We start from the raw sequence: 115,343 nt of genomic DNA on the forward strand, positions 1-115,343 counted from the left end.
AAAGGGGAGGAACTTTTACTTCTGACCTTTGACTCTTTTTAACCGCAAAGGGACGAAGGTTTTCGCAAAGAACGCAGAGTTGCTTGTCAGTTTGATCGGAGTTGAGGGCCACCACAGAGGGTGCTGAGTTTTGCACGGAGGAGCACAGAGGGGAGGAACTCTTTTACTTCTGACCTCTGTCCCCGGACCTCTGACTTTTGCCCCAGACTTCACACTTTCACATATTTCTACTAATTTAGCGGCACACAGGTAAAACCGGATTATCTATTATGAAAAAAATATTGTTATCTGCCGTGATGGTATTCATCATGGCATCAGGAAGGTTATATGCGCAAACCCAATACCAGAATTCGGGTTGGTTTATGTTTTTAAATAATACCAAATTTAATGATAAATGGGGATTGCAATTTGATCTTCAGGTACGTTCAGCTGATGATTGGGGTTATGTGAGGAATACTTTGGTGAGACCTGCGGTGCAATATTTCATCAATAACAAAAGTAATGTTGCGCTGGGTTATCTGTGGCAGACCACAACAACCGAAGTAATGGGAAGTGCCGATCTTACCCTTCACGAACACCGTATTTTTGAGCAGTACATTTACAACCATAAAATCAGCTCAGTATTTGCCAGTCATAGGTTTAGGGTAGAGCAACGTTTTATCGGTAGAACCGGAGAAGATGTATTTTCGCAAAGGTTTCGTTATTTTGTGAGGTTAATACAGCCCTTACAGAAAACTCAGCCTGCTTTTACAAAGGGTGCTTTTTTGGCTTTACAGAACGAAATCTTCTTAAATCTTCAGAATAAGAGTAAAATCAATAACAGTGTGTTTGATCAGAACAGGGCTTACCTTGCTGCAGGTTATCGTTTTTCTAAGCAATTCGATCTGGAAGCGGGTTACATGAACCAGGCCATGCACGGACTTTCTAACAATACGGTTAACAACATCGTTCAGTTGGCCTTATACACCAGGTTTTAATGTTTTAAAGTCATTTTTTACCTAACAAGCCCAGGCGAAATGTTAAACCTGTTGTAAATGATTGGTCTTTTTGCTCAATTTGCCGCGTGAAAAAAATTACCATTCTATTTTTAGCACTCTTGTTTGGCAAGCGGATGCAGGCACAAGAGGTTCAAAGCTCAGCAACAGATCATACACCAACTTCGAAAAGCCTGTTTAACCCAGAGCATAAAAGAAATTTTTCGCGTAAAGGCGATTTCTTTTTCCACTGGGGTTATAACAGTTCCTGGTATGGTAAGAGCGATATCAGGTTTCAGGGACCGAACTACGATTTTACAATGAAAGATGTAGTTGCACATGATCGGCAATCGAAGTTAAGCTGGGATTATTTAAACCCGGGATTGATTACGGTACCACAGTATAATATCCGCGTAGGATACTTTATCAAAGATAATTATAGTATTTCTATTGGCTGGGACCACATGAAATATGTAATGGATATTCCACAGACTGTTGCCATTACCGGACATATCGGAGCTAATATTACTCCTGAAAATGTATCCACCGGTGCATTGGCAGGCGATTATAATGGACAACTTGTAAATGTTAAAGAAAGCATGCTCACTTATGAGCATACCGATGGTTTTAACTATGCCAATATTGAGGTAGAACGTTATGATGATATCTGGGTAGCACCCGGTGGAAATACTTCGTTAACTTTAGAAACGGGTTTAGGTGGTGGAATTATGGTGCCACGTTCTGACGTACGTTTATTTGGTTTGGGCAGAAACAACCACTGGAATATTTCCGGCTATGGTGTTTCAGCTAAAATCGGGCTTAAATTTTATGTTTGGAAAAATGTTTACCTGCAGAATACCACTAAATTTGGGGCAACTAATTTAACCAATGTGCACACCACTGGCTGGGATGAGTATGATCATGCCAGTCAGAAGATTAATTACATAGAAAATATGTGGTTAATCGGAGTTCAGTTTTAAAAGATATTGGAGGAGGCTTAAGCCTCCTTTTTTGTTTTGAGTGTTATTTGAAATTGCCATGTAAACACAGAAGACACGGAAGTTTCACTTGGCTAATGTTGATATTGCAGTAGAATCCCGAGCAAAAGGGAGGAGTATTTTGGCATATTCCAAAAATTTCTTCCCGGATCTTGGCCATCGCAATGGTGATAATTGATAGATTGCATCGCGCTAAACACCCCAAGCCTGCCCCTCTATCTCCTATCCAACAACCTCCGGTGGTAATTAATCTGCCCCAGGTGATAGGTTAAATGTGTGGTGAGGTGAACGAGGAAAAATTCCGTAGAGGTTTTTTCTTCAAATACCAGTATCGGATACTCGTTATCCATCTGCTCATTGCTTACCTGATCTAAAGTTTTGCTAACAACACCTATGGTAGCTTCAATCATGTTGATCAGCTCCTGTTTCGGGATATCTTTTAAGGAAAATTCCAGTTCGCGGTTTCGAACATAATCGGTGCCACCTAAAATAGCACCAATGTAAGTATTCAGGTTGCCCAGGAGGTGGAGGCAAAGGTTCCCGGCAGAATTTGTAATGCCGTGGCTTATCTGCCAAATATTCTCCTCGCTTTGGTAAGCATCGATTTCGGATTTCAGCCTGTTGAGATCCCGGTTAAAAAGTGTTTTTAGTGTTTCGTTAAGCATCTATTGCAATTTATGAGCTATTTTTTTTGCAGGTTGCGATAATATTTCCTTTCCAGCTTTACTGATCACCAATTGTGCAGGAGGAGCACTTTTTTCGCCCATGACAGTGATAAAACAAGTATACAGATAGTCGCCGTTTTTAAATTGGTAATTGTGGTTTCCGCCACTGCCATCAGGTGTAAATTTACCATTGGTTAAAATCAACTTGGGCTTATCGCTTCTTTTACTTTTTACCGGCCATGAGGCATAGCGGTAATTGTTATTACCCAGGTCATCAATCCTGATCCGGTATTGAACGGTTTCGAAAACGAGAACCGGTTGTGCAAAATTGCTGATTGAGGGGTGAAGGCTACTTTTGTCAACATTTATCAATCTGGCCTGTTCTTTGGCTTCTAACCTCGATTGATGATTAACGGCAATTAATTTCCCATCGGTATCAAGCCATAATTCGCCGTTTAACAACATAATGCCACGCCAGCCAACATCTTTCCAATCGCTATCGGGTTTAGAGCTGATGATCTTTTTGGTTAAGTTATCATCAAAAACTTCTTTGTAGCGTTTTATAAATTCCTGTTTATTTTTAATGGCGGGGATAGGGTAAGCCCTTTTTAAGGGGTAGGCAATTTTATTACTCAGTTTTTCGATATTGCCACTTTTAACTGCATTGATGAATGCAATAACCACAGGGCGGTATTTTTTATCGAGTGTTTTATCCTGTGCGTAAGCAAAGCTGATGATGCTGATGAATAAGGCGGCTAATACTATTTTTTTCATGAGGTAAGGTGTAGGTAAACGAAGATAATTGTTTATAACTAAAAACCGGTTAATATGTTTTTTGTGTGTTAGTAAACCATCTTTTTTTTGGAGCGCAAGGCTTGTGCAAAACACAAAGTTTGCTCCCGTTTTACGCTTGTACGCTTCGCTGCCTCATGCTTCGTTGCTGTAGGGTACCGCTCCAACCGGGGCTAGGTGGCTGGGTCTGTATTTCATATTGGGGGTTTGCAGGGTGCAGAAACTGTTGTCCCTAAACCCGATATGAATGGAAAGCCTGGAAACCCGATCCTTCATCGGGATGAGGACTTGAAATGATAGCGGGACAGACATTAATAGTTGCACTGAACCTGCTTTTCAAATCACGCTTATAAGCTAAAAGGGATATAAAAAAAACGCCCCGAATTTCTCCGGGGCGTTCCTTGTATGATGATGAATCTGATTTTACATTTTTCTTACACCACCTGAACCGATAACAGTTTTATCGATAGTTGGATTGCCAGAATAATTAACGCTTCCTGATCCGCTGATTACGGCCCTGATGCTTTCGCTAACCGCAATATTTACGGTTCCTGATCCGCTGATGGTACTGGTTAATTTTTTTGTTGAAAAAGATTTACCGGAAAATGTACCTGAACTGCTGATGACTACTTTTGCCCGATCGGCACCACCAGTAATATTTATGGCTCCTGAACCGCTGATTACACCACTATAATCATCTACATCGGCTGCTGCTTTAATGTTGCCAGAACCGCTTACAGTGGTGGTTAGGCTACCTGTACTGATTTTTCCGTTAACGGTTAAGTTACCATCGCCACTTACGGTTAAGCTGGCCAGTTCTTTTGCCGATACATAAGCCGTGATTTTTTTGCCTTCGTATTTTCTGGACCAACTGGTAATACTGGTTTGTGGACGGATTACCAAAATGTTGCCTTTAACTTCGGTAACAATCGAGGCCAACGCTTCTGCATCACCTTCTAAATGACAGCTTTCGCTATTCCCGAGCGTTACCATTACATTTATAGGACCTGCCACAGCAACGCCGTTAAAATTTTTTACGTCTCTTTCGTCACTGTTATTTTTGGAAGTGTTGATGCTGATCTGATCTTTTGCAACTACATTAAGGCTAAAGCTTAACGTTAGGGAGGCTAATAATATGGCAAATACCTTTTTCATGGTTATCGATTTTGTTTTTTAGATAAATACTGAACTTTTTCTATAAGACGTTGATTTTTCCAAAAAGTTGCACAAGTTGGAAATTATCGTTTTTGGCCGACTTACGAAGTTAGCCGAATTATAGGCCCAGGGAAACTTCGTAAGTCTGCACAAGATCAACCTTTTTTTAGGTCAATGTAAAAAAGTGGATCCTGTTTAAAATTATCGGCGTTTATACTGGCATCAACCTTTACCGTTTTCCAATCGTTTGTTGGTTTAATTAAAGTGTAAGCTCCGGTTTTTAAGGTTACGCGTACAGGCATGTCGAAACCTTTAACATCGGTTATCCAGCGGTAAGACAGGTTGCCATTATCAATTTTATATTCCAGAACCGGTATTTTGGTATAACGTAAATACTGGTCGAAAATCTTACCCAATTTTAAACCGCTCTGGTTAGAAATGTAATTTTCAATCTGGGCAGAAGTTACGGTCTGATGATAAAAAGTTTTGTTTAATCCGCGGAGAATCTGTCTGAATTTCTCGTCGTTGTTAATGAGCTGACGAATAATGCTGATCATGTTCGCTCCTTTTGGGTACATATCGCCCGAACCTTCCTTATTTACACCATAAGGACCAATGATAGGAATATCATTGCGGATAATTTTTTGTAGTCCGATTACATATTCATCAGCAGCTGCCTTATTTTCGGTACATTCGGTAAACAATACTTCCGAATAATTGGTAAAAGCTTCGTGTATCCACATATCGGCAATGTCTTTTGAGGTGATATTGTTTCCGAACCATTCATGTCCGCTTTCATGGATGGTAATGAAATCCCATTTTAAACCATGGCCGGTGCCGCTTAAATCTTTCCCTAAATAACCCTGTTTAAACTGATTGCCATAAGCTACTGCACTTTGATGTTCCATGCCTAAATGCGGTGCCTGAACAAGTTTGTAGCCATCCTTATACCAGGGGTAAGGACCGAACCAATATTCGAAACATTTTAACATGGGTTTAACATCGGCATCCCAATGCGGGCGGGCTCTGGCGCTGTCTGTTTGTAGCGCCCAATAATCGATGCTGAGTTTGCCGTTTTCGCCATCATAACTATCTTGCCAATGGGCGTATTGACCAATATAAAAGGTAACATCGTAATTGTTGATAGGATTGCTTACAAACCAGTTGTATTGTTTATAACCATCAGGTTTATCGACGGTGTTTCTCAATCTTCCGTTAGATATTTCCTGTAAAGTTTTAGGAACAGTAATGCTGATTAACATACTGTCTACCTCATCGCTCTGGTGGTCTTTATTGGGCCACCACACACTGGCGCCAAGCCCTTGACAGGCTACAGAAACAAATGGATTACCTGCAGCATCTTTTTTGAAGATAAAACCACCATCCCACGGTGGGGTTTTAGCCACTGTAGGATTACCCGAATAAAAAACCGTGAATTTATCTTTACTACCATTCTTAATTGCTTTGGGGAAGGTTACAAAAACAGCATTATATTCTCTTTTGAAAGGTAAATCAGTGCCCTTGTAGACCACTTTTTCTACTTTGAGGTTATCGAAAAGATCGAATTGAAGTTTGGTGAAATCCTGTGTAGCGGTAAAAGCAAATTCGTTGCTTCCGGCAATGGATTTCTGATCGATATCGATTTTTACGTCTAAATGGTAATAGTTAATATTGTAACAAGTACGTAAAGGAGTAAGTGTTCCACGGAGGCTATCGGCCCGGGAGTTTACCTGGTTTTTGCCCAGCATTTGCGCCTGTGCAGCAAGAATGCAGAAAGCAAGTGCAAGGAGGATAAATAATTTTTTCATTTATTTACGGGTTGACCAACGCTTTCTGTTCGTGGAGACACGAACCGAGGCTTTGGGATTATTTAAAAACGACTAATTATTACACGCTCGTTGGAAACGAGCGTGAAGCTTATTTTATCACGTCAACTTCAATAAAACTATCGTTAAAAACCGTTTGTGTGGCTTTAATGTAATCTGCTTCAGTTGCTTTATAAGGGTTTTCTACAAATTTTTGCGGATTACGGGCAAATAACGGGAAAGCTGTGCTTTGCACCTGAATCATAATCCTGTGCCCTTTTTTAAAAGTGTGTAATACATCCTGCAATTGAAAATTTACATCGGTTTTTTGATTGGCCACCAAAGCTTCTGGTTTTTCAAAGCTGTTGCGGAAACGGGCAGGCATTACTTCCGAACGCACCATTTGCCAGTAATTGCTGAGGGTAATGTTCTTGTTTGGCATGTAAGGATTGTTTGGCTCATCGGCTGGATATACATCAATCAGTTTTACTATGAAATCGGCATCGGTACCGGTAGTGGCAATTTTAAGGTGCGACATAATTTCGCCGCCCAAAGTAATGTCGTTATCTAATATATCGGTTTGGTAAACCAGTACATCTGGCCTCCTGCCTGCAAAGCGCTGATCTTCGCTCATGTAGTTATGCGGGGTAAAACCTAATGTAGTGGTTAAATCTTCTGTGTAGGGAACTGGTTTTAACGGATCGCTGATGTAATTTGCTGAGCCAGCGGCTGAAGGAGCGGTTATGCTTAATTTACCATCTGCTCCCAAATATAATTTTTGTTTGCTTGCTTTTACTGACGGCCATTTGTCAAAGGTTTCCCATTGTTTTTTGCCGGTATCGAACATATAGGCTTCTGGAAGTCCGGTGTTTTTATCACCATTGCCTTTTAAGAAGTGGTTAAAAAATTTGGCTTCGATTTCTTTCTGGTAAAAAGTAGCAATGCTATCGCCAAAATACACGTTGCTGTGCATCGTGTGGCCGGTTTCACGGCTCCATCTGCCATGTCCGAATGGGCCCATCACGATAGTATTATAAGCATTAGGATTTTTCCTTTCGATGGTTTTGTAAATGTTTAACGGTCCTGATAAATCTTCCGCATCGTACCAGCCACCTACTACCATTACTGCGGGTTTAATAGTACCATAATGCTTTAGTAAACCACGTTTTTGCCAAAATTCATCGTAATTGGGGTGGTTGATGGTTTCTTGCCAAAAGAAGTTGTTTTTATAATACTTATCGGCATTGGTTAACGGGCCAAGATCTAAAGCAAACTGATAGCCATCTTTGGTTTTCGGCAAAATCAGCTGGTTATTGTACCAGGGTTTTGAAGTTGTATCTGTTTTCTGCACACCAAATACCGGAAAAGTCATGAAATAACTTTGCAAAAATGATCCGTTATGATGGAAATCATCGAAAAAGAAATCGGAAATTGGTGCCTGCGGCGAGGATGCTTTTAACGCAGGGTGATTGCTTAAAATTCCGGCTGCGGTATAAAAACCTGGATAAGAAATGCCCCATTGCCCCACTTTACCATTATTGTTGGCCACATTTTTAACCAGCCAATCAATGGTGTCATAAGTATCAGAGCCTTCATCCACATCCTTCTTCGATTTTTTATTGTCGATTACAGGTGTCATGTTGGTCCAGGTACCTTCGCTTTTCCAGCGTCCGCGTACATCCTGCATCACTACAATGTAACCTTCTTTCATCATCAGATCTGAAGGGCCTAAACGTGCAGGAAATTTGTCTTCACCATAAGGGGCAACACCATAACAGGTACGCTGCATCATCATCGGATACTTTTTATCCTTCGAAGCATCTTTTGGCGTATAAATGGCTGTAAAAAGTTTAGTGCCATCGCGCATGGGGATGTAAACTTCTTTTTTGGTATAATTTGTTTTTGGATATCCTGCATCGCTTTGCGCAAAGGCCGAAGCGGTTGAAAGCAGGATAATGATGAATTTGAAGTATTTCATTTTTTAAGGATAAGTAAGCTTTTTTTGTGTTTGGTTCGTGTCTCCACGAACCAAGGCGATGGAATCGTAATGCATGGAGATTCCCAATCAAGTTGGGTGACAAAACTCATAACGGCGCGCTGAACATTTTATTTCAACACCGAAACGGTAAGGAAAGAACTGTTATGCACGTCATGATAAATTCTATGTGTTGCTTTTTGGAAATCCTGTGGTTCTGCCTGATAGATATCCATAAATTTCTGCGGATTGCGATCGGCCAGAGGAAACCATGAATTTTGAATCTGGATCATTATTTTGTGTCCTTTTTTAAAGGTATGTGCTACATCTGGCAGGGGATAATTTACTTTGGTAATGGCGCCAGGAACAAAAGCTTCGGGTTTTTCGAAACTGTTGCGGTATTTACCACGCATAATTTCGCCACGCACCAACATTTCGTAACCGCCCATAATTAAGTTTTTGGGATTCGGTACCGGGTTTGGTGCATCTTCGGGATAAACATCGATCAGTTTAACTACATAATCGGCATCTGTTCCGGTGGTAGAAACCACAAGATTAGCCAGCACAGGTCCGGTTAAGGTAATATCTTCTGTTAAAGCATCAGTTTGATAAGTTTTAACATCAGGGCGGCGGGCTGCAAAACGCTGATCGTCTATCATGTACTCGCGGGTGCGCCTGGCCTGAACGCCGTCCTGGTAAGGTACCGGATTATCCGGGTCGCTCACATACTCATCCCAGCTATCGGTTCTGCCTACTTTATCGAAACTGAGCTTTCCGTTGGGTTGTAAATACAGGTTTTTGGTTTCTACTTCTTGCGGCGGCCAGGTGCTGAATTTCTTCCACTCGTTACTTCCGGTTATAAAAATATTAGCTTCTGCTGCATTAAAATCTCCTTCACCTTTTAAATAATGTTTAAAAAAAGGCAGTTCGTATTGCTGCTGATAATCAATACTGGTGGTTTTGCCAAAGTTGATGTCGCCAAGGTAAGCGCCATCACTGCGTACCCAGCCGCCATGAAACCATGGGCCAGCTACCAGGATATTATTAGCGCCAGGATTTTGTTTCTCGATGGCTTTGTAAGTGGCAAAGGTACCATAGGCATCTTCAGCATCGAAAAAACCGCCTACTACCATTACTGCAGGTTTTACCTGGGTTAAATGAGGGGTAATTAAACGTGCTTTCCAGAAAGTATCTAAATTTGGGTGTTTAAATAAATCGTTCCAGAATTTAATGCTGTCTGCAAAATAACGGTCTTTTAAATTTTTAACCGATCCGGCTTCTAAATAAAAGCGATAATTATCCTGAATGGGGAACTGAAAACCTTTGGGCCCTTTATCTGGTGTAATGGGTTTAGGCCTCGGCACACCAAAACTACTCATAAAACTGAAGGCATCCATCAGAAATAACGTACCGCGGTGGTGGAAATCATCACCCATAAACCAATCGGTAACCGGCGCCTGTGGAGAAACGGCCTTTAATGCCGGGTGTGCGTTTGGCAATGATGTGGTAGAATAAAAGCCAGGATAAGAGATGCCGTAAATACCAGCATTTCCATTGTTTCCTTTTACGTTTTTAACCAACCAATCAATGGTATCGTAAGTATCTGTACTTTCATCAATGGCTGTTTTACCTTTTTTACCCACCACTTGTGGGCGGATATCGGCAAAAGTTCCCTCACTCATCCAGCGGCCGCGCACATCCTGGTAAACAAAAATAAAACCCTCACGCATCATGGCCGGAAAACTGCCCAGGCTTAGCTTATATTTATCTTCTCCGTAAGGGGCAACCGTATAAGGCGTACGGTTGATTAAAAACGGATATTTTTTGGATTGATTTTTGGGCATGTATATGGAGGTGAATAACTTAACTCCATCCCGCATGGGGATCTGACGTTCTATTTTGGTGTAGTTTTCTTTTACATAAGCCGAATCGGTTTGCTGAGCCATTAATTTATTAGAAACAAACAGGCAAATTAGAAGGAAGAAAATTCTGATGAGGTTCATTTAAGCTAGTTCTTAAGAATAAAATTTAAATATAGGTGATTAACGATTGATTAGAAAAAATTAGCGCGTAAAAGCTTTGTTAGTATGGAGTGATGTAGAATGGATGACGGAAAATGGAAGAACCTGAAAGTTGGAAGACAGACAACAGGAACTTTGTGCAAGAGAAATTTAAATGCTGATGGTAAATCGTTGCAAATGAAAAACGAATCAGAAAATCTGCAGTTTTATTATCTGTATTTAGAGGCTTAACCCTTTATTCGTCATCACTTTATCAAAATTTAGTTAAATATGGTTAAGGTATAATCTTTTAAGGTTTTTAACCGTCATATTGATGATAGAATTAAACACAAAAAAAATGAATAGGTTATTCAATAAAGTATGGGTTGTTTTTGCTGCAGCAGCAATGATAGCAACCTTGAGTATAGAAAGTGTTTCTGCACAGCGGCCAGGTAGGGGCGGAGGTGGTGCTTCTTTCGGCGGTGGCAGATCAGGCTCTATTGGTTCGTCAAGAGGTGGTGGATTTTCCCATCAGTCCACTATGCGCGGAGCAGGCAGAGGTAGTTTTTCTACCAGTATCCGTTCCGGCAGATCAAGTTATAGCTATTACAGGCCCGGTTATCGGACGGGATATGGCAGACCTTACTATGGTTACAGATTTGGTTTCGGAAGACCTTATTACAGGCCGTACTATAGCTATTATAATTTTTACAGGCCATTTTTAGGTTTCAGGATTAATGTACTGCCATATGGCTACTATCCGTTCTGGTACGGTCCAACCCAGTTTTATTATTCTGGTGGATTGTTCTATCAACAAAATAACGATCAATACGAAGTGGTTACACCACCAGTTGGTGCTGAAGTTCCAAATTTACCATCGGATGCAAATCGGGTAACCATTAACGGCGTTGATTATTACGAATACAAAGGTGTTTATTATACCCAAAAAGAAAATGCTGATGGTAAAACGGTATATGTGGTAGCCGGAAAAGATGGCGTTTTAAATACAACAGATGGTTCGGCCGATGCACATAACATTGGCGATATCATTAATCAGTTGCCTGAAGGATGCAGAGAAGTGACGATTAAAAACGAAAAATATTTTGTTTCGTCCGATGATGTATATTATGAAGAGGTAGTTGATGGAACTAATATTACTTACCGTGTTATTGGTAAGTTGTTTTAAGTATAGTTATTAGGGTTTAGCGTGCAGTCGGATGGTAACATCCGACTGTTTTTGTTTTGAAAAGATTGCTTAATTGTAAGGTTTCTATAGTTATATTGATGTGGTGTCAGATGGTAACTGTGACACCACAAAATAGCCTCCGTGGCAAAAACTATAAATTGTTGCATCAAAAAAACATATTTTTACAGTCTAAATATTTCAATTTGAAATCTATACGGCCATATATCATCGTTTATGCTCTTTTCGCTATTATTTTCTCCTCCTGTTCAGTAACTAAGTATGTTAAAATTAACCAGGTTGAGACCCATATTTCAGCTGTAAAATTTCTGGATGAATACATTATGCCCTTAAACCCTGTTTTCCAAAATACGGTTGTTGGTGGTTTATCGGGGATTGATTATGATGCGGCGCAAAACCAGTATTATCTGGTCAGTGATGATCCGTCGCAATTTAGTCCGGCAAGGATTTACACCGCAAAGATTGAGCTCAAAGAAAATAAAATCGATACCGTGCGGATCACGGGAGTTACCTATCTCTTACAGGAAAACGGAAAACAATATCCCAGATACGGCACGGATAAAAGCGTAAAGCCAGATGGAGAGGCTGTTCGTTATAATCCGGTCACTAAACAATTAATCTGGAGCAGTGAGGGGGAGAGGTTATTTAAAAACGGCGATACGACCATTGTTCAACCCGGTTTAACTTTTATTGCTGGCACCGGAAGATTTTTAGATACCATTGCGCTGCCAAAAGGTTTTTATTTTACCAAAACAGAGAGCGGTCCACGGAAAAATGCATTGTTCGAAGGTTTAACCTATGCCGATCACTATAAAACATTATATGCCAGCCTAGAGGAACCTTTATATCAGGATAGTCCACAATCATCTTTTGGTTATGACAAAGCTTTAACGCGGATTTTGAAGTTCGATGTGGCGACTAAAAAGAATGTTGCACAATATGCCTACAACCTAGGTGCTTTACCTGTTAAACCCAGTGTAGATAACGACTGGAATGTAAATGGTATTTCAGAAATATTGGCGGTTAATAATCATACACTTTTGGTTATGGAAAGGGCCTGGGCAAAAGGGCATGATGACCATACTTTTTTAAAACTTTACCTGGTTGATCTGAGTGGCGCAGAAAATGAGATTGATAATGCCTCTTTCCTTAAAAATCAGCCAAAGCCGCTTACCAAAAAACTTCTTTTCGATTTCGATACCTTAAACAGGCACATCGATAATTTTGAAGGAGTAACTTTTGGGCCAAAACTTGCCAACGGACATCATTCTTTGATATTTTGTGTAGATAATAATTTCAGTAAATCGCAGGTTCAGCAGTTTTTCCTTTTCGAAATAATCCCATAAGCTAATTTCAGTTAAAAATATAATGAGTAAAATAAAAGCCCTGCTTTTCGATTTGGATGGTACATTGATTGATTCTGAAAAGTTTCATTTCGATTGTTGGAATACCTTTTTAGAACCCTATAATGTGCATATCGAACTTAAGGATTGGCTAGGTAATTATGCAGGGATTCCGCTGCCGAAAAATGCTAAAACCATTGTAGACCGCTATAAAATTGATGAAGATTTAGCAAGCTTTATTGATAGGAGAGAAAGGATCACTTTTGATGGTTTTAGAACAACCGACATAGCACTCATGCCTTATGCCTTAGAATTTGTGCAATTTGCTTACGAAAAAGGACTTACGCTTGCAGTAGTTACCGCCAGTCCGAAAGTAGATGTAGAAGCAGTTTTCAAGCGCAATGGTTTGGCCAGATATTTCAGCCTGTTTATCACCCGTACAGATGTAAGCAAATCTAAACCCGATCCTGAGAGTTATAATCTTTGTGTAGAACGCTTGGGCTTAGCAAAAGAAGAGTGCATCGTTTTTGAAGATACCCTCAATGGGGTTAAATCTGCCCTGGCTGCTGGCATTACCTGTTACGCTATCCAAAGTAATGTGCGGGCGCACCAAAAATTAAAAATAGCAGATGAGCTTTTTCTCAGTTTTGCCAATGCCAAAACATTTATGTTACAAAAGGAATTAATTTAGTTCCTGAAAATTAACGAGCTTAGTAATGAAACTACAGGATTTAATATGTTGAAAAAAGGATTATGGGTTTTGTTTGCAAGTTTCGCATTGCTGATCGGGCTCTATCCAACGATTTACTTTTTGATCGATAGAAAATTTGGATTGTTAAATTCAAAATCGGTAGCATTGTTAAGCAATACTTGCTGGAACATTGGTTTTTATACGCATATTATCTTCGGAGGAATTGCTTTATTAATCGGTTGGACACAGTTTAGTTCAAAAATGAGAAACAGGCGGATGGCATTGCACCGGAAACTGGGTAAGGTTTATGTGATTTCGGTGCTGCTTAGCGCATTAGCGGGTATCTGTATCGGATTTTTTGCAACAGGTGGATGGGTTTCTTCCGCAGGATTTATTTGTTTAGGTATTGTTTGGTTTTACACCACATTAAAAGCTTATTTATACATTAAACACGGAGAAATCGTAAAACATCAAAAAATGATGGTTTACAGTTATGCGGCATGTTTTGCGGCGGTAACCTTAAGGATCTGGTTGCCAATTTTGACCATAATGTATGGCGATTTTTTTAAAGCCTATCTGGTTGTTGCCTGGTTATGCTGGATTCCAAATTTGATTGTTGCTTATTTAATCACCAGAAAAGCCACAGATCAATAGGGTGTTTGATTGCTCCATCCGCTGAAATAATTGAATTTTATATGATATCAGCTCCGGAAATTTTAGCCAGTGTCGGATCATTTTCGTCCCATGATCTGCTTCTTTTTGAAGAAAAATGCCGCCTGAAAAAATTCAGAAAAAACGAACTGTTGTTGCGCCAAGGGGAGGTCTGTCAATCGGTCTATTTCATCTTATCAGGATCTTTCTTTCAGTTTCAATTTGATGGCCTGGTGGAAACAATCGTTGATCTGCACCTACCCAAAGAATGGATGTACAATCAACCTAGTTTAATAAACCAAAAGCCATCAGACACCACAATTAAAGCATTTGAGGATGCTGAAGTTATGGAATTGAGTTTATACCACCTGCATGAGCTGATTGCCAGGTCACCATCCTTTTTAAGCTTCGGTAGGATTTTCGACCAGGTGAACCACAGGACTTATCTGTTCGATAATACATTAAATCCGGCACAAAAGTATGGTTACATTAAAAATGCCAAGCCGCTTGTTGTACAGGTCTTTCCTGTTAAAATGATTGCTTCATATCTTAAAATAGCGCCCGAAACACTCAGCAGGGTAAGGGCAAATAAATAAATTTCCTGATTTCGATCAAGTACTGCTTTTGAGAAAATTTCTCATTTTTGAAATAAAAAACTATGCTGACAGAAATCAACCCAAAACTTCCAATGCGTGATAAAGACATCACCAGAGATTTTTATGTGAATAAATTGGGCTTTAAAGATATTGGGGTCGACAATTTTAAAGATTACCTCATGGTGCAAAAAGATCATGTTCAGGTTCACTTTTTTTTATTCGAAGCACTCGATCCGAAAGAAAATTACGGACAGATTTACCTTCGCACAGATGATATAGAGGGTTTATACAAATGGATGTTGGATACTAAACAAAGCATTCACCCCAATGGTCATTTGCAGACAAAACCATGGGGGCAGAAAGAGTTTTCCATGCTTGATCCCGACAACAATCTACTTACCTTCGGACAAGAGGCTTAGCATTTATTGGTTCAATTAGTCAATGGTTTATTCGTAAAATGGTTCATGGCTGCTGTTGATAGTTTGTGGTTGATTGTATAATGGGCTATTTAACCTAATATCAAGGCCAAGCCCAGGCTTATATAGTTGTTTGCCGGATCGATCAAATATTTTATCGTCTTAAAGTAAAATATTTTTATGTTCTGCACTTTTAGACATCTAAACTTTGTGGGGTTATTCTCTTTGGTCTCAATAATGAAGCCTTGATTATGCGTATGGGCGAATACCTATAGGCAGATGTCTGGAATTGGAAGACAATTGCCTAATCTACTTTCAGCTTTCCGCCTTTTTTCCATACATTTGGCTAATCAAAATTCTCAAGAAATTATGCAATACGATGTCGTTGTTATCGGTTCAGGACCGGGCGGTTATGTAGGCGCAATCCGTTGTGCTCAGTTAGGTTTAAAAACTGCAGTAGTAGAAAAATATAAAACTTTTGGAGGTACTTGCTTAAACGTAGGTTGTATCCCATCTAAAGCTTTGTTAGATTCATCGGAGCATTTTCATAATGCTGCTCATACATTTACTACTCACGGTATCGATTTAAAAAGCCTTAAAGTAAATATGCCGCAGATGATTGCCCGTAAAGACGATGTTGTTGCTCAAAATACTGCCGGTATCACTTATCTGTTCAAAAAAAATAAAATCGATTCTTTTGAAGGTGTAGGTTCTTTTGTAGATAAAAATACCATCCTGGTAACCAAATCCGATGGCTCTACCGAAACCCTGTCCGCTAAAAATGTAATCATTGCTACGGGCTCTAAGCCAACAGCTTTACCATTTTTACCGACGGATAAAAAACGCATTATTACTTCAACAGAGGCTTTAAATATTAAAGAAGTTCCAAAGTCGATGGTTGTAATTGGTGGAGGAGTTATCGGTTTGGAGTTAGGTTCTGTTTATGCCCGTTTAGGTACAAAAGTTTCAGTAATTGAGTTTTTGCCTTCCATTATTGCAACAATGGATGCCAGTTTAGGTAAAGAACTTCAACGCGTATTGAAGAAAAACCTGGGCATGGAATTCTTTATGAATCATAAAGTTACCGGTGCTACAAATAATGGTAAAACAGTAACAGTTACTGCCGAAAATGCCAAAGGTGAAGCCGTAAATTTCGACGCTGATTATTGTATCGTGGCTGTTGGCCGTACCGCTTACAGTGAAGGTTTAGGTTTAGATAAAATCGGTATCACTATCGAAGAAAGAGGGAAAAAAATTCCGGTTAACGAGCATTTGGAAACTTCGGTTAAAGGTGTTTATGCCATTGGCGATGTAATTACGGGTGCCATGTTGGCGCATAAAGCTGAAGATGAAGGTACTTATGTTGCTGAAACCATTGCCGGACAAAAACCACACATTAACTATAACCTAATTCCGGGTGTGGTTTACACCTGGCCGGAAGTGGCTTCTGTTGGTTTAACCGAAGAGCAATTGAAAGAAAAAGGAACAAAATACAAAGCAGGTTCATTCCCGTTCAAAGCGAGCGGCCGTGCGAAAGCCAGTATGGATACTGATGGTTTCATTAAAGTATTGGCCGATGCCACTACTGATGAAGTTTTAGGGGTACACATGATTGGTCCGCGTGCTGCGGATATGATTGCTGAGGCGGTTATTGCTATGGAATTCCGTGCATCAGCAGAAGATATTGCACGTACCTGCCATGCGCATCCAACTTATACCGAAGCGTTAAAAGAAGCTGCTTTAGCCGCAACTGATAACCGCGCAATACACATTTAATAATAGTAGCTGAACTTGTTTTAGCAAAACGAATAAAAAATCCCGGTATTGATATCGGGATTTTTTTGTTTTAGTTCCTCTCCATCATTATGAGAACGCTTTAATGATAGAAAAAGTTCAACGGGATAACCACCCAGCGTTACCGTCATCTCAACTGTAACGCAGCGAAATAGAGAAATCTATTTAGGCAGATTTAGCTGCGCACAGCCTCCGGGTTCTCGACTTCGTTGCACTATCATCGAAATGAAGGCTGCTCTGCGTTCCCCTTTCCGCTCTAGTTTTTCTTCACAATTCCTTAACCAAATGATAATGTTCGCAGGCTAAAAAATAGCGTTTTTCACATATATTTTTGCGGCTCAGATATTAAACAAACCATGAACTGTAAAAAACTATTTGGTGCAATCTTGATTGCTTCACTGGCATTTGCTGCCTGTAAAAAAGATTCAAATGATGATCCGATTGTGGATCCTCCGGTCGAAGCTGTTGTTCCAGAAAAAATAGACAGCTTTAAAGAAACGGCATCTATTGATTTAGGCGGTGAATTCGCTTCTGAAATTTCTGCTTACGATCCCTTAACCAAAAGATTATTTGTAGTGAGCAATGATGGTGGGGCCAAAGTTGATGTGGTAGACATGAGCAAATATCCAGCTGTAACAAAAGTGCAAACGCTATCCTTTACAGCCAATGCTGGTATCAACAGTGTGGCAGTTAACAGCGGTTTACTGGCAATCGCTTTAGATGGTGCTGATAAGCAGGGTAATGGTGATGTTTTGGTACTGAAGACTTCAGATTTATCAGAAGTTAAAAAAATTACAGTAGGTGCCATGCCAGATATGGTCACTTTCAGCCCGGATGGCAACTATATTTTATCTGCTAATGAAGGTGAGCCCAATCTGGCCTACACGGTAGATCCAAAAGGAACCATTTCAATCATCAGTATTAAAGATAATTATTCGGTAAAAACAATAGATTTTTCAGCTTTTGAATCGCAAAAAGCTTCTTTGCTGGCTGGTGGTTTCAGGATCTATGGTTATAATGCCAGTTTTACCCAGGATATAGAGCCGGAATACATTACAGTAAGCAACGATTCTAAAAAGGCTTATGTTACGCTTCAAGAAAACAACGGTGTTGCCGAAGTAGATATTTTAGCAGGAAACATTACAAAGATTTTTCCGTTAGGTACGAGAGACATTAGCCTGGCAGATAATGCATTTGATGTAAGCGATAAAGATGGCAAAAAAGTATTGGGTACATGGCCAATAAAAGCTTATTACCTGCCAGATGCAATCTCTTATTTTACGTCAAGCGGTACGGCCTATTTGGCACTGGCCAATGAAGGCGATACCCGTCAGGATTATACACCAAAAGAATCAAAAGAAGAGGTTCGCGTAAAGGATCTTATTTTAGATCCGGTTAAATTCCCAAATGCAGCAACTTTGCAGCTAGATGCAAATCTGGGAAGACTTACCGTAACCAACACCGCAGGTTTTACTATGGTTGGTACAAATAAGGTATACCAGGAATTATTTTCAACCGGAGGAAGAAGTGTGAGTATTCTGAACGCAAATACTGGAGCTTTGGTGGCCAACATTGGTAAAGACCTTGAACAGCACGTAATTGATGCCGGTAAATACGACGACGATCGCTCAGACAATAAAGGGGTTGAAGTAGAAAGTGTAACGGTTGCCCAGGTAAACGGACAAACCCTGGCATTTATTGGTATGGAACGTGCAGATGCAATTGCTATTTATGATGTAACTAATCCGGCAGCACCAAAATTTGTTCAGTTATTCGCTACCGGCGATGCACCGGAAGGTTTGATGTTTGTTAAACCAAAAGATAGCCCTAACGGAAGAAGTTTATTAATTGTTTCAAATGAAGGAGATGGTACCGTTCGGTTCTATCAGCCCGATAAAATATAGTCTCTCTATCCCTTTATTAATTATTATGTTTAATCCCGGTATTGATATCGGGATTTTTTTGTTTTACTCAATTTCTCCGGTTCGAATTTAAATTTTCTGCATTGATCTTTAGTCTTTTCCCTTTTTTCTCTGAATAATAAAAACTTAGCCCTATATTGCGCTACAATAAAACTTTAGGGGTGCCTTCAAATCAGTTGGCTGAGAATATACCCTTTTTATAGGTGGAAGGTAAATGGTAAAAGGCGGAAGGTTATAAAACCCTATGCCCTACGCCCCAAACCCTACGCTTCATAAATGGACCTGATCCGGATCATGCCGGCGTAGGAAATTAGTTTGTCTGCAATAATTGCATAAAATGCCTTCGGCATTTGAAGACTCCTGAAGTTGTACACAAAATGAAGTCTTTAGCAATGAATTATATTCAGGTATTAACAATAGCCGGCTCAGATAGCGGTGGTGGTGCGGGCATTCAGGCAGATCTGAAGACCTTTTCGGCCCTGGGCTGTTTTGGTACATCGGTCATTACGGCTGTGACCGCACAGAATACACTAGGGGTGCGTTCCGTTCACGGTATTCCGGCTACGATTATTAAAGATCAGCTGCAGGCAGTATTGGATGATCTATCACCAGTGGCTATTAAAATCGGCATGATTAACCGGGCAGAAGTGGTCGATGTAATTGAAACAGAACTTAAACATTACCCGGCTAAGGTACCTGTTATTTTAGATCCGGTAATGGTCGCTACCAGTGGTCACCGCTTAATCGAACCCGATACCGTTAATCAATTGGTAGAAAAATTATTTCCCATCGTTAGTTTAGTTACACCAAATATAGATGAGGCCATAATCCTTTCCGGACAAGAAATCAATAACCTTGATGATATGGTTGCAGCAGGCAAGAAAATCATCGAAAAGGGCGCAAAAGCAGTTTTGGTTAAAGGTGGTCATTTGGCTGGCCCCATTATTTATGATGTACTCATTTCTGGCACCGAAATTCCGGTGGTTTTAGAAAGTGCCTTTATTGCTTCTAAAAATCTGCATGGAACAGGTTGTACACTTTCATCGGCTATCGCTGCCGAAATGGCAAAGGGCAACAATTTATTATCCGCAATAAAAGATGCAAAAAAATACATCAGCCAGGCCTTACAGGCAGGCAGCGAAGTAAAAACAGGTGAAGGCAACGGACCGCTAAACCACTTTTTCGAACCTTTAAAATTAATTATCCAATGAAGTGGAGCGAACAGGCATGGGAAAGGGTTAGGCCCATCTATAACCAAATTTTAAGCATGCCCTTTAATACGGAGCTGAGCAACGGCACCTTAGCAAAAGAAAAATTTATTTTCTATTTAGCACAGGATGCCTATTACCTTTTAGAATTCGGGCGGACGTTAAGCGCGATTAGCGGACGTATGCAAAAGGCAGATTTAGTGATGGCTTTTGCCGGGTTTTCTACAGGTGCTATTTTTGCCGAGCGGAGTCTGCATGAAAGCTATTTTGTAGAATTTGGTTTGGAAAGCGAAGTGCAACCAACCCCATCTACACTATTATATACCAATTATATGCTTAGTCAGGCTGCCTATGCCCATGTAGAAATCGCAGTAGCAGCTGTTTTGCCATGCTTTTGGATTTATAAGGCTGTCGGCGATTATATTTTTGCTCAGCAAAACGGAAACGAAAATCCTTACCAAAGGTGGATCGATATGTATGCCGGTACAGAATTTGCAGCTGCAGTAGAAAAAGCAATTGATATTACAGATGAACTGGCAGCACAGGCGAATGCTGCAACTCAACAAAAAATGTTGGAAGCTTTCGAAATGGCTACCCGTTTAGAATGGATGTTCTGGAACAGTTCTTATGAATTGGAAAAATGGAAAATCTAATATTTTACCCGTGTAAACAACAAAATATTTTGATAAAATGTTAAAAATCTGTCGGTATTTCCAATAGATTTAAAGAACTTTGTCGTTTTATAATTTACAACATCACATTGGAAGAGCGCACGAAAGAACAGGAATTTTTAATTAAACAAGAAGATAAACCTGCATTAGCGCAAAGTTCTCCAAAACAAGTACGTTTAGCCATCTCTGCCTTTTATTTTATGCAAGGGGTTTGTTTTGCGAGTTGGGCCAGTAGGATTCCAACTTTTAAAGCCTCCATGGGTTTAAACGATGCAGAATTAGGCTCTATACTTTTTGCATTACCAGCAGGGCAGATTATCACCATGTTTTTTTCTGCAAAACTGACCACACATTTTGGCAGTAAGAAAATGTTAAGGGCAACAGCACCACTTTATGCCATTGCCTTAACTTTTTTAGCCTTGGCCACTACGGGTTGGCAATTAGCGGCTTTTTTGGTTTTATTTGGTATCACAGGTAATCTGTGTAATATCGCCTTAAATACTCAGGGTGTTGCTGGCGAAAACTATTATGGAAAACCTATTATGAGTTCATTCCATGGTGCCTGGAGTATCGGGAATTTAACCGGTGCATTAATTGCGCTGGGTTTGGTTAACTTAAAATTAGGAATGTATACCCATTTTTGGATTATTGCCTTAATATCTTTAACCAATGTGCTATTTAACGCTCAAAAATTACTTAATTACAATAAACCCGATACCGTAGTGGAGAAAACGAAGTTTTTTACCATGCCGCAAGGTATTTTGGTGTTATTGGGCGTTATTGCATTTTGCAGTATGGCCACTGAAGGCACTATGTTTGATTGGAGTGCTATTTACTTTGAGGATGTAGTTAAACTGCCGCATAATAAGGCCATTATCGGTTATGCATCATTCATGTTTATGATGGCCAGCGGAAGGTTTATGGGGGTATATTTAATCGGTAAATTCGGGCGAAAAAATCTCCTGCAAATTAGTGGTGCCATTATATCTATAGGTATGGCACTTGCGGTAATATTCCCGAATCTGTTTATTGCTATTTTTGGTTTTATGCTTATTGGCCTGGGTGTTTCGAGTATTGTACCCATGGTATATAGCATAGCGGGCAACAATAAGAAAGTCCCCGCTGGTAAAGCCATCACCATGGTTTCGAGCATCGGTTATTTTGCCTTTTTGTTTGGTCCGCCGTTAATTGGTTATGTTTCGCAATTATCCAGTCTGCGCTATTCTTTCGGGATTATTTCTGTGTTTGGTATGCTGATTATTTTTTTGGTTGCGAAAATTAAAGAGATAAACTAAGTTTCATTTCATAGCGAAATATATCTGTTATTTGTAGCGCAGTGCCTGTGGGCAAAATAGCGGCTCTTCCCGTTTTTTGCTTGTACGCTTCGCTTCCTCGTGCCTCGTTGCTGCAGGGTACCGCTGCAACCGGGGCTAAATGGCCGGAGACAGTGTCTCATATTTAGGGTTTGCAAGGTGCATAAACCCAGTTGTTAAACCCGATCCGATAGCTATCGGATGCAATGGAAAGCCCGGAGCATAGCGAGGACTTGTAATGAAAAGCGGGCCTGCAAACCGCCAAGAACTACTGAACGCTCATTTTCAAGTTTTAAGATGCTAAATATGCCTTAATTTATTTCGGTCGGTGAGACACCAACCGATAGGCTAAATGGCCGGAGACAGTATTTCATTTTTGGGTTTGCAAGGCGCATTAACCCATTTGTTAAACCCGATCCGATAGCTATCGGATGCAATGGAAAGCCCGGAGCGTAGCGAGGACTTGTAATGAAAAGCGGGCCTGCAAACCGCCAAGCGCTACTGTATGCTCATTTTCAAGTTTTAAGATGCTAAATATGCCTTAATTTATTTCGGTTGGTGAGACACCAACCGATAGGCTAAATGGCCGGAGACAGTATTTCATTTTTTTGGTGACAAGGTGCATAAACCCAGTTGTTAAACCCGATCCGATAGCTATCGGATGCAATGGAAAGCCCGGAGCGTAGCGCGGACTTGTAATGGAAAGCGGGTCTGCAAACCGCCAAGCACTACTGAACGCTCATTTTCAAGTTTTAAGATGCTAAAGATGCCTAATTTATTTCGGTCGGTGAGACACCAACCGATAGGAAAGCGGGCCTGCAAACCGCCAAGCACTACTGTATGCTCATTTTTAAGTTTTAAGATGCTAAATATGCCTTAATTTATTTCGGTCGGTGAGACACCAACCGATAGGAAAGCGGGTCTGCAACCCGCCAAGAACTACTGAACGCTCATTTCCTAAAAAATATCTTGAGTAAAAGGAGCGAAAGGCCTGTACAAAACACTAAGTTTCTTCCCGTTTTCCGCTTGTATGCTTCGCTTCCTCGTACCTCGTTGCTGGAGGGTACCGCTCCAACTGGCTCAGTGGCCAAAACAGTGTTTTGTTTTTATTAGGGTGCATCAGGATCCGTTTTGCTAAAGCCCTGAAATAAATTCAGGGTGACGATTACTAGAGTTGAGTCTCTAGTAAATCTAGTATGTTATTCTTTCTTTACCAATCCATGCTCCTTTAAAGCGTCAACTGCAAGCTCGATTAACCTGAAGTTTTCTTCCAGATGCCCATGTTGTACTTCTACATTGATGTAAGGAATATTATTTTGCATGGCATAAACCGAAAGGGACCCATCATTAGTGGCAAATTTAGATTGAAGAATGACGTTTACATTAGCCTTTTTTAAACTGCTGAACAATCTAGGCTCGGTTACGTAAATCAGATCATCGCCATCCATTTGGAAGTTAATGTAAACCGAATCTGCAGTACTGGCTAAATCGTAACCTGGTAAATAAGAAGAAATGCCAAAACCACCATCGGCATTGTTGTGGAGGGTTAAAAAATAACCGGTAGTTTTTGGATCATAAAAATCTACAATTTGCTTTCCTGCGTTCAGCAGGGCTTTTTCCACTTCATTAGAGCTGAACTGGTTTTTCTTCAGCCTGGTATTAACCCCCACTTCGGTGTATATCGCATTTGGATCTATGCGGTATTGGTCGTCCATATAGGTGAAATAATAATCCCTTACTGCCCCATACTGGCTGTCGATGAGTTCGCCACCATACCAGCGGATATAGTCAAAACCAGCTTTTACGCCGGTATCTTCATTGTCGTGTACCACTAAAAACTTTACGCCATTGGGTTTGTAGCTGTATTTTACTAATGTAATATCCAGATTGTAAAGTTTAACGAAGCTGGAATCGGTACGCATTGCGGCAAAAACAGGTGGATGTTGCGCTTTTACAAGGATTGTAGAGCAGATCAGCAACAGGCTAAAAATGATTTTGAACATAATCAATAATATACAATGTTGATTAATATTTGTTTGGATACCGTATTATAGAATTATCTACGCTTTGCATGTAGGGTTATTTTTGGTGTATGAGTGCTCGCTAAGCATAGGGCATAGGCTTTAAAAACGCCACAAAAAAGCCCCGATTTGGGGTCGGGGCTAATTGATTGTTAATCTGGATATTTATTAATGTCCGTGATCTAAATCGTATTCGTTTACATCTTTATGGTCGTATGGTTCAACCATTAACTCATCAATGGTTTTTCCTTTTTTATTGAAACCAAGGCGCTCCAGCATTCTATCGAATATTAGGTAAACTACCGGTACCACAATTAATGTTAAGAACAACGAACTGGTTAAGCCACCTACAATCACCCAGGCCAAGCCATTTTTCCACTCGGCACCGGCGCCGCTGGCCAGGGCAATTGGAAGCATACCAAATACCATGGCGATGGTTGTCATCAAAATTGGGCGTAAACGTGCGTGGTTGGCCAATACGAGTGCTTCTTTGGTTTCTTTACCTTCTGCCTTTAGGTGGTTGGTAAAATCGACCAGGATAATCGCATTTTTCGCTACCAGACCCATTAGCATAATTAAACCTAAAATGGTAAAGATACCAATTGAGTTATTGGTTAAAGCCAGGGCTAGCAATGCTCCGATTACCGCTAACGGAAGTGAAAACATTACCACCAGCGGATAGATAAAACTATCGTAAAGCGCAACCATGATCAGGTAAACCAAAATGATTGAAGCCAGCAAAGCAATACCTAAAGTACCAAAACCTTCGCTCTGGTTTTCCTGATCACCTGCCCAGCTATAACTTACACCAACTGGTGCTTTAAGTTTACCGTTTTTTTGCAGTTCTTCCAGTTTTGCCTGGAACTCTGCAACTACGGTTCCGGTTGGCCTACCGATTGATTGTGCTTTAACGGATACCGAAGTCGATTTATTCAAACGCTCCAGCTGACTTGGACCTGAACCTTCTGTAATGGTTGCAAACTGTGATAACTTGATCTGTTTGCCTTCATTATTTACAAAAATCAGGTTACGTACGTCATCAATGTTCTGGCGGTTAAAGTTTTGATACTGGATGTTAATATCGTACTCATACTCTCCTTTACGGTATTTACCATCCGTATTGCCCGCAAAAGCTGTCTGCATGGTAGAACCGACGGTTTGTAAGGTAAGGCCAACCGCCGACATCTTGTCGCGGTCTACCTGAACATTAATTTCTGGCGTTCCTTTTTCTACCGATAATTTAATCTCTGTAGCACCCGGAATAGCGGCAAGTACTTTCTGTGCACCTTCGGCATATTTCAAGGCACTATCTAAATCAGAACCCATCACTACCAGTTGGATCGGTGCGTTTTCTGCAATTCCCAAAATACTGATCGGCACCGTTTTTACTTTTGCACCCACTAATTCTTTAGCCAGGGCACGGCTCATTTTGGTGGCGAAAATATCAGAAGAAACACCTTTACGCTGATCGCGTTCAACCAGTTTAACATTAATTTCCGATTTATAGGCTGTAGCCTGTGTACCACCAAAATCACCGGTCGATTGTCCGACAGTAGTAATCAACTGCGTAATTTCTGGTTGTTTGTCTAAAAAAGCCTCTGCTTTTTGAGTGAGGAAGTTGGTTTGCTCTAACGAAGCATCTTTTGGCAATTCCAATTGTACCAGGAACTCACCTTTATCTGATTTTGGGAAGAATTCAGATCCTATGAAACCGCCTACCAATAAACCGCAAGAACTTAAGAACATTACCACTACCATTACCAATGTTAAAGCTTTGTGGTTTAACGACCATGTTAAAATACTGGTAATCCAAAGGGTAAATTTCTTCAACTGTTTTTCGAACCATAGAATGAAACGGCCGAACAGGTTTTTACCTTCAATGCGTTCTAACTTACCGAAACGGGAGAAAATAAGTGGTACAATGGTAAATGAAGCCAGCAACGAAAGCAAGGTTGCAATAATTACAACGATACAGAACTGACGTAAGATATTCGATACCAGACCGGTGCTTACCGCAATCGGGAAGAATACCACCACAATTACGAAAGTAATGGATACAACCGTAAAACCGATCTCTCTTGTGGCATCAGATGCTGCCCTTACTTTGTTTTTACCCATCTCCATGTGTCGCTGGATATTCTCCAGTACCACAATCGCATCATCCACCAGGATACCTACCACGAGCGACAGGCCCAGCAGCGACATTAAGTTTAAAGTAAAGCCGAATAAGCTAATACCGATAAAAGTAGCAATCAGCGAAACCGGAATCGATACCATTACAATTAAAGCATTACGTAAACTGTGCAGGAAGAAAAGCATTACAAAGGCCACCAAAATAACCGCCAGGATTAAATCGTGGATTACCGCATCAGCAGATTCTAACGTAAAGATTGAACTGTCGTTTACAATTCTGATGTCTAATTTATTGGTTGCGTATTCTGTTTTAAGTTTGGCAATAATGGCGTGTACACCTTTACTTACCTCAACGGCATTCGCATCACTTTGTTTAATGATCTGGATGGCAATAGATGCTTTGCGGTCAATACGGGCCAGTTTTTCCGTTTCTTTTTGCGAATCCTGAACATCGGCCACGTCGCCCAAGCGGATCTGGGCACCATCTTTGCCTGTGGTTAAAACCAGGTTTCTCAATTCATCAATGCTTCTGTATTTACCCGATAAACGGATCAATACATCCTGATTCTGCGTTTTTACACTTCCGGTAGGGAAATCCAGGTTCGAAGATAGAATCATTTGTTGTACCTGAGGAACCGCAAGGCCATAGCCCTGTAGTTTATTGGCATCAAGCGAAACCTGTATTTCGCGTTCAGAACCACCCACTAAGTTTACCTGTGCAATACCATTTACCCTCGAAATTACCGGGGCAATACGTTTGTCAATTAAATCATAAAAGCTTACGTCGTCCATATTGGCAGAGGCCGACATGGTAATTACCGGTAAATCATCAAGTGAGAATTTACTTAATGAAGGTGTTTTTACATCTTCAGGTAATTCGGCCAGAATGGCATTTACTTTACGTTGCGCATCGTTTAACGAGATATCAATATTTGCTGCATCTGTTAGCGTAATGGTTACGGTTGATAAACTCTCAAATGATACAGAGTTGATTTTTTTGATGTTTTCCATTGATGATACCGCATCCTCAATCTTTTTGGTTACGGTATTTTCAACCTCATTTGGCGAAGCACCAGGGTAGATGGTCGAAATAGATACTACGTTGTTGGAGAATTTTGGAAGTAATTCATAACCCAACGAAAAGTAACTTAATAACCCCAGCAAGGTAAGTGCGGTAAATACCACAATAACCAGCGAAGGCCTTTTTATAGATATGTCTGTTATCTTCATTTTAGTTCGTATTGCGTTTTGCGATTGGCATATCGCGTTTTTTTAAAAGCTGAAAATTCCGCTAACTTACTTCACGATACTAACCGGAGTACCTTCAGTTAAGTTAATCTGTCCACTGGTAATCACAGTTTCACCTTCTTTTAAGCCATCAAGAATTTCAACATTATCGCCTAAAATACGGCCTGCTACCACATTACGGGTTTTAGCCGTATTGCTGGCTTTATCCAAAACAAAAACCTGGTTACTGCTTACACTGCCCACAAATGATGTACGCGGAATAAGAATACTTGGCGCCTGTTTAGGGAACTTGAATATGGCAGTTCCGTACATACCAGCTTTTAAAGTGTTTTTGTGGCTGTTTTCCACTTCAATTTCAATAGGGAAGTTTAACGTTGCATCAGCTTTGGCGGCGATGAAGGTTACCTTTCCAGAGAAATTATCAGTTGGGAAAACCGAAGATTTGATCTCGATTTTATCGCCTATTTTAAGGTTGGCTACCTGCGATTCGTTCACATTTACCTTAAGCTTTAATTTTGAAACATCAACCAATTCGAATAATTGTGTACCCTGAGCAGTTACAAAAGCACCAACTTCAATGTATCTTTTGTTTACAATACCGTTAATCGGTGATTTAATGTTTGCATCGCTTAATCTTCTTTGTGAGGCCTGTAAGCGCAGTTTTGCATTTTTTGTAGCTAATTTAGCCTGATCTAACTGTTGTTGTGTAACACCACCGGTTTGGAATGAGCTTTGATATCTGGCCTCATCCCTTACTGCATTCTGATAAGTCGCTTCAGCAGTTTCCCTGTCTGTATTGATGATTTCGGCATCAACGCGGGCCAAAACCTGTCCCTTGCTTACCCTGTCGCCTTCATCTACATAAATAGCGGTAACCCGACCAGCATTTTCTGATAAGAAATTAAGTTCCTGCTTAGGAATAAAATTTCCGTTCGCACTGAAATCTAAATCCACAGCTTTCCGCTCTACTTGAGCAACCCGAACGGCAACAGCACCACTACCTTTAGCAATGAAAGCAGTTTTTTCTTCGTTCTTCTTTTTATTGTTGCTTAAAACATAGGCTATTGCACCAAGGGCAACAACAACTACGATGATTATGGTAATTACTCTTTTCATTTCTATTGTACTAGCGATTTAATATTTCCGTTTGATTTGATTAATTGTATTTCGGCTATTTTATAATTTAACAAAGCCTGAGTATAACTGTTCTGTGCCGAAGTAAGTGCGTTTTCAGTATCCAAAAGATCGGTTAATGAAGCTAAACCGTTATTATAGTTATTTTGGGTGCTGCTGTAAATCTCTTGCGCTAAATCGGCATTTTTGCGTTGTGCTTTAATGGTGTTTAAATTATTGCGCAACTGTATTTTTGCATTTTCGTAAGCCAAGTTTAAGGCATTATTGGTTTCTTTTCTGCTTTCCTGAGCCTTTTTAATATCAACATCGGCCTGGCGGATTTTAGAGCGGGTTAAGAAACCGTTAAAAATCGGTACCCTTAAAGTTAAACCTATTGCAGACGAACCAAAGCCGATAGCCGAAGCGTTTGATTTAAGGAAATCGAAACTATTGCTCTGACTGGAATAGGTATAATTACCTGTTAAAGATAAGCTGGGATAGTATTCGGCCACATAGGCTTTGCGTTGTAAGGATAAAAGTTTATCCTGATTGTTTAAAAGTTTAACTTCAGTTCTGTTGGCCAGATCAATAGAATCAGTAAACATAGGTAATGTAGTTACTTCCGTTAATTCGGTTGGCGGCAGGCTAATTGGTGTTGAAACAGCCATTCCCATCGAAAATTTTAACTGGTTTTCCAATTGGGTAATCGCATTGATGACTTGCTCTCGTTGTGTATTCAGGTTGGTTAAGTTTACACTGATCCGGTCTACATCTATTTTTCTGGCCAAACCATTTTTATACTGGGTGCCCACAATTTTTTCAACTATCTTAACATTTTTAATGTTGGTGTCGATGACGTTAAGCTGTTGCCTGTTTACCAAAACCTGATAATAATTGTTAGCTACCAGTTCAATAATCTGTTCTTCGGTTAATTGCGAAGTAAGCGCATAATATTCTTCGCTCGATCGTGCAGCCTGCAGCCCTGTAAAAACCTGTTGGTTAAATAATTGCTGCGAGAGCTGAACGCCTGCGGTCGAATTCCAGTTCTGGCCTAATTTAAACGATTGTGTTGCACCGCCAATATTTGCAACCAACTGGCCAATAATAGGGTTGTAAGTTAAACCTACATTTCCGGTAAGTTGTGGTAAGGCCTGTGCCCTTACTTCCTGTACCTTGTATCTTCCGCCTTCAATGTCTAATTTAGCATTGCGTACTTTAGTGTTGTTTTGGAGCGCAAAGGTGAGCGCCTCTTTCAAGGTAATTTGCTGCTGTGCAATTGCCAGCTGCGGTAAAACCGAGCCGATAATCACAATGAGCATTAATTTTACCACTTTTATTCTAAGCATAATGTATTGTTTTTTGTTTTTTGGGTTCTTCTCTGTTTATTTATGCCAACGTTAAGCTTTTAGTCTGTACACCTTAAGCCTCTCACGAATATTGAAGTCAGGTTTTTTTGCTTTAACGTCATTTTATTTAATGATTTTTTATCCGGAAAAAGGTCTTTGCCGGTTTCCATAATACACATGGTACAAAGGCCCATTAAACTTTCCAGGTATAATTCAGCAACATGCGTGGTGTCATCATGTTCAATTTCTCCTTTTGCCTTAGCCTGACTAAAAATTTCTGCGAAAAAATCTTTTTCCGATTCTTTTAGTGTATGCAATTTACCTTTAATCACTTCGTCGTTCAATAAATCCGGAATGCCTTCGGTAATGCGGAGCATGTAATACTTCTGGAAAAATGTGTTCCGTACATCAATGGTATTAAAAAGAATTTCCTGTACCGGTAAATCAGGGTTATATTTCTTTTTGATCAGCTCAAAGAAATCGTTAAACACTTTTTCTATCACTCCTAAAATCAAATGTTTTTTATCGGGGAAATAATAATAAAGAGATGGTTTGGATACGGATAGATCTTCGGCAATATCATTCATCGTGGTTTTACCAATACCAAAATGAATAAAGCGTTTTATAGCACCATCAATAATTTGCTCTCTCTTTTTATCAGCTACAATCATTTTACTTTTCTACTTTCTGACTTTTTTAATATTTTAGTCAAAAATAGTGCTAAAAAATGATTTGTCATGAAAAGTTGGTTTGAAAGCTTGTTAAGCTTACAATTTTATGACATAATTTTGCTTCCCGAGATGTTTATATATCTTTACAAACCAATTATTTAGAAAATTTGTCTGCATTTATCAACATCCTCATTGTATTATCCACCATCATTGCTATGGAGTGTTTATCGTGGTTTATACATAAGTACCTGTTTCATGGGCCACTTTGGTTTATGCATAAAAGCCATCATCAAAAGGCAAAATCATTTTTAGAATGGAATGATTTGTTTGCGGTATTATTTGCTGCCGCATCTTTGTATTTAATGTACACCGATCGGGATAGTTTGGGTTATCGGTTTTTTGCGGGCCTGGGCATTACTTTATATGGCCTGATTTATTTTGTGGTGCACGACTGGTTTGTTCACCGGCGCTTTAAAACCTTTAAAAGCAACAATGCTTATTTGATGGCTGTACGGAAAGCACATAAAATACATCATAAAAACAGGGGAAAGGCAAAAGGAAAAGCTTTTGGTCTGTTGTTTGTAAGAAAAAGTTTAATAAAAACTAAATCTATATCATAGATAACCTCAAAATCATCAAACAAATCTCCTTTCTTTATTTAAACACTATTCTTTATTACTGAGGTGTTTGTGTGTTAATCATACATTTTTTGTATACTTAATTTGTGTTATTATGGGGCATGTTCTATATAAAAATATAATTATGCATTGTTTTTTTTAAAAAAATATTTACATTGCTATCTATATTTTGACGCCTCATGAAATTGCTTAATCGTTTTAAATCAAATTTAGACAGTGTTATTTTTTCTTTAATTAAAAGCTTAAAGGCAAACGTAACCTATAAAACAGCTAAAGGCTGCCTGTCCGATCACCCTGATAATCCAAGTTTATTAGCCTTGAGTGATTGTTTGACAAGCTGGAATATCAATAACCAGGCTTACCGCATATTTAGGGAAGACTATGATGTAAATGATCTATTATTCCCATTTGTTGCTCATTTTTCTGAAACAGGTGGTCGCTTTGTTTTAATTAAGCAGATTGATAATGGTAACGTTCGTTTTTCTGATGAAGAAAATAAGGACGCGAGTATGCCTGAAGCGGAGTTTCTAAGTAGGTGGGATGGCATTGCTCTCCATGCCGAACTTGCCGGGAATAGCGGGGAAAAAGATTATATCCGGAAAAAATTCAGATTCTTTTTACAGGATTTAGCTTTGCCTGTCGGACTGATCCTTTTTTTAGGGATTCTTGGTCTCATTCTCTACCAGGAGTTAATGGTTTGGGGACAGGTAACTTTGCTGCTGATTAAATTGGCCGGTTTAACCGTTAGTATCCTGCTGTTAGCACAAAGCATAAATACTGATAATCCATTTATACAAAATCTTTGCAGCCTTGGTAAAAAAAATAACTGCAATACCATATTAAAATCCGATGCGGCAAAAGTTACCTCCTGGTTAAGCTGGAGCGAGGTAGGCTTTTTTTATTTTGCAGGCTCTTTTTTATCACTGTTGGTAAATCCTGCAGGCATTGTCGTTTTAGCCTGGCTTAACGTATTGGCAATTCCTTATACTGTTTATTCGATTGCCTATCAGTATAAAAATAAAAACTGGTGCGTACTGTGTTGTGCCGTGCAGGCATTGCTTTGGCTCGAGCTTTTAACAAATCTCATCTTTGGCAGTTTAACTTTAAGCACAGCTTTTTCATTATTTAATATTGCGCTTTTCATAATCTGTTTTCTTTCACCAATTGTGATATTTTCACTTCTTAAACCTGTTTTTTTAGCATCCGCTCAATTAAAGCCTGTACAACAACAACTTAAAAAGTTTAAATACAATAATGATTTGTTTAAACAAGCCTTAACCAGTCAGCCGCGCTACACTGTTAGTGATGAGCTTTTGCCTGTTTTAATAGGAAATGCCCAGGCTGAAACTGTAATTACCATGGTGAGTAATCCATTTTGCGGGCCATGTAGCAAGGCGCACAAAACGATAGCAGAATGGTTAAAGACCAGAGCGGATATCCGCTTAAATGTTATTTTTAGTACTGCTGACCATGATCATGATTCGGCAACCAAAATGGCCCGTCACATTACTGCTTTAAGTTTGATTAAAGATCAGCAGGTAACCGAAAATGCTTTAAACACCTGGTACGATCAATCGGATAAAGAATTCGAAAATTGGGCAGAACAATATCCTGTTGAGATAAGTGATCAGGTAGCAGGCATAACAGAAAAACATAAGGCCTGGTGCAGGATGGCAGAAATCGCCTTTACGCCAACCATCTTAATTAACGGATATAAACTACCCGAACCTTACCGATTAGACGATATTAAGTATTTGCTTTCGTAATTGTTTTAAAAGCAACTGAATTTTTCAGCATATCAATTTTTGAAAACTGAAAGTAGAACTCCAGTAAAACCGTTGGAAACTAAAGTACAGTTGTTATACGCATTTCGCCAGCGTAAACTGCTTTAAAATGTATAATTCTTAAATAAAAAAACAAAATGTCCTGAAAATGAAAAAACTAAACTTACTCAGTAAAGCTGAGATGAAAAATGTATTGGGAGGAGGTGTACCAGGAGGTGGTGAAATGTGTAATGCATCTAATGGAACCTTTTATCATGCAACATGCGTTTCTGGTTATTATTATCCAAATAATGACCCGACCCAGTCTCCTGTATGGGGAACTCAGCAGCCTTATAATCCGGCAACATGGGATGCGGGTGCACCCTGTGGCGGGCAATGTACAGGTCAGTGTATATCAACTTATGTGTGCGATGATCAAACAGCGGTTTAATTGCCCGGTTTAGGTGATAATAATCTGTTGGTTGCCTGCGTATGGCAACTATAGTTATTTCAAAAGTATTTGTACAAAAAGGGGCAGCACGGTTGCAACGAAACTGCCCCAAAAAACGAATGTCAACGTTATCATTGGCATCGCTTAAGTTGCCCTGCGTGAAAGGCAACAAACAACTTTAAAAAACAAATTTAAATTTTTGAACATGAAAAAGGTGAATTTACTTAGCAAAGCTGAAATGAAACAGCTTGTTGGTGGAAGAGCAGATTGTAGAATTGCAATCAGGAACAGTGATGGGTCCTTCAGGGGATGGTCTTACAGAGATTTTTCTGTAAGCGATGCCCAGGAGGCCTATAATAATGGCACAACATATTCTGATGGTAGTTATACTTCGGGATATTGCTGTGCAAGTTGCCCTTTTTAAAAATGATTGGCCGGAAGAAAACTTCCGGCCAATTTTTTCATTTCAAATCAATTAATCAATCAATGAAATTTCCTAAGTATTTGCTTTTTGTTTTAAATCTGATTTTTCTATTAAATAGTGCTTGTAAATCTCAAGAAGATAAAAAAAGTACTGGGGTTATTTTCATAATCAAAAACGAAACAAATAATCCATTATTAATCCGTACCGAACAATATTATCATAACATCCAAAATTATGAGATTAAATCTCATAAAATAAATGATACCATAATTTTTAAGGGTAACGGTTATATGTATGTATACCTAAGCCACAAAGACGCTTATGCCGATACCGTTCTTGTTGCCAATAACGACACTGTTAAAATTCACGCAACTGCCACATCGATTAAGGCTGTAAATATTAGCACGCATCAGGAAAATAAGTTTTTTACTCCTGGTGATTCAAGAAAATCCATTACCTTTAAAATAGATTCGTTAAGTAGGTTGTTTTATTCAATCAATACAAAATTGCCAGCCTTAAAAGGCTACAGCGAATTTTCAAAATTTCAAACCTATCCGCTTAAGGTAAATAGACCCGCATTTGTTGCTAAAGCTACAGCATTCTCGCAGTTGCTCTCCTTGCTCTATAAAGACTACAATTATAAGATAAGTACATTAAGTAGTTCAGGTGATAATTCTCAGCGCTTAATTACATTTTTAAAATATAAAATTAATGCCGATTATTATGAAAAATTATCACTATTGTTTAATCTTTCAAATTCAAAAAGCGTTGCAGATAGTTTAAACTCCCAGACTTTTATTAATAATGATCTGATAAATAATCCATACTGCAATAAAATATTGATTCCTTTTTTAAAGAGGAAAGTAATTCTCCAGAAAGCGGATTATTCAAGATCGAAAGAATATATAAATTTTAAAGAAGCTTATGATTATGCGCCAAATTTTCTGAAAGGCGATCTGTTGAAGTATGCCAGGTATTTAAGTCTTGAAAAGATGATGGAATATGATGAATCGGCTATAGAAATTAAAAAGCGGTACATTGATTTTAATAATCTTTATAATGACCCAAAATTAGATGCGAGTCTTAAACAGACATTATCAGGAATTATAAACGATAAAACACAGGCGGTCGAAGATCTTATTTTATATGGTATTGATGGTAAAGAAACAACACTTCGCCAGGTGTTAAATGAAGCAAAAGATAAGGTCGTGTATATAGATTTTTGGGCTAGCTGGTGTGCGCCCTGCAGGGAAGTAATGCCAAAATCGTTAAGCTTAAAAAAAGAATTTCAAAATAAATCAGTCCTCTTTTTATATTTATCAATTGATAAAGACAGACTTAAATGGGAAGAGGCTTCTGGCATAGAGGGGTTAAGATATAATAATTACCAAATATTAAATCAGGACAACTCTAAATTTTTAAAGCAAATAGCATTAAGTGTAATACCAAGATATGTGCTTTATGGTAAAAATAGTGTAATGATAGACAAAAATGCTCCAGGGCCTTCAAGTGAAGAAATCAAGAAGTTAATAAACAGTTATATCAAATAATAAGCGTTGAAAGTTTTCCCATTTTATAAACAACCAGATATAATGGACTGTGGTCCTTCGTGTTTGCGAATGATTGCCAAGTACCATGGTAAAAATTTCAGTCTGCAGAAGTTACGCGAAATTTCAGGAATCAATAAAGAAGGGGTATCCCTTTTAGGTATTAGTGAAGCTGCCGAAAAAATTGGTTTACGAACCACGGGAGCTAAAGTGAGTTTAGATCAGCTCAAAGAAACAGATCTTCCGGTGATTTTGCACTGGAATCAAAATCATTTTGTGGTGCTGTATAAGATTAAGAAAAATAAATATTATATAGCAGATCCGGCTAAACACCTTATGGTGTATACCGAAAAGGAATTTCTTTTGAACTGGTTAAGTATGGTTGGAGAACAGGAACGGCAGGGTGTGGTTTTGATGCTGATGCCCAGCCCTGATTTTTATGGTATGGAAGGAGACAAGGTTCGCGGGATGGATTTTTCGTACCTGTTAAAATACCTCTATCAGTATAAATCTCTGGTGGTTCAGTTATTTGTAGGGCTGGGTGTAGGTAGTCTTCTTCAATTGATTTTGCCCTTTCTTACCCAATCTATTGTGGATATAGGGATTAACACCAGGAATCTTAATTTTATATACATTATACTGATAGCGCAGGCGATGCTTATTGTAGGTCGGATCAGTGTAGAGTTTATCCGATCATGGATATTATTGCATATCAGTACAAGGATCAATATTTCTATTTTAACCGATTTTCTCATCAAGTTGATGAAACTTCCGTTGTCGTATTTCGATACGAAGATGACGGGAGATATTATGCAGCGCATGAATGATCAGAAGAGGATCGAAACTTTTTTAACCGGCCCTACTCTGAGTGTTATTTTCTCCATGGTTAACCTGGTCATTTTTGCAATAGTATTGGCGTATTACAACACCACCATATTCATTATTTTTATCGTAAGCACAGCATTATATAGCTTATGGATCATTTTCTTCCTGAAAAAAAGACGCGAACTTGATTTTAAACGATTTGATATTTCTTCACAAAACCAAAGTGCAGTTGTGCAACTAATTACGGGGATGCAGGAAATTAAATTAAATAATTGCGAGCAGCAAAAAAGATGGGAATGGGAGCGGATACAGGCAAATCTTTTCAGGTTTAATGTTAAAAGCTTAGCCCTGGGGCAATACCAGCAGGCAGGTACATTTTTAATTAATGAAGGCAAAAATATTCTGATCACTTTTTTGGTTGCGAAATCTGTTATTGATGGCCAATTAACCCTGGGAGCAATGATGGCCGTTCAATACATTATAGGACAGCTTAACAGCCCTATAGAGCAGTTGTTAGGTTTTATTCAGCAACTGCAAGATGCAAAAATATCTCTTGAACGCTTAAACGAAATCCGCGAAATAGAAGATGAAGAACCTTTAGACAGATCTTTTACCAAGGAGCTTCCTTTCGATAAGAGTATTGGTCTGCATAACCTATCGTTTACTTACCCTGGTGCAGGTAATGAACCCGTGCTATCAAATATTAATTTATATATCCCTGAAGGAAAAACAACCGCCATTGTTGGAATGAGCGGTAGTGGTAAAACCACGATATTAAAGTTGTTATTACGCTTTTACGAGCCACAAAGAGGAGAAATAAAGGTTGGTAATGGTTATTTGAATCAGATCAGCTATAGGTACTGGCGTGGATTATGCGGCGTTGTGATGCAGGATGGTTTTATTTTTTCAGATAGTATTGCAAAAAATATTGCAGTTGGAGATGAATATCCTGATATAACAAAATTGAAACATGCCTTACAGGTGGCAAATATTACTGAATTTGTTGAAAGCCTTCCTTTGGGCTTAAATACTAAAATCGGTGCAGAGGGTAATGGTATAAGTCAGGGACAGCGTCAACGGATATTGATTGCCCGTTCGGTTTATAAAAACCCAGCGTACATTTTTTTTGATGAGGCCACAAATGCACTTGATGCCAATAACGAAAAAGTAATTATGGAAAATCTCGAAAGCTTTTTTAAAGGAAGAACAGTCGTGGTGGTTGCGCACAGGTTAAGTACGGTTAAAAATGCTGATAATATTATTGTTTTGGATAAAGGAATGATTATAGAGCAAGGTACCCACGCAGCATTAACAAAACAAAAAGGTGAGTATTATGAATTGGTAAAAAATCAATTAGAATTGGGTAATTAATTTATAGTAGATGCCACACGAAAGGATAGATCTCGAAATAAATAGTGACGAAGTTCAGGAAATTATAACGGCTGTGCCCTCCTGGATTTTAAGATGGGGTATTACCTTGATTTTTATAATATTAGGTGCTATTGTATTGCTTTCGGCATTAATAGAATATCCGGATATTGTTAAAACAAGCTTGAGAGTAAACAGTTTAAATTCGCCAAAGCCAGTGCTGGCAAAACAGAATGGGAAACTTACTGCTTTGCTGGTGAAAGATGGACAAATGGTGATGGAGAACCAGTTGTTGGCTTATTTTGAGAGCACGGCGAATCCTAATGATATTATAAAAATAAATAAGGATTTAAAACAGTTTAGAGATCGGGTATTGAAAAATGAACTCGTTACATCTGTTTTGCCCACTGGTTTTAGTCTTGGAGAATTACAGACTACATACCAAACTTTTTATCAGCAATACCTGCAATATCAGTCTACTTTGAGGAATGGATATTATTTGAACAAAATGGCATTCCTCGAAAAAGATTTAAAAGATATTAATGTTTTAAAAACACAAATTATAGAACAAAGAAATATTCAGCAACAGGAATATACCAATCAGGAAGAAGAGTATAAGGCTTATCAAAAGTTGTACAAAAATAAAGTCATCTCTAGAAGTGAATTTGTTCAGCAGGAAAATAAATACCTTGCAGCAAAATACCCTCTAAAACAAACTGAAACATCACTATTGAATAACACCAGTAGTTTTAGCGCCAAGCAGAAGGATTTGCTCGATCTAAAACACACCATTTCGGAAGAGCAGGCTAAATTTCTCCAAGCGCTAAATCAATGTATAAATGAAAGTGATGCCTGGATACTGCAATATATTTTAAGAGCACCAGTGTCCGGAAAATTGAGTTTTGCCGGAATTGTTCAGCAAAATCAGAATATTGCAGCCAATCAGGAGGTATTTATTGTAAATCCAGGCAATACCAACTTTTTTGGTGAAGTTCAGATTCCGCAATATAATATGGGTAAAATACACAAAGGAGAGCGTACGCTTGTAAAATTAAAAAGTTACCCTTTCGAGCAGTTTGGCATGGTTAGAGGTCGTTTAACTTTTATATCTGATGTGGCTTACAGAGATAGTGTTTTTATTGCCAAAGTAAGTTTTGAACAGTTTGAAAATAAAGATCCAAACCGGAAAATTATATTAAAAAATGGTATGCTCGCTGATGCCGAAATTATTACTGAAGAAAGTTCACTTTTGCAGAGGTTTTTCAGAAATATAACGAAGATGATGCATACGCAGTAGGGTCATTTCTAGGCTTCCTTCTGTACAGGATAAATCATGAAATTGATGTTTTAAACTAAAAAATTGTTTTAACAGTTTTATATAAACTGATGAAAACTTGTTTTTGCTTTGTTTTCCTGTTGTAGGCTTATTGGCAGCAAAATCCTTAAGTTCGCCTCAGCGGAGTTAGTCAATATCCTGATGAAGGAAGGACAGTTAAAACGAAGATTAATGAAGCCATTAAAAAATGAAGGAAAAGGCTTTTGTCTTATCTTCATGCATTTTTTGGCAGGGTGCTTGCTCTTTTTATAAAACTACAACATGAGAAAAACTTACTGTTTCTTTGTGCTTTTGCCGTTATTTGTTATGATGTCCTGTGGAAAAAAGACTGATAAAGACCGCGCTATTGCGCTTGTAGAATCGAAATACGAAACCAGTAACCGGGATTTGGATTTTGATGGAGCGATACTGGATAGTTTGTACAATATTTCGCCACAGGCTTATGTCGATAGTTTAAAAAAGGGAGAGGAGTTAGATGTTACCTTAGCTGAGTTAGAAAGCCAGATTGAACATTTGAGTCAGGCGGAGTCGGACAGTGTAGGGTTGATTAGTGCTAAACTTACTAAAGAAAGATATCGACTTTTGGATCTAAAGAAAATCAAACCAAAATTTATCGGATGGAAACTTTCGGGAGTCAAATTAAAAGATGGAAAGTCTGAAGAGTTGAGTTTCAAATTCGATCAGGGAATTACGAAGGTGGTAGAATAAATATTAACTTTAGTAATGTGTTGACCTAATTTCAATCGTTCCTCTCATGAAAATGCGTTTCGCTTTAATTTTTGCACTGTTAAGTTCAAACTGCTTTGCTCAAAATGATGCTTCAATATTTAATTTGTCGGGAAAAACCGATTTAAAAGATGGTGAAAAAATTACCCTTGAATATTGTGAGGTCAAAGACTCCGCATTCGTTAAAAATGGTTCTTTTGAGTTTCGCGGTTATTTAAAAGAACCCAGCCTGGCCTGGTTGAAACATGGGCAGACAAATGTTTTTGATGGGCCTGAATCAGTCCGTGTATTTTTAGAACCCACTAACTTGCAGATAACTGTAATTAATGAGCAATTTTTTAAAGCAAAACTTCTTGGATCACAAACCCAGTCAGATTGGGATAAGATTAGGCTTAAAGAGGAATCTGATCAAATAAAAGACAAGATTGATGGTTTGAATAAAGCGATTAAGGAAAAGGGGAGTTCTGATTCACTGAAAGCTAATCTTAGTATAAATTATGCAGAAAGATCAAGACTATTTAAAGTAGTAGAAAAAAATAGTTTGGATTTTGTTAGAAATAATCCAAATTCTTACCTAGGCCCGTATCTGTTAAGTTCGTTAAGCAGATCTTTACCTAAAGATTCTGTTCGGTTTTATTACCGGAGTTTTTCAGAGCCAGTATTAAATAGTGCACTGGGAAGATTCATTTATAAAAAACTATCTTACGAAGAAACAAGTAAAATAGCGCAACCAGCTCCCGATTTTTCTGCGAAGCTGGCCAATGGAAAAACAATCAGCCTTGCCGGATTTAAGTCTAAAAAATATGTACTGTTAGATTTTTAGGGAACCTGGTGTGTGCATTGTAGAGCATTGAGTCCTGATATGATTAAAATGTATAAAAAATATGAAAGTAAAGGACTTGAAATTTTAAGTATTGCCACTGACAATGATCGTAAACTTTGGCAAAAAGCAATTGTAGATGACCGGACTGGTTTATGGAAACACATTCTATTGAATGATGCGAGCAAAAGTCCTAAAGGTGATAATCTGGTACTGCAATTTGGTGTTAAGACTTATCCAACATTCATTTTAATAGATAAAGAAGGCAAAATTGTTGGCCGTTATGTTGGCGAGGGTAACGATTTTCATATTAACTTAAAATATAAACTGGCAGAAATCTTTGAATAGTATGGTGTACAGCCAATCAATTATTAATATGAAGTCTTTTTATTTTACTTTTGCAGCATATACAAAATCATTATGCTTCAAATCCAGGAAAATATTTCGCTAAAACCATATAACTCATTTGGTATAGATGTTAAAGCCGGCTATTTCGCTGAAGTATTTTCAGAAGCAGATCTGGCCGGTTTATTTAAAAGCAGCATCGTAAAATCTCAGAAGCTTCTGGTGATAGGCGGTGGGAGTAATGTTTTATTTACGGAGGATTATGACGGTTTAGTTGTTAAAATCAGCATCAAAGGCATTCAATCTAAAGTAATGGATGATCGCGTTTTGGTAACTGCGGGTGCGGGTGAGGTTTGGAACGATTTTGTTAACTATTGTGTTAAGCATCATTTTGCAGGTGTAGAGAATTTAAGCCTGATTCCGGGCACGGTGGGTGCATCGCCTATACAGAATATTGGTGCGTATGGGGTAGAGTTGAAAGATGTTTTTGAAAGCTGCACGGCATTTGAAATTAAAACAGGAGAAATTAAGACCTTTACCTATAATGATTGTCATTTTGGCTACCGCGAAAGTATTTTCAAAGGAGCGTTGAGAGGACAGTTTATTATCACATCTGTTACTTTCCGTTTATCATCAGAAGCTAAAATCAATACTTCTTACGGCGCAATTGAAACAGAGCTACTCAACAGGGGAATCGAAAACCCAGACATTGCAGATGTTTCTGCGGCTGTATCGCACATTCGCGTAAGCAAACTGCCTGATCCATCGACTATAGGAAATGCTGGTAGCTTCTTCAAAAATCCGGTCATCGAAAAACATGAATTTGTAGATATTGTAGCAGAGCACCCCGATGTGGTGCATTATCCTACAGCTGATGATAAAATTAAATTAGCCGCTGGCTGGTTAATTGAGCAATGTGGCTGGAAAGGTAAAGTGGTTGGGCAAACAGGTACATGGAAAAACCAGGCATTGGTTTTAGTTAACCACGGACAAGCAACCGGTACAGAAGTGTATAATTTTTCTGAACAAATAATAGACAGTGTGAAGTCTACTTTTGGAGTCACTTTAGAAAGAGAAGTAAATATTCTGTGACGAAAGCTGACTATGAAGTAGTTATGCACTTTTGACGCCATGCCAGAAAATTTTGGTATTAAGTTTGTTTGAGTTTTAGCGAATGAACAATAATTGATTTGTTTTTAATCTCCTAAAGCTAAATATCATGACAAAATTTGAATTCAATCATCTGGTTAATCATCACTCGGTATCACTTAGATCTTATGCTTTAAATTTTACAAAAGACGCAGAAGACGCAAATGATTTGGTTCAGGATACTATGCTGAAAGCGATCACTTATTACAACAAGTTTAAAGAGGGTACGAATTTAAAAGGATGGTTGTTTACCATCATGAAAAATACCTTTATTAACAATTATCGCCGATTGGTTAAAACAAATACTTTAATTACACAGAGTGAAGATATTTCTTCTGCTAACCTATCATACAGCGCCACTAAAAACAATGCGGAAAGTAAATTTGTGTTAGGCGATATTGATAAAGCATTATCTCAATTACCTGAAGAGTATTATGTGCCATTTATCCGCTATTTTGAAGGTTATAAATACCACGAAATTGCTGATATGTTAGAAATTCCAATTGGAACAGTAAAAACGCGTATCCATGTGGCAAGAGGAATTCTAAAAAAATACCTTAAAACTTACTCAAAAGAGATTGCCAATACAGAATTGGTTTAAAATACATCCATCATAAAACTACGGGCTCAGATTTATCTGGGCCTTTTTTTTTGACTTCTCAAGAGGCTTGCTGTTTAGGGTGGATTTTATATCAAATAAACAGGAGGATTTACAAAAGATTATTAGTTTCAAAGTATCGCCATTTCTACCTTCTTGGAGAAATTTTTTAAACCTGATGCCAGATCTTGGTTCCAAGATCTCTTTCCCGACTTAATGTCGAAACTAGGTTTCAGTTGAAATCATGCTTAAACTTGGCATAGTTTTCAAAAATACCTAAAAAGCAAAAGGCCCGGAAAATCCAGGCCTTTTTGCTTATCATATATTTGGTTAGTTGATTCTTATTTTTTCTTTCAACAATTCGCCTTCTCTCTTATTTCGAAACAAATGCAAACCTCAAACAATTATGTGTTTTATGTTATTATTGCAGTGTTTTTGTTTTGTGGTTATAAAGATAAGGGAAATTTTAAATTTGTCAAGCTTTTTTTAACTTTTTTTTTATTTCTTTTGCTACCACTTGTCCGGAGATGATGGCAGGTGGTACGCCAGGCCCTGGAACGGTTAACTGTCCGGTATATAAAAAATTTGTTACTTTACTTTTCATCTTGGGTTTTAGAAAAGCGGTCTGTTTCAACGTGTTTGCTAATCCGTATGCATTTCCTTTAAAGGCATGATAATCTTCCACAAAATCTTTCATGGCATAACTACGTTTAAATAAAATGCTGCTGCTAATGTCGTTTCCCGTCAAATTTTTAAAGCGCTCGATCAATACCTTAAAGTATTTTTCTCTTTTGCTTTCGTTATCTTCCAGGTCAGGTGCAAGCGGAATTAAAAAGAAAAGATTCTCACAACCTTCAGGTGCTACGCTTTCGTCAGTTACAGAAGGGCAGCAGGCATAAAACAAAGGCTTTGATGGCCATTGTGGGTTACTGTATATTTCTTCAGCATGTTGATCGAAATTCTCATCAAAGAATAAGTTGTGATGTAATATATTCTCCAGTTTTTTATTTAAGCCGATATAAAATAAAAGGCAGGAGGGTGCCATTGTTCTTTTATCCCAATACTTTTTATCGTAATTACGGTAGGGTGGATCAAAAAGATGTTGATCGATGTGGTGATAATCTGCATTGCCCACCACAAAGTCGCTTTTAAAATTTCCCTGATCAGTAATTACATACTCTGCGAGGTTGTTTTTTACTTCAATTTTGGTTACTTCCGTGTCGAAAATAAATTTTACCCCTTCGCTTTCTGCAATGTTTTGCATAGCGGCCACAATCTGGTGCATGCCACCTAGTGGGTACCATGTACCCAGAACGAGGTCTGCGTAGTTCATCAGGCTGTATAACGCGGGTGTGTTTTGTGGCGTAGCACCTAAAAATAAAACAGGGAATTCCAAGAGTTTCCGCAGCCGCTCATTTTTAAACAGCTTGTGCACATGTTTTCGCATGTTGCCCAATAGCTGTAGTTTAATGCCGCTAATGGCTAACCTGGGGTCGAAATATTCCATTATGCTGTGCGAGGGCTTAAAAACATACTCGTTCATGCCTACATCATATTTATACTTGGCCTGATCGAGAAAATATTTTAGGTTGGTGCTGCTTCCCGGTTCAAGTTTTTCAAATAAAGCATATAACTCTTCCAATGTTGCCGGAACGTCGATAGTATCTTCTTTGCCAAAATAAATGCGGTATGAGGGACTTAGTCTTTTTAATGAATAGAAATCAGCAGTAGTTTTGCCAAATAGGTTGTAATAATTTTCGAAAACATCTGGCATCCAGTACCAGCTTGGGCCCATATCGAAAAGAAAGCCATCTTTTTGCCAGGTTCTGGCCCTGCCGCCGGCCATTTCGTTTTTTTCGATAACCGTAACATCACAGCCATCTTTGGCCAATAAAGCTGCTGCAGCCATGCCTGCAAAACCGGCGCCGATAATGGTAACCGTGGGTTTTTTCTCCATGGTGTAAATAAAGGAATTTTATTGCGTTTTGTTTTGGTTTTTCTTATTCTGCTCCTGTCATTCTGAATGTAATTAATAATCTTTTTCTCCAGTTTAACTGCTTTTTTCAATGTGGATAATTTAGTTTTAATGTTTTCTTGTGTTAAGATCCTTCGCTGTGCTCAGGATGACATTGCGGGGATTTGTCATTCTGAATGCAATGAAGAATCTTTCGCGTGATGTATTTTACCCGCTTCATTAATCATTAGTTGGAAGTGTAGTGTTACTATTTTAAAGATCCTTCGCTGCGCTCAGGACGACATTGAGGGGATTTGTCATTCTGAATGCGATGAAGAATCTTTCGCTTAGATCTTTTTTTGCCAGCTTGATTGATCAGTGGGTTGCAGATTTGGTTTTGCCATCTAGAGATCCTTCGCTATGCTCAGGATGACAGTAAAAACAAGGAAGATATTCTGTGCTATTCTTCAGCAATTAAATCGTTAAGGAAATCCCAGTTTTCATTTTTCAATTCAATTAATGCATTCTTCTTGTCCCTTGTCCAACCCTTTATTTCTTTTTCACGTTCAATAGCATATTCAATGTATTCAAATCTTTCAAAATAGACTAAGTAATAGCAATTGTATTTTTTTGTAAAAGCAAATTTATTTTCTTTGTTCTCTTTGTGTTGCCTCAGCCTTATCTCTAGGTCATTTGTTACTCCAGTATAAACTACAGTTTTATTCTTATTGGTTAAGATGTAGACGAAGTAATTATGATTCATCATTAAAAATAAATATTTTTTATTAAATCGAAGTTTGTTATTCTGAATGCAATGAAGAATCTTTTTCTTCAGTTTAACTGCTTTTTTTAAATGTGGGTTAATTTAGTTTCAATGTTTTCTTGTATTAAAGATCCTTCGCTGGGCTCAGGATGACATTGCGGGGATTTGTCATTCTGAATACAATGAAGAATCTTTTTCTTCAGTTTAACTGCTTTTTTTAAATGTGGGTTAATTTAGTTTCAATGTTTTCTTGTATTAAAGATCCTTCGCTGGGCTCAGGATGACATTGCGGGGATTTGTCATTCTGAATACAATGAAGAATCTTTTTCTTCAGTTTAACTGCTTTTTTTTAATGTGGGCAATTTAGTTTTAATGTTTTCTTGTGTTAAGGATCTTTCGCTGGGCTCAGGATGACATTGCGGGGATTTGTCATTCTGAATGCAATGAAGAATCTTTTTCTTCAGTTTAACTGCTTTTTTTAATGTGGGTAATTTAGTTTCAATGTTTTTTTGTGTTAAGATCCTTCGCTGGGCTCAGGATGACATTGCGGGGATTTGTCATTCTGAATGCAATGAAGAATCTTTTTCTTCAGTTTAACTGCTTTTTTTAATGTGGGTAATTTAGTTTCAATGTTTTCTTGTGTTAAAGATCCTTCGCTGGGCTCAGGATGACATTGCGGGGATTTGTCATTCTGAATGTAATGAAGAATCTTTTTCTCCAGTTAACTGCTTTTTTTAATGTGGATAATTTAGTTTTAATGTTTTCTTGTGTTAAAGATCCTTCGCTGGGCTCAGGATGACATTGCGGGGATTTGTCATTCTGAATACAATGAAGAATCTTTTTCTCCAGTTTAACTGCTTTTTTTAATGTGGGTAATTTAGTTTCAATGTTTTCTTGTGTTAAAGATCCTTCGCTGTGCTCAGGATGACATTTGGGGGATTTGTCATTCTGAATGCAATGAAGAATCTTTTTATCAGTTGTATTTTCGATAGCATTAGTTTAGTGGGGGTGTTTTTTATCGAAAATCCTTCATTATACCCAGAAATACAGCGCAAACAAATACGCCAAGCTTTTCTTACATTTGCCAACAACATATGATTAAACTACGTATTATCTTTTTTCTGCTGTTTGCAGCAAGCAACATTACCTACGCACAACTCTCTACCCAGGAAATTGCGCTATTGAAAACCAATATGGTTAAAGCAGTAGAAAATGCTAAACTCACCGATTCTTTATTTGCCAGACTGAATAAACTGCCTAATAAAACAGCATTGGTTATGGGTTACCTGGGTACTTTGGAAGCACTCAAAGCCAAACACTCCTGGAATCCATACAATAAGATCAAATATGTAAGCCGATCGCTAAAAACCATGCAAAAGGCAATAGATATGGATAAGGAAAATATGGAAATACGTTTTATGCGTTTTTCAATCGAATTTTATACACCTTCCTTTCTCGGTTTCAGTAAGGATTTGGCCCAGGATAAAAAAGAGATTGTAAAACATTACCAAAATGAAAACTTTGGTCTTGCCGATCGCGAACTGGTTAAAAATGTAGCTAAATTTATGATCGACAGTAAAAAATGCAGTTCTGCTGAAGTTAAAATTTTGACAAAACATCTTTAGAATGAATTATATCTATTTACTTATTAATATTGCCGTAATTTTTTTTCCGCTGGTTTTATCATTCGATAAAAAGGTTCATTTTTTTAGCAAATGGAAGTTTGTATTTCCCGCCATATTGCTTACCGGTATTGTATTTTTAATTTGGGATATCTTATTTACCAAGCTCAATGTATGGTCTTTTAATCCTCGTTACATCATCGGCGTAAATCTTCTTGGCTTGCCTTTGGAAGAGATTTTATTCTTTTTAACTGTTCCGTATGCCTGTATTTTTATTTACGAATGTTTAAATGCCTATTTTCCAAAAAATGAGCTGCAAAAATATAGCCTTGCGTTAAGTAATCTGTTTCTGGGGCTTTGTGTGGCCATTTTATTTTTTGGTTATAACAGGTGGTATACGCTGATCAACTTTGGCTTTTTATTCATCGTGCTGGCCTATGTAGAATATGTAAATGTGGAGTTTAGGTTGATGTACAAATTTTACAGGGCTTACCTGGTTTCGCTTATTCCTTTCTATATTGTAAATGGTTTTTTAACAGCTATTCCGGTAGTGATGTACAATAATAAAGAAAATATAGGTTTTAGGGTTGGGACCATACCTTTTGAAGATCATTTTTATCTGATGGGGCTGTTGCTGATGAATATCTACCTTTATGAGGTTTTTAAAAGCAGGGCTGTTAAAAAGCATGCATAAGATTCAACATTCATCACCAGGAGAAATCAGCTGATTTTACCATATAAGATATTGTAGTAAATAAGCTCATATGTATCTTATATTTCTCATATGGTTGGATATTGAGAAATTAGCGTTCAGTAATTCTTGGTGGTTTGCAGCCCCGCTTTTCATTTCAAGTTCTCGCTGCGCTCCGGGCTTTCCATTGCATCCGATAGCTATCGGATCGGGTTTATTAACAATGGTTTCTGCACCCTGCCAACCCCGAAAATTAAATGCTGTTTTGGCCAACTAGCCCCGGTTGAAGCGATACCCTGCAGCAACGAGGTACGAGGCAGCGAAGCGTATAAGTGTAAAGCGGGAACACACTTATTGATTTGTACAAGCATTGCGCTCCAGAATATGAAGATTGATTTATAAATATTAGTGTAAAGGTTTTCAACTCTGCTCAGACTGAGACTTTTCATTGATCTTTGCCTCCGCGATGGTTCGTGTCATCACGAAACATATTTCTGCGCCTTGCCAACCCTAAATATGAAACACTGTCTCCCGCCACCTGGCCCCGGTTGGAGTGGTACCCTGCAGCAACGAGGTACGAGGCAGCGAAGCGTACAAACGTAAAGCGGGAAGAAACGTATTGTTATGTACAAGCTGCGCGCTCCACAAAAGTTTAGCCCTGTTTTATACCATCTTAAGATAGGGTTAAAAATCTTTTCTTTATCTTCAGCGCGAAATTAACCCAATGGATTTACCAAGTTATACCAAACAACAACTTGCTTTGCGGAACGGACAGGATAAGCCCCAAATCTGGGTAGCTTATAAAGGTTTGATTTATGATATGACGGATAGCAGATTGTGGAAGAACGGGAAACATTACGAGCACTGGGCCGGGCAGGACCTAACTGACGAACTGCCAGATGCACCTCACACTGAAGCTGTTTTTGAAAAGTTTGTCCCGATAGCCATACTCGCTAAACCAAATTAATTTTAGTAAGCCAAATTTTTCTGTTTAAGGATTTTACCCAATAAAAAACCGCAGTTTATAAGAAATTGGTCTTAAAATCTGCGGCTTAATTTATCTGCGTTATGCAACTGGTAGCTGCTTATTGAAAACTGTGAATTGTTTAAGCTTCTATTGTAAAAGAACTTAAGTTCACAAATTCTTGAATCCTTGCGGCAACTTCTTCATCGGTTAAATTCAATAACTTTTCTGTTCCAAACTTCTCTACACAGAAAGAAGCCAGTGCAGAGCCATAAATAATTGCATTTTTCATGTTGTTGAAGTTGATGGTGCCCACCTTAGCCAAATAACCGATAAAGCCTCCTGCAAATGTATCGCCGGCACCTGTCGGGTCGAAGACTTCTGCCAAAGGTAAGGCAGGAGCAGAGAAAATCTGATCTTCATGGAATAACAGTGCGCCATGCTCACCTTTTTTAATGATCAGGTATTTTGGACCCATAGCAAGGATTTTCTTCGCAGCTTTTACCAGTGAATATTCGCCCGAAAGCTGACGTGCCTCGGCATCATTAATGGTTAATACATCTACCATTTTAATGGTTTCCAATAAATCATCCATCATGATATCCATCCAAAAGTTCATCGTATCCATCACGATTAATTTTGGGCGGTTTTTAAGGCGTTTAATGACCGTTTGCTGCACCTGGGGAGTTAGGTTGCCCAGCATCAGGTATTCGCAGTCCTGATAGCTCTCTGGGATAATCGGGTCGAAATTTTCCAGCACATTCAACTCCGTAATTAAGGTGTCGCGGCTATTCATGTCGTTATGGTATTTGCCCGACCAGAAAAACGATTTTTCACCAGCTTTAATCTGTAGTCCTTCGGTATCAATACCATGTTTGGTGAAGGTGTCGATGTCTGATTGATGGAAGTCATCACCCACCACAGCTACAATTTTTGCTTTATTATAAAAGTAAGAAGCGGCTAAACTGGCGTAAGTTGCAGCACCACCAACAATTTTATCTGTTTTTCCGAAGGGAGTTTCAATAGCATCAAAAGCTACAGTACCTATGATTATCAGGCTCATATATATGTATTAAATTTTTTTTAAAATTTTTCACTGCAAATATTGCATAAATAATTTAAAAGCCCTAATATTGCATTCCCAAAACGAACAAGCGTGTGTTTGCTGAAAAGTTTAAACAAGCTGTTTTTTGGATAGCCGGATTCCTTCTTAGCTCAGCCGGTTAGAGCATCTGACTGTTAATCAGAGGGTCGCTGGTTCGAGCCCAGCAGAAGGAGCTAAACCCACAATGAAAATTGTGGGTTTTTTGCATTTAAGACTTTTTTTACGGCCTCTTAACTCACCCGGTTATAGTCCCGTATGTCGGGATTAATCAGAGGGTTGCTGGTTCGAGCCTAACAGAAGGAGCTCCAAATCCACAACGGGAGTTATGGATTTATGGGTGGCATAAATTTTACTTTCTGATTAGCTGATAGCCTGGATCGGCAATAACCTTTACTTTTTGGGCATCGGCTGCAATAGGATGTTCTCCCTGCCATACCATATGCCTGTTAAGCCAGATTTTGGATAATGGTGTTTTGCCGAATGGATTTATGGACTTAATAATTTCGAGTTCGAATTTGTCGTTTGGTCGGTATTTAAAGTTCCGTTTCAGGTAAAATGGTTTAATGGAACCATCTTGATTTTTAATACTTCTGGTGCAATGCTTGTCCATTCTCCTAAAATATGGTATCTAATTTCTGTTAATGCCATGTTTCCATGGTTACAAACGAGGACTTAAAGACAGTTTAGACCTTGCAGGTTTCGAAAAACGGCGAGGTCTGACACATCAGATCCCCTCACATTCAACCATATAACTCGTGTAACATTATAAATAGTTAATCTATGGATTTTGTAGATTAAATATTTATCAATATGTTTGCGCTGATCATGAATGCAACAATAATACGCCAAACATCCTCTACCGCTGAAATTAATCTTAAACGCGCTGTTTTAAATATCTTTTTCCATGGGAATATGTGCTGTTGTTGATTTCGATTTTTCCCAAAAGCTATAGATTAACGTATGGTACCCTAAAAACCTGACCACCAATTTCCCTTAAATATGTGTTAAAATTATTGCCAAAAAAGAACCGGCAAGGAAGCCTCGCCGGTTATCACGGAATATCAGTTCTGTAACGCCAATCACGCACTGATACCCATACAGCTTTATCCAATGAATTGAATCATTAATATAAAACCCGTTAAATATGGAAATATTTCTCCATAAGAAAAAACAATTCTTACTGGCTTGTCTCGTTTTGCTCCTAACTGTGCCGGCCATACCCTTTAAAATTTTTGCCCAGGTTGAACCACCGCCGCTCATTAACTCCAAACTGGCAGGTACGGTAATCGATTCTTTAACCAAACAGCCTTTACCCGGTGTTGTAGTTCGCATTAAAGGCGTTACACACGTCGTTTCGACCGATGGTGATGGAAAGTTTACATTTGTAACCGGCCAGAAACTGCCGTACACTTTGATCCTGAGTTCTGTAGGTTACGAAACCAAGGAAATTGTGGTGAGTACCAGCCCTACAACCATCAGGTTAAAAGAAGTAAACAGTCAGCTAAATGATGTAGTAGTGGTAGGCTATGGCACCCAGACGAGAAAATCGTTAACGGGCTCGGTTTCTACCATCGCAGTAGATGAAGTAAGGGCCAAACCAACCGCTACTTTTGCCGAGCAGTTGCAGGGTAAAGCACCGGGTTTGCAGGTAAGCACTTCTACCGGTGTGCCGGGCGATGGGATGTTTATCCGCATCCGTGGTACAACTTCTATCAATGCCAGTAACGACCCTTTGTACGTAATTGATGGCGTTTATGTAAACAGCGGATCATTACAGCGCATTACTACACAAGGGCAGGCCAATAACCCGTTATCCGATATTAGTCCGGATGATATTGAAAGTGTTACCGTTTTAAAAGATGCAGATGCAACGGCCATTTACGGTGCCCGTGCAGCCAATGGGGTAATTGTGATTACCACCAAACGCGGTAAATACAACACTGCACCAAAAGTAAGTTTAAGTGCTTATGTAGGCGTGGCAAAAGTACCTAAATTATGGGATCTGGTAACAGGGCCGCAACATGCCGAACTGATCAACGAATTTTACCGCAATTCAAACGCCGATGCCATCGCCATTGCTGCCGCAAACGGAACAAGTCCTGCAATTACCTACAGATTTCAGCCTTTTAGGGCATTAAGCGATAACCCTACTGCTTCACCCGCTCCACGTGGTTTGCCACAGGACCAAAATACTTACGACCGTTTAAGTAAAGCTTTCCGCACCGGGCTTTTGCAGAATTACGATATTTCTGTTTCGGGTGGTAATGATAAAACCACTTATTATATCGGCGGTGGTTTAAACAAACAGGAAGCTACCCTTAAAACAAACGATTTTAGAAGGGGGAGTTTTAAACTGAACCTCGATCAGAAAATAAACGATTACGTAAAAATCGGAACAAGTAATATCCTCACGCAAACTTACCGCACCAACGCACGTGTAGGCGATGGTCCGCAGGGTGGGATTTTACAATCGGCCCTCCATACACCAACCTATCTCCCGGAGTTTAATGCCGACGGAACACCTGGTAAATGGGCCGGTTTTGATAACCTTGATGTGTTGCTCAATAATACCAACATGAACAGCACCAGTAACAGGTTGATCAGTAACTTGTATGGCGAGGTAAATATTACCAAAGATTTAACCTTTAAAACCAGCTGGAGTGTTGATTATAACCAGTATAACGAGTTTCAATACTGGAACAGTTTAACTAACCTGGGTATCGCAAACAAAAACTTAGGCACTTCTAGCGTAAGTAATAATACCATCTGGACGAACGAACAAACCTTGAATTATAATCATGTTACCGGCAAACATACTTTTGGTGCTTTAATCGGTAATTCGTTACAGGGATCGATTTCCAACCAAACTTTAGCACAGGGGACCAATTTTCCGAACGATTCGTTTCAGCAGATCGCATCTGCAGCTACAACAACTTCATCAGCTTCGGAAACGCAATATAGATTATCTTCATTTTTCGCCCGCTTAAATTATAATTACGGTAGGAAATACTATGCTGTATTCAGTATTCGTGCCGATGGTTCTTCGCGTTTTGGTGCCAACCATCAATGGGGATATTTCCCCTCGGCAGGTTTGGCATGGCGTGTTAAACAGGAAAACTTCTTAAAAGATGTTGCTGTAATTTCCGATTTAAAACTCCGCGGAAGTATCGGCGTAACCGGAAACCAGAACGGAATCAACGATTTTGCTTCGCGTGGTTTATGGGGTGCTGGAGCCAATTATCAGAACAATCCGGGTACGGTGCCATCGCAATTGGCTAATCCCGATCTGAAATGGGAAAGCACCCGTCAGGCCAATATCGGTTTCGATTTAAGTTTTTTTAAAGACCGTTTGACTTTAAGCGGTGATGTTTACGATAAATACACCAGCAACCTGCTGCTTAATCTGCCGCTGGCTTCGAGTAAAGGATTTTCTTCTATCCTCACCAATGCCGGCGAAATGAGCAATAAAGGACTGGAACTGAACATCAGCAGTGTTAACCTCGATGGTGCATTTAAATGGAGCACCACTTTCAATATTTCGCGCAATATCAATAAAATAGAAAAATTGCCTACACCTGTGGTAGCTGCTTATGCCGCCGAACGCATGGTGCAGGGTTTATCCATGTATACTTTCTTTGTGTACAATCAGCTTTATGTTGATCCACAGACCGGAAATGCCGTGTACGAAGATGCTGACAAAAATGGCGTAATCAACGCGAACGATATTGTTCCGGTAGGTAATGCATTACCTAAATTTAATGGTGGTTTAACCAATAACCTCAGCTATAAAGGTTTCGATTTATCGGTGTTTTTCAACTTCGTTTATGGCAACAAGGTGTATAACAATAACAACTATTTTCTTGAAGGGGGGGGTACCCGCGATGCCAACAGGGCGATGGATGTGTACCAGTTAGACCGCTGGCAGAAACCCGGCGATATTACCAATATGCCAAGGTTAACCGCTTACGGACAGAATTATACTTTAAGCCCAACCAGCCGCAACATTGAAGACGGATCTTTCCTTCGCCTGAGCAATGTAACCCTCGGTTATAACCTGCCTAAAGAATTTGTCAAAAAAGCCAGGATGAATTCGGTAAGAATCTATGCAAGCGGTTCAAACCTTTGGTTATGGACTAAATATAAAGGTCCGGATCCGGAGATCAATGTGTCATCATCGGCTACCGTACTCGGTTACGATCTAGGTACACCACCTGTGCCACGTACTTTCCAGATAGGTGCAAACATTACTTTTTAAACCGAATAATCATGAAAAAAGTTATATACATATTCGCAGTCATTATCCTGTTCACTTCCTGCAAAAAGTTTCTGGAGGTACAGCCCCAGTTGCAGGTAGATCAGGATCAGGCCATCATTAATGCCGGTACTGCGGCCACTGCAGCAAATGGTTTATTTAACCTGCTGGCGGCCAACAGTTATTACGGCTCAAACTTTCCGGCGCTTTCTTATTTATCGGCCGGAGATATACAATGGTCGGGTTCACAATCTGATCCCAATGAAATTACCAAACACCTTACTTCTGCTACCAATGGTTATGTGCAATCGGCATGGACGGCCATTTACAAAACTATATCTCAGGCCAATTATATCATTGATAAGGTACCCACTGTTAATGATCCGCTGCTTACCACAACGTTGAAAAATCAATACCTCGGTGAAGCTTATTTCGTACGTGCACTAGCCTATTTCGATTTGGCACGTGGTTGGGGTGGTGTACAGCTGATTTTAAAAGCAACCAATAACTCATCAGATAACAGTGGTATTCCACGCAGTAGTTTGGCTGATACTTATGCGCAGGTGCTAAAAGATTTAAACGCTGCCGAAACTTTGGTGCCAACAGCACTAAACCGTAACCGTGTAAGCCTGCGCACAGTACAAGCGTTAAAAGCAAGGTTTTATCTCTACCAAAAAAACTGGGCGCTGGCCGAGCAATTTGCAACGTCAGTAATTAACGACAATGCAAATTATTCGCTTGTAGCACCTTACAGTGCATTTTTTGCCAATAATGCCGTAACCACAAACGAATCGGTACTCGAACTGGCCTATACCACATCTAATACCAACGGACACAGCAACTGGTGGTTGCCACCGGCTTTGGGCGGACGTAGAGAGTGGTCGCCGAATGATGCTTTGGTTGCTTTGTTAAATAACCCGGCAATTGGCGGTAACCGCAATACTTTAATTGCACAAACCGCGCCTCCGGGTAATTTATGGTATGGCAAATTATATTACCGTAATCCATTAGGTACCGATCCGGCTTATGTGATCCGTGTTTCCGAATTATACCTCATCCGTTCTGAAGCAAGGGCACAACAAGGCAACCTGACTGGTACAAACAGTGCACAAACCGATTTAAATTTGGTGCGTGGCCGTGCCGGACTTGGTGTAACTACTGCGGCTACCTTAAATGAGATTTTATTAGCACTCGAAAAAGAACGACAGGTAGAATTCCCTTTCGAAGCCGACCGCTGGTTTAACCTGGTACGTACAGACCGTGCACAGGCTGTGCTGGGCCTGCCAGATAAACACCTGTATCTTTTCCCGATTCCTTATAACGAAACATTGGTTGATCCGCAATTGGCAGGAGGAAACCGTAACCCTGGTTATTAAAAAAATGATCATGAAAAAACTAAGCATTTTTCTTTTGGCCCTAGCCGCATTCGGTTACTCGGCCTTAGCCCAATCGTCGCCCATTACCGTGAAAAAATCTGATACCAGACACGGTCCCGAAAAAGGCAGTCTGTTGATTATTGGGGGTAATGTGGGTTCACAACGCGATATCTGGGAGAAATTTACCGAACTGGCCAGAGGCAAAGATAAAGCCGTATTGGTAGTGGTTACTACCGCATCAGGCGATTCGGCAGCTTATGATAAAAAAGGGGTAGAAGAGGTAAAACGCCAAACAGGTATCAAAAACGTAACCCTTTTCCATACCAGCGATTTTAAGGAAGCCAATAGTGAAAAGTTTATCGCCCCTTTAAAAAATGCAACCGCAGTTTATTTTGAGGGTGGCCGCCAGTGGCGCATTGCCGATTCGTACCTCAATACCCTTACCCATCAGGCATTTATTGATGTGCTGAATAGGGGAGGTGTAATTGCAGGCAGCTCGGCAGGGGCGAGTATCATCGGTTCTTTTTTATGGAGGGGCGATACCCAGGGTGCACAGATTTTAGTGGGCGACCATACGCAGGGTTTGGGATTTCTTAAATATTCGGCCATCGATCAGCATTTGTTGGTGCGTAACCGCCAGTTCGATCTGGTTGATTTTATCCGCAAGGCGCCTGATTTTATCGGCATTGGTTTAAACGAAGCAACAGCCATTTTGGTGCAGCGCGATACCCTCCAGGTACTCGGACATTCTTTTGTGGCCATTTACGATTACAATACCATCATCAACAATGGCGAAAAACATGTGGTAAATAACCGCGAAGATTTTACGGCTTCGAATGGTCCGTTTTTCTTCCTTGGCGCTGGGCAGAGATATGATTTGGCCAAAAGGCAGGTAATTAAAGAACCGCGCAAATCGGGTAAGGCACACGACGATCAATAACCTTAAAAAATAAAGCAATGAGTAATACCAACATAGCATCGCCACCTGTATGGATGGATAGGGAAAAGCTGATATTCAGGTTCTTTTTCCTCTTTTTTATCCTTCAGGCTATTCCTTTAAGTGTCGATTTTTTTAAAATTGTTTTTGGTTTTAATTGGTTTCACATCAGCTACGGCGATATTTTTAACCTTACGCGTTTATCCGCAAAATTTCTTCCCGGTGCCGATAGTTTTATCAACTGGATTATCGTTGCAATAATTGCAATAATTGGCGCGGTAGCCTGGGGTAAATCGAAGTACAAGGATATCGATTACGACCAGTTCTATTACTGGTTAAGGGTTGTGGTGCGCTACCGTTTGGCCATTGGGATTATCGGTTACGGATTTATCAAATTTTTCCCTTTGCAGGCCCCTTTCCCGTCTATCAGTAATTTAAATACCAGTTATGGCGATTTTACCGACTGGAAAATATTTTCGATGAGTTTGGGCATCGTACCTTCTTACGAAGCATTTTTAGGCGCAATAGAAATCCTGGCGGGTTTATTATTATTCTTCCGCAAAACAGCCACCATTGGGGCAGCCATTATCCTCATATTTACCGGAAACGTATTTGTATCAAATCTGGCTTACGAAGGGGGTGAATTTGTATATGCCACTTACCTGGTTACTTTCGCGCTTTTTGTACTCTGGTTTGATGCACAGCGGATTTATAACCTGGTATCGCTCGAGCGGCCAACATTACCAAATAGTTTTAAACCACAATTTGTAGGGAAAATTAAAAGCCTGCGTTTGGTGCTTAAAATACTGGTTATTTTCTTTTTTGTTTTCCTTTATGGTTTTAAAACCTATTCGGGTTTTCATCACGATCCTTACCAGTTTCCACGAACCAAAGGTTTAGCCAAAGCTGCAGGTATTTACAATGTGAGTGAGTTCAGGATCAATGGTCGTGTGTTGCCTTATGCTGTTGCAGATTCAGTTCGTTGGAAAGATGTGGTATTCGAGAAATGGGCCACCATCAGCGTGCGTTCCGATCGGAAGGTAATTGTTGATTCGGCAAATTACGAACAGGTATTCAAAAACGATAAAGACCGCGATTACGAACTGGCAGGTACCGCCGGAAGACATTATTACAGCTATACTATCGATTCTGTAAACCATGTTTTGCTGTTGGACAACAAAAATCCACACTACAAGGGCGAACAGTTGCGGTTAAGTTATAGCCGCCCCGATAGTGCTACGGTGATCCTTTCGGGTACCAATCAACACCGCGATTCGATTTACGTGGTACTGAACAAAATCGATAAAAAATATCCATTAAAGCTTAGCCGCCGCAAAGCACTTAAACTATAAAAGCTTAATGTTATGTCTGAAATAATACAACAGGATATAGAAAATGAAACAACAGCACAACAGGCTGCAGCTAAAAAGCCATGGTCGGGCCAAAAGAAATTTGGCTTCCGTGTGCTATTTATTTTCTTCCTCGCCATGTCTATCCCTTTTTCGGCCAATTGGTATAAAAATGTTTTTACCCTGGATTGGTCGAGGCCGCATTACCGCGATCTGTACGATATCGCCCGTTTCCAGCCCAGTTTTTTGTCACTTTTTGGCGGGCAGCGTTCGCGAGATATTACCGATTCGCCATCAGGCGATGAAACTGCTAAAAAAGACAGTGCGAGGAAAAATAAAGCAGAAAAAGCTGACACTAAAAAAGAAAATGCTAGAGCTTTGCCACCAAAAAGAAGTTTTCTGGCCGATTATGTAGATTGGGGCATTGCACTGGTATTTGCACTTGTAGGTGCATTGATCTGGACGGCTTTCGACCGCAAAAGCAAATCTTATCACATTCTTTACTATTGGATCAGGGTGGTGGTGCGTTACCGCGCCGGAATCGGCATTATTGGCTTCGGTTTTACCAAACTTTTCCCTACACAGATGCCTTATCCCTCACTGGGTCTGCTCAACAGTAATTTTGGCGATTTTACCGCTCAAAAAATATACTGGCTTTCGGTAGGTGTGGTGCCCTGGTACCAGGTTTTTGGTGGCGTGGTCGAAATAGTTGCCGGTGCCATGCTTTTCTTCCGTAAAACCAGCACTTTTGGCGCTATTTTATTAGCTGCAGCACTGGGCGATATCACTTTTGTAAATTATGCTTATGATGGCGGTGTACATGTTTACGCGTTTTATTTTGTGCTGCTCGGGCTGTTTATTGCTGCCGATGATTTTCCTAAATTATACAACCTGCTCATTCTCGAACGTTATACCGTTCCGTTCAGGGTATACCCCAATTTTAGAAAACCATGGCTTAAATACAGCCGCATTACCTTAAAAGTACTCACTTTTGTGATCTTTTTTGGTGTACTTACCTATACCGAGGTAATCAATTTTAAATATGATCCTTACAAACAGCCTGCAACCGCAGGCGTTAAAAAACTAAGGGGGAATTACCGCGTAAGTGAGTTTAAAATCAATGGAGAAGTGATCCCGTTTAATCCGCTCGATTCTACAAGGTGGCAGGAAGCCACTTTCGAAAACTGGACCACGCTTACTTTTAAAATCAACCGTCCGGTACTTATCGATCCTTCAAACGGTGGCGGTAGCCCGATGCGCGATATCCAGCGTACTTTCGAAATCAGCGGTGTTGCCGGTGGACAAAGAGCATTTCACTATTATGCCGATACCGTAGATAAAGTGCTTTACCTGCAGGATAAAAATGTGATGGCTTTACGAGGCGGACGCAAAGGTGCCGACAAGGCTAAAGAGGCAAACCCAAAAGAAGATAACTGGATAAGCAAAACGGCATGGCAGCATATAGGTGATGAAAATAAAATGATCGATAAAGCTGCCTGGTCTACCCGCCGGGATCGCGAATTTGAGGAAAAACCGAGGGAAGTAAAACGCCAACGTATGGTATTGAAATACGATACTACTGATGGTTCGAGGGTTATCCTTTCAGGTATTAACGAGCGAAAAGACTCCATTTATGTGGTGCTTGATCGTGATGACAGGCAGTATGTATTGCCAAAAAGCACGTTGAGCGCAGGTAAATATTAAGGCGATGAACAAAAAAATGGTACTCATACTCGTATGCCCTGTAATGTTGTTATTGATGTCGCTAAAAATGGCATTTATACCCATGCATGCTCAATTGCCATTAACCGATAGCTTAAAGCGGCCTGCAAAATTTGGTTTTGGCCGCCCCGCTACCGCACAGGAAATTGCGGCATGGGATATCGATGTTCGTCCCGATGGGAAAGGACTACCGGCAGGGCAGGGCGATGTAAAAAAAGGAAAGTTATTGTACGCTCAAAAATGTGCAATGTGCCATGGCGTTAATGGTACCGAAAAACCAGGTGTAAAACTCCCGGGTAATGCTTTGGTGGGCGATACATCGGCCACCAGCAAACCCAAAACCATTGGTAATTACTGGCCTTATGCTACTACTTTGTTCGATTATATGCGCCGCGCCATGCCTTACAATATGCCTGGCTCGTTAAGTAACGATGAAGTGTACAGCATAACCGCCTACCTGCTCAATGCCAACAAAATTATCAAAGCAGGTGTGGTACTCGATGCTAAAAACCTTTATAAAATAGTAATGCCGGCAAAAAAACTGTTTATTATGGACGACCGCAAAGGAGGGCCTGAAATAAAGTAATGGAAAAGCTCGATAACAAAGATCAGAAAAAAGCGACTGGTAAAATCAGCAGGCGAACCTTGTTGGGCGGGGTAATTGCTGCTGCAGTTTTACCTGTACAATCGTTATTTGCTGATGAAATACAGCATGAAGTGCCGGTTCTTCCTGAAATTGCCGATGATCCGACTAAAATTGTTGGTCCCGGGCCTAGTCCGTTGGGGAAACGTTCTCCATTCGAGCAACCTGTGCGCAAACCTTCCGATATTTCTTCGCGTACTCCTTTGCAGGATCTGCACAGCACCATTACCCCGGCCGATTTACATTTCGAACGTCATCATGCAGGTATTCCAATCATCGATCCCACAAAACACGAATTACTTATTCACGGCCTGGTCGAAAATCCAATGAAATTTACCTTTGCCGATATCAAAAGGTTTCCATCCGTTACCCGTACCTGTTTTATCGAATGTGCCGGTAATTTTCGTACGGGTAAAACCGAAATGACCCCACAGGATATTTTGGGGCTCACCAGCCAGAGCGAGTGGACAGGTGTAATGCTCTCTACCCTATTCAACGAAGTGGGTATCAGCGATAAAGCCAAATGGTTTCTGGCCGAAGGTTCGGATGCAGCCATGATGACCCGCACCATCCCCATCGCAAAAGCATGGGATGATGCCATGATTGTTTATGCACAGAATGGCGAAGCGATACGGCCCGAGCAGGGTTACCCGATGAGGTTACTTTTGCCTGGTTTTGAAGGCAATATGAATATCAAATGGTTGAGGCGGATCGAACTTTCGGAAGAACCCTACATGACTCGGGAAGAAACGTCAAAATATACTTACCCTGTAAAAGATAAAATCAGAATGTTTAGCTTTGAGTTGGATGCGCGTTCCATTATCACCTATCCATCTTATCCCCAAAAGGTAAATAAGGGCTGGATAGAAATCCGTGGAATTGCCTGGAGTGGTAGAGGAAAGGTAGAAAAAGTTGAAATAAGTACCGATGCCGGTAAAACCTGGCAATTGGCCAATTTACAGGAACCCGTGTTAAGTAAAGCACATACTTATTTCAGGTACCTGTGGGATTGGCAAGGGGAAGCCACTGAAATATTAAGCCGCGTTACCGACGAAACAGGCTATTTGCAACCAACTTTGGCACAATTAGCAGAAGCCCGTGGTGTAAACCTGGGGGGATACCACATGAACCCCATTACGGCATGGCAGATTAAAAACGACGGGACAGTTTTATTTAAACCGGAAACCATAAAATAACCAGATGAAACCAGAAAAACGGGATTATGATGCAATTGTAGTAGGATCGGGGCCAAACGGACTGGCTGCGGCCGTTCTTTTGCAGCAACAGGGACTTTCCGTTTTAATTATAGAAGCTAAAAACGTAATCGGTGGCGGATTGAGCTCTGCTGAACTTACCTTGCCCGGTTTTACGCACGATGTATGCTCGGCCATCCACCCGATGGCATTGGCCTCCCCATTTTTTAAAACGCTGCCTTTGGCGAAGCATGGATTAGAATACCTGCAACCTGCTTTGGCTGCGGCGCATCCTTTTGATGACGGTACTGCTGCCATACTCGATCATTCCATCCAAAAAACGGCTGGATATTTAGGTGCCGATGCCAAAACCTATACTTCATTGATGGAAAACATCACGGCAGCATGGCCACTGATTGATGAAGATGCTTTAGGGCCCTTACATTTCCCTAAACATCCATTGACCATGGCAGGTTTTGGCCTTAAAGCATTAACCAGCGCTACAGGTTTTGTTAAACGTTTTAAAGAAAAATATGCCCGCGGACTTTTTGGCGGAATGGCCGCACACGCCATACAACCTTTAAGCAATTTAAGCACCACAGCCATTGGCTTGGTATTATTGGCCGGTGGGCACCTTAAGGGCTGGCCGATACCTAAAGGCGGATCGAAATTTATTGCAGAGGCATTAGCGGCTTATTTTAAATCGCTTGGCGGCAAAATCGAAACGCGAACTTTTGTTACTTCTTTAGATCAATTGCCTTCAGCCCATGCGGTGCTTTTTGATGTTACCCCGAAACAATTATTGCAAATTGCAGGACATAAATTTTCCAGTATTTACAAATGGCAACTCGAGCGTTACCGTTATGGTATGGGCGTATTTAAGGTAGATTGGGCACTGGATGGTCCTATTCCGTTTACTGCCGAAGAATGCCGGGGCGCAGGAACCATACATTTGGGTAATACTTTTGAAGAGATTGCCGCAGGCGAACGGATGACCAGTAAAGGCCAGCAGGCAGAAAAGCCTTTTGTGCTTTTGGCACAGCAGAGTTTATTCGATCCTTCGCGTGCGCCTGAAGGGAAACAAACGGCCTGGGCTTATTGCCATGTTCCAAACGGATCAAAAAAGGATATGACAGCTATTATCGAAAATCAGGTGGAGCGTTTTGCTCCTGGCTTTAAAGATCGGATTTTGGCCAAACATACCATGAATACCGAACAGATGGAAGCGCACAACCGCAACTATATCGGAGGCGATATTAATGGGGGTATATTAGATCTCGGACAATTGTTTACAAGACCGGCTTTAAGATGGTCGCCATATAAAACTTCTGCCAAAGGACTGTACATCTGCTCATCGTCTACTCCACCGGGAGGTGGTGTGCACGGAATGTGCGGCTACAATGCTGCAAAAAGAGTATTGAACGATATTTTCAATATAAAAATCAGATAACCACAAATAAAAAACGATGTCAACACAAAACAACGCTTCGGGAACTACAGGAGCTTTAACAGATGCAGGGATCACGCCCGACAAAAAAACATTTTTACAATCGCTTACCGAAGATTGGTGGGCAGTAATTTTAGGAACAATCATTATTGCCACTGTACTTTATTTAATCAATAGCGGCACAACCATTACTTTACCGGCTTATAAATGGGCTACTTCGGAAGATTTGTTTGGTAAAATCCTTTCAGGGCACAATTTATTACTCATTTTAGAAACAGGTGCTGTTTTTCTGGCACTTGCTTCCATCGCCATCGGCCTATCGGGTGGTAATGTGGCCAGGTTTGCTGCAGGTTTTTCGCTCATCTACTTTTTCGCCATTATCGCTTTCATTATTGGGGGCAACAAAAACGTATCTTATTTCGGGTTGGAATATGTGGTTTTTGCCTTGTTGATCGGGATTCTACTTGGTAACGTGGTAAAACTGCCCGAATGGTTAAAAGAAGCGGTACGCTCCGAATTTTACATTAAAACCGGTCTGGTAATTTTAGGAACCACCATTTTATCGGCTGATTTAATCAAAGCCGGTTTGCCTGGCATTGTGCAGGCCGTTATCGTGGTAACAGCCGTTTGGTTTTTTTCGCTTTGGTTGAGCCGTAGGCTAAAAGTGGACGATGAATTTGGTGTGATTTTAGCATCTGCCGTATCCATTTGCGGCGTTTCTGCGGCGATAGTTGCAGCAGGAGCCATTAATGGCGATAAACGAAAACTATCCTACGTAACTACTTTGGTGTTAATTATGGCCATCCCGATGATGGTAATCCAGCCCTGGGCGGTGAGGTATTTTCACATCCCTGATGTAATCGGCGGAGCTTGGTTGGGTGGAACATTGGACACCACGGCAACCGTTACGGCGGCAGGCGATTTAGTTGGACCAATTGCGGTTAAAGCAGGGGTAATTGCCAAATTCTCGCAGAATGTATTTATCGGTGTAGCGGCATTTTTTATCGCCATCTGGTGGGCCTATAAAAAACCAAAAGGCGAAGCCGGCGAAGTTTTGCCCAAAGCTAAAAGCCCGGGTTTGAAAATCGTATGGGAACGTTTCCCGAAATTTGTACTTGGGTTTGTTGCCGCATCGTTGGTATTCTCTTTCCTGCTGTCGCCTGCTACCGCGAAAAGTGTTGCACCAACCTTAAACGGATTACGTACCGTTTGGTTCGCCATTGCCTTTATCTCCATCGGTATGGAAGCCAAATTTTCATCATTGGTAAAATTACAGGGAGGGCGGCCGGCATTTACTTTCGTAACTGCACAGATTTTTAACATCTTCTGGACGCTTTTATGGTCGTATATCCTGTTCGGTGGGTATTTATTCCCTGTGCCTGATTTTAAATAATAAAGATTTACTTCCCTTACACCTCGGTCCGTGTCTTCACGGACCGAAATAAAACCTGCTGTTATTGTGAGCGCAGTGAATACCTGAATGGAAATTACAGGTGGCGAAATCGCCGTTACGACCACATGTTTACTTACCAGAATGGTGCGCAATCATATTATGCCGCAAGGGCTTTCCGTGGTTTATTAAAAGTATAATTACGATAACAACTTTTCGTAACAGAAAAAACGTAATCCGGGGCGCTTGGCTAAGCTAATTTCGCCACTAAACTGATAACCAAGTTTTGGAAACAGTGCTTGAGTGGCCATATTTTTACTGTTGGTGTCTACCCTTAAGATAGAGATGCCAGAGTATTTGGCTACCTCTTCAGCCTGATTCATTAAGGCTCTGGCAATACCTTTTCCCTGGCAGTCAGGATCAACAGCCAAACGGTGTGTAACAATCGCTTTTTCGGTAATGTCCCAACCAGCATCGGCATATTCGGGATCTTGGTCTGTTGTAATTGCCGAGATACCAACAATTTTGTTTTCCAGTTCAGCTACCCACAACTGACCTATTGTAATATCGTTGGCAAATATTTCAGGATTAGGGTAATCATCTCCCCATTGAAAATTTCCGGTCGCACGCATCAAAGGTACAACCTTGCGAACCAGTAACATTATAAATGGTATATCTTCTGTAACAGCTAATCTTAATCTCATGAGCGCAAAGATAGGGAATAGGTTCATTAGTTCATTTGTCATTTGGTTAGCATAGGGCCTAGCTGTAAAATGGTTAATTGTTTAAATCGGTGCTAAACTTCTAACTGCTTTGATCGACTTCGGACTCCAGACTAAAGACTTCGGACTCACTGCCAAGCAAATCTTCATCAAATCTTCATCTTTCTGTCTGATATTTGAGCATATCGCTCTTCTTACTATTCCGGCTTCGAAAGGGCTGTTAAGGAATTGTTTCCCTATTGTTTCATTCCGATTTTCATATTGTTAACCTAAGGTTAAACTTAATTTGATGTTAATATTGAGTTAACATTAAGACTGTTGCTTTGTGCCAAAATAAAACAACAAAAAATGAAATCACGTATACTATCTCTGATAAGTATTCTTGTACTCCTGGTCACTTTTGCTCAGGCGCAGGTTACAACATCTAGTATTAATGGAAAGATTAAGGATAATAAAGGCATCATCCCTGGCGCAACCATTGTTATGGTACATGTTCCTACAGGAACAGTATCTAAAGGTTCGTCAAACGAATCTGGACTTTACCGCATCGGCAACTTAAATCCTGGCGGGCCATACAAAATCACCGTAACCTTTGTAGGTTATAGCCCGGTAGTAAAAGAAAATATTTATTTAACCCTTGGCTCAGATGTAAAACTTGATCTTGATCTACAGGAACAGGGCAATCAGTTGGCCGAAGTAAGTGTTAAAGGCCAAAAGGGTGGAACAAAATCTGGTGCGGGTACCAGCATTGGCGAAGGCCAGATTAAAACCCTGCCTACCATGAACCGCAGTTTGCAGGATGTTACCCGTGTAACGCCTCAGGGCAGTAAAGATAATACCTTTGGTGGTACCAATTTCAGGTACAATAACGTAACCATTGATGGTGCAATTAATAATGATGCGATAGGCTTTAGCCCTTCATTGGGAGGACAGAGCGGAAGTTCCGGTATGCCGGGAAGCAGTACACGTACCAATCCGGTTTCGCTTGATGCGATTCAGGATGTTACTGTTCTACTTTCACCTTACGATGTTAAAGTGGGTAACTTTTTAGGTGGTAGTATTAACGCGGTTACGCGTGGTGGTACCAACGAGGTAGTGGGGTCGGTTTATGGTTATGGCCGTAATGCATCATTAATCGGTAGAAATAAAATTGGCGATAACAGCAAAGAGCCATCGGCTTTTCACGATTATCAAACTGGTTTCCGTGTTGGTTTTCCAATTATAAAAGATAAATTGTTCTTCTTTACCAACGAGGAAATTACCCGCCGTCAGGATCCGGTAATTTTAGGTGCAGGATCATCTGATATGAAATTGCTCACCTTATCTGAAGCACAACAAATTTCTGACCGCATGAAAAATGCTTATGGATTAGATGCAGGTGCTTACGGCAATTATAATATCTATTCACAATCTAACAAATTCTTTAACCGCTTAGATTGGAATATCAGTGAAAATACCCAGTTAACCATCAGAAATAACACCATTATCTCAAAAGCAACAAACTTAGAAAGAGATCAGTCTAACTTTAGGTTTGGTGGTATCGATTTTAAACAGAACAATAACCAAACTTCGACGGTTGCCGATCTCAAAACCCGTTTTGGAAATTCAGCGACCAATAATTTAATTGTTGGTTATTCAACCGTTCACGATTACCGTGATCCGCTTTCTAATCCAGCTGTACCGCAAATCGAAATTGCGTCTAATGGTGGAACATTGTTTTTAGGTACCGACCGTGAGGCCAGTATCTTCAACATGAAACAAAATACTTTCGAATTTACCGATAACTATACGTATAGCAAAGGTATCCATACTTTTACCGTTGGTACACACAATGAGTTTTATAACATCAATTATGGTTTTGTAAACTCATGGAATGGCCGTGTAGCCTACAGCAGCGTTGCCGATTTCTTAGCTAACCAGCCAAACAGGGTGCGTACGAGCTATAACTACGGTGATAACAGCCGTGATAATATTATTGCAAACCCAACAGCAAAGTTTAATGTAAACATGTACAGCGTTTATGGACAGGATGAAATCCGCCTGGGCGATCGTTTTAAATTAACACCGGGTTTGCGTTTTGATATGGCAAACCTGCCTGACATGCCATCTTTAAGTTCAAAAACCACCAACTCACCTGTTGATGCCAATTATGGTACAACTTATACTTACACACAGCCATCATCAATTACCGGAAAATTCCTGAACAAAATCCAGATTTCCCCACGTGTTGGTTTTAATTTCGATGTATTGGGTAACCAGAGTTTGGTTATGCGTGGTGGTACCGGTCTATTTACCAGTCGTGTGCCTTTTGCCTGGATTGGTTATGCGTATTACAACAATGGTGTAAACTACGGTGCTTTCGATAAATCGTATGTTTATGCGAATGCAGATCCAACAAAAATCGTTACTCCGGCAGCAGGTTCAGATCCGATTAAAGATGCTTTAACTGGTAATGGCGAAGCAGGTTACGTGACTAAACAAGGTGTTAATGTTAAAGATGCAAGCGGCGCTACGCAGGTAGACTTAGTGGATAATAACTTTAAAATGCCAAAGGCATGGAGAAGTAACCTGGCTTTTGATTATAAAACCGATGACCAGTGGAAATTTACAGTAGAGGGAATTTTTAGCCAGGTAATTAAAGATGTACAGTTCCAGCAGATCAACTATGTAGATAATCCAAAATACATGGTTTATGATACACAAAAACAACAGCCGATTTATTCTGGCTCCAAAATCAATCCATTATATACCAATGCATATTTATTATCGAACACCGATAAAGGTTATAAGTACAGTTTAACTGCCCAGGTGAGTAAATCACTTCCTATCGGTTTAGATATGATGGTGGCCTATACTTATGGAAGATCGAAAGATATTGCCAATGGTATCCGGAACTCAATGGAATCTAACTGGCAGTTAAACCAGGCGCTTAGCCCAAACAACCCGGGTTTGGCTTATTCTAACTTCGATATTCGCAACAGGATCATTTCAACCATCAATTACAGATTAGATTGGGCTAAAAACGGTAAATACATATCCAACTTCTCATTATTCTTCAGCGGTCAGTCGGGTTCTCCATACTCGTTGGGCTTAGTTAACACCAGGATCAATGGAACCGGACAAACGGTAAGTTTAATGTATGTACCGGCAGTTGGTGAAACACAGAAATTCTTTGCCAATACAGCTGATGGCATTGCACAGGCAGCTGCGTTTGATAACTACATCAACGGCGATAAATACCTGAGCAGTCGTCGTGGCGATTTTACAGAACGTAACGGTGCACGTACCCCTTGGAATGTTCAGGCTGATTTCCGTTTCGCTCAGGATATACAGGTGGCGAAAGGAAAACACCCTCATGTAGTTACAATAACTTATGATATTATTAACCTGACCAATTTGGTGAATAAAAATTGGGGCGTTCAATATTTCTCTCCTAATACTTATAACTCAATGGCTAGTATGGGTATCAAAGTTCAAACTGCAGGTACGCCAACCGCATATCCGGTATATACTTTTGCTCAAAAAGATGTAACCTCTTACTCAAAAGATTTCTTTGCCTCACGTTACCAGATGCAATTGGGATTGAGATATAGTTTCTAATCTTTTTTTAAATAAATATACATAACGGTCTGGCCTCAAAAAGGTCAGACCGTTTTTTGTTTATAGTTGGGTGTCAATCGGATAGTTATCGGATTCATTTCAAGGTCATAAGAGCAAAAAGGATGCTGACTACAAAGTAGATATCAGCCCTTTGCACCGTCTTGCCTCGGATCGCTGCCGCCAAAAGACTCTTTCCTGGCTGCCAAAAACAAACAAAAACCACCGGCTGAAAATTTATTCATTTGTTTTTGATAACTTTCATTTGCATTCATGAGAGATTCGCCGTTTTCTTTGGAAGTCAGTGGTTTGGCTGGCTCAATGGAACATGGAAAATTTGTTAGGCCGGGTCTTAGTTGAACGTGGACGAGGTACTTCGGCCTAGCTGGGTTGAAATACTAGTATGGTAATTATTACTGGCAATTAACCAATTAACCTTTTGCCCCATGCTAACCAAGAAACAATAAACAAGAAACAATAAACAAGAAACAATGACCAATGAACAAATGACCAATTAAACCTTTCCTATTTTCCTGCTGTCCAAATTAAACACACAGCGTAAAGCTTTGATTATTTTCACTTAAAAAGGTTAGGTTATGAAAAGGATTGTAAATGCGTTGCTCTTATTAATTATGGCGTTAAATTTCAGTGCATGCGTAGTGAATGCACGTGCGCCACGTGCCTAGTGGGTACCCGGACATTATCATGTTGGCCCTTACGGCGGCCGGCATTGGGTTCCGGGCCATTACCGTTAAAACTTACCGGTCGGTTTCTCGCCGACCGATTTTTGTGATGATTACTGTGTTTTTATTTCTGCGTGTATCTTCCCAAATCGAATAGAGAATCCTCTGCTTTGGTTCCTGCTGATTGAGCCGATTAACGTTGAATTTGATCTTTTTGCGCTGCAACGTCTCTCTGTTTCTCAGTAGTCAAAACCATTGTTTGCGATCACAATTGAGTATAACTAATGTGATGCTCCGTTTATATTATTGGAATAAAATAATACATTCGTGTTATCAATATCTATTCTAAGCATGCAAGAAGAAATTCTTTTACAGATTAGCGGAAAAATTAAGGAAAGGCGTAAGGCGCTCGGCATCACCGTTCAGGAGCTTGCAGATAAAGCAGAAGTAAGTAAAGGACTTATTTCCCAGATCGAAAATAGCCGTACTATTCCATCTTTAATGGTGCTGATGGATATTATTAAAAGTCTGGAGGTTGATCTGAACAGTTTTTTTAAGGGCATCAATTTTCATAAAAAAGATGCTCCTGTGCTGGTGAAAAGAAAAGATCAATATCAGCAATTCGAAAAAGAACAGGCAGTCGGTTTTAATTACTCACGTATCTTAACCAAGAATATTAAATTTTCTACGGCAGATTTTGTATTACTCGAGTTGGAAGTTAATGCACAGCGCCCAATGGTGAAAACCGAAGCCTTCGAATTTAAGTATATGATAGAAGGTAAGGTAGAATACCAGTTTTCGAACAAGAAAATTATACTAGAGAAAGGAGATTCTATGCTTTTCGATGGAAGGCTTTCCCATACCCCGGTAAACATTGGCGATGATAAGGCACTCATGCTGGTGATTTATTTCTTTGAATAATATTTCGAAGTTGATCATACCGCTCATTTGGTGATAAAGAAACATTCTCTGTACGAGAATTAACAATTTGATAATTTTAACAATGTTTACTAATAATAAACAATGTTTACTATTGTGTTTCTAAATGAAATACATATGTCAATCAAATTCGTGGTTTTCGGTATGGTAGGTAAAAGTATTAAAAAACGGCTTGTTGCAGGGCCAGCCTTTCAGATGGCCATATTATGTTTGGGTAAGAAGTATTGTCTGGATGCTGATAGCCAGGTATTTACAGGATATAAGCGGTTTCTAAGATGAATTTGCTTAATCTAGCACGCAAAAAAGCCCTCAACTGGCCTTATTGGCTTATTACGCTACTTGGAGGGATAGCTGCATTTGGTTGTTATACCTGTATGTATGCGTTTCGTAAAGCCTTTACTTCGGCTACTTTTGATCATCAGCAATTTTTGCATATCGATTATAAAGTTTGGTTGGTTGTTGCGCAAATGGTAGGGTATACCCTCAGTAAGTTTTATGGTATCCGTTTTATTTCAGAATCAGGTAAAAGTAACCGTGCCAGGAGCATCATCTTTCTGATTCTTTTTTCCTGGCTGGCGCTGCTTGGATTTGCCTTGGTGCCCGCGCCATATAACATTGTATTTCTTTTCCTAAACGGTTTCCCATTGGGCATGATCTGGGGTTTGGTATTTAGCTATCTGGAAGGCAGAAAAACAACAGAATTTATGGGCGCATTAATGTCCATCAGTTTAATATTTGCTTCAGGTTTTGTTAAAACGGTAGCCCGTTCGCTTATGTCGTTGGCTTTAGTAAGCGATTATTGGATGCCCTTTCTCACCGGACTGGTTTTCTTGCTTCCATTATTTGTATTTGTTTTTTGCCTGGAGCTCATTCCGCCACCCTCTAAGGAAGATCAGTTGCTGCGTACAAAAAGGGTACCGATGGATGCTAAACAGCGCCGAAAGTTTATCACTACATTTTTGCCAGGTATTATCTTAACCATTATCATCTACGTATTGCTTACCTGCATCCGCGATATGCGAGATAATTTCGAAGTCGAAATCTGGAATGGACTGGGGATTCATAATAACCACATCTACACGCAGATCGATTCGCTGATTTCTATTGTTGTATTGATGATGATGGGGCTTTTGATTTTAATTAAAGATAACCTCAAAGCCTTTACCGTTATCCATGTGATGATTATTGCGGGTTGTCTGCTGATTGGTGTGAGTACCTGCTTTTTTGATAAGGGTTACATTGGGCCTGTTAGCTGGATGGCATTATTGGGAATGGGGTTATATATGGCCTATATCCCTTATAATGCGATCTTTTTTGAACGGATGATTGCCAATTTTCATTATAAAAGTAACATTGGCTTCATTATGTATGTGGCCGATTCTATTGGTTATGTAGGTAGTTTTGCGGTGTTGATGATGCACGAATTTGGCGAAACAAATATCAGCTGGATGCACTTCTTTAAACAGTGTTTATTTACCGTGCCGCTCATTGGTGGGATTTGTAGTATACTCTCGCTCATTTATTTCAGAAGGAAAACATGGGTTGCCAATAAAAAGACACAGACCATGGGGCGGTTGATTTTAAGTGGAAAATAACATGCATGGGTTTATGTCTGCTGTCATTTTACCACGTAAGAAATACAAGGGCATTTGAGCTTAAATGTTTTATATGCCTAATTGTGGTTAAAAGTTGGGGTATGATGATCCTCGGTTTATCGTCATTATAAGAAGGCTTTTCCAGCCGGTGAACTAATCTTTATCGTGAGTGTAAAGGGCAAAAGGATTGAATAAAAGGCTGCCTTCAACTTTTAAAACAGATTAATATCAATGAAGGTGCTGTTTAAAGCATTTCACATCAAAATAAATAATAACATATGAATAAACATTTTGATCTTATTGTAATTGGGGGAGGGATTTTAGGAACTTTCCACGCTTATCATGCTTTACTTTTAGGCAAATCGGTTTTGCAGCTCGAAAAAGACAATTTTCCTGTAGGTGCTACTGTGCGCAATTTTGGTCAGGTAGTGCCTTCGGGCATGGAAGCCGAATGGTTTGAATATGGTGTTGCCGGTTTAGAGATTTATAAATCCATTCAGCAGGAATTTGATATTTCTGTACAGCAAAATGGGAGTGTGTATATCGCATCAGATCCTGACGAGCAGACCTTGATTCATGAATTGAAAGCACACTACGACACTATTGGCTACGAAACCGAGCTATTAGATCAACAAGCTGTTTTAATGAAATACCCTGCTATTAAATCATCCTATGCCAAAGAAGCCATCTTTTTTCCGCAGGAAATTAGTGTAGCACCGGATCAGATGATCCACCGCCTTCACCGTTACATGCAGACGAAATTTGAAAAATATGCCCTTAAATACAACAGTCCGGTAACGGCTTGCGAAAGTAAAGGCTCTGGAGTAAAGGTAGGTTTAAGAAACAATACAGAAGTTTTTACAGCAGAGAAGGCTATCATTTGCAATGGTTACGAATTTAAATTGCTTTATCCCGAAATGTTTAGCGAAAGTGGTATTGTGGTCAGTAAACTGCAGATGATGCGCAGTATCCCTATGCCTGAAGTAGGTTTGGCCGGGAATATTTTAACGGGGCTAACCACCAGGCGTTACGAGAGTTTCGAACACTATTGCCCGTCTTTTAAAAGCATTAAAACACCTGAGCATTACGAAGAACTTAAAAAATGGGGCATCCATATATTATTTAAGAAAGCTGCAGACCATACCATTATTATTGGCGATTCGCATGTCTATGCTGATGTCAATCATTTCGACGATCTTGGTTTCGATTTAAGTCAATACATTAACGAACTGATGCTTGATGAAGCTGCGCGGATTGTTGATTTTGATGTACGGAAACTGCAAAGTACCTGGGCCGGATTTTATCCGCAGCACCCAACCAAACATATTGTAACATACGATATCGACGATTGTATCCATATCCGTACAGCCATTGGCGGTAAAGGAATGACCGCAAGTGCCGGTTATGCTGCGGAAAGTATTAATGAAATATTTAGTTAATAAATACTAAACAAAAACATGAATTTTTGTTAACTAAAAGTTGGCATTGGGCTAACATGTACATCCTATCATTGCTACTGTAAACGTAAAACAATTTATAGATAAATGGAACATCTCTACAAGATGAAGGTGTGCATGGTAGCTTTGCTGTTATTATGCCTCACGCCCTATTTTACCTGGGCACAAACAAAAATCAATGGCCTGGTTAAAGACGATGCACAGCAGCCGATACCTGGTGTTAGTGTAACTGTAAAAGGAACTAAAAAAGCGACCTCTACTGATCAGTCGGGGCGCTTTACTTTAGATGCCAGATCTGGTGAAACACTCGTGTTTAGTGCTATCGGCTTTCTGATGCAAGAAGTTCAGGTTACGGGTGCCAACCTCAGCATCACCTTAAAAACCGATTCGAAAAACTTAAATGAGGTCGTAGTTACCGCTCTTGGGATCCGTAAAGAAAAACGGAATCTTGGTTATGCCATCCAAGAGGTTAAAGGTGCCGATCTGGTAAAAGCCAGAGAAGCTAATCCGGTAAACGGATTGGTGGGTAAGGTTGCCGGTTTAACTGTTGGTGTATCTTCAGAGCTTTTAGGGCGTTCGTCTCTTTACCTGCGCGGTAATGATGTCAATCTTGTAGTGGTAGATGGTGTACCCATCAATTCAGATACCTGGAATATCAACCCTGATGATATTGATACTTATACCGTACTTAAGGGGCCGGCTGCTGCGGCACTTTATGGTTATCAGGCTTATAATGGTGCATTGTTGATTACCACCAAAAGAGGCAAGCTGAGCGATAAAGGTTTTACTGTAGAACTAAATTCGAGTACACAGTTTAACAAAGGATTTATTGCTTTACCAAAAAGCCAGGATGAGTATGGGCCAGGTGAGCACAGTGCTTATGCATTTGGCGATGGAAAAGGCGGAGGTTTAAATGATGGTGATTACGATATCTGGGGGCCGAAATTCGAGGGCCAGTTAATTCCGCAATATGATAGTCCGGTTGTAAACGGTGTGCGTCAGGGTACGCCTTGGGTAGCCCGTGGAAAAGATAATTTAAAGCGTTTTATCGAAACCGGATTGCTTTCTGCCAACAACATTGCATTATCTTCAGCAACTGATCAATATAACTTAAGGGTTTCCATTTCTAATAATTACCAGAAAGGCATTATCCCAAATACACAGTTGAATATCAATAATTTTAATGTAAGCGGTTCATATAACATCAGTCCAAAACTAAGAGCCGAAGCCTATATTAATTACAGCCGCCAGTTTTCTGATAACATTCCGGATGTGAATTATGGCCCGAACAGTGTAATTTATAATATGACACTTTGGGGTGGTGCCGATTGGAACATCGACGATATGAAAAACTACTGGCAGCCAGGAAAAGAAGGTATTCAGTCTGTCTATGCAGAATACCAACGTTACCACAATCCTTATTTTATGTCGTACGAGTGGTTGCGCGGACATAAAAAGAACGATATTAATGGTTATGCTTCGTTAAATTATAACCTATCAAAAGGATTAGATGTACTGTTAAAAACACAGATTTCTACATACGATCAGTTAAGAACTGAAAAAATGCCGTTTTCTGCACACCCTTACGGAAGAGAAGAAGGTTTAGGTGATTACCGCGAAGACCGCCGCAGTATGTTCGAAAATAATACGCAACTGATTTTAAAATACAATAAAAACGTTGGTGATTTGTTCGAAATCAGTGCTTTTGGTGGCGGTAATGCCCGTAACTTTAGTTACAACTCGAGTTTTACCACTACAGATTATTTAAATGTTCCAAATGTATATAACTTCTCTAACTCTAAAAATCCGGTAAAAGCGTTCAATTTTAATTCGCAGATGTTGGTGTTGAGTGCTTTCTATTCAGTTGATTTAAGCTTTAAAAAGTACCTGAACATTAATACCACCGGGCGCGTAGATAAAAACTCAGCACTTCCCCCGGGCAATAATGCAGCGTTTTATCCTTCGGTTTCATTAAGCTCCGTAATTTCTGATTACGTTAAAATGCCAGCTTTTATTTCATTTGCAAAGGTAAGGGCATCATATGCTAATGTTAAAGATCCGGGCTTGGGCACGCAGGAATTTATCGGTGCCACACCTTTACAGAGTTATCCGATTGGTTATGGTGCAGAATATACTTCATCATACGGTGGTCCGGGTTATGGTCTTTCTTCACCCTATAACATCAGACCAACTTATAATAACCAGACCGGTGCTTATTATACCAATAACCTGATCAATCTTAATGCCGTAAAAGCGCAGAGCAGAACCAATTACGAGGGTGGTGTCGACCTGAAATTCCTTAAAAACAGGTTAGGCTTCGAGGCTACTTATTTCAGGTATATCGACGGTCCAAAAATTATCAGACAAAACATTTCAGCGGCTACAGGTTATCAAACCAATACCATAAACGGCCGTAAAACGCAAAATAGTGGTTTAGAGTTAAGTTTATCTGGTGCACCAATCGTGACCGATAAATTTGGCTGGGATGTGATGATCAACTGGTCTACCTATAAACAGATTTATAAAGAACTTGCGCCAGGCGAAACATCGGTTGATCAGTTCTTTAAAACAGGCGACAGGATCGATAATATTTATGGTTCTGTTTTGGCTAAAACGCCAGGCGGGCAGGTGATCCATACGTCAAGCGGTACCCCAATTTCGTTACCGGTTAACCAGTTATTGGGACATGCCGATCCGAACTGGGTATGGAGTATTGGTAATAAATTCAGGTATGAAAATTTCTCTTTCAGCTTTCAGTTAGACGGTAAAGTTGGTGGCGTAATGCAGGATTATGTGAGGCTAAAGTCGTTTCAGGGCGGTCGCCAGATCGAAACCATTCAGGGTAAAATGGGCGAGGCCAGATACCAGGATTACCTGCGTGTAAACGATCCGGCCTACAAAGGTACATGGGTGGGTGATGGCGTGGTTATTGCCAATGGCGGTAAGCTTAATTTCGATCCGGTTACAGGTGTAATTACCAATTATGGCGACCTTTCTTTTGCGCCCAATACAACCCCTCAATTGTTGCAGGATTATTTGGGTGTTTTTTACGGTGCCAAAGAAAACACCATGATGAGCCGCACTTATGCAAAACTACGTGAAGTGACTTTCGGTTACCAACTCCCTAAAAAACTATTGGAGCGTACATTTATCAAATCGGCCAATATTTCGGTAGTTGGACGTAACCTGTTGTATTTTATCAATTCTACCTATAACGACGTGGATGTAGATCAGTACTCGGGCCGAGAAGGAACATCTACCCTGCAAACCCCAACTACCAGAAGTGTAGGCTTTAATCTTAATGTTACTTTTTAATCGCTAGAACATGAAATCGATATATAAAATCCTGTTCTTCTTCATTATCGTGGCTATTTGTGGCGGGTGCAAGAAAGAATTTGAAGACAATTTTAAAAACCCAAACCAGGCTGAAACTGTTCCGCCTAACTTATTGCTGAATGGTATTTTGTTCGACATGTATGAAGCACCATTTTCCAGCACTGAAAGATGGAACCAGTATACTGCCGCCAATTATTTTTATTATGCAACGAATAATTACGATTGGACAGGTGCTTCTTTAGATTATACCACCCTGAAAAATGTAGTAAAAATGGAAGAAGAAGCTAACCGTTTGGGTGGTGCAGTAGCTAAACCTTACCTGGCTTTGGCTAAATTCTTTAAGGCATATTTCTTTGTGAAAATGAGTTTGAAAGTGGGCGATTTACCCATGACGGAAGCTTTAAAAGGTTTTGCCAACCTGACACCAAAGTACGATACGCAAAAAGATATTTTTAAGCAATCGTTAACCTGGTTAGAAGAATCGAATAATGATTTAACTAGTTTAATTGCAGCGGGCAATAAAGAATTAAAAGGTGATATCTACCTTAAAAATGACCTGATGGCCTGGCAAAAAGTAGTAAACACCTTTAAATTGAGGACTTTGATCCAGTTGAGTAACAAGGTTGATGATGCCGATCTACAGGTAAAACAACAGTTTGCTGCGGTATTAGGCAATCCGGGTAAATATCCGGTGATGGAGAGCATGACCGATAACCTCCAGTTTGTGTACAATGAAAGTTTTAACAAATACCCAAATAATAAGGATAACTTCGGTAATGACGCTTTGCGTTATAACATGGCCGGTACCTATTTAAATACACTTTCAAGCTATAAAGATCCCAGGGCTTATATGGTTGCTGAGCCAGCAAGGGGGATAGCAGAGGCCAAAGGTTATGCCATTACCGATTACCGCAATTTTGTGGGTGCAAGTACGGGCGAAGATCAGGGCGTGATGTTAGATAAGGTGCAAAAAGGTTTATATTCGCTTATTGGCCGTTACAGATATTATAGTGGATATACTGCCGAAAATACTTTCATCATTTCTTATCCCGAGCTGTGTTTTATCAAAGCGGAAGGCATTAACCGTGGCTGGGCTACCGGCGATGCCGAAAGCTGGTATAAAAAAGGGATTCAAGCCTCTATTGGTTTTTATGGCATTAAGGATGGCGTTAATGTGGTTACCTTTCTGAAAAAAGATGGTAAACTTGGCGAATTTGAAAGTTACAATGTGAATTTCACCTTCGAAACGGATTATTATGCGCAGCCTGTAATAAAATATGCTGGCGATAATGCTACGGGTTTAAGGCAAATCCTTATCCAAAAATACCTGGCTTATTTCCGTAACTCTGGTTTTGAAGCTTATTACCAGTATCGCAGAACCGGTATCCCTGAATTTCAGGTGGGGCCGGGAACAGGTAACAGCCAAAGAATTCCGAAACGTTTTCAGTACCCTGATATCGAAAGGACAACCAATGGCGAAAACCTGAAACAGGCCTTGGTTCGTCAATATACCGGGGCAGACGATATCAATCTGGCCCCGTGGATTGTTAAACCATAATTGTTAACAATCTGATATTCAATTTGAAATAGGTAAAACGATCCGCTGTTTTAAATGGCGGATCGTTTTACTAAATAATAATTGCATTAATTTTTGCATAAATAGTTTAAAAGCGCTAATATTGCACTCCCAAAACGAACAAGGCTATTTAAGCTGCAAAGTATAAATAACCCGTTTTAGGAAATGACCAGTATTCCTTCTTAGCTCAGCTGGTTAGAGCATCTGACTGTTAATCAGAGGGTCGCTGGTTCGAGCCCAGCAGAGGGAGCCACAAACCCGCAACGAAAGTTGTGGGTTTTTTAGTTTAGCACCGGGCGAGAAGTTTATCCTGAGCGTAGGCGAAGGGAGCCCAGCAGAGGGAGCTTAAAGCGGATAATGAAAAGTTATTCGCTTTTTTTGTTTAAAATCATGCTGGGCGAGAAGTTTATGCTGAGCGTCGACGAAGGGAGCCCGGCAGAGGGAGCCAAAAAAGCGAAACGAAAGTTGTGGTTTTTTCATTTAAGGCAGGCGAAAGTAGACTAATAAGGTTATTTCATTCGATTTAGCATTGTCATCCTGAAGGATAATTTATGGTATAAAAATCAATATGATTGACGTTTTTTCCTTCGCACAATTCTTGCCTCGGCTACCGATGAAAAATCGGTACTGGTGCGCTGCCGCCGAAGAGCTCTTACTTTTTGGCATCAAAAAGTAACAAAACCGAGGCATTGCCGAGCTCATTAATACAGATAAAAAACAATAGACAACCATTAATAAAATGCCGGCTGAAAATTTATTCATTAATTGATATAGTTTTCAACGGTATTCATGAGGGCTGCGCCGTTTTCTTTTGAAGGCAGTGGTATGGCTGGAACAGTGCAGTCCAAAAAATTTATTAAGCCGGTTTTAAGTAGAACGGTGAGACGGTGCTATGGCCTAGCTATGTGAAAATGCATGATGCTGCAATCCACCCATTAATAATTGATTATGGAATAACGTCAATGGCAGCCTGTCGAAGGAAAATCAATAAATCAATTGGTACTACGATAAAATTAAAGACAATTAAAACCCTCTTTTAAGTTTACAGCAGTCCCTAATCATTAAGCCATCTCTATATAAAATCTAAAAAGCAAGTATGGATTTTCGTACTTGCTTTTTGGATAGATATCCTACCCCAGCTGTTCCGGCATACCGTTCGGGTCCATCCAAACGTATTCCCAGTGGTGGCCGTCCAGGTCGTCGAAACTATGCTGATACATAAAACCGTAATCAGTAGCCGGATTGGGTATGGTGGCACCGGCAGCTACCGCTTTATCTACCATTTCATTGACTGCATCTTTACTGTCGGCCGATAGGGCAAGAGAGGTTTCTATGGCTTTATGGGCATCGATAATTTCTTTTTCGGTAAAGGTTTGGAAAAAGGTTCTGGTGAGCAGCATCACGTAAATCGTATCACTAATGATCATGCAGGTTGCTTTTTCGTTGGTAAATTGTGGATTAAAAGTATAACCCATTTTGGTAAAAAATGCTACTGATTGGTCAAGGTTGTTAACTGCCAGGTTTACAAAAATTTGAGTTGCCATATTGTTTTTTATTTAGTTATTCAAAGATACCGGCATTACCTATAGGTGTTCGTATACAAAAACGACAAGTTAAGGGGTAGAACGCGACTTTTGTAATATCCATTCACTAAACAATTGAAGAGGGTATGTTGCTGCTCCAAATTTAAATGCATGGAACATGACAAAGCCCAATGATTCTTTTTATCTTTAATTCTGGTTTTCAAATGCGGCATTAATTTTCTCCGTGTAAGTAGTTAAACCTTTAAACCTATTCATCGCTCATGAAACGAATATTGCCTGTCTTAGCAGCCTTGCTTTCCTTTTCTGTCTTCGCTCAAAATAAACTACCAGTCGTAAAGGCAAGTGCTGGCCAGGCAAAAATTTACGAAGAGGATCATGCCATATCACGCTGGTATATCAATCCCAAAATAAAACCTGATGTTTTCACTGCTGGTAAGTTTACAAAATCCAAAAGGATAAAATTCCGAACAGATATTGATTCTATTATTTTTAACATCGGCCCCGGGCAAAAAAAAGAATTTATTGTTTTATTGAACGGGAAAGATTCGTGCTTTACCCAAATCGCTGCTCCAGCGCTCAAAAACTTCAAGAAATTATCGCCCGAAATTCACGACACGATACCTTTTTTTGTGAACCATTACAATACGAATTTTTTACCGATCGTTTTCAACGGCACAGATTCGCTGTTCATGAATTTTGATTCGGGCGCAAATGATATCGATCTTACCCATGCAGCGCTGTCGAAAAAAATGAAGTCGAAGCCCAGGCTTTACCATACCGATTACGATGTCAAAATTGGAAACCATACCTACAAAAGCAAGATTTATGATATTGAATTGGCCGGGAATGAAACTGATGGTTTATTAGGTTGGGATATATTTGATGGTATGATTGTAGCCTTAGATTATGATCAGCATAAAATGATGGTGCATTCTGCCATGCCAAAAGAGATTTTACGGGATAAGCAATATACCAGGTTTAAGATCACTTATATCAAGAACAAACCTTTTATTGAAAGTGAAATATCGCAAAGCGGAAGCAAAAATAGAAGCTTATTTATGTTTGATTTAGGTTACCAGCGCACGGCGATGTTGGATAATGATCTGCTGCGGGAAATGAAGTTTCCAACCGATAAGATGGAGATAATTAAAAAAGTAATGATGCATGGCGTAAATGGTAACGAAGTGCCGGTAACCACAGTAAAACTTCAAAATTTGCAGATTGGTCATTTCGAACTGAAAAATGTTCCGGTTCAGGTGATGGAAAAAAACAAACCCATGCCAGGTACTAACGTTCATTATCTTGGGACCGATATTTTGAAAAGATTTAATACGGTTTTTGATTTTCAGAACAATGTCATCTATTTAAAGCCAAATCATCTTTACGATGTTGCCTATGCTGATCAAAAGAGTTAATATTTCTGTTTTGTGCCGCCCAGATCAAGAAACAAAGCCGCAAAGGACGCTGCGTTAGGGACGTCATCTCTACTGAAGTGCGACGAAATGGAGAGATTTAACTTAGGACTTTAATTCCATTAGACGGAGGTCTGACGTCCATTTTACCTCAGTCCGATTTTTTAGCTAATTCACAAACTGTATCTGTTGTACCAGAGAGGCTTTCCCAAATTGCTGCGGATCGTGTACCACTGTAGCTTTAATGGCTTTCCATTTCGGACGTTGTCCTTTTGGTGATTTTGCACGGATTTCCTGTACGTTTAACCAGATTTCTGCTAACTCGTTTTGAACGGTGCTGTCTGCATAAGTAAGCTTTAACTTACCCGGAATCAGATCATAATCGGTTCCTGTTTTGCTCAGTTTTATTACTGGTCCGCCAGGCACATATGAAGTAATCAGTTGTACGGTAAAAGATTCACTTCCTTTATATATTATTTAACTTATCCCGATTCTGTTTTTATAAACGAACTAATATCCTAATAAAGTAAGATATTTGCAGCTGCTAATAATTTTACTGATGAAACCCTACCTGCAACTATTCGATTTTTCAAAGAAAATAAATTACCGCACCGAAATGCTTGCAGGTTTAACGGTAGCGATGACCATGATTCCCGAATCGCTGTCGTTTGCTATTCTTGCCGGTTTTCCTCCTTTAACAGGATTATATGCTGCTTTTATTATGGGGTTAGTTACCGCTGTTCTTGGCGGCCGGCCGGGCTTGGTATCTGGTGGGGCAGGTGCAACCGTAATTGTGCTCATTGCATTAATGAAAAACCAGGGTATAGAATATGTTTTTGCTGCTGTGGCTTTGGCAGGGCTGATTCAGATTATGGTTGGCTTGTTTAAATTGGGCAAATTTGTAAGGCTGGTTCCGCAGCCTGTAATGTTTGGTTTTGTTAACGGTTTGGCCGTTATTATTTTCATGTCGCAGTTAGCGCAGTTTAAAACGCTTATTAACGGCAAGGTTGAATGGTTAAGCGGCACACCTTTATATATCATGCTGGCTTTGGTTTTGCTCACCATTGCCATAGTGGTTATTCTCCCAAAAATTACCAAAGTTATTCCATCCTCGCTGGTGGCTATTATTGTTGTTTTTCTTGTTGTTTTAGGTTTTGGGATTGATACTAAACTGGTTAAGGATATTGCTTCCGTAAACGGTGGTTTCCCGACCTTTCATATTCCGAGAGTGCCGGTAACTCTCGATATGCTCAAGATCATTTTTCCTTATTCGCTTATTATGGCAGGGGTAGGCTTAACAGAAGGTCTGCTAACATTGAACCTGGTTGATGAAATGACGGGAACTAAAGGTAATGGGAACAGGGAAAGTATTGCACAGGGCATTGCCAACATTACAAACGGCTTTTTTACGGGTATGGGTGGTTGTCCGATGATTGCCCAAACACTTGTTAACCTCTCCGCTGGTGCCAGGGCAAGGCTATCTGGTATTATTGCGGCCTTAACCATATTGGTTATCATTTTGGTAGGTGCTCCGGTAATCGATCGTGTACCTATGGCCGCTTTGGTTGGCGTAATGATGATGGTAGCCATTGGCACTTTTGAATGGATGAGCTTTAAAGTAATTAACAAAATGCCCGTTCAGGATATTATTATTGGCATACTGGTGGCTGGTATTACCATTTGGTTGCATAATCTGGCCTTGGCCGTACTAATAGGGGTAATTATTTCGACATTGGTTTTCGCCTGGGAAAGTGCTAAACGGATACGTGCCGGCGAGCATACCGATGCCAGTGGTATAAAAACTTACGAAATATATGGCCCTTTATTTTTTGGATCGGTTGCTCATTTTAATGAACTGTTTGATGTGGAGCACGATCCTCAACAAATTGTAATTGATTTTAAGCACAGCCGTGTTTTTGATATGTCGGGTATTGATGCACTGAATAAATTAACCGAACGCTATCGTTCGTTGGATAAAAAACTTCAGTTAAAACATTTGAGCACCGACTGTAAACGTTTACTGAAAAATGCGGATCAGATTATAACAGTAAATATTATAGAAGATCCTACTTACCAGGTAGCTACGGAAAAGTAAATTGATTGAACTTTTCGTTTACATTATAAGGGACCTTTAGGCCCCCGCTGATTTTTGGCTCAGGCTTGAGGCCATGTCAATACCTGAACTGTTATTTTCCATATGGCCAGATTATTTTCTCCAAATTGCCTATTTATACTAAAACGTTTAAGTATTTGGAGAATCCAGCAACAAAAAAACGTTTTATTTATTGTATCTCTTAGCTAAAAATATCCTTACATGCTGTTTTATAAGATGTTACTTTTCTAAAGTATCCTGATAATATTTATTTTTTTACCTGTCTATTTGACAATTATTTTATCAGAATTAAATATTATTGTATCATTTAATAAAAATTTCATAAAAATGACAATTCGTTATTAAAACGTTTTAGCATATTATATATTTGAGTTAACCAAATAACTAAATTTTATGAGAATCCCTAACTATTACTACCAAAGCACCTGTCCTTTTAACATCAGACATGTCTTGCCGTTTCCGAAAAAATAAGTTTTAGCAATCATTTTTTTACCAATTAAAAGATCCATTAACTATGCGATACTTATGGGCGTGCCTTGCTTTTTTTGCGGCGTTTACATTAAACGTTTTACCTAATTATGCTACGGGCAAAAAAAATCATAAAGGCCTTACAATTAATTATTTGATCTTTCAGGATACAACGAGAATAAAGATCGTATCGCTAAAAGACTCCTTACGAAAAGATAGTCTTGAACAGATCAGGAAAAAAACACTTTACAACAGGTTATCCGGAGGTGTACAAAAAGATACCAGGGATTTAGCACTCTTCCCGGCTATTTCATTACAGCAAAATTTAAAGGGCAATTTTGCCGGTCTTTATGTTCAGGAACCTTCAGGCGAACCTGGCTCTATTCAGAACATGTTTATAAGAGGGGCTGCCATGCCATTATTATCTAAAAAAGATTTGTATGATGCCCAGCCTCTGGTGGTTCTTGATGGAATCCCTTTGGTACGGGAGCATCCTTTTGCTTTTGATATACAGCAATTCGATTTTAACAGAATTGGTCCGGCAACTAATTTACTGGCCGGTATCGATATGAATAATATTGCATCGGTAGAGGTGCTTAAGGATTTAGGATCAACCGCTGTTTACGGCCCAAGAGGTGTTAACGGGGTAATTGTGTTAACCTCCAAAACAGCCGTTGGTAAATACCGAGCCATCTCTTTCAATTCGTATATCGGTATGGTGCAAAAACCATTTGTAAATACCATCAATGGCAAATACGAAAATAATTTTAGGCAGCGCTTCTATGATGTATATACCACAAATGGCAGGTATTCTGAAGATGAGGAGTATCCGGTATATTTAAGTGATTCGCTAAATAATGTATATAGTGGAAAATCAGACTGGACAGATTTATACTATAAAAATGCGCTGGTATATGGTATTAACTTCTCACTCGCCGGCGGTACCGACAGGGCGAACTTCAGGTTTGCATTGGGTAATACTAAAAGTGAGGGTGTAGCCGACGAAACGGGTATCGACCGCTATAGCGCCACTTTCAATATCAATATGAAGCCAACCAAATGGTTGCTGTTTTCAACTATGATTAATGCGAACCGCTTAAACCGCGATAGAAATAAAACCTTGCGCGACCGGTTTGCGCAGCTTAATTATTTTCCCGACTTAAGCGCGCCGCTCCCTCCAAATAAAGATTTCTATGGTTCGTACCTGCAACAGTACAAAAAAGGTTTTGATGATAACAAAACGAACTCCATTCAGGGTTATGCCAAATTAGAAGGGATTTTTGGACGGTTTAAGGTTGTGTCATCTTTTAATGCCGATTACAGTGAAGGTTATAGAGATGTTTTCTACGCCAGAACCCTTTTGCAAGGAAATAGCTATGCATCCAATTACTATGGCTTTAGCCAGAGATTAATGATGGATAACAAGGTAACATATGATTTAAACCTGAATAAGGTTCACGATTTTCATTTTGCTTTAGGGCAATCGATGCAATGGGATATCTATAAATATAGTAACGCCTACGCTTATAAAGGTGTTAACGACTACATTAAAATCAACCTGCTTGATTCTAAACCTAAAAATGACGACGGTTCGGATAATGGAGGTTATTTAACACCGGTGGCCTTTCCGAGAGAATTAACCTACCGGTTTTTAGATAAAACAGAAGATAACTTATTGTCTTTTTATGGAAAAGCCGATTATTCATTTAGCGATAAATACTTCTTATCAGCCATATTGCGTTTAGATGGCTCTTCAAACGCACAACCCACAAGCCGCTGGTTTTATTCGTCTACTTTTTCTGCAGCCTGGAATATCAAAAACGAATTTTTGAAAAATAACAGCTTGATTGATGATTTGGTATTGCGTGCAAGTGTGGGTAGAATGGGGCGTACTTTTAGTTACGATAATTATACACAAGGGCCACAATATACAGCGTCTGTGGGCTATACAGGTAACTTAACAGTGCCGGGATATAACGCCTTCGGTGTGTTGACACGCCCTTACCAGTTTGGTTGGGTTGGTTATGGGGTGCCCTGGTCATACTCAGATCAACTTAATATTGGTGCTGATGTGGCCATGTTAAAAAACCGCCTTCACGTTTCAGTCGATCTCTATAGTAAAACCGATAAAAACCAATTAATTGGTATCCCTGCTTATGCCGAATATGGTTATAAACAAGCGATAGAAAGTGGCATGTCTGTAAACAACATGGGTATCGATTTTACTGTGAGTGCCCAGGTCATCGCAAAAAGTAAGTTCTCCTGGAATTCAGCCTTAAATTTTAATCACAACGCCAACGAGTTAAAAGCATTGCCTAGAGGATTGGACCAGTTGATAATAGGTAACAGATTTTTGAAAGTTGGCCAACCGGTAGATCAATATTGGCTAATGGAGAATCATGGAATTTATACTGCTGATGCAGATGTGCCAACGGTTAACGGACAAAAGTTAAAATATAAAGGAATTGTTTTAAAGGCCGGCGATCCACGCTGGAAAGATCAAAATGGGGACAATACCATTGATGATAACGATAAAGTATTAAAAGGCCACTCCTTACCAACACTTTCAGGAGGTTTCGATAACAACTTTAGGTATGGCAATTGGAGTTTAGGGACGAGTTTATACTTTAATTTGGGCAGAAAGCTGATCAACCAGGAGATGGCTAACCGTTTTGATTTTGTTAACCGCGAAGGTAATACCGATATCAACTCTGTGAAGGAAATTACTTTCTGGGAGAAACGTGGCGATTATTCAAAATATCCACTTTACAATCCCTGGAGTACGGTAATCCCATATCGCGCAGATCAGGATCTCTTCTTAGAGAATGCTTCATTTTTAAAATTAAGACAGGTTTCACTGGGCTACGAACTGGGTAATTTACTCAATAAGAAAAACATCAGGATCAACAAATTCTTCGTGTACGGTGCCGTAAGCAATATTTTCACCATCACGCCTTACACCGGTCAGGATCCCGAACTGGTGAGCTACGATGGCGTGGATACAGGCTATGGCCAACCCATTCCGAGAACATATACCCTGGGTGTTAAAATGGAGCTATAAGATGAAAACAAGAACGAACAAAACATCAGTTAAGATGAAAAATATATTATACCTATTTCTGGTTTCTGTAATTGCCTTTTCGAGCTGTAATAAAGCTTTAGAAACCGATTCTACGAGGGTTGTAGGCGAAAAAAATGCCTGGAATACAGTAGAGGATGCCCGATCTGGAATTTTGGGGGTTTATGCTTTAACCCGGGCTGCCCTATCAGATAACAATGGTCACTGGATTTATGGTGATGTAAGAACGGGAGAGTTTTTAAGTCCGAAAAGACAGGATTTAAAGGCTGTAATCGGCAATAACTTAAACGCAGCATATCCTGTAATGGAGGCGTTATCTGATTGGACAAGGTTTTACGCCATTGTAAACGGTGCCAATGTTTTTCTGGAAAATGTTGGGCATGTAAAAGAAACAGATAAACGGTACACGAGCAATAATATGACGGTAGATATTGCGCAGGCCAGGTTTTTAAGGGCTTTTGCCTATTTCTACATGGTGAGAATCTGGGGCGATGTACCGTTCATTACCTCATCAGACGAAGGTAAATTTACCAATAAGCCCCGCGAAAGCCAGGCCAGGATTTTAGCATGGGCCGAACAGGAAATGCTAAAAGCAGCAGCTGACCTGCCATTTATCTATAGCGGTGGTGATGTACAGCAACCAACTGATTATTACAATGAAACTTCAGGAAGATGGGGTGGTGCTTTGGCTACGAAAGTTACGGTATATGCGGTTTTAGCACATTTGGCAGCCTGGAACGGCGATTATACCAGCGTTTCTAAATATGCCAAATTTGTGGAAGATAATTATGGCAAAAGTGCTGGTGGTTTTACAGGAAGTGCCGACTTATCGAACTCCAATGGGTTTTTCTACAATAAAAATACCAGGCAGATGTTCGGTTTTAATTCCGACTATGGCCACGTGGATGGTTCATCAACAGGTCATATTGAAGAGTTGACCTTAGCTGAACCGGTGATGACTAAGTCAGTTCCGGATATTTATCTTCCTAAAGATTCGATCCTAAAATATTTTAATCTCCCAAAAGATCAAAGATTTGCGGTTGATACTTTAGGACAAGCCAGATATGATGGAAGATATTTTACCAACCTAAATGGTAAGTATCCCATTTTCAGCAAAATCAAAGTGATTCAGGGCGGAGGAACAGATCCAAACTTCAGGTATTTTACCAGCGCTTTGGTTTTTACCCGCCTGGAAGATATCATTCTGCTGCGTGCAGAGGCATTATCGGTTTTGGGTGATCAGAACGGAGCTTTAAATGAGTTACTCGTTGTACAGGGTAGAAGATACGATGATATAACGGCTTTGGTTAATGCAATCAATGCTAATGATGTTATTAAACTCATTTTCGAAGAGCGTCACCGCGAATTGCTGGGTGAAGGCTCCAGGTGGTATGATTTGATCCGTTACAACAAAATCAAGCAGAACGACGCTGAATTTATGAACCTCATTAATTCTGGTGGCATTTACTGGCCAATATCCAGGAAACTCCTTTCTCAAAATAGTTTATTAACCCAAAATGCTTACTGGCGCTAATGATAACGGATATGAAAAATTCAATAAAATACACCGGCGCACTGGCAATCTTATCATTGCTTACGCTCATCAATTCGGCCTGCAAAAAGAATGGAGGATTTTACGATGCACCAGACCAGAATATAACTTTTGCCGGCAATACTTACGATTACCTGAAAAGCAAACCGGGTGTTTTCGATTCGCTTATTGTAGCGATTGACAGGATGGGTTTGAAAAAAACATTAACCGATAGTAATGTTACCTTATTTGCAGTAAGTAATCCAAGCTTTCAATTGGCTTTACGCAACTTAAATACGTTAAGAAAGCTATCTGATAAAGACCCGCTTTTTTTGGCTAATATTGATGCTGTTCAGTTGGATACGATGACCTCTTATTACATTATCAGAGGCAAGAAAACAACCGATTCGTTAAAACTTCAGGATGGTTTAGACTTAAAAAGCATACGTATGGGTTATCCCATGCATGCAAGTGTAACCAAAATTTCGGCCTCTGGGCAGGTTGGTGCCGGACCTGAGATTATTAATTTCGACAATACCAAAAAAAGCAAATTCGTTCGCAACTGGGCAACCAGTACAACATCGTCAAACAATATCAAAACCAAAAATGGCATCGTACACGTGATCAGTGCCGACCACGTATTTGGCTTTAATGAGTTTGTTACCCGGTTAACTTTTGTACCGCCACCACCAAATCTTTACCTCGAAATTGGTGGTATATTTTCATCCAACCGCGAAAATGGTGGAGGGATAACCAGTGGGGAAAATTCGAGAAAAGTAATCGATGGTGATGACCATACTAAATTCCTCGCCGACTTACAAGGCGAATTATGGATGAGGTTTGAACTTAAAACACCTGCAATTTCATCAGTATATACCTTAACATCTGCCAATGATTTCAATGAGAGAGATCCAAAAGCATGGACTTATGAAGGCTCGATGGACGGCGCTAACTGGGTAGAACTGGATAGAAGGTCTAACTTCTTTTTTGAAGAAAGATATCAGCAAAAGGTATTTAGGTGTGCAAATACAGTTGCCTACAAATTTTACCGCATTGTGATTACCGAGCTCAGAAATAGCGGCACCTTCCAGCTGGCTGAGTTTACCATAAACAAAACGAAATAAGTGATGGGAAATAGAAACACTAAAATAAATAGCCCTATGAAATCGATCATATATCAATATTTTGCGCTCCTTTTACTTACGGTAACCCTTTTTAGCGGCTGCAAAAAGATTTTCAACTTGCCCGATGAGAAAGATTATATGAGCAACAATGTGAATTTTAGCAATAAAATTCTGGAGCCAATTATCGGTAGAACCAATCTTATCGGAGGCTTTAACAGCGATAACTCAACTAATCCGATCACCTTCGAAATTGTAAACGTGAGGTTTGGTGACGGAAAGCCGGTGAGCGATCTTTTTACAACGGCACCAACTTACGTGTGGACTGCCCCTTATACCGGTTTGGAAAAAAGCCTGGCCGAAATTGAGGCGAAAAGAAAAATCGAAACACATCCCATATTCGAAATACGTTCATCAGGTGAATTCATCTTATGGCCATCAGCAACCAACCAGCTATTGAAACCCCGTCCAGCTGATAGTACAAACTTCGCTCAGGATACCCGTTTTTTTGATGTAAAGGTTAAAAATACGGGTGGAGAGCGGCTGATCAGAGATTTTCAGATCAGGCCTTTCAGGGAGCGCCCGTATGAACCATCGAATGATTTTAATGCCTATACTGGTCTGCCTGCGCCTGATCCAAAATTTCCTTTAGACAAAAACCGGAGAGATTATATCCGTCCTTATCTGAATAATGTAATTGGGGCAACTTCAAGCTTAAACTTAGTAAGCAACGATGAAAAAAAGGATGCCATTGTATATATCCGTCCGCTAAGCTCAGGCGGTAATGGCCATTCGTTACGCATTGTGGTTTTGGGTAAAGACTCATTGCCGATTGATCCAAAATTTTTCAATGAAACGGTTTGGGATAAGATGATCCACGGTTTCAATATCCAAAAAACCGACAAGTATGTTCAATATGATGTTGCTTATCCCATTCCACTGGTAGAAATCCCTACATCTTACGCCAGGGGCGGATCGAGGGCAAAGGCAGAACTGAGTTACTCCCGGATTGGTTTTGGAGGCTCACGTACAGTGGCCAGTTTCGGTGTCGATTTCGCTATTTACAAGGCTGGCGACTGGGAAATCGTCTTTCATTTCAAAAATGAGAACCCAAAATTTGCTAACGAATAGTTGATCAATAAAGTTAATATTATGAAAAGAAATATACTTTTATATACATTACTTATTGTATGTATAATATGTTGTACGAATGCCTATTCGCAAGAAAAAAATATTATTGTAAATGGCAGGGTACTCGATAAAGATACCAAACAAGGGGTGCCAGGCGTATCTGTTGTTTTGCAAAGTACCAATAAAGGTTTAACGCAAACCAATGGCGATGGAAAGTTTTCGGTTAATGTACCTGTAGGCGGAACACTTCTGTTTAAATTTTTAGGTTACAATACCGCATCGGCCAAAATTACCGGTCAAACCAATATTACGGTTACCATTAGTGAAGACCGTAAAGATCTAAACGATGTAATTATTGTAGCTTACCAAAACAGACCAAAAGAAACCACTGCCGGATCGGTAACGGTGCTTAGCGGTAAAGATGTATCTGATATCCCGGTATCAAATATTGAAACGCTTTTACAGGGAAAAGTACCAGGTTTAAATATCCAGAACAATACCGGTGCCCCGGGTTTCAGGGGATCGGTACAGCTTCGTGGTTTATCCAGTTTAAGTATTTCGGGGAGTGGTAACGATTCATTTCTACAACCTACGTCGCCGTTATATATTATTGATGGTGTACCTTTAGATGCAGATAAAGCAGCAGAATTTGGTTTTCAGACACAAGGTCCCGGGGTGAGTCCGCTTTCACTGATCCCCCAGGAAGATATCGAAAATATCCAGATCCTGAAAGATGCGCAGGCCACTTCCATGTACGGATCCAGAGGGGCCTACGGGGTAATCATCATCACCACCAAAAGAGGTAACTCTAAAGTGCCACGTATTAAATATGTATCTAACTTTTTCGTCAACGCTCCGCCTAAATTGCGCGAAACATTAGGCGGTAATTCTGAACGCCAATTAAAAATTCAGCAGATTATTTTAAACGCCGAAACCATTAACCAGATCCGGGGAATCAGCAATACCCCTTTCCTTGCCGATAGTTTAAATGCATACTGGAACAATTCTACCGACTGGCAGGATGTGTTTTATCAAACAACGTTTAACCAAAGCCATAACCTGGCTTTAGATGGTGGCGACCAAAAATTTAATTACAAAGCCAATATGGGCTACTATGCTGAAAAAGGGGTAATTAAAAACACAGGTTATGATCGTTACAATTTAAACATGAACATGGAGTTTAAACCGAATGATAAATTTAGATTTTTCGGTTTCGTTAATGGCTCTGTTGGTAAACAGAATAAAGGTAACGGTGCCGGCTTACTTCAATCAGGGGTAGCTTCAAACGGTCAGGCATCAACACTTTTACCGCCTCCGTCTTTTTACCAGGCTTCTGGTGGGGTGTTATCTGCTTTACAAACGCTGAACGATAATAACTCCAGAAATTTAAGGACAAATATCGATGCCCGTTACGAATTTATACCAGGTTTAGCAGCATCTTCTACCTTGAGTTACGATTATACATCAGATACCGAAACCACATTTACACCAGCTGCGGCCAATGGATCATTTGCCAAACTGTACGATTATAACGGCAGAAATTTCCAGTTGTATAATAGAAATGCAATTACCTACGCTAAAACATTAGGCGATAAGCATAATTTCTTTATCAATACCTTTAACGAAATTTATAAACAGGGTGCCCAATCATCCATCAGCAGGCAGGAAAGAATCCCAAATGATCAGCTTCAGGGGCCGGTTGGATTTGATGGTTATTACTCCAGAGGTGGCGGAGTGTTAAGTAGTTATAGAAACGCTACAATTGCCTCTTTTGCAGGATCACTTTCTTACGATTACGATAAAAAATACGTAGCCGAGTTCTCTTACCGTTTAGATGGTACTTCATCAAGCGGTTTGGAAAATCCGTATTCCAAAAACTCTTCAGTAGGTTTAAGATGGAACTTTAACAAAGAAAACTGGTTAATTGATCAAAAATGGCTAGACTATGGTAGTTTAAGGTTAACATGGGGGCAAAATATTGTGCCTACGGGTAACCTTCAAAGTATTTATGGTATCTATAACCTCAATGGAAATTACAACAATACGCAAACCATTGGTATCAATTACGATTTAATTCCAAATCCGGCTTTAAAACCAACCACTACAAGTCAGTACAACATTGGTTTCGATATTGGTTTCCTGAACAGGTTTTCAATTGTGGTAGATAGTTATTTCAAGAAGGTAGATAATCTCTTGTTTGATCGTGTTTTATCAAATACTACAGGCTTTAATAAACTATCAAGTAACGATTTGGGTATTGCCAACTATGGTACCGAGGTGAACTTAATTGTTAAGGCCATTACCAGCAAGGATTTCGATTTATCTTTTTCAATAAACGGTGCGTATAACCGCGATGTGCTGTTAAAACTTCCTGAAGAATACAACGGACAGTATATCCGCTTTGATGGTTCTGGTTATCTGCAGCATAATGTTTTCCGCGTAGGCAGGAACACCCTATCAAACTATTTACGGATTAACCAGGGCGTTTACAAAACAGACGGAGATGTACCGGTAGATCCGGTTACCGGAAAGCGGTACCAGACAAACAATACCTTCTTTTATGGCGGAGACCCGATTTTGAAAGATGTTAATGGTGATTACATTCTGGATGGCAGAGATTACGAAATTACCGGTAACTCACAACCCTTGTTAACCGGTGGTTTATCCCTCACCATGAGGTATAAAAAGTGGGGCTTAAATGTGTATGCCAGTTACACCGCAGATAGGACCATCTTAAATAATGCACTTGCTGATCGTATTGCCATTATGAGAGATCCTTATGCACTAAATGCTGTGGTACCATTAGGCGATTTAAATATCTGGCAGCGGCCTGGTGATGTGGCTAAATACCCATACCCTTATGATTTTAGCCGTTATGGTAACATTCAGCCACTTAGAGCTGATCAAACCTTATGGCAGGAGAGTGGTACCTATCTGAAAATTAATAATTTAACACTTTCTTACATGTTCGATAAGAAATTGATCCGCAGATTCGGGCTGGCCAATTTAAGGATCTTTGGTTCTACCAACAACTTAATCACATTTTCTAAATATAGTGGTCCAAACCCAGAAAACGTAACCGCATTAGGTCGCGATATTTCCAACGGTTATCCTGTACCACGTACCTATAACATTGGTTTAAACTTAGAACTTAATACAGGCAACTAAAAATATTGATTATGAAAAAAGTTATTATCTACACTTTGGTTATTGCAGCATGTTTTTGCCTGCCTTCATGTAAAAAGTTTTTAAATGTACAGCCTTTAGATAAACTCACAGGGAACAACTATTTCCAGTCTAAAGAAGATGTTGTTGCCAATATTTATGATCTGTCGAGGATTGTTTTTAGCAAGATAAACGAAACACATTATGTTGGTGCAGTTGGAGAATACAGATCGGGTGAGGTATTGCACGAAAGCCAGTCTGATAATGCCGCTTCCCGCGAATATGTGGAGTACTTAGGTAGAAACGATCTGTTAAACCTGATCAGAAGGGGGCAACCCTGGGATTACTACAATTTTGACCGGATAACAGATTGGACTGGTTATTACAGGGCCATTCAGGGCGCCAATATCCTGATCGCGAAATTAGATGAGGGTATTCCGGGCATCACTGATACAGAAAAAGGACAATTTAAAGCCGAAGCCGCATTTATCCGCTCGCTTTGTTACTTTACTATGGTGCGGTTATTTGGCGATGTGGTGTATTATACTGATGCCTTTCATTCTACATCATTACCCCGCGAAAATTTTGTATCCGTATTAAATAAATGTATTGCCGATTTAAACAGTTATAAAAACCAGATTCCATTTACCTATAGCGATCCTGCTTTAAAAGGCGTTCGGGCAAGTAGAGGCAGTATCATTGCCCTAATGATGGAGATGAACATGTGGAATGCAGGTTTCGATGGTGCTAACGCCAAAAAATATTACCAGGCTACCGCAGATTTAGGGAAAGAACTGGTAGCCAGTAACGCCTATCGGCTATTGCCACTTTCAGATTGGTCAACAGTGATTAAAGGCCGTTCAGATGAAAGTTTATTCGAGTTTTATCAGAGTATAAATTATGGAGATGCCGTACTCAATGTTGCGCCTATTGCCGATATGTTTTTGCATTATCCCTACAAAAGACCAGAGTATACCCACCGTGTAAGTTTTGCTTATTACCGTGGCGAATACATGCAGAAGCTTTTTCAGGACGGCGGCGACAGAAGGATTACCACCTGGTTTAACGAAGATATTTTTGCAGACAACGGTAAATTCATGTTATTAAAATATGCGAAGAACTCTTTCATTGTGGGAGAGGAAGATGCCAATCCGGATAACACCTTTATGATTTTTAGGTATGGTGGAGAAATCTTGCTTGCAGCAGAAGCGCTTGCCAATATAGATGAAGATGCCGAGGCCATAAAACTGGTCAATATGGTGAGGGGCCGCGCTGGTGCATCTCCGTATACTTCTTCAAACGGCGACCTTAAAGAATTTATTTTCTACGAACGCTCAAGGGAGCTCATCGGCGAAGGTCACCATTACTTCGATTTGGTGAGAACGAAGAGAATTTTAAACAGCCAGTATTCTTACAACGTGCTTACGTCTGATAAATTTAGTCGCGGTGCCTGGACCTGGCCAATTAATTCTGGTGCGCTAAACAACAACCCATTCATGAAGTTGAATGATTACTGGGTTAATGGGGGCAATTAATTATTATAATAAAAGATATATGAAAAAGCTAATTTTTGCTTGTGCTGCTTTACTGCTGTTATTAAATGCTTGTAAACGTGATGAATATTATCGCGATGGTGGCCTGGCCAATCCTAATTTTAATGGGAATATGCTTCAATATTTACAGGCTAAAAAAGTACCATTTGATACCATAGCGCAAATTGTAAAACTGGCGGGTATGGAAAGCACCTTCTCTAATGAAGACTTTACTTTTTTTGCCCCTGATGATGAGGTAATTAAAAAAACAATTGGAACCATTAGAACCGATGGATTAAATAATTTTCTTTTTTACGCCGGAAAAGATACTGTTAAAACACTGGATCAGATTAGCCCGTTAATCTGGAGGAGATATCTGCAGCGCTACATGTTTAAAGGCGTAAACCGGTTGAAAGATTATCAGCAGATCGATTTTGATGTTAAAAGTGTATATCCGGGCGGTTTGTATTATTCTTTTGGAGGCAATATCTCAAATATTGGGGTAACCTATGCTACTGCAAACAATATCAAATACATCGGGTACCGTCAATTAAACTTAACATATATCCCTGATCCTTCAAAACCTAATGATAATTGGTACATCAACAAGGTCGCATCATCTGATATCAAACCTACCAATGGCGTGGTACACACTTTGGCCTATAATGACACAAGAGGTGGCGCTTATTTTGGCTTTAACGAGAGTGATTTTTTTAGTGATGTATATTTTGGCGGTTTAGCATCTTCTAATTCCTCAAAATAAGTCATAACTGTTTTTAAATCAATAAATTAAATGATGAAAAAAATTAAATTTATACTCACTATAATCTCTTTGATTGCTTTAAGCTTTCAAGGATGTAAAAAAGCAGAAGATGTGATTCCTGACCCCTATGCTGATGCCAAATCGCCTCTGGGGGTGGCCATTTCGCAAACCGATGTCCCTGTTCCTGCTATTGGGATTGTAGGTACCGCTGTGGTTATCAAAGCCTCGGGTTTTGATAAATATAAAGATCAGTTAACCTTTATGTTCAACGGAGAAAAGGCCGAGGTAGTTAGTGTAACGGCTACAGAAATTACCGTTAAAGTTCCGGAAAACGGAAGTACAGGCGTAACGTCCATCGCCATTGGCGATCAGTTATTTATTGGCCCAACTTTTACCGTAAAGGGACTCATTCAGATCGATCCTACTTTTAAAGCGTCAGCGGGTACAAATGGTTATGTAAGTCAGTTTTACGAAATGCCTGATGGAAGAGCTATCGTTGTAGGTAACTTTACCAACTTTGATAACAAAGGCGGTGTGGTTCCAATCAATCGGATTGCCAGAACATCCGTTGATGGAGAATACGATCGTACTTTCCGTACCGGAAAAGGAGCAAATGGTTCATTATTTAGGGTTTTGGAAATTGGCGGTCGCTTTATTATTGCGGGTAGTTTTAGCGGATTTAACCAGCGTACCGAAAATATCAGCAATATTACCAGTTTATTCACCACCGGAGCAATAGATACGGTAAAAATCCAAACGAAAAGAAAGCCAACGGTTACCGATACGGTTACGCAGAAATGGTTTCCAAGGTTTAACGGTGGTACCAATGGTTATATCAACCGTTTATATGCCCATCAGGGAAAAATTTTAGCAACAGGTAATTTTAGGTTTTACGTAAAAAGAACTTACGATAAATTTAATTACGATTTATCGAGAGATACGGTAATCTTGGATAGTACAGATATCCGACAGGTTTTGCGCTTTAATTTAGATGGTAGCCTGGATAAAACATTTCGTTTTAACACCACGACCAATAAAGGGAAAGAAAGTGGAAATGGAAATATCGATAGTTATATGCATACCGATGCAGAGAAAATGGAAAAACTGGTGGTATTTGGTAGCTTTAGTACCTTTGATGGTCAACCGGCCAATCGCATCGTTCGTTTAAACCCTGATGGAAACATCGATCCCTCTTTCACGCCGGGCTCGGGGGCAGATAATAGCATAAGTTCATGTACTTATAATGCGACCACAAAAAAATATGTAATTACCGGAACCTTTACTCAATACAACGGTAAACCAGCATTTGGTATGGCTGTTTTAAATGATAATGGAACTTTAGATGAGACATTTGCTTCCAGATCATTTGAAGGTGGTTTTCCTGGTTTCGCCAAGCAGCTTAACAATGGATTAATTGTGGCGAGCGGTAACTTTATTAAATACAATAACGTTACCAGAAATGGTTTTATGGTGTTAACACCTACTGGAACATTGGCAAAAGGATACAATTCTACCGGTCCTTTTACTGGTGGCTTATCTGATGTGATCGAAACCAAATCGGCAGATGGTAAAAAAGCACTATTGTTAATTGGAGAATTTTATCGCTTTGATAATTTACCATTGTATCACATCATTAGGGTAACCATCGAATAATAGATTAAGCTAACCAGAATATAAATTAAGATGAGTATGATGAAAAAATATAAATTATTGATTGGCTTAATCGCAACAATCATCACCACGGCCATATTTTCCTGCAATAAGGAGTTCGATAGAACAATAGGAGATAAAAATGCAAGTGATACTACAACCGTTAAATTCGGAAACCGTAAGGTACTCTATTTAGTGGTTGATGGCGCGAGGGGGCAATCCGTTTTAGATGCCAATACGCCTAATATTGATGCCATTTTACCGCACGCCATCTACACCTGGGTTGGTTTAAGTGATCCTGAAGCCACCTCAAATGCAAGCAATTGGGCAAATATGTTAACCGGGGTTAAGAAGGAAAAACATAAAGTTACCAATGATGCATTAACGAACAGCAATCTGCAGAATTACCCCATTATCTTTAACCGGATTAAAGAGGCCAGTGCAAAATCGAAAATTGTTACCTATACCTCTTCATCGGTTTTTAAATCGTTAAATACAGGGGCCGATGCCAGTAATTTGGTGGCAGACGATGATGCCGTTAAAGCTGGTTTGATCAGCAATATAAGCAGCGATACAGCATCAGTTATTGTTGGGCACTTTACAGGAATTAATGCGGCAGGGGCAGCATCCGGTTATGATGTTTCTTTTCCAGCTTATAAAGCAGCGATCGAAAAATTTGATACAACAATAGGTGAACTTCTTGCTGCACTAAAGAAACGGCCTGATTATAACAGTGAGCAATGGCTGGTTGTGATCGCATCAAGTGCAGGCGGGCAATATACCTTACCTGCAAATGCCGATGACCAGACCATTTTTAGCCAGCCCAAAGCAAACTCATTTGTAATTTATTATGCGCCAACCTACAACAAACGAATTTTAACAAAGCCATTTACAGGTAACAGGTACTTAGGTAAAACCATCCGTTTTAAGGGTGAAGATGTAAGGGCACAAATTGATGCTGCTGATGCTAATGTTTACAATATAGACGACACTACAAAGGCGACCATTGAGCTAAAGGTTAAAAAGAACGAAGACAAATTTTTCTGGCCAAGTGTTTTGGGTAAACGTAACGAGTGGTCTGGAGGCCACCCTAGTGTTGGCTGGGTGATTTATCTGGAAGAAGACTATTGGTATTTTGAATGGCGCGGCACTAAAGATGGAGATTACCACCAATGCAGGGGCGGGAGTTTTGCCAAAGGGAAATGGACAAACTTAACTGCAAAGATAGAGGTACGTAACGGGCAGCGATTTGTGCGCACCTATACCAATGGTAACTTTAATAATGAACTTGAGATTACAGGTTCAGGCTCGTTGGCAAATGCTAATCCTTTAAAATTGGGATTTTTAAACGGAAATGGCCATGGTGTACCTGATGTATATGTAAGTGATATCCGCTTTTTTAAGTTTTCTGTTCCGGATGGCATGATTGGCAATTATGCCTGTCAAACTTCAATAGATCAAAGCCATCCATACTTTAATTTTCTGGTAGGATACTGGCCCGCAACGGATGGCAATGGCAATATCATGGCCGATATTAGTTCTCAGGCACATGATTTCAAATTTCAGGGAACTTATAACTGGGAGAGTTTTAACGATCTGATCTGTCCTCCGGCACCCGAAACACTGGCCATATTTGTTCCGCAAACATCAGATATTCCGGCGCAGATCATAAACTGGCTAAAAATTGCCAATAAACAAACCTGGGGGCTTGATGGCCGCGTTTGGTTAGATCAATAACAGATTTGCTGATCATTTAAAATAGCATAAAATGAAAAAAATTATATATATCGCATTCATAAGTTTAGCCATCATTGGCATTTATTCTTGCCGCAAATCACGAATAGAAGATTTAACATTACCCGATCCCGATACCAGAAGTATAACAGGAGAAGGTATTGTTGCCGGAAAGGTTTCCATAGATAATGAATACGTTAAGGTGCCTTTTAAAATTTCTTTAACCGGTGTTGCAGAAGAGGCCTTTCAGGTGGGTTTAACTTTAAATAACGATACCGTTGCGCAGTTAATTAATAATGGAGCCATTAACAATGCCGTAATTATGCCATCTACAGCAGTAGAGTATCCCAATGTAATTAATGTGGCTTATGGAACCGATAACAGTGAAGGTGTTGCCATTGTGCGCCGCTCTGTATTAGAGCGCAATTATGGTAAAAAAGTTGTTTTTGCACTAAAACTTTCAGCTCCGGGCAAAGGAAATAAGATTGCTGCCGGCAAATCTACCATTATGGTGATCATCAATACATCCGACTTGTTAAAACCTACCGATTTACACTATTTAACCTTAAAAACTGGCGGTATCTATAACGTGGTGTACCAAGGCGATTACATTGTGGGGCCTGCGGGGGTAACCATTCCACTTATTGTAAATTTAGAGAACCAACCCTCAACAGCTTTTAACATTAAAATTAAAGAGAATATTGATACCATTGCTACTTTGGTAGGTAACGGAACTTTGCCCGCTGATGCCATACATCTGGCGGCTAAAGATTACAGCGTTGATACTTTGGTTCGGTTTGCCACAGGTGCTTCTAGCGCCGTTGTGCGGCTTCAGATTCCATGGCCGGTTTTTGATGCCAACATTGTTGCCAACAAGAAATTTGCATTCGCCTTCAGTATTAGTGACGCAAACAATCATGTAATTCACCCTACAAAGAGTAAATTAATCGTGGTTGTAGACCCTAATGTAAATTTGGATAATAACTCGTACATCACCGGGAACGGTACTGGTTTAACTGCCAGATATTATACCAATACCCAGTTAGACCCGGATGACGGACGTGCGCCATTTGTGACCAGGATTGATGAAACCATTAACTTTAGTGGCGATGGATGGCCGGATAATGTAAAAAATGCAGCTGGAACGCAGTTGAGCAGGGATAATTTCGCAAGTAAATGGAAAGGTGAGTTCCTGGCGCCCGTACGCGGCACTTATACATTTTATCAAACCCGCTGGGATGATGGCTCAAGGTTATATGTAAATGGTGTTGCTTTGGTAGATGATTATAATACCCAGTGGGATAAAGACACCCGAAAAGGTACCATATTCTTAGAACGTGGAAAACGTTATACCATTGAAGCACATCACCGTGAAAATGTAGGTGGGCAGCAGGCTTATCTTGAAATCGAAGTGCCGAATGTTTTATCAAAAAGGGTAATACCAAAATCTCAATTATTTCCAACACCTTAAATATTAATTAGATATGAAAAATAATGTAAAAAGATCATGTAGTATCCTATCTCTTTTAATACTTATTGTAATCACCACAGTAAAGTGTAAGAAAGATGCAGAAGAGGTTGTACCCGTAGTGGACGAACCTAAACCAACAGCAGGTTTTGACTACACGGTTGCCAGTCCGACCAAGTTTTTGGAATATCAGTTTACCGGTACTTCTACAAATTATAAAACCTTATTGTGGCAATTTGGAGATGATAGTACTTCGGTTTTGGTCAATCCAAAACATGTTTATCGTTTCCCTGGTAAATACAAGGTTACCTTAACCACCAGAAACGGTCAGGGTTATTCTGCCTCAAAAGAAGTGCTTTTAAATATTGTCGATCCGAATTTCGACCCCACAAAAATTGGGGAGAATTATATGCAAACTGTAGGGGGTATATTTTCTGTAAATATTGACGCAAATGCCGGTCCAAACTCTGCAGAAGGATCTAAAAAACTGGTGGATGGCGACATCACTACTAAATTTTTGCAGGCAGGTTTCGATGGTACGCAGAGATGTACTTTCGAGCTTGCTACGCCACAGGTTGTGGGTGCCTATACCCTAACTTCAGGAAATGATTGGGAAGACAGAGATCCAAGGTATTGGATTTTACAGGGATCAATAGATGGTATTCAATATACTGATCTGCATACCGTAACCTCTTGCCCCTGGGCAAATGCAGGTGAAAGACGTGTGACGAAAAGATATTACTTTGACAACTTTGTAGCCTATAAATTCTATCGCCTTTATATAAAAGCCAATAGGGGAAGCCGTGTATTTCAGCTATCCGAATGGACGATCAATAAAAAACAACCTTAATAAATAGCGCTCTAAACCCTTTGATGAATACATGAAGCGTAAAAACTTCATGTATTTTTTGTTTAGAGAAGTCAGGTTGGAATACCGGAAAGGTTATAAAACTGGACTTGTCTTAAAATTAAGTTATAGGATAGATTTCCTTAAAAATTTATCTAAACCTGATTTTTATTTGTCGTTTTGACAATTAAAAAGAGCCGGCTTTTTCATAAAGTAAATTATATTTTATACTTTAGTAAAACGTTTAACTAACCTTAAATCTAACCAAAATATACAATCAGATTTCAACACACAATTATGAACAGAACCAACATTTTAAAAGTCTTAGGCATACTCGGCTGTATGTTTGCTGGCAGTTTGCTTAAGGCGCAGGAGCGGAAAGCCCCGGCTTATCCTTTAATTACACACAATACCTATTTCAGCATTTGGTCTGCCACAGATAAGCTGAATGAGTCTTCTACCCAGCATTGGACCGGCGCCGATCATTCTCTTTTAGGAATGATTAATGTCGATGGTGGTATTTATCGTTTTTTAGGTAAAGAAAGCACCACCTATAAAACGGTGGTACCCGCTTCAGATGAAAAAGCTTACGAGGTAAAGTATACAGAAACCGAGCCCCAAGGCGATTGGAAAGCTGCAAACTACCCGGCCAGCAACTGGCAAATGGGTAATGCACCCATAGGAGACGATGCTAAAAATGTGAAAACATTATGGAAATCGCACGATATATGGGTAAGGAGAACCTTTAACGTGGCTAACCCGGCATCCATAAACGAGTTGTTTTTAAAAATCAATCACGATGATAACATTGAAGTTTACCTGAATGGAAAGAAAATCTACACAAAAGAAGGCTGGACAAATGATTTTAAATATATCGCTTTAAGCAAAAGCGATAAAAGTGTTTTAAAAGCCGGATCAAATGTAATGGCCATCCACCTGATCAATACTGCGGGCGGGCGTTTCCTTGATTTTGGTTTGGTAGATAAATTAAAAGATAATGCCGAAAAAGTACAGCTTGCCAGGCAAAAAAGTGTCGATATTAATGCTACACAAACCATTTATAACTTTACTTGTGGTAAAGTAGATCTTAAATTAACTTTCACTTCACCCTTATTGATGAACGATTTGGGTTTATTTGCACGTCCGGTTTCCTACGTCTCTTATCAGGTAAAAGCAAATGACGGCAAAACACACCAGGTAAAAGTATACCTGAGTGCCTCATCCAACATTGCTGTTTATCGTCCTACACAAGAGGTTACAGCCAGTAAATACAGCACGGCCAAATTATCAGTATTAAAAACAGGTACTGTAGAACAGCCCATTCTTCAAAAAGCCAGTGATGATATGCGTATTGATTGGGGCTATTTTTATGTGGCTGCACCAAAAACCAGCAATACCATCCAGTTTGTAACAAGCGAAAAAGACGCTGCCGATGCTTTTAGAAAAGGTAATTCTGCTTCAACCGCCAAACAAGGGAAAATGCTTGCCTTAAATACCATTATCCCTTTTGGTACTGTGGGTAAAGCTGCAGTAGAGAAATATGTTGAATTGGGCTATGATGAGATTTACAGCGTTCAATATTTTAATAAAAACTTAAGGCCGTGGTGGAATACCTCGGGTAAAGAAACTATCGAAGCACAATTAACGGCTGCGGCTGACGAATACAAAAAAGTGATCGAAAAGTGCGAAGCTTTTAACCAGACTTTGTATGCAGATGCCTTAAAATCTGGCGGTAAAGAATACGCAGATTTATGTGTTTTAGGTTATCGCCAGAGTATTGCCGCACATACACTGGTAAAGAGTCAACAGGGTGAAATCTTATGGTTATCTAAAGAAAATAACAGTGGTGGTTTTATCAACACCGTTGATGTCACTTATCCATCTGCACCATTATACCTGATTTATAATCCTGAATTATTAAAGGGCATGTTAAATGGTATTTTCTATTTTAGCGAAAGCGGAAAATATCCTCATCCCTGGGCGGCACACGATTTGGGAACTTATCCATTGGCCAACGGACAAACTTATGGCGAGCCGATGCCTGTAGAGGAATCAGGTAATATGATCATTTTAACTGCTGCGATTGCCAAAGCACAGGGAAATGCCGATTATGCCAAAGCGCACTGGAAAACCTTAACCACCTGGGTTGATTATTTGACAAAAGAAGGTTTAGACCCTAAAACACAATTATGTACCGATGATTTTGCCGGTCACCTGGCCCGTAATGCCAATTTATCGGTAAAAGCAATTGTAGGCATAGCCTGTTATGCCCAAATGGCCCAAACATTGGGTTATGATGATATTGCTAAAAAATATAGGGCTATTGCCGAAAGTATGGTGCCAAAATGGATGGAAATGGCCGATGCCGGCGATCATTACGCCCTAACCTTCGATAATAAGAATACTTGGAGCCAGAAATATAACCTGGTTTGGGATAAGGTTTTAAACTTAAACTTATTTCCTCAAAAAATATATGATACCGAGACCAAATATTATCTGACGAAACAAAATAAATACGGTATCCCTCTGGATAGCAGAAAGGCCTATACTAAAAACGACTGGATTTTGTGGACCGCTACTTTTGCACCAACACAAAAAGAATTCGAGGCGCTGGTGCATCCGGTTTATAAACATGCTATCGAAACAGAATCAAGAGTGCCTTTAAATGATTTTTATGATTCAAATACGGGTATCCGCGATAATTTTAAAGCCCGTAGTGTGGTAGGTGGTTTTTACATGAAAATGCTTGCCGACAAATTAAACCGTAAATAATACTAACTCACCCCTCCAATAAATTAACGATCAAGGTTCTGCATTAATTTGTAGAACCTTTTTCATTTCCTCTTTTAGAGGAATGTTTTAATCATGCAATTTAACCCCCCATTCCCTGGTCTGTGACTCACAGGCCAATTATACAATTAACCTATCGGCTGGTGTCTCACCGACCGAAATAAAGTGTTATTCCATAAAGCAAGAAAGATTTTTTGTTTAGGAAATGATTGGCTTGTGGTTCTTAGAGGCTATCCGTCCTGCCATTCGCTAATTCCGATGAAGGATCGGAAACCGCTGCTGTCGGGTTTAGGCACAATGGTTTCTGCACCCTGCAACCCTACAAATGAAATTACTTCACTGGCCTTTTAGCCCCGGTTGCAGCGGTACCCTGTAACGACCGAGGTACGAGGAAGTGAAGCGTATAAGCAGAAAACAGGAAGAATCCTGATGTTTTGCACAGGCCCTGCGCTCCAAAACAGAATTAGATTTTTTGTTTAGGAAATGATTGGCTTGTAGTTCCTGGCGGCCTGCAGTCCCGCCATGCGCTGTAGCTCCGATGAAGGATCGGAAACCGCCGCTGTAGGGTTTAGGCACAATGGTTTCTGCACCCTGCAACCCTACAAATGAAATTACTTTACTGGCCTTTTAGCCCCGGTTGCAGCGGTACCCTGTAACGACCGAGGTACGAGGAAGTGAAGCGTATAAGCGGAAAACAGGAAGAATCCTGATGTTTTGCACATGCCCTGCACTCTAAAAGAGAATTAGATTTTTTGTTTAGGAAATGATTGGCTTGTAGTTCCTGGCGGTCTGCTGTCGGGTTTAGGTACAATGATTTTTGCCCCCTTCAACCCTACAAATGAAATACTTTATTGGCCTTTTAGCCCCGGTTGCAGCGGTACCCTGCAACGACCGAGGTACGAGGAAGTGAAGCGTACAAGCGGAAAACGGGAAGAATCCTGATGTTTTGCACAGGCCCTGCGCTCCAAAACAGAATTAGATTTTTTGTTTAGGAAATGATTGGCTTGTAGTTCCTGGCGGTCTGCAGTCGGGTTCAGGCACAATGGTTTCTGCACCCTGCAACTCTACAAATGAAATACTTTATTGGCCTTTTAGCCCCGGTTGTAGCGGTACCCTGCAACGACCGAGGTACGAGGAAGTGAAGCGTATAAGCGGAAAATGGGAAGAATCCTGATGTTTTGCACAGGCCCTGCGCTCCAAAACAGAATTAGATTTTTTGTTTAGGAAATGATTGGCTTGTAGTTCCTGTCGGTCTGCAGTCCCGCCATGCGCTATAGCTCCGGTGAAAAATCGGAGGCTGCCGCTGCTGTCGGGTTTAGGCACAGTGGTTTGTACACCCTGCAACCTCGCAAATGAAATACTGTTTTTGCTAATTAGCCCCGGGTTTAAAGAGTCGCATCCATGGTAAGACTGCTTCGCCGGCTGAAAGGACTTTCTCTCGATTGACGATTTATCAGATCAAAACTCAAACTCCAGCTGATTACTTTCTGGCTTTTCTATCTCCACATCATCATAAAACCGGGATAGGGTAATACCCAACAATCTGACTTGTGTTACACCGATAGCTGCCTCTTCTAAAAGCTTAATCGCTTCGGCATAAATTATTGCTGCTTTGTTAATGGGTATGGCAAAAGAACGGCTGCGCGTAATGAGTCTAAAATCGGCAAACTTGATTTTTAAGGTTACTGTTTTCCCGCTAAGCTGGTGTTTTTCCAGGCGTTTGGCCACGGTTTCGCTAATCTGCTTCAGCAGATCGTGCATTACTGCATCTTCATTGGTGTCTTCTGCAAAAGTATCTTCTGCGCCTACCGATTTTGCTTCGCGGTTTGCCCGAACAGGCCGGTCGTCTATCCCACGAACAATTTTATAATAAAATCTTCCTGATTTCCCGAATTGGGCAATAAGCTGGGCCTCTGTTAGTTTTTTTAAATCTGCGCCCGTATTAATCTGCATCGCCTTCATTTTGGCGCCGGTAACTTTGCCTACCCCAAAGAATTTTTCTACCGGTAGTTTTTCCATAAAAGCTTCGATCCTGGATGGGCCAATAAAAGTTAAGCCGTCAGGTTTATTCATGTCTGAGGCTACTTTGGCCACAAATTTATTGATCGATACACCTGCAGAAGCTGTTAAATTTAACTCATTTTTAATCGCATCCTTAATTGATTGCGCAATATCAAGAGCCGATCCGATGCCGAGTTTGTCTTCCGTTACATCCAGGTAAGCTTCATCCAATGAAAGGGGTTCTATTATATCGGTATACCGACTAAAAATTTCCCTGAGTGATTTCGAAACTGCCGTGTAGGCATCAAAACGCGGATATACGAAAATGGCTGTCGGGCAAAGTTGATAAGCCTTACTCGAAGGCATTGCCGAACGGATTCCATATTGCCTGGCTTCGTAACTGGCTGTAGAAACCACACCACGACTGTCTGGCTTACCACCAACCACTACAGGCTTCCCTCGATATTCAGGAAAATCGCGTTGTTCTACAGATGCATAAAAAGCATCCATGTCGATATGAATTATTTTTCTTAAAACCGGTGGAGTCAAATCAGGCATGTAATGATCTAAATTTCGTGATTTTTATCAGGATTATTGGGTTAGATTTTTTTTCTTTACAAAATATGGAGAGAACAATTCGTTTTTATAAGAATGCAAAACACGAATGGTATGCCGATATACCCGAATGGGGTGGGGCTATCGAAGATTTACAAATGGTAGAAGGTGCTGATGAGCTGTTAAACTGGATAGCTGTTTCAGAAAATGAATGTAAATTATTAATGGCTGATGAGCATGTTGATCAGGCCGAAATTTTACATCTTGTATATGTACGCGAAGAGAATCTGGGGGGCGGCGGCGACTACCTGTTAGAACAATTTAAAGGAGCGTACAAGGACCACAAAATTTGGCTTTGTGGTGTAACGGAATTTGTTTTTAAACAATTACCTGAAAAGATTTATTTTAAAAAAGTTGGGCAACTTCTATCGTGATCGTTATTTTGATCGGATTATAGCGTAGCCGGGGATCAGTTTTTGCTTAGCGAAGCTCAAACTGTTTCGAGATAGCTAACCTCGCTTCACTGCGTTTCGGTCGAAATCACGATCATTTTAGGGCGTTTTGCACTCGAAAATTTTGATCTAATTCAATAAAATTTCTACTCTATTCAATAACGAATCCATCTCAAATGGTTTTTCCATAAAATCATTTGCACCCGCATCCAGTGCAGATTGTCTGATATCTCTGCTGGCCGAGATCATTAAAATAGGGATTTTCTTAAATTCAGGGTCATTCTTAAGCTGCTTGCAGATATCCCTACCATCATATCCACTCATCCAGATATCCAGCATGATCAGATCTGGTTTGTTTTTTACAGCATCAATAACTGCCCCACCATCATATGTAAATTCAACATCATAGCCCATCACTTCCAAAATCATTGTTATCGCATCAACAATTCCTTCGTCGTCATCTGCAATGAGTATTTTCTTATTTCCCATTTTGTAATTTTATTTCATATCGTTTGTTTTTCAATTGGTAAATGAGAAGATGATTAAGTGCGTATAGGTTATTAATGCGGCAAAGATGCTTTTTGTTTTAAAAAAAAGAATATTTATTCAGAGAATTTTAACAGTAAGCTGATTAACTATTTTTACGGCTGTATTTATGGAAGAAAAATCCGGGGTTCATATTAAGATAATCTCTGTTGCCTGTTATTCTTTTCTAAAAGGCCATTCAGGCAGGAAATAAATTTGCTGTAATCGACAGGTTTAAGTAAGAACTGGTCTGCATTAACCTGATGAGCATCCATTGCATATTGCCTATAGGCTGTGATAAATATGAGGTATTTAACAACTTTTCTCAATTTTACTGCAGCTTCGATACCCGAAATCCCATCCATTTTGATGTCTAAAAACAAAAAATCGATTTTTTGTTCGTCGCGTAACACTTGTATAGCTTCGGAAGCGTTATTAAAACTTCCGGCTAAGGTAAGCTCAGGCGTATCATTAATATAGGCTTCGAGTAATTCGATAAGCAAAGGATCGTCGTCAATAACTACGCAACGGTATGGTTTCTTTTTAATGCTGTCAGTTTCTGCTTTCATATACCCTGTAATTTTCATAAAGTTAGAAATTTGTTGAACTGAAATTTTCCAAAAAAAAACACTTTTCAAAATTTCCGTGGAACAATCCACTTTTGGCAAAACTATATTTTTTATTAGATTAGTTCCGTACCCCATATCAATTGATTTCGCTCCATGTACACGAAGATAAATCTCTACTTTAACAGCTGCAAAAAGCTTTCCTGTCTGTTCGTGCCAGTGGTGTTTCTCCTCAGTTTTCATACCAACGTAAGCGCAAAATTTTGGAGAGATGCAACATCCGATACAGCCCGGGTAAACCGTTTATTAGACAGTATTACGAAATACCGGTACCAGCCAGATTCGGTGGTGAAGTATGCTGATTTAGGCATCGCACACGCTAAATCGATAGCATTTGATAAAGGCTTATCTAAGCTGCTATTTAGAAAAGGTATTGCGCTAATGAATAAAGGATTAAAAAAAGAAAGTTTAGCATCGCTTGATGAAGCAGAGCAGCTGGCAGCTAAAAATGGACAGCTACTGGTTTTGGCCAATGTAAATCGCGTAAGAGGTGTACTTTATTACAAAAGTGCAGATTATGAACAAGCCACAGCGAATATTTTAAGGGCCATTAGTATTTATGAGCGAAATAAAGTGTATGTGGATTTGCCGATCTGTTATTCGATACTGGCCTCTGTAAACGTAGTTACGGGCAATCCGGATGAGAGTTATCGGTATTACTTTAAATCTTTTAACCTGATCCGATCGCTGCTAACCAAGGCAGAATCTTCTTTTTCTAAAGAAGATTGGGATAAATTGCACACCAATTATATAGATCTATGTGTCAATATTGGTAATTATTATGAGCATTCGGATAAGGCAGATATGGCCTTGAAGTATTATGAGCTAGGTCTGTCTAAACCCTTTGCCACCACCAATTATAATGCTTATTTGATCCTGATGACCAATGCTTCCAAAATTTATTATGCTAAAGGAAATATAGCAAAAGCCAGAAAAATGGCTCAACGCGCACTAAGCCTGGCCAGGGAGGCTAATCTATATCGGGAACAGTCGAATGCGCTTGACCACCTCGGCAGCTTTTCAGATCATTTTACGCAGGCAAATCAATATTTCGTTGAGGCCATTGCACTCGCCAAAAGAGCACAGGACAAAGATCTTTTATGGAAGGTTTTAGAACACCGTGCCCATTCAGCCAAAAAGTTTGGTAACTATAAATTCGCTTTTGAGGCTTATCAAGAATCAAGGGCCATCCGCGATAGCATCGTTACACAGGAAAACAGCGTGGCCATCAATAATCTCGTTTCCAATCATAAACTCCAAGATTCGACCCAAAAACTTAAACAAGTTGGCTTTGAACGTTACAAAGCTAACCAGCGAAGCAATTTCTACCGGCTCTTATTTGCTGCAACGGGGATGATATTATTGATTACCTTTCTCTTTATTCTTCGAAACAGAAAGCTAAATAAAGCTTTAAACTTACGCACAGACCAGCTTAGTGCACTAAATACACATAAAGATAGAATTCTGTCGATTATGGGGCACGACCTTAAAGGTGCATTGTCAGATCTGCACGCATTGGCTTTTCTGCTTAAGCGACATATAGGAACGCCAAGGCAGGAGGAACTAATTGAACAGTTAGCTAATGTACAGCAATCCGCCAACGAAATATTGGATAAACTGCTGCTATGGGGCGCTTTAGATATGCATTACGATAATTTGATAGCGCCTTTTTATCCTTCATCCACGTTAAGCAGTACCATTAATTCTACCCGTGGCATTGCCACAGCCCGAAACATTACTTTAACGACCGATATACCCCCTGAGGTTGAAATTTTAGGAAATGAGCATCATATAGAGTTTATTCTGCGAAACCTGTTGAGCAATGCCGTAAAATACTCAGATGCAGATCAGCCTGTTCACATCAGGCTGATCAGTACAAATGTTGCCGCAATATTTGAAGTTGAAAACCTGAACAAGTCAGCCAGTATAAGCTCAATAGATGATTTCTACACGAATTGGCAAAATATTTCAGCGGAAACCAAAGGACATGGCATTGGTTTGTTATTATGCAAAATTCTGGCAGATCTGGATCATTATCAGTTAACAGCAAGCAAAGAAGGGGATACCATCCGTACCCGACTCATCATTCCGGCAAATCCGATAAAAGGCCTTATTGATAATGCTACATCGATTTAGGTCTTTTGAAAATATCGCCAGAGCGCCTCTAAATAACTTTCAGATGAATAAAAATTCCAGAATTAATTATAGTATAATATTCAAAAAAGACAGTTAATTTCATTACGAGACATTATATTTACAGCGTTTATTCAAACTACCAGGGTTTAATGGCCAAAAATGGACAGCATTAATATTAAGAAGTTAGCAGAAGCGTTAAATTTATCTACTTCTACAATTTCGAGGGCTTTTAGGGATAATAGTGACATCAATGGTGCTACCAAGGAGCGTATACTGGCCAAAGCGAAGGAATTAAACTACCAGCCTAACCATTACGCCAGTAATTTAAGGGAGCAAAAAAGCAAAACGATTGCCGTTATTGTGCCCGAATTGGCCAATAATTATTTCTCACAGGCCATACACGGTATTGAACGCATAGCCAGGGAAAATGGTTACCATATTCTCATTTATGTAACCGATGATGATTACCAAAAAGAAGTAACCTTCATTCGCCACTTGCACAATGGCCGGGCAGATGGCATCATCATGTCGGTTTCGGGGGAAGCCAATGATCACAATTACCTCAATAAATTTGGGACTAAAAGACTGCCATTGGTATTTTTCGACCGGATTTATGAAGACATTGATACCCCAAGGGTGATTACGAATGACTATGACAGCAGTTTCCTGGCTACAGAACACTTGATCGAGCAGGGTTGCAAGCGGATTGCTTACCTGGTGGTGAATAAAAGTTTGTCGATAGGTAAAACCCGTATGCAGGGTTATATTGATGCATTGGCCAAACACGAGCTTACCTTCGACGAAAGCCTGATTGTTGATTGCAGCAACAGTTATGAAGAGAATAGCCTGATCATTAAAGGGGCTTTAATGCAATTAAAACCCGATGGTATTTTTACCTCGGTAGAGCGTTTGGCTTTTGCCACTTATTATGCCTGCTACGATCTTCATATTCACATTCCCAATGATTTAAAGGTGATCAGTTTCTCCAGTTTGGAAATCGCCCCATTGCTAAATCCGTCACTTACTACCATTACCCAACCCGCTATTGAAATAGGGGAAGAAGCAGCTAAATTACTGTTTACCGTATTGGATGATCAAGCCAATAAAAACCGGCCAAATGAGGTGGTTTTAACATCCAAAATAATCAAGCGAAATTCGACCAATAAATAGCCGAAAACTGCCTAAAAAACGGGTTGTTTTTTTGCCTGAAATTTTCAAAAAAAATCTTCACTTAGTGTAAAATACGCAGAATTCTGATTCATTTTCGGGAACGTTCCCGAAAATGATCTGATTTTTAGCCTAATTTTTTCGGGAACGTTCCCGAAAAAAGCTGTGAAATTGGCTTAGTGTAATTTTTACACTTTAAATTAAAAATTATACTTTATAATTTGTTGATTATAAGTGTTTTAAATTTTGTATTATTATTAATTGGAGTTTTTATGCGGTTGTAAAATGCTAATTTTCAGATCGATTTTCTGACTGATTTTTTCGACTAAAATATATTTTTTAAATAAATTTTGAAATCTCCTGAACAGCTGTAAATTAGGCCTGTGTGTAAATCACTATAATATTTAACCAAATTTTTATACTTAAACGAGCTTCAAATATGAGAGTATTTTACCTGTTAAAACAGGGGCTTTTGGTGCTGTTAGTTTTTTCAGCATTAATGGTAAAAGCACAAACCGGATCGGTATCTGGTAAAGTGCTTGATGAAACCGGCCTGCCATTACCCGGTGCTTCTGTAGTTGTTAAAGGAACAACAAGAAGTACATCAACCGATGTTGATGGTAATTTTAAACTGGCAGGGTTATCGAATGGTTCGATAACGCTATCAGCAAGTTTCATCGGTTATCAAACCTTGGATAAAGCCGTAAGCATTTCAGCAAATGCGACTGTTAATTTTCAATTGGTGCCTGATGCACAGAAACTGAATGAGGTAGTGGTAATCGGTTATGGTACCGCAGAAAAAAAGAACCTGACCGGATCAATCACCACAGTTGGTGCTAAAGATTTCCAGAAAGGAACCATTACAACGCCTGAACAACTCATTCAGGGTAAAGTAGCAGGCGTTAATATCATTAGCAGCAGCGGTCAGCCAGGGGTTGGCAGTCAAATCCGCATTCGTGGAGGTGCCTCACTTAATGCCAGTAACGATCCGCTTATCGTAATTGATGGTGTACCTTTTAGCGGAAAATCAATCGATAATGCACCAAGTCCTTTATCATTGATCAACCCGAACGATATTGAAACCTTCACCGTATTGAAAGATGCAAATGCTACAGCAATTTATGGTTCAAGAGCATCCAATGGTGTTATTTTGATTACCACAAAAAAAGGAGGGACAGGTGCACCGGCAATTAATTTCAGTACTAATAATTCTGTTGCAACCATAGCCAAAAAGGTAGATGTGCTTTCGGCAGATCAGATCCGTACTTTTGTAAATGCCAATCCAACCGCTGCCTATGATGCAGGGAAAACATTTGTTTCGCTTTTGGGAAAATCAAATACCGATTGGCAGGATGAAATCTTTCAGAATGCTTTTGCCAGTGACAATAACCTCAGTATTGCCGGTAAATTTCACGGGGTTCCCTATCGCGTATCAGCAGGTTATTTAGATCAGCAGGGTTTATTAATTACTGATAGGTTTAACAGGGCCACCGGAGCCATTACAGTTTCTCCAAGATTATTCACCGATCACTTAAAAATTGATTTAAGTCTCAAAGGAACATTAACTGAATCGCACTTTGCAAATGATAACAATAATGCCATTGCCAATGCCATCCAATTTGACCCTACACAATCGGTTAACGCAAATAATCAATTCGGAAATTATTTCGAATGGTTAAGAGCAGATGGATCTTTAAATCCAAATGCACCAAGAAACCCGGTAGCACAGATCATGTTAAGAAATAACAATGGAAACGCTGCCCGTAGTTTTGGAAATGTAAGATTCGACTATTCTTTCCATTTTTTACCGGAATTACATGCTAATTTAAATTTAGGGTACGACGTTTCTAAAGGTGCAGGACGTATTTTTGTTCCGGCGTTTGCGGCCACAGGTTTTTCTACCAACGGATCTTCTACTCAATCGCTCAATACATCAAACAATAAGGTATCAGAGTTCTATTTAAACTATACCAAAGATGTAGAAAGCATCAGAAGCCGTTTTGATGCAACTGCAGGTTATGGTTATTACGATAATGCAAAAACAAGTTATAGCTTTAATGAATACAGTGCAACAGGGGTATTGAGAACAACGCCTAAATTCCCATTCTCTGTTGACCGCAATAAACTACTATCTTATTACGGAAGGTTGGTTTACACCTTAGCTGATAAGTATATCTTTTCCGGAACCATGCGTGCAGATGCATCATCAAGGTTTTCGGAAGAAAACCGCTGGGGTTATTTTCCATCCGTTGGTTTTACCTGGAGAATTGTGGGCGAAAATTTCTTAAAGGAAAGTAAAGCAGTTTCAGATTTAAAACTGAGGTTAAGTTATGGTGAAACGGGTAATAAAGACGGTGACACCGTGGGCGATTACAGTTATTTAGCTAAATACTATGCCAATAGTAATACAGGCCAATACCAGATAGGCAATACCTTTTACGATTATTACGCACCTTCTGCATATGATCCGGATTTAAAATGGGAAACCACCACCACCTATAATGCTGGGTTGGATTATGGCTTTTTTAAAGGAAGAATCTACGGTGCGTTAGACGTTTACTTTAAAAAGACCAAAGATTTATTGGCAACGGTAAACATTCCTGTAGGAACAAACTTTAACAATAATTTAATTACCAACGTAGGTAATATGGATGTAAGAGGTGCTGAGTTTAGTATAAACTTTGCAGCAATCAAAACGGAAAACGTTTCATGGGATTTTGGTTTTAACGCCTCTTACAACAAAAGAAAAGTAACCAATTTAACCTTAAATCCTGATCCTGGAAGCAAACAGGGGGCTGGCGATATTGCTGGCGGAACAGGTGTTACCATTAAATACAATGCGGTAAACCAACTTCCTGGTGCTTTTTATGTTTACAAACAGGTTTACAACAGTGCCGGAAAGCCATTGGAAGGCGTATATGAAGATACAAATGGCGATGGTGTGGTGAACTCAAATGATCAGTATTTTTATAAGTCGCCGGATCCTAAAATTACTTTAGGTTTCAATACAGCCTTCAGTTATAAAAAATGGACCATTAGCACGGTACTCAGAGCTAGCTTAGGCAATTATATTTACGATAACGTATCATCAAATTTTGGGATCAGAAACAACATTCTGAGTGCAGCCGGCTTAATTAACAATGCAGGTGTCGATTTCCTGAACACCAATTTCACTACCAGCCAGTTTTTGAGTGATTATTATGTTAAAAATGCTTCTTTCTTAAAAATGGATAACCTTGGCCTGGCTTATGATGCCGGTAAGTTATTTAGAAACAGCAATACCAATTTAAGAATTACGGCCAATTGCCAGAATGTGTTTGTTATCTCTAATTATAAAGGATTAGATCCTGAGTTAACAGATGGGATCGACTTTAAATTATATCCTAGGCCAAGGACATACACACTGGGTTTAAATGTTGGTTTTTAATAAAGATAAAGAGAAATGAAAAATTCGTTTAAAATAATATTGGCAACCGCAGGTTTATTGCTTTCTTTAAATTCTTGTAAGAAAGATGCCTTAAATTT

At 39.7% G+C, this 115,343-nt stretch carries 85 protein-coding genes, 2 tRNA genes and 1 pseudogene (1 of these 88 running past the window's edge); 67 read left to right on the top strand and 21 right to left on the bottom strand.

The window, feature by feature from the left end:
* Positions 1 to 269: 269 nt before the first annotated feature.
* Together ABEG20_RS21055 and ABEG20_RS21060 are read left to right on the top strand one after the other, a co-directional pair.
* Positions 270 to 977 carry a DUF2490 domain-containing protein gene (locus ABEG20_RS21055; RefSeq protein WP_406825174.1) on the top strand — a complete coding sequence of 236 codons (708 nt, stop codon included), beginning with the start codon at positions 270 to 272 and terminating at the stop codon, positions 975 to 977.
* Between the two features lie 86 nt (positions 978 to 1,063).
* Positions 1,064 to 1,954, top strand: coding sequence for a hypothetical protein (locus ABEG20_RS21060; RefSeq protein WP_406825175.1), 891 nt, complete (start codon positions 1,064 to 1,066; stop codon positions 1,952 to 1,954).
* 233 nt (positions 1,955 to 2,187) lie between these two features.
* Here ABEG20_RS21060 and ABEG20_RS21065 read toward each other — a convergent pair whose 3' ends face one another.
* The 6 genes from ABEG20_RS21065 to ABEG20_RS21090 form a co-directional block, all read right to left on the bottom strand.
* Positions 2,188 to 2,637: a DinB family protein gene (locus ABEG20_RS21065; protein WP_406825176.1), complete on the bottom strand. Its 450-nt coding sequence runs from the start codon at positions 2,635 to 2,637 to the stop codon at positions 2,188 to 2,190.
* A complete protein-coding gene (locus ABEG20_RS21070) occupies positions 2,638 to 3,411 on the bottom strand; it encodes a hypothetical protein (RefSeq protein WP_406825177.1) in 774 nt (257 codons plus the stop codon).
* Between the two features lie 441 nt (positions 3,412 to 3,852).
* Positions 3,853 to 4,584: a head GIN domain-containing protein gene (locus ABEG20_RS21075; RefSeq protein WP_406825178.1), complete on the bottom strand. Its 732-nt coding sequence runs from the start codon at positions 4,582 to 4,584 to the stop codon at positions 3,853 to 3,855.
* A 155-nt stretch (positions 4,585 to 4,739) separates the two neighbouring features.
* Positions 4,740 to 6,392 carry a M1 family metallopeptidase gene (locus tag ABEG20_RS21080; protein ID WP_406825179.1) on the bottom strand — a complete coding sequence of 551 codons (1,653 nt, stop codon included), beginning with the start codon at positions 6,390 to 6,392 and terminating at the stop codon, positions 4,740 to 4,742.
* A 109-nt stretch (positions 6,393 to 6,501) separates the two neighbouring features.
* Positions 6,502 to 8,367, bottom strand: coding sequence for a CocE/NonD family hydrolase (locus ABEG20_RS21085; protein ID WP_406825180.1), 1,866 nt, complete (start codon positions 8,365 to 8,367; stop codon positions 6,502 to 6,504).
* 128 nt (positions 8,368 to 8,495) lie between these two features.
* Complete coding sequence (locus ABEG20_RS21090) at positions 8,496 to 10,310, bottom strand: CocE/NonD family hydrolase (protein WP_406825181.1); 1,815 nt, start codon at positions 10,308 to 10,310, stop codon at positions 8,496 to 8,498.
* 412 nt (positions 10,311 to 10,722) lie between these two features.
* Here ABEG20_RS21090 and ABEG20_RS21095 point away from each other — a divergent pair, with 412 nt between their 5' ends.
* From ABEG20_RS21095 to ABEG20_RS21145, 11 genes are all read left to right on the top strand, one after another.
* Entirely contained in the window at positions 10,723 to 11,550 is an 828-nt protein-coding gene (locus ABEG20_RS21095; protein ID WP_406825182.1) for a DUF6515 family protein, read from the top strand.
* 203 nt (positions 11,551 to 11,753) lie between these two features.
* Positions 11,754 to 12,914, top strand: coding sequence for an esterase-like activity of phytase family protein (locus ABEG20_RS21100; protein ID WP_406825183.1), 1,161 nt, complete (start codon positions 11,754 to 11,756; stop codon positions 12,912 to 12,914).
* A 22-nt stretch (positions 12,915 to 12,936) separates the two neighbouring features.
* Positions 12,937 to 13,602 carry an HAD family hydrolase gene (locus ABEG20_RS21105; protein WP_406825184.1) on the top strand — a complete coding sequence of 222 codons (666 nt, stop codon included), beginning with the start codon at positions 12,937 to 12,939 and terminating at the stop codon, positions 13,600 to 13,602.
* A gap of 45 nt (positions 13,603 to 13,647) precedes the next feature.
* On the top strand, positions 13,648 to 14,256 hold the full coding sequence (locus ABEG20_RS21110) for a DUF2306 domain-containing protein (RefSeq protein ID WP_406825185.1): 609 nt from the start codon (positions 13,648 to 13,650) through the stop codon (positions 14,254 to 14,256).
* A 41-nt stretch (positions 14,257 to 14,297) separates the two neighbouring features.
* A complete protein-coding gene (locus tag ABEG20_RS21115; protein ID WP_406825186.1) occupies positions 14,298 to 14,849 on the top strand; it encodes a Crp/Fnr family transcriptional regulator in 552 nt (183 codons plus the stop codon).
* Positions 14,850 to 14,911: 62 nt separating this feature from the next.
* Entirely contained in the window at positions 14,912 to 15,268 is a 357-nt protein-coding gene (locus ABEG20_RS21120) for a bleomycin resistance protein (RefSeq protein WP_406825187.1), read from the top strand.
* 366 nt (positions 15,269 to 15,634) lie between these two features.
* The gene (gene lpdA / locus ABEG20_RS21125; protein WP_406825188.1) at positions 15,635 to 17,041 is read left to right on the top strand and encodes a dihydrolipoyl dehydrogenase; all 1,407 of its coding nucleotides are present in this window, start codon (positions 15,635 to 15,637) and stop codon (positions 17,039 to 17,041) included.
* A 374-nt stretch (positions 17,042 to 17,415) separates the two neighbouring features.
* A complete protein-coding gene (locus ABEG20_RS21130) occupies positions 17,416 to 18,963 on the top strand; it encodes a choice-of-anchor I family protein (protein ID WP_406825189.1) in 1,548 nt (515 codons plus the stop codon).
* 395 nt (positions 18,964 to 19,358) lie between these two features.
* The gene (gene thiD / locus ABEG20_RS21135; RefSeq protein ID WP_406825190.1) at positions 19,359 to 20,192 is read left to right on the top strand and encodes a bifunctional hydroxymethylpyrimidine kinase/phosphomethylpyrimidine kinase; all 834 of its coding nucleotides are present in this window, start codon (positions 19,359 to 19,361) and stop codon (positions 20,190 to 20,192) included.
* Positions 20,189 to 20,842 carry a TenA family protein gene (locus ABEG20_RS21140; RefSeq protein ID WP_406825191.1) on the top strand — a complete coding sequence of 218 codons (654 nt, stop codon included), beginning with the start codon at positions 20,189 to 20,191 and terminating at the stop codon, positions 20,840 to 20,842. The genes thiD and ABEG20_RS21140 overlap by 4 nt, the downstream gene beginning before the upstream one ends.
* Before the next feature lie 107 nt (positions 20,843 to 20,949).
* Entirely contained in the window at positions 20,950 to 22,155 is a 1,206-nt protein-coding gene (locus ABEG20_RS21145; protein WP_406825192.1) for an MFS transporter, read from the top strand.
* 1,217 nt (positions 22,156 to 23,372) lie between these two features.
* On the opposite strand, the gene ABEG20_RS21150 is transcribed toward ABEG20_RS21145, so the two are convergent.
* The 5 genes from ABEG20_RS21150 to ABEG20_RS21170 form a co-directional block, all read right to left on the bottom strand.
* Entirely contained in the window at positions 23,373 to 24,176 is an 804-nt protein-coding gene (locus ABEG20_RS21150; RefSeq protein ID WP_406825193.1) for a hypothetical protein, read from the bottom strand.
* A 186-nt stretch (positions 24,177 to 24,362) separates the two neighbouring features.
* Entirely contained in the window at positions 24,363 to 27,557 is a 3,195-nt protein-coding gene (locus ABEG20_RS21155; RefSeq protein ID WP_406825194.1) for an efflux RND transporter permease subunit, read from the bottom strand.
* A 66-nt stretch (positions 27,558 to 27,623) separates the two neighbouring features.
* Positions 27,624 to 28,691 carry an efflux RND transporter periplasmic adaptor subunit gene (locus ABEG20_RS21160; protein WP_406825195.1) on the bottom strand — a complete coding sequence of 356 codons (1,068 nt, stop codon included), beginning with the start codon at positions 28,689 to 28,691 and terminating at the stop codon, positions 27,624 to 27,626.
* Positions 28,692 to 28,693: 2 nt separating this feature from the next.
* Positions 28,694 to 30,034, bottom strand: coding sequence for a TolC family protein (locus ABEG20_RS21165; protein WP_406825196.1), 1,341 nt, complete (start codon positions 30,032 to 30,034; stop codon positions 28,694 to 28,696).
* A gap of 59 nt (positions 30,035 to 30,093) precedes the next feature.
* On the bottom strand, positions 30,094 to 30,705 hold the full coding sequence (locus tag ABEG20_RS21170; RefSeq protein ID WP_406825197.1) for a TetR/AcrR family transcriptional regulator: 612 nt from the start codon (positions 30,703 to 30,705) through the stop codon (positions 30,094 to 30,096).
* A 167-nt stretch (positions 30,706 to 30,872) separates the two neighbouring features.
* Here ABEG20_RS21170 and ABEG20_RS21175 point away from each other — a divergent pair, with 167 nt between their 5' ends.
* The 12 genes from ABEG20_RS21175 (at position 30,873) to ABEG20_RS21230 (ending at position 42,698) form a co-directional block, all read left to right on the top strand.
* A complete protein-coding gene (locus ABEG20_RS21175; RefSeq protein WP_406825198.1) occupies positions 30,873 to 31,325 on the top strand; it encodes a sterol desaturase family protein in 453 nt (150 codons plus the stop codon).
* A gap of 197 nt (positions 31,326 to 31,522) precedes the next feature.
* Positions 31,523 to 33,109, top strand: coding sequence for a vitamin K epoxide reductase family protein (locus tag ABEG20_RS21180; protein WP_406825199.1), 1,587 nt, complete (start codon positions 31,523 to 31,525; stop codon positions 33,107 to 33,109).
* 166 nt (positions 33,110 to 33,275) lie between these two features.
* A complete protein-coding gene (locus ABEG20_RS21185; RefSeq protein ID WP_406825200.1) occupies positions 33,276 to 33,557 on the top strand; it encodes a hypothetical protein in 282 nt (93 codons plus the stop codon).
* Between the two features lie 205 nt (positions 33,558 to 33,762).
* Positions 33,763 to 33,981: a hypothetical protein gene (locus ABEG20_RS21190; RefSeq protein WP_406825201.1), complete on the top strand. Its 219-nt coding sequence runs from the start codon at positions 33,763 to 33,765 to the stop codon at positions 33,979 to 33,981.
* Between the two features lie 62 nt (positions 33,982 to 34,043).
* Positions 34,044 to 35,531, top strand: coding sequence for a TlpA family protein disulfide reductase (locus ABEG20_RS21195; protein WP_406825202.1), 1,488 nt, complete (start codon positions 34,044 to 34,046; stop codon positions 35,529 to 35,531).
* 6 nt (positions 35,532 to 35,537) lie between these two features.
* On the top strand, positions 35,538 to 37,724 hold the full coding sequence (locus tag ABEG20_RS21200) for a peptidase domain-containing ABC transporter (protein ID WP_406825203.1): 2,187 nt from the start codon (positions 35,538 to 35,540) through the stop codon (positions 37,722 to 37,724).
* A 10-nt stretch (positions 37,725 to 37,734) separates the two neighbouring features.
* Positions 37,735 to 39,018 carry an HlyD family secretion protein gene (locus ABEG20_RS21205; protein ID WP_406825204.1) on the top strand — a complete coding sequence of 428 codons (1,284 nt, stop codon included), beginning with the start codon at positions 37,735 to 37,737 and terminating at the stop codon, positions 39,016 to 39,018.
* Between the two features lie 300 nt (positions 39,019 to 39,318).
* Complete coding sequence (locus tag ABEG20_RS21210) at positions 39,319 to 39,765, top strand: hypothetical protein (protein ID WP_406825205.1); 447 nt, start codon at positions 39,319 to 39,321, stop codon at positions 39,763 to 39,765.
* A 46-nt stretch (positions 39,766 to 39,811) separates the two neighbouring features.
* Complete coding sequence (locus ABEG20_RS21215) at positions 39,812 to 40,606, top strand: DUF4369 domain-containing protein (protein WP_406825206.1); 795 nt, start codon at positions 39,812 to 39,814, stop codon at positions 40,604 to 40,606.
* Positions 40,607 to 40,618: 12 nt separating this feature from the next.
* Entirely contained in the window at positions 40,619 to 40,951 is a 333-nt protein-coding gene (locus ABEG20_RS21220) for a TlpA family protein disulfide reductase (protein WP_406825207.1), read from the top strand.
* Between the two features lie 72 nt (positions 40,952 to 41,023).
* The gene (murB, locus tag ABEG20_RS21225; RefSeq protein ID WP_406825208.1) at positions 41,024 to 42,040 is read left to right on the top strand and encodes a UDP-N-acetylmuramate dehydrogenase; all 1,017 of its coding nucleotides are present in this window, start codon (positions 41,024 to 41,026) and stop codon (positions 42,038 to 42,040) included.
* A 127-nt stretch (positions 42,041 to 42,167) separates the two neighbouring features.
* Positions 42,168 to 42,698 (top strand): RNA polymerase sigma factor, encoded by a 531-nt coding sequence (locus ABEG20_RS21230; protein ID WP_406825209.1) that lies wholly within the window; start codon positions 42,168 to 42,170, stop codon positions 42,696 to 42,698.
* 472 nt (positions 42,699 to 43,170) lie between these two features.
* Here the strand turns inward: ABEG20_RS21230 and ABEG20_RS21235 are convergent, their stop codons facing one another.
* Together ABEG20_RS21235 and ABEG20_RS21240 are read right to left on the bottom strand one after the other, a co-directional pair.
* Positions 43,171 to 44,652 (bottom strand): phytoene desaturase family protein, encoded by a 1,482-nt coding sequence (locus ABEG20_RS21235; RefSeq protein WP_406825210.1) that lies wholly within the window; start codon positions 44,650 to 44,652, stop codon positions 43,171 to 43,173.
* A gap of 457 nt (positions 44,653 to 45,109) precedes the next feature.
* Positions 45,110 to 45,415 (bottom strand): GIY-YIG nuclease family protein, encoded by a 306-nt coding sequence (locus ABEG20_RS21240; protein WP_406825211.1) that lies wholly within the window; start codon positions 45,413 to 45,415, stop codon positions 45,110 to 45,112.
* 1,091 nt (positions 45,416 to 46,506) lie between these two features.
* Between ABEG20_RS21240 and ABEG20_RS21245 the strand changes: the two genes are divergently transcribed.
* From ABEG20_RS21245 to ABEG20_RS21255, 3 genes are all read left to right on the top strand, one after another.
* The gene (locus tag ABEG20_RS21245) at positions 46,507 to 47,037 is read left to right on the top strand and encodes a hypothetical protein (protein ID WP_406825212.1); all 531 of its coding nucleotides are present in this window, start codon (positions 46,507 to 46,509) and stop codon (positions 47,035 to 47,037) included.
* A 1-nt stretch (position 47,038) separates the two neighbouring features.
* Positions 47,039 to 47,728: a lycopene cyclase domain-containing protein gene (locus ABEG20_RS21250; RefSeq protein WP_406825213.1), complete on the top strand. Its 690-nt coding sequence runs from the start codon at positions 47,039 to 47,041 to the stop codon at positions 47,726 to 47,728.
* A 721-nt stretch (positions 47,729 to 48,449) separates the two neighbouring features.
* On the top strand, positions 48,450 to 48,692 hold the full coding sequence (locus tag ABEG20_RS21255) for a cytochrome b5 domain-containing protein (protein WP_406825214.1): 243 nt from the start codon (positions 48,450 to 48,452) through the stop codon (positions 48,690 to 48,692).
* Positions 48,693 to 48,831: 139 nt separating this feature from the next.
* Here ABEG20_RS21255 and ABEG20_RS21260 read toward each other — a convergent pair whose 3' ends face one another.
* Positions 48,832 to 49,752, bottom strand: a complete 921-nt coding sequence (locus ABEG20_RS21260) for a PfkB family carbohydrate kinase (protein WP_406825215.1) — start codon at positions 49,750 to 49,752, stop codon at positions 48,832 to 48,834.
* Between the two features lie 141 nt (positions 49,753 to 49,893).
* Between ABEG20_RS21260 and ABEG20_RS21265 the strand changes: the two genes are divergently transcribed.
* Positions 49,894 to 49,967, top strand: a tRNA-Asn gene (locus ABEG20_RS21265).
* 176 nt (positions 49,968 to 50,143) lie between these two features.
* Here the strand turns inward: ABEG20_RS21265 and ABEG20_RS21270 are convergent.
* Positions 50,144 to 50,404, bottom strand: a complete 261-nt coding sequence (locus ABEG20_RS21270) for a hypothetical protein (RefSeq protein WP_406825216.1) — start codon at positions 50,402 to 50,404, stop codon at positions 50,144 to 50,146.
* A gap of 534 nt (positions 50,405 to 50,938) precedes the next feature.
* On the opposite strand from ABEG20_RS21270, the gene ABEG20_RS21275 reads away from it, so the two are divergent.
* From ABEG20_RS21275 to ABEG20_RS21320, 10 genes are all read left to right on the top strand, one after another.
* Positions 50,939 to 54,049: a SusC/RagA family TonB-linked outer membrane protein gene (locus ABEG20_RS21275; protein ID WP_406825217.1), complete on the top strand. Its 3,111-nt coding sequence runs from the start codon at positions 50,939 to 50,941 to the stop codon at positions 54,047 to 54,049.
* A gap of 11 nt (positions 54,050 to 54,060) precedes the next feature.
* Entirely contained in the window at positions 54,061 to 55,422 is a 1,362-nt protein-coding gene (locus tag ABEG20_RS21280; protein WP_406825218.1) for a RagB/SusD family nutrient uptake outer membrane protein, read from the top strand.
* Positions 55,423 to 55,432: 10 nt separating this feature from the next.
* Entirely contained in the window at positions 55,433 to 56,362 is a 930-nt protein-coding gene (locus ABEG20_RS21285; RefSeq protein WP_406825219.1) for a cyanophycinase, read from the top strand.
* A 17-nt stretch (positions 56,363 to 56,379) separates the two neighbouring features.
* Complete coding sequence (locus tag ABEG20_RS21290) at positions 56,380 to 57,711, top strand: DoxX family protein (RefSeq protein WP_406825220.1); 1,332 nt, start codon at positions 56,380 to 56,382, stop codon at positions 57,709 to 57,711.
* A 12-nt stretch (positions 57,712 to 57,723) separates the two neighbouring features.
* Positions 57,724 to 59,412 (top strand): hypothetical protein, encoded by a 1,689-nt coding sequence (locus ABEG20_RS21295; RefSeq protein ID WP_406825222.1) that lies wholly within the window; start codon positions 57,724 to 57,726, stop codon positions 59,410 to 59,412.
* A 4-nt stretch (positions 59,413 to 59,416) separates the two neighbouring features.
* Positions 59,417 to 60,016: a c-type cytochrome gene (locus tag ABEG20_RS21300; RefSeq protein ID WP_406825223.1), complete on the top strand. Its 600-nt coding sequence runs from the start codon at positions 59,417 to 59,419 to the stop codon at positions 60,014 to 60,016.
* The gene (soxC, locus tag ABEG20_RS21305) at positions 60,016 to 61,269 is read left to right on the top strand and encodes a sulfite dehydrogenase (RefSeq protein WP_406825224.1); all 1,254 of its coding nucleotides are present in this window, start codon (positions 60,016 to 60,018) and stop codon (positions 61,267 to 61,269) included. Before ABEG20_RS21300 ends, soxC begins: the two co-directional genes overlap by 1 nt.
* A 4-nt stretch (positions 61,270 to 61,273) precedes the next feature.
* Positions 61,274 to 62,716, top strand: coding sequence for a phytoene desaturase family protein (locus ABEG20_RS21310; protein ID WP_406825225.1), 1,443 nt, complete (start codon positions 61,274 to 61,276; stop codon positions 62,714 to 62,716).
* A gap of 16 nt (positions 62,717 to 62,732) precedes the next feature.
* The gene (locus ABEG20_RS21315; protein WP_406825226.1) at positions 62,733 to 64,106 is read left to right on the top strand and encodes a YeiH family protein; all 1,374 of its coding nucleotides are present in this window, start codon (positions 62,733 to 62,735) and stop codon (positions 64,104 to 64,106) included.
* Between the two features lie 83 nt (positions 64,107 to 64,189).
* Positions 64,190 to 64,303: a DUF4256 domain-containing protein gene (locus tag ABEG20_RS21320; protein WP_406827408.1), complete on the top strand. Its 114-nt coding sequence runs from the start codon at positions 64,190 to 64,192 to the stop codon at positions 64,301 to 64,303.
* On the opposite strand, the gene ABEG20_RS21325 is transcribed toward ABEG20_RS21320, so the two are convergent.
* On the bottom strand, positions 64,304 to 64,807 hold the full coding sequence (locus tag ABEG20_RS21325; RefSeq protein ID WP_406825227.1) for a GNAT family N-acetyltransferase: 504 nt from the start codon (positions 64,805 to 64,807) through the stop codon (positions 64,304 to 64,306).
* Between the two features lie 366 nt (positions 64,808 to 65,173).
* Between ABEG20_RS21325 and ABEG20_RS21330 the strand changes: the two genes are divergently transcribed.
* The 8 genes from ABEG20_RS21330 (at position 65,174) to ABEG20_RS21365 (ending at position 78,261) form a co-directional block, all read left to right on the top strand.
* The gene (locus ABEG20_RS21330; protein WP_406825228.1) at positions 65,174 to 68,425 is read left to right on the top strand and encodes a carboxypeptidase regulatory-like domain-containing protein; all 3,252 of its coding nucleotides are present in this window, start codon (positions 65,174 to 65,176) and stop codon (positions 68,423 to 68,425) included.
* 1,031 nt (positions 68,426 to 69,456) lie between these two features.
* On the top strand, positions 69,457 to 70,026 hold the full coding sequence (locus ABEG20_RS21335; RefSeq protein WP_406825229.1) for a helix-turn-helix domain-containing protein: 570 nt from the start codon (positions 69,457 to 69,459) through the stop codon (positions 70,024 to 70,026).
* A 135-nt stretch (positions 70,027 to 70,161) separates the two neighbouring features.
* Entirely contained in the window at positions 70,162 to 70,323 is a 162-nt protein-coding gene (locus tag ABEG20_RS21340) for a hypothetical protein (protein WP_406825230.1), read from the top strand.
* Positions 70,320 to 71,639: a DUF5690 family protein gene (locus ABEG20_RS21345; protein WP_406825231.1), complete on the top strand. Its 1,320-nt coding sequence runs from the start codon at positions 70,320 to 70,322 to the stop codon at positions 71,637 to 71,639. Before ABEG20_RS21340 ends, ABEG20_RS21345 begins: the two co-directional genes overlap by 4 nt.
* A gap of 278 nt (positions 71,640 to 71,917) precedes the next feature.
* Positions 71,918 to 73,078, top strand: a complete 1,161-nt coding sequence (locus ABEG20_RS21350) for a TIGR03364 family FAD-dependent oxidoreductase (protein ID WP_406825232.1) — start codon at positions 71,918 to 71,920, stop codon at positions 73,076 to 73,078.
* Positions 73,079 to 73,183: 105 nt separating this feature from the next.
* Positions 73,184 to 76,411, top strand: coding sequence for a SusC/RagA family TonB-linked outer membrane protein (locus ABEG20_RS21355; RefSeq protein WP_406825233.1), 3,228 nt, complete (start codon positions 73,184 to 73,186; stop codon positions 76,409 to 76,411).
* 10 nt (positions 76,412 to 76,421) lie between these two features.
* Entirely contained in the window at positions 76,422 to 77,990 is a 1,569-nt protein-coding gene (locus tag ABEG20_RS21360) for a SusD/RagB family nutrient-binding outer membrane lipoprotein (protein ID WP_406825234.1), read from the top strand.
* Positions 77,991 to 78,184: 194 nt separating this feature from the next.
* Positions 78,185 to 78,261 (top strand) — tRNA-Asn (locus tag ABEG20_RS21365).
* Positions 78,262 to 79,138: 877 nt separating this feature from the next.
* On the opposite strand, the gene ABEG20_RS21370 is transcribed toward ABEG20_RS21365, so the two are convergent.
* Positions 79,139 to 79,552, bottom strand: a complete 414-nt coding sequence (locus tag ABEG20_RS21370) for a VOC family protein (protein ID WP_406825235.1) — start codon at positions 79,550 to 79,552, stop codon at positions 79,139 to 79,141.
* Positions 79,553 to 79,812: 260 nt separating this feature from the next.
* Between ABEG20_RS21370 and ABEG20_RS21375 the strand changes: the two genes are divergently transcribed.
* The gene (locus tag ABEG20_RS21375; RefSeq protein WP_406825236.1) at positions 79,813 to 80,967 is read left to right on the top strand and encodes a retropepsin-like aspartic protease; all 1,155 of its coding nucleotides are present in this window, start codon (positions 79,813 to 79,815) and stop codon (positions 80,965 to 80,967) included.
* 165 nt (positions 80,968 to 81,132) lie between these two features.
* Here ABEG20_RS21375 and ABEG20_RS21380 read toward each other — a convergent pair whose 3' ends face one another.
* Complete coding sequence (locus ABEG20_RS21380; RefSeq protein ID WP_406825237.1) at positions 81,133 to 81,390, bottom strand: hypothetical protein; 258 nt, start codon at positions 81,388 to 81,390, stop codon at positions 81,133 to 81,135.
* 133 nt (positions 81,391 to 81,523) lie between these two features.
* Between ABEG20_RS21380 and ABEG20_RS21385 the strand changes: the two genes are divergently transcribed.
* The 14 genes and pseudogenes from ABEG20_RS21385 (at position 81,524) to ABEG20_RS21450 (ending at position 104,338) form a co-directional block, all read left to right on the top strand.
* Positions 81,524 to 83,059, top strand: coding sequence for a SulP family inorganic anion transporter (locus ABEG20_RS21385; protein ID WP_406825238.1), 1,536 nt, complete (start codon positions 81,524 to 81,526; stop codon positions 83,057 to 83,059).
* 640 nt (positions 83,060 to 83,699) lie between these two features.
* The gene (locus tag ABEG20_RS21390) at positions 83,700 to 86,606 is read left to right on the top strand and encodes a SusC/RagA family TonB-linked outer membrane protein (RefSeq protein ID WP_406825239.1); all 2,907 of its coding nucleotides are present in this window, start codon (positions 83,700 to 83,702) and stop codon (positions 86,604 to 86,606) included.
* A gap of 322 nt (positions 86,607 to 86,928) precedes the next feature.
* A pseudogene (locus tag ABEG20_RS21395) lies at positions 86,929 to 87,183 on the top strand (RagB/SusD family nutrient uptake outer membrane protein); the annotation flags it as partial.
* Between the two features lie 165 nt (positions 87,184 to 87,348).
* Positions 87,349 to 88,158 (top strand): RagB/SusD family nutrient uptake outer membrane protein, encoded by an 810-nt coding sequence (locus ABEG20_RS21400; RefSeq protein ID WP_406827409.1) that lies wholly within the window; start codon positions 87,349 to 87,351, stop codon positions 88,156 to 88,158.
* Between the two features lie 11 nt (positions 88,159 to 88,169).
* The gene (locus ABEG20_RS21405; RefSeq protein WP_406825240.1) at positions 88,170 to 89,279 is read left to right on the top strand and encodes a fasciclin domain-containing protein; all 1,110 of its coding nucleotides are present in this window, start codon (positions 88,170 to 88,172) and stop codon (positions 89,277 to 89,279) included.
* 36 nt (positions 89,280 to 89,315) lie between these two features.
* Positions 89,316 to 90,407 carry a DUF5007 domain-containing protein gene (locus tag ABEG20_RS21410; protein ID WP_406825241.1) on the top strand — a complete coding sequence of 364 codons (1,092 nt, stop codon included), beginning with the start codon at positions 89,316 to 89,318 and terminating at the stop codon, positions 90,405 to 90,407.
* A gap of 21 nt (positions 90,408 to 90,428) precedes the next feature.
* Positions 90,429 to 93,575, top strand: coding sequence for a SusC/RagA family TonB-linked outer membrane protein (locus ABEG20_RS21415; protein ID WP_406825242.1), 3,147 nt, complete (start codon positions 90,429 to 90,431; stop codon positions 93,573 to 93,575).
* 11 nt (positions 93,576 to 93,586) lie between these two features.
* The gene (locus ABEG20_RS21420; RefSeq protein WP_406825243.1) at positions 93,587 to 95,107 is read left to right on the top strand and encodes a RagB/SusD family nutrient uptake outer membrane protein; all 1,521 of its coding nucleotides are present in this window, start codon (positions 93,587 to 93,589) and stop codon (positions 95,105 to 95,107) included.
* Positions 95,108 to 95,126: 19 nt separating this feature from the next.
* Entirely contained in the window at positions 95,127 to 95,867 is a 741-nt protein-coding gene (locus ABEG20_RS21425; protein WP_406825244.1) for a hypothetical protein, read from the top strand.
* A gap of 30 nt (positions 95,868 to 95,897) precedes the next feature.
* Positions 95,898 to 97,520 carry a DUF5008 domain-containing protein gene (locus tag ABEG20_RS21430; protein ID WP_406825245.1) on the top strand — a complete coding sequence of 541 codons (1,623 nt, stop codon included), beginning with the start codon at positions 95,898 to 95,900 and terminating at the stop codon, positions 97,518 to 97,520.
* A gap of 36 nt (positions 97,521 to 97,556) precedes the next feature.
* Entirely contained in the window at positions 97,557 to 99,254 is a 1,698-nt protein-coding gene (locus ABEG20_RS21435; RefSeq protein ID WP_406825246.1) for a DUF4983 domain-containing protein, read from the top strand.
* A 31-nt stretch (positions 99,255 to 99,285) separates the two neighbouring features.
* Positions 99,286 to 100,722, top strand: coding sequence for a PA14 domain-containing protein (locus ABEG20_RS21440; RefSeq protein ID WP_406825247.1), 1,437 nt, complete (start codon positions 99,286 to 99,288; stop codon positions 100,720 to 100,722).
* A 13-nt stretch (positions 100,723 to 100,735) separates the two neighbouring features.
* Positions 100,736 to 101,569 carry a PKD domain-containing protein gene (locus ABEG20_RS21445; RefSeq protein WP_406825248.1) on the top strand — a complete coding sequence of 278 codons (834 nt, stop codon included), beginning with the start codon at positions 100,736 to 100,738 and terminating at the stop codon, positions 101,567 to 101,569.
* A 339-nt stretch (positions 101,570 to 101,908) separates the two neighbouring features.
* The gene (locus ABEG20_RS21450; RefSeq protein WP_406827410.1) at positions 101,909 to 104,338 is read left to right on the top strand and encodes a glutaminase domain-containing protein; all 2,430 of its coding nucleotides are present in this window, start codon (positions 101,909 to 101,911) and stop codon (positions 104,336 to 104,338) included.
* A 1,476-nt stretch (positions 104,339 to 105,814) separates the two neighbouring features.
* On the opposite strand, the gene dinB is transcribed toward ABEG20_RS21450, so the two are convergent.
* Complete coding sequence (gene dinB, locus ABEG20_RS21455; RefSeq protein ID WP_406825249.1) at positions 105,815 to 106,867, bottom strand: DNA polymerase IV; 1,053 nt, start codon at positions 106,865 to 106,867, stop codon at positions 105,815 to 105,817.
* 113 nt (positions 106,868 to 106,980) lie between these two features.
* Between dinB and ABEG20_RS21460 the strand changes: the two genes are divergently transcribed.
* Positions 106,981 to 107,346 carry a DUF6717 family protein gene (locus tag ABEG20_RS21460; protein ID WP_406825250.1) on the top strand — a complete coding sequence of 122 codons (366 nt, stop codon included), beginning with the start codon at positions 106,981 to 106,983 and terminating at the stop codon, positions 107,344 to 107,346.
* Between the two features lie 147 nt (positions 107,347 to 107,493).
* Here the strand turns inward: ABEG20_RS21460 and ABEG20_RS21465 are convergent, their stop codons facing one another.
* Positions 107,494 to 107,853, bottom strand: a complete 360-nt coding sequence (locus tag ABEG20_RS21465) for a PleD family two-component system response regulator (protein ID WP_406825251.1) — start codon at positions 107,851 to 107,853, stop codon at positions 107,494 to 107,496.
* A gap of 191 nt (positions 107,854 to 108,044) precedes the next feature.
* Positions 108,045 to 108,458, bottom strand: a complete 414-nt coding sequence (locus tag ABEG20_RS21470; protein WP_406825252.1) for a LytR/AlgR family response regulator transcription factor — start codon at positions 108,456 to 108,458, stop codon at positions 108,045 to 108,047.
* 153 nt (positions 108,459 to 108,611) lie between these two features.
* Here ABEG20_RS21470 and ABEG20_RS21475 point away from each other — a divergent pair, with 153 nt between their 5' ends.
* The 4 genes from ABEG20_RS21475 to ABEG20_RS21490 form a co-directional block, all read left to right on the top strand.
* Positions 108,612 to 110,651 (top strand): ATP-binding protein, encoded by a 2,040-nt coding sequence (locus ABEG20_RS21475; protein WP_406825253.1) that lies wholly within the window; start codon positions 108,612 to 108,614, stop codon positions 110,649 to 110,651.
* A 159-nt stretch (positions 110,652 to 110,810) separates the two neighbouring features.
* Complete coding sequence (locus ABEG20_RS21480; protein WP_406825254.1) at positions 110,811 to 111,821, top strand: LacI family DNA-binding transcriptional regulator; 1,011 nt, start codon at positions 110,811 to 110,813, stop codon at positions 111,819 to 111,821.
* 436 nt (positions 111,822 to 112,257) lie between these two features.
* Positions 112,258 to 115,245, top strand: coding sequence for a SusC/RagA family TonB-linked outer membrane protein (locus tag ABEG20_RS21485; RefSeq protein ID WP_406825255.1), 2,988 nt, complete (start codon positions 112,258 to 112,260; stop codon positions 115,243 to 115,245).
* 15 nt (positions 115,246 to 115,260) lie between these two features.
* Positions 115,261 to 115,343: the 5' portion of a RagB/SusD family nutrient uptake outer membrane protein gene (locus tag ABEG20_RS21490; RefSeq protein WP_406825256.1), read on the top strand. Its footprint extends 1,501 nt past the window's final position; the window shows 83 of its 1,584 coding nt (coding positions 1-83); its start codon is at positions 115,261 to 115,263; its stop codon lies beyond the right edge, outside the window.

This window comes from Pedobacter sp. KACC 23697, from assembly GCF_045348445.1.
Taxonomy (GTDB): domain Bacteria; phylum Bacteroidota; class Bacteroidia; order Sphingobacteriales; family Sphingobacteriaceae; genus Pedobacter.

Bases quoted from the DNA above. Each gene is read 5' to 3' on its own strand.
- ABEG20_RS21055 (WP_406825174.1), top strand. From the start codon at position 270: ATGAAAAAAATATTGTTATCTGCCGTGATGGTATTCATCATGGCATCA.
- ABEG20_RS21065 (WP_406825176.1), bottom strand. From the start codon at position 2,637: ATGCTTAACGAAACACTAAAAACACTTTTTAACCGGGATCTCAACAGG.
- ABEG20_RS21070 (WP_406825177.1), bottom strand. From the start codon at position 3,411: ATGAAAAAAATAGTATTAGCCGCCTTATTCATCAGCATCATCAGCTTT.
- ABEG20_RS21075 (WP_406825178.1), bottom strand. From the start codon at position 4,584: ATGAAAAAGGTATTTGCCATATTATTAGCCTCCCTAACGTTAAGCTTT.
- ABEG20_RS21080 (WP_406825179.1), bottom strand. From the start codon at position 6,392: ATGAAAAAATTATTTATCCTCCTTGCACTTGCTTTCTGCATTCTTGCT.
- ABEG20_RS21085 (WP_406825180.1), bottom strand. From the start codon at position 8,367: ATGAAATACTTCAAATTCATCATTATCCTGCTTTCAACCGCTTCGGCC.
- ABEG20_RS21090 (WP_406825181.1), bottom strand. From the start codon at position 10,310: ATGGCTCAGCAAACCGATTCGGCTTATGTAAAAGAAAACTACACCAAA.
- ABEG20_RS21095 (WP_406825182.1), top strand. From the start codon at position 10,723: ATGAATAGGTTATTCAATAAAGTATGGGTTGTTTTTGCTGCAGCAGCA.
- ABEG20_RS21105 (WP_406825184.1), top strand. From the start codon at position 12,937: ATGAGTAAAATAAAAGCCCTGCTTTTCGATTTGGATGGTACATTGATT.
- ABEG20_RS21110 (WP_406825185.1), top strand. From the start codon at position 13,648: ATGTTGAAAAAAGGATTATGGGTTTTGTTTGCAAGTTTCGCATTGCTG.
- ABEG20_RS21115 (WP_406825186.1), top strand. From the start codon at position 14,298: ATGATATCAGCTCCGGAAATTTTAGCCAGTGTCGGATCATTTTCGTCC.
- ABEG20_RS21120 (WP_406825187.1), top strand. From the start codon at position 14,912: ATGCTGACAGAAATCAACCCAAAACTTCCAATGCGTGATAAAGACATC.
- lpdA (WP_406825188.1), top strand. From the start codon at position 15,635: ATGCAATACGATGTCGTTGTTATCGGTTCAGGACCGGGCGGTTATGTA.
- ABEG20_RS21130 (WP_406825189.1), top strand. From the start codon at position 17,416: ATGAACTGTAAAAAACTATTTGGTGCAATCTTGATTGCTTCACTGGCA.
- thiD (WP_406825190.1), top strand. From the start codon at position 19,359: ATGAAGTCTTTAGCAATGAATTATATTCAGGTATTAACAATAGCCGGC.
- ABEG20_RS21140 (WP_406825191.1), top strand. From the start codon at position 20,189: ATGAAGTGGAGCGAACAGGCATGGGAAAGGGTTAGGCCCATCTATAAC.
- ABEG20_RS21150 (WP_406825193.1), bottom strand. From the start codon at position 24,176: ATGTTCAAAATCATTTTTAGCCTGTTGCTGATCTGCTCTACAATCCTT.
- ABEG20_RS21155 (WP_406825194.1), bottom strand. From the start codon at position 27,557: ATGAAGATAACAGACATATCTATAAAAAGGCCTTCGCTGGTTATTGTG.
- ABEG20_RS21160 (WP_406825195.1), bottom strand. From the start codon at position 28,691: ATGAAAAGAGTAATTACCATAATCATCGTAGTTGTTGTTGCCCTTGGT.
- ABEG20_RS21165 (WP_406825196.1), bottom strand. From the start codon at position 30,034: ATGCTTAGAATAAAAGTGGTAAAATTAATGCTCATTGTGATTATCGGC.
- ABEG20_RS21170 (WP_406825197.1), bottom strand. From the start codon at position 30,705: ATGATTGTAGCTGATAAAAAGAGAGAGCAAATTATTGATGGTGCTATA.
- ABEG20_RS21180 (WP_406825199.1), top strand. From the start codon at position 31,523: ATGAAATTGCTTAATCGTTTTAAATCAAATTTAGACAGTGTTATTTTT.
- ABEG20_RS21185 (WP_406825200.1), top strand. From the start codon at position 33,276: ATGAAAAAACTAAACTTACTCAGTAAAGCTGAGATGAAAAATGTATTG.
- ABEG20_RS21190 (WP_406825201.1), top strand. From the start codon at position 33,763: ATGAAAAAGGTGAATTTACTTAGCAAAGCTGAAATGAAACAGCTTGTT.
- ABEG20_RS21195 (WP_406825202.1), top strand. From the start codon at position 34,044: ATGAAATTTCCTAAGTATTTGCTTTTTGTTTTAAATCTGATTTTTCTA.
- ABEG20_RS21205 (WP_406825204.1), top strand. From the start codon at position 37,735: ATGCCACACGAAAGGATAGATCTCGAAATAAATAGTGACGAAGTTCAG.
- ABEG20_RS21210 (WP_406825205.1), top strand. From the start codon at position 39,319: ATGAGAAAAACTTACTGTTTCTTTGTGCTTTTGCCGTTATTTGTTATG.
- ABEG20_RS21215 (WP_406825206.1), top strand. From the start codon at position 39,812: ATGAAAATGCGTTTCGCTTTAATTTTTGCACTGTTAAGTTCAAACTGC.
- murB (WP_406825208.1), top strand. From the start codon at position 41,024: ATGCTTCAAATCCAGGAAAATATTTCGCTAAAACCATATAACTCATTT.
- ABEG20_RS21230 (WP_406825209.1), top strand. From the start codon at position 42,168: ATGACAAAATTTGAATTCAATCATCTGGTTAATCATCACTCGGTATCA.
- ABEG20_RS21235 (WP_406825210.1), bottom strand. From the start codon at position 44,652: ATGGAGAAAAAACCCACGGTTACCATTATCGGCGCCGGTTTTGCAGGC.
- ABEG20_RS21240 (WP_406825211.1), bottom strand. From the start codon at position 45,415: ATGATGAATCATAATTACTTCGTCTACATCTTAACCAATAAGAATAAA.
- ABEG20_RS21245 (WP_406825212.1), top strand. From the start codon at position 46,507: ATGATTAAACTACGTATTATCTTTTTTCTGCTGTTTGCAGCAAGCAAC.
- ABEG20_RS21250 (WP_406825213.1), top strand. From the start codon at position 47,039: ATGAATTATATCTATTTACTTATTAATATTGCCGTAATTTTTTTTCCG.
- ABEG20_RS21255 (WP_406825214.1), top strand. From the start codon at position 48,450: ATGGATTTACCAAGTTATACCAAACAACAACTTGCTTTGCGGAACGGA.
- ABEG20_RS21260 (WP_406825215.1), bottom strand. From the start codon at position 49,752: ATGAGCCTGATAATCATAGGTACTGTAGCTTTTGATGCTATTGAAACT.
- ABEG20_RS21270 (WP_406825216.1), bottom strand. From the start codon at position 50,404: ATGGACAAGCATTGCACCAGAAGTATTAAAAATCAAGATGGTTCCATT.
- ABEG20_RS21275 (WP_406825217.1), top strand. From the start codon at position 50,939: ATGGAAATATTTCTCCATAAGAAAAAACAATTCTTACTGGCTTGTCTC.
- ABEG20_RS21280 (WP_406825218.1), top strand. From the start codon at position 54,061: ATGAAAAAAGTTATATACATATTCGCAGTCATTATCCTGTTCACTTCC.
- ABEG20_RS21285 (WP_406825219.1), top strand. From the start codon at position 55,433: ATGAAAAAACTAAGCATTTTTCTTTTGGCCCTAGCCGCATTCGGTTAC.
- ABEG20_RS21290 (WP_406825220.1), top strand. From the start codon at position 56,380: ATGAGTAATACCAACATAGCATCGCCACCTGTATGGATGGATAGGGAA.
- ABEG20_RS21295 (WP_406825222.1), top strand. From the start codon at position 57,724: ATGTCTGAAATAATACAACAGGATATAGAAAATGAAACAACAGCACAA.
- ABEG20_RS21300 (WP_406825223.1), top strand. From the start codon at position 59,417: ATGAACAAAAAAATGGTACTCATACTCGTATGCCCTGTAATGTTGTTA.
- soxC (WP_406825224.1), top strand. From the start codon at position 60,016: ATGGAAAAGCTCGATAACAAAGATCAGAAAAAAGCGACTGGTAAAATC.
- ABEG20_RS21310 (WP_406825225.1), top strand. From the start codon at position 61,274: ATGAAACCAGAAAAACGGGATTATGATGCAATTGTAGTAGGATCGGGG.
- ABEG20_RS21315 (WP_406825226.1), top strand. From the start codon at position 62,733: ATGTCAACACAAAACAACGCTTCGGGAACTACAGGAGCTTTAACAGAT.
- ABEG20_RS21325 (WP_406825227.1), bottom strand. From the start codon at position 64,807: ATGAGATTAAGATTAGCTGTTACAGAAGATATACCATTTATAATGTTA.
- ABEG20_RS21330 (WP_406825228.1), top strand. From the start codon at position 65,174: ATGAAATCACGTATACTATCTCTGATAAGTATTCTTGTACTCCTGGTC.
- ABEG20_RS21335 (WP_406825229.1), top strand. From the start codon at position 69,457: ATGCAAGAAGAAATTCTTTTACAGATTAGCGGAAAAATTAAGGAAAGG.
- ABEG20_RS21340 (WP_406825230.1), top strand. From the start codon at position 70,162: ATGTCAATCAAATTCGTGGTTTTCGGTATGGTAGGTAAAAGTATTAAA.
- ABEG20_RS21345 (WP_406825231.1), top strand. From the start codon at position 70,320: ATGAATTTGCTTAATCTAGCACGCAAAAAAGCCCTCAACTGGCCTTAT.
- ABEG20_RS21350 (WP_406825232.1), top strand. From the start codon at position 71,918: ATGAATAAACATTTTGATCTTATTGTAATTGGGGGAGGGATTTTAGGA.
- ABEG20_RS21355 (WP_406825233.1), top strand. From the start codon at position 73,184: ATGGAACATCTCTACAAGATGAAGGTGTGCATGGTAGCTTTGCTGTTA.
- ABEG20_RS21360 (WP_406825234.1), top strand. From the start codon at position 76,422: ATGAAATCGATATATAAAATCCTGTTCTTCTTCATTATCGTGGCTATT.
- ABEG20_RS21370 (WP_406825235.1), bottom strand. From the start codon at position 79,552: ATGGCAACTCAAATTTTTGTAAACCTGGCAGTTAACAACCTTGACCAA.
- ABEG20_RS21375 (WP_406825236.1), top strand. From the start codon at position 79,813: ATGAAACGAATATTGCCTGTCTTAGCAGCCTTGCTTTCCTTTTCTGTC.
- ABEG20_RS21385 (WP_406825238.1), top strand. From the start codon at position 81,524: ATGAAACCCTACCTGCAACTATTCGATTTTTCAAAGAAAATAAATTAC.
- ABEG20_RS21405 (WP_406825240.1), top strand. From the start codon at position 88,170: ATGAAAAATTCAATAAAATACACCGGCGCACTGGCAATCTTATCATTG.
- ABEG20_RS21410 (WP_406825241.1), top strand. From the start codon at position 89,316: ATGAAATCGATCATATATCAATATTTTGCGCTCCTTTTACTTACGGTA.
- ABEG20_RS21415 (WP_406825242.1), top strand. From the start codon at position 90,429: ATGAAAAGAAATATACTTTTATATACATTACTTATTGTATGTATAATA.
- ABEG20_RS21420 (WP_406825243.1), top strand. From the start codon at position 93,587: ATGAAAAAAGTTATTATCTACACTTTGGTTATTGCAGCATGTTTTTGC.
- ABEG20_RS21425 (WP_406825244.1), top strand. From the start codon at position 95,127: ATGAAAAAGCTAATTTTTGCTTGTGCTGCTTTACTGCTGTTATTAAAT.
- ABEG20_RS21430 (WP_406825245.1), top strand. From the start codon at position 95,898: ATGATGAAAAAAATTAAATTTATACTCACTATAATCTCTTTGATTGCT.
- ABEG20_RS21435 (WP_406825246.1), top strand. From the start codon at position 97,557: ATGATGAAAAAATATAAATTATTGATTGGCTTAATCGCAACAATCATC.
- ABEG20_RS21440 (WP_406825247.1), top strand. From the start codon at position 99,286: ATGAAAAAAATTATATATATCGCATTCATAAGTTTAGCCATCATTGGC.
- ABEG20_RS21445 (WP_406825248.1), top strand. From the start codon at position 100,736: ATGAAAAATAATGTAAAAAGATCATGTAGTATCCTATCTCTTTTAATA.
- ABEG20_RS21450 (WP_406827410.1), top strand. From the start codon at position 101,909: ATGTTTGCTGGCAGTTTGCTTAAGGCGCAGGAGCGGAAAGCCCCGGCT.
- dinB (WP_406825249.1), bottom strand. From the start codon at position 106,867: ATGGATGCTTTTTATGCATCTGTAGAACAACGCGATTTTCCTGAATAT.
- ABEG20_RS21460 (WP_406825250.1), top strand. From the start codon at position 106,981: ATGGAGAGAACAATTCGTTTTTATAAGAATGCAAAACACGAATGGTAT.
- ABEG20_RS21465 (WP_406825251.1), bottom strand. From the start codon at position 107,853: ATGGGAAATAAGAAAATACTCATTGCAGATGACGACGAAGGAATTGTT.
- ABEG20_RS21470 (WP_406825252.1), bottom strand. From the start codon at position 108,458: ATGAAAGCAGAAACTGACAGCATTAAAAAGAAACCATACCGTTGCGTA.
- ABEG20_RS21475 (WP_406825253.1), top strand. From the start codon at position 108,612: ATGTACACGAAGATAAATCTCTACTTTAACAGCTGCAAAAAGCTTTCC.
- ABEG20_RS21480 (WP_406825254.1), top strand. From the start codon at position 110,811: ATGGACAGCATTAATATTAAGAAGTTAGCAGAAGCGTTAAATTTATCT.
- ABEG20_RS21485 (WP_406825255.1), top strand. From the start codon at position 112,258: ATGAGAGTATTTTACCTGTTAAAACAGGGGCTTTTGGTGCTGTTAGTT.